The following is a 115343-nucleotide window of genomic DNA, read 5'->3' as shown; positions in this document are numbered from 1 at the left end:
CGCTGAACCGGTCCAGCGTCGCCCGAATGACACTTTCTTCAAAACGATCCATCTGCTCCGACAGTGATGGCGGGTTGGGTTCCGCGACGGGATCGTGGCGCAGTCCCAGCACGACTTGCTTGGCATAGTTGCGCAACTCGCGAACATTCCCTGTCCATTCGTCTGAATTCAGCCTCGCTTCCATCGCCGCATCGATAGCCGGTCGCGACCGGCCAAACCGAGCTGCTGCTTCATCAAGAAAATAGGAGAAAAGCAAACCGATGTCCTTCCGCCGCTCACGCAGCGGAGGAACACGGAGCCTGACCGTTTCAAGGCGGTAGAACAAGTCGGAACGAAAGCGACCCGAGGCCACAGCTTCTTCGAGATTTCCTTTTGCAGCCGCGATGATCCTCAGATTCACGGCCCGTGGTTCCCCGGAAAGTGAGGGCAGTTCACGCTCCTCGACAACACGTAGCAGCTTACCCTGAACAGCTGGCGACATGCTGTCTATCTCATCGAGAAACAGGGTGCCACGATCCGCATCCGCTATCCTTCCACGCTGGATGCGACTGCCGAACAGGACTTCGTCCGCTATGGGATCCGGCAAAGCCGCGCAATCGATGGCAACGAAACCGCGTGCGTGGCGCGCGCTCCAGCGGGTGCAGAAGGCGGGCCACCAACTCCTTGCCTGTACCGGTTTCGCCTTCGATCAACACATCGACATCGACGCTGGCAAGCTGGCGGATCGTATCGCGCAACCGCATCATCACCGGCGTTTCGCCAAGCAAGGGATAATCCTGTTCGGCATCTGCCGCCGCCCGGCGAAGGCGACGATTTTCCAGTACCAGACGGCGCATTTCCAGTGCGCGCCGCACGCTCGATATCAGATGATCGGCGGCGAACGGTTTGGCAATGAAATCGAAAGCTCCCTTTTTGAGAGATGCCACAGCCATTCCAATGTCGCCGTGCCCGGTCATTAAAATGACCGGCAGTTCCGGGTCGCGCGCCAACAATGCTTCCATCACCGCATGCCCATCAACGCGCGGCATGCGAATATCGGTCACAACGATGCCTGGATAATCAGGCGTCAGACTGCTCAAAGCCGACTGCCCGTCACCATGCGCCTCAATATCGAGACCTGCGATCTCGAATGAATCGGCCAAGGCCGTACGAAATGCCGCATCGTCATCGACCAGCATGACCCGCAATGGCTCACTTTCCGTCACGGTGCCCCTCCTTTCCTGCACGTCTCAAAGTGGCAGCAAAAGCCGCGCCGCCAAGCCGCGATGGAATGACGTGCAATGTTCCTTCCATTTCAGTCATGAGGTCTCTTGCAATACCCAGGCCCAGGCCCAGCCCATCCGCTTTTCCGGTTACAAAGGGGCTGAAGATCTCATCGGCCAGCTTCGGTTCAATCCCCTCGCCGTTATCGTCCACGACAAGGGAAATTTGATCCCCTTCCTCCCGGATGCTGAATGCAACATGAGGATTATGGCTGGTCGCCACCGCATCCAATGCATTCTGCAGCAGGTTCACCAGCACCTGCTCGGATCGTATGCGGCAGGCGAGTATCACCATGTCGGATCGCTCAGGTATATCCAGTCGGACATTGGCGTTGCGGAACCTGTCTCCCATAAGCAGCATTGTGCCATCCACCAGTTCATTCAACGGAAGTGGGCGAACGATACCGCTCCGCCGGCGGGCAAACCGACGCATCTCCTGTGTGATGGAACCTATACGAGCCGTGAGCTCCACCGACGTACTAAGGTTACTGGCAACCTTGTCGAGCTTCCCATGTGCAAGATGATGCTGCGCGTTTTCCGCAAGTGTTCGAATGGTCGCGACTGGCTGATTGATCTCATGCACCAGTCCTGCGGTGATTGATCCGAGGGAAGCAAGGCGGTTTGCCTGGGCAAGCTCCTCCCGGGCATCGCGAAAGCGCTTGTCAGCCAGTTCCCGTTCCGCCATTTCGGCACTTAATGCCGCGGTACGTTCCTCAACCGCACTCTCAAGCTCTGTACGATAAGCCGCAGCACGCGCAGCGCGGCTTACCCGCCAATAAATCGCACCGGCTATTATGACGAAAACGAGCATCGCCGCCACGGTCACCAGACGGGCAAGATCATTTGCGGCCCGCAACGCTGGTCCCGTTGGTTCTATATGGACCAGTTTCAGCGCCGTTCCCGCAATCGGCTCATCGACAGCGATTGAATATCCGCCGGAAGGCTCGATCATCATTTCTTCCGGCGCAAAGCGATAATTGCTCGGTTTCATATCCGCCGCATTGAACTGCCCGCTTTCGATGATCTGCGCGCGTTCTGTGGTTGTTATCGGCTGAAACGAACGAAGGTCTTCGAATTTATCCGTAGAGGCGAGTATGATGCCCCGGGGATCGACAACGAAGGTTTGCCCAGGATCGTTGGACCAGGTTTGAACCAGCCTGTGAAACTCGAATTTTATCACGACCACACCGACCGGGTCAGCCTGATCGCCAATGCGCTGCGCGAGGAACAGACCAAAGCGCCCGCTCAGGTCACCTATGGCATAATATTCAGCCGAGCCCGCGGCCATCGCGCCCTTGAAATAAGGGCGGAAATCGTAGTTCCGCCCTACGAAGCTCTCTGGTGTATTGGCGTTGGAGGACGCGATAACAGTACCATCACGCGCTATGACATAGATGATTGGTGAGCCAATCTGGTGTGCAACAAGTTCGAGTTTCTGATTGAGACGGGCTGTGGCATCCCGCGAGCCACCGGCGAGCACATCGCGCAGATCGCTATATTCCTTTAAAACGACAGGCAGCAGCCGGAACTTCGCAAGTTCGCTGTCAATCAGTCGGGTCTGCTGGCGCGCAATAAGTGTTGCATCCTCGCGAAGACGATCAAGCGCCCCGCGTTCCGCCCACAGCCCGGCGGAAAACCACAGGCCGAGTGACAGCAGGAAAGCGAGGGTAACCAAAGCGAGTTTTGCGATCTTTGATGGCAGCTTCATTTGTGCCGATTTATGCAAACTTGAGCAAGGAGTCACGCAGAATCTTGCACACAATTTCCTGCGAACTATGCCGAGAATTGATAAACTTCATTTTGTTTCAAAGGCTTAAAAATTTTAACTCCTCTGTCTGGCGATGTTTTCTGCGCTGCAGCATGTTAGCGCCACTTCGAAATAGGGAGTTTCGAAGGGAGGAGTTAGCCGTGAACCACTTCAACATAGCACCAGCACCGCAATTGATATCCGGCGTCGCTCTTACCGGCCGGATCACTGATATTGCCTGCTCGAAGCTGAAGCGGAGTGCGGACTGAGATTCTTCACCAACGCTACACAAGTCTTCTCCCACAATCCCAAAAGGAAGTGCAGAGACAAGTTGAAGCGATGGAAAAACACCCCGAAACCGTTTCGTCGATCCGGTTAGCAAACAAGGGGTGAAATTCAAAAATCGAGAGATTTGAAGGAGCAACCATGGTCTCAATTACAAACGAACGGAGTGAAGTGCAAAGCACCAACAGCCGCCTGAAATCCATCATCGGCGGCTCGACCGGCAACCTCGTCGAATGGTTCGACTGGTATGTCTATGCAGCATTTGCGCTCTATTTTGCACCGCACTTCTTCCCGTCCGATAACCAGACCGCCCAGCTCATGAGCGCGGCCGCAGTCTTTGCGGTCGGTTTCGTCATGCGTCCTATCGGCGCTTGGATCATGGGTATTTATGCCGATCGCAAGGGCCGCAAGGCAGGTCTGGCGCTGTCCGTGACGCTCATGTGTGCCGGCTCGCTGATTATCGCGCTGACGCCGGACTACCAGACCATCGGGCTTGCAGCTCCCGCCCTCCTCGTGCTCGCCCGTTTGATGCAGGGCCTCTCGGTCGGCGGCGAATACGGCGCAAGCGCCACCTATCTGTCGGAAATGGCAGGCAAGGATCGCCGTGGCTTCTTCTCTTCCTTCCAGTATGTCACGCTCATTTCGGGGCAGCTTCTCGCAATCCTGCTTCTGATCGTGCTTCAGTCGACGATGGAAACCCCTGCGCTCGAATCCTGGGGCTGGCGTATTCCGTTCTTCATCGGCGCACTGCTTGCCGTTGTCGTGTTCTGGCTGCGTCGCGGCCTGGCGGAAACCGAGAGCTTCAAGAATGCAAAGACCAAGGACGCACCGAAATCCGGTTTCTGGACGCTTATCAAGCACCATCCGAAGGAAACCGCCCTCGTCATGCTTCTGACCGCTGGCGGCACGCTCGCCTTCTACGCATACTCGATCTACATGCAGAAGTTTCTGGTGAACACGTCCGGGTTCAGCCGTGAAGTGGCAAGCCAGATCAACGCCGTCACATTGTTCGTCTTCATGTGCCTGCAGCCCATCGCTGGCGCTTTGTCGGACAAGATCGGCCGCAAGCCGCTGATGATCGCGTTCGGCGCAGCCGGTGTTCTTTTCACCTATCCGATCTTCACGACCCTGGAACAGACCCGCGATCCGATCACCGCCGGCCTGTTGGTCATGGGTGCGCTCATCATCGTCACCGGCTACACTTCCATCAACGCTGTGGTGAAGGCGGAGCTTTTCCCGGCGCATATTCGCGCGCTCGGCGTCGCCCTGCCCTATGCGCTGGCCAACACCCTCTTCGGTGGCACCGCCGAATACGTCGCGTTGAGCTTCAAGAATGGCGGTTGGGAACGTGGTTTTTACTGGTATGTCACCATCATGATCGGCATTTCCCTGATTGTGTACCTGCGCATGCGCGATACCAGCAAGGACAGCATGATCAAGGAAGACTGACACAGCCTCCCAAGCGAAGAGATGCCGGGCCCAGTGCCCGGCATTTTTTTATTTCTCCTGCTGTACCGTCCGAAACCGTCCCGGGCTCTGCCCCATCCATTTATGAAATGCGCGATAAAAGGCGCTCGGTTCACTGTAGCCAAGTTCGGCGGCTACCGCCGCTACACTGAGGCTGTTTTCCTGCAGAAGCCGTTCGGCAGTCACGAAGCGCAACTCGTCCTTGATCGTGCCGAAACTCTGCCCCTCTCCCCGTAGCCTGCGCCGCAAGGTCGGTACGGACATGCCAAGTCCGCTTGCCAACTCTTCCAGGGACGGCCAGTCTGCCATTGGCAAGGCGTTCAGTTGCGACCGCACCCTTGCAGAGAGATCGTTATCATGACGATAGCGGATCAGAATATTGGCAGGAGCTTCGCGCAGAAAACTTTCCAGCGCCACATCGCTCCGAATGATCGGCAGCGACAGATAGGATGATGAGAAAACCAGTCGCGTGACCGGCTGGTCAAAGAGAACCGGCGCTCCGAAAAATTTATGATAATCCTGACGGTGGACAGGCGCAGGGCAGGCAAAGTCGAGCGTCCGCAGGGGAATACGCCGTCCGATCAGCCAGCAGGCCACTCCCATCAGGATCAGCCAATAGGCCCGATAGGCAAAGGCCGGTCTCGGAGGTCCGGCATCGGTCAGAACAACATGGGCCATGCCGTCGCGGATCCGCAATTCACCCTGCGGATCATCCAATACCACATTGAGAAACTGCAAGGCCCGCCGCAAGGCACGTTCCAGCGTGCCTGCATGCAAAACCGCGTGACAAAGGAGGTTGAAACTGCCGGGGCGCATCGGCCTTGCAGCCAGCCCGAAGAATTCATCATTGATCGTTTCGGCAATCAGCCACCACAAGCGACCGTATTCGACATTGGTGACGGGCTCAGTCACTCTTTCCGACAAGCCGATTTGGGCCATCAGGGGAGCTACATCTATCCCCCGAACGCGCACGCTTTCGAGCGCATCCTCGACAAAGCCCGGCGCGATATTGTGGCGCTCCATGCTCTTCCCATATTGCAAAATCGATCACACATTAATGCATCTAATGTCATTGTTTGCAATGCATGACGCGTTAACCTTCAGGAATGGTTGGCCACGAGGAGGTGGCGGTCAGGGAGGTTATACTGGATGACTGAAACGTCCGTTTCAGCGCGGCTGGCGCGTTATGAGGATGCCGTTGCGCAATTTCGCATCGAAGATGCTATCGCAAAGCTTCACGGCAATCCGGAAACCGGCATCAATGCCTGTGTTGAATGCTGCGACCGGCATATCGGTGATAATCGCGTCGCCTTGCGTGCCATTGCGGTAAATGGCGAACTTTCTGAACTCACCTTCGAGAACCTGCGCGATATGGCCGCTCGTGCGGGCAATGTACTGAAAGATGCAGGTGTCGGCGCTGGCGATGTCGTTGCAGGTCTGTTGCCGCGCACGCCAGAACTCATCGCAACCATTCTCGGCGCGTGGCGTATCGGCGCTGTCTATCAGCCGCTTTTCACCGCCTTCGGTCCCAAAGCGATTGAACATCGTCTGAAAACCAGCGGCGCAAAACTGGTCGTCACAAACACAGCCAATCGCGCCAAGCTTGCAGAAGTCGAAAAATGCCCCAAGGTCGCTACCGTTCTCGCATCCGGTGAAAGCCTGCCCGCCGGTGACATCGATTTTCGCCGTGCGACTGCGTCCGCTTCGGTTGACTGCCATCCGGTACTTCGCACAGGCAGCGACCTGTTCATGATGATGTCGACCTCCGGTACGGCCGGCCTGCCGAAAGGCGTGCCAGTCCCGCTTTATGCGCTGCTGGCATTCGGCGCCTATATGCGCGACGCCATCGGTCTGCGTTCCGACGATATTTTCTGGAATATTGCCGATCCGGGCTGGGCATATGGACTTTATTATGCCGTGACAGGACCATTGCAGCTAGGCATCGCAACCACGCTGTACGAAGGCGGCTTCACCGCTGAAAGCACCTACGATATCATTGAGCGTCTCGGTGTTACGAGCCTTGCCGGTTCACCGACCGCCTTCCGGCTGTTGATGGCGGAAGGACCGGAAGCAGCCAAACGCGTCAAGGGTCGCTTGCGCGTAGTATCGAGCGCCGGAGAGCCACTCAACCCGGAGGTTATTCGCTGGTTCGACGCATATCTCGGCGCACCGATCTATGATCATTACGGCCAGACGGAACTGGGCATGGTGGTCAATAATCATCACGGCCTTGGACACGCGGTCCGGCACGGGTCGGCTGGTTACGCCATGCCCGGCTATCGTGTGGCCGTTCTGGATGAACAAAGCAACGAACTCGGTCCTAACCAGCCTGGTATTCTTGCCGTCGATATAGCAAAATCGCCGCTTCTCTGGTTTTCCGGCTATTACAAGCAGGAAACGCCAGCCATTGCGGGCGGTTACTATCGCACTGGCGACACCGTGGAATTCGAGCCGGATGGTTCGATCAGTTTCATCGGCCGGGCTGACGACGTTATAACATCATCCGGTTACCGCATCGGACCGTTCGATGTGGAAAGCGCCCTTCTTGAACATGCAGCGGTCAATGAAGCCGCGGTCGTGGGCGTGCCGGACCCGCAACGCACGGAAATTGTGAAGGCATTCGTTATCCTTGCGCCGGGTTTCGAAGGTACGCAGGCACTGAAAGATGAACTGGCATTGCACGTGAAGACGCGGCTCTCCGCCCACGCCTATCCACGTGAAATCGACTTTCTAAGCGAACTTCCCAAGACACCGAGTGGAAAAATACAGCGTTTCCTCCTGCGCAAGGCGGAAATCGACAAACAGCAACAGACGAAGGCCTGAGGACAAGAATATGCAGATTAAGGATCGGGTATTCCTTATTACCGGTGCAAGCTCCGGCCTCGGCGCTGCGGTTGCGAAAATGGCCGTCGATGCTGGTAGCAAGGTTATGCTTCTGGATGTGAATGCAGAAGCAGGCGAATCGCAGGCGAAGGCGCTTGGCGCGGCAGCAAAGTTCCACCGCACGGATGTCACCAGCGACGAGGATGGCAAAGCAGCTATAGCAGCCGCACTGGAAGCGTTCGGACGCGTTGATGTGCTCGTCAATTGTGCCGGTGTCGCGCCCGGCGAAAAGGTCCTCGGACGCGACGGGGCGCATCGACTGGAAAGCTTCACGCGCGCAATTTCGATCAATCTGATCGGCACGTTCAATATGCTGCGCCTTGCCGCGGAAGCCATGGCAAAGAACGACCCCGGTGAAGGCGGGGAGCGCGGCGTCATCATCAACACCGCATCGGTTGCAGCCTTTGACGGCCAGATCGGTCAGGCTGCCTATTCCGCTTCCAAGGGCGGCGTTGCTGCGATGACCTTGCCGGTCGCCCGCGAACTTGCGCGTCACGGCATTCGGGTCATGACCATCGCACCGGGAATTTTCGCCACGCCGATGATGGCCGGCATGCCGCAGGAAGTGCAGGATGCGCTTGGTGCATCCGTGCCCTTCCCGCCTCGGCTGGGGCGTCCGGAAGAATATGCGGCTCTTGCCCGCCATATCGTGGAAAACCAGATGCTCAACGGTGAAGTCATCCGCCTGGATGGTGCACTTCGCATGGCAGCAAAATAAAGCCATTCCAGGAAAAGTGGAAACCGGTTTTCCGTCCGGAATTGCGTACGGAAAAAACCAACGAGGAACGATCATGTCCAACAGCGATCCCATTGTCATTGTCGGTGCTTCCCGTACTCCCATGGGTGGCTTTCAGGGCGATTTTGCCAGCGCTCAGGCTACAGACCTCGGTGCCGCGGCCATTCGTGGCGCACTTGCAGGAGCGGGGCTTGCGCCAGAAGCGGTCGAAGACGTCTATATGGGCTGCGTTCTGCCCGCCGGTCAGGGACAGGCTCCGGCGCGTCAGGCTTCGATCAAAGCCGGAATACCCGTTTCCACTGGCGCGACGACCATCAACAAGATGTGCGGCTCCGGCATGAAGGCGACCATGCTCGCCCATGATCTTCTCCTCGCGGGTTCCGCCAATGTGATCGTCTCAGGCGGCATGGAAAGCATGACCAATGCCCCCTATCTGCTGCCCAAGGCACGTGGCGGGTATCGTATGGGACACGGCCAGATTCTCGACCACATGTTCCTTGACGGGCTTGAAGACGCATATGACAAAGGCCGTCTCATGGGCACCTTTGCCGAAGATTGCGCGGAAGCCTATCAATTCACCCGTGAAGCTCAGGATGAATTCGCCATTGCCTCACTGACGCGTGCGCAGAATGCTATCAAGGATGGGCTTTTCGCCGCCGAAATCACGCCCGTCACCGTGAAGGCTGGGCGCAGCGAAGTTGAAGTTTCGATTGACGAGCAGCCCGGCAAGGCGAAACTGGACAAGATACCGACCCTTCGCCCGGCATTTCGCGACGGTGGCACTGTGACGGCCGCCAATTCCTCCTCGATCTCGGATGGGGCAGCTGCACTCATTCTCATGCGCGCATCGGAGGCGGAAAAGCGCGGGCTCACCCCGCGCGCCGTTCTGGTCGGCCATGCCACCCATGCCGACAAGCCGAACCTTTATCCAACTGCCCCCATCGGCGCGATAAGCAAGCTTTCGGAAAAGATCGGCTGGAACCTGAGTGATGTCGATCTTTTTGAGATCAACGAGGCCTTTGCAGTTGTCGCCATGGCTGCCATGCGCGATCTCGATCTTCCGCACGACAAGGTCAATATTCATGGTGGCGCCTGCGCCCTTGGCCATCCAATCGGCGCGTCGGGTGCCCGCATTCTTGTGACCCTGCTTTCAGCCCTCGAAACCCATGGCCTGAAGCGCGGCGTGGCTGGCATCTGTTTGGGCGGTGGCGAGGCCACCGCCGTAGGCATTGAGAGGATTGTCTGATGCTCTTGAACGATACGCAGGAGCAGATTCGCGAAGCTGCCCGGCAGTTCGCACAGGAACGGCTTGCGCCGGGTGCTGCCGCACGCGACAGGGAGCACGCCTTTCCGCGCGCAGAACTCAGCGAAATGGGAGAGCTTGGCTTTCTCGGAATGCTGGTGTCGGAAGAATGGGGCGGCTCCGATCTCGGTACGGTTGCCTATGCGCTGGCGCTGGAAGAGATCGCGGCCGGCGATGGGGCATGTTCGACCATCGTTTCGGTCCATTCATCGGTCGGCTGCGTTCCCATCCTCCGTTTCGGCACCGAAGAGCAGAAACAGCGGTTTTTGCCCAAAATGGCGTCTGGCGAATGGATTGGCGGGTTCGCATTGACCGAACCCCAAGCCGGTTCCGATGCCTCCGCGCTCAAAACCCGTGCACGCCGCGATGGTGATCATTATGTGATCGATGGTTCCAAACAGTTCATCACGTCGGGCAAGAATGGCAGCGTAGTGATCGTGTTTGCCGTTACCGATCCATCGGCTGGCAAGAAAGGCATCTCGGCTTTCATCGTGCCGACCGATACACCGGGTTATGAGGTCGTTTCAGTCGAACACAAGCTCGGCCAGCATTCGTCTGATACATGTGCGCTCGCTTTCACAAACATGCGCATTCCGGTGGAAAACCGGCTGGGTGAAGAGGGCCAGGGCTACAAGATTGCGCTTGCCAATCTGGAAGGCGGGCGCATCGGTATCGCCGCACAGTCAGTCGGGTTGGCCCGCGCCGCATTTGAAGCCGCGCGTGCTTATGCCAGGGAACGCGTTACATTCGGCAAGCCGATCATCGAGCATCAAGCGGTCGCGTTCCGGCTCGCGGATATGGCGACAAAAATTGAGGCGGCCCGGCAGATGGTGCTGCATGCAGCCGCATTGCGTGAAGCAGGCAAACCCTGTTTGACGGAAGCTTCGATGGCCAAACTTGTCGCTTCGGAAATGGCCGAACAGGTCTGCTCCGCCGCAATCCAGATTCACGGCGGTTACGGGTATCTGGCTGATTATCCGGTTGAGCGCATTTATCGTGATGTTCGCGTATGCCAGATTTACGAAGGCACGAGCGACGTACAACGTCTCGTTATTGCACGGGGATTGTGATCGTCTCCCTGCAATAATGTTTGCAAGTCACGATGAAAATCGACCAAAGAGCGCATGCGGATAAGCGTGTAATCCGCGGCACATTGTGAGGCCCGATGACTGTTCGCCCGATTGTAAGCTATCCGGATAAACGGCTGCGTGCCGTAGCCGATCCTGTCACCCTGTTCGACAGCGCTTTGCAGGAACTGGGAACCGATCTCCTCGACACGATGCGAGCAGCCCCGGGCATCGGGATCACCGCGCCGCATATCGGTATTGCAATGCGTTTGGTGGTTCTGGAACTGCCTGAAGCAGGCCCGAAATTCTATGTGAACCCGCAAATCCTCTGGGCTTCAGAAGAAAAGATCCATCATCAGGAAGGTAGCGTTTCCATGCCGGGCGTTGTCGATGAGGTCGAACGCCACGCCCGCATCAAAATCCGCTATCAGGACCTCGACGGGAACGAGCAAACCGAGGAATCGGAAGGCCTGCTCGCCGTTTGCCATCAGCATGAAATAGACCAGCTTGACGGTATTTTCTGGATACAGCGCCTCTCGCGATTGCGCCGCGACCGCCTCGTCAAACGTTATGAGAAATCGCAGCGCCAGCGATAGTTAGCGCTGCGAAATAGATCAATAGAGCAAACGCGCACGAATGGTGCCTGGAATTTCGCGAATGGCCTGCAAGACCGTTTCGCTGGCGTCGCCGACGCCGTCAGCTTCCATAACAAGATAACCCACTTCGCCATCGGTCTGCAGAAACTGACTGGCGATATTGATGTTATGTGTCGAGAAAACATTCACGAGGCTGTTGAGAATGCCGGGGCGGTTTTCATGCACGTGCATGAAACGCGTACCCGTCGGGCGCGGCGGCAACTGCACCTGCGGGAAGTTGACGGCACCCAAGGTAGAGCCGACATCGGAATATTCGACCAGTTTTCGGGTGACTTCCAAACCGATACGTTCCTGCGCTTCTTCCGTCGATCCACCGATATGCGGCGTGAGAATGACGTTTTCCAGTCCCTGAATGGGCGAAACGAATTTGTCGTTGTTGGAGGCTGGTTCAACCGGGAACACGTCGATGGCAGCACCTGCGAGGTGGCCTTCCTGCAGGACCTTCGCCAGAGCCTCCAGATCGACAACCGTACCGCGAGCATTATTGATGAGGAAAGCGCCCTTTTTCATCTTCCGCAGTTTTGCTTCGGTAATCAGCTTCGAAGTCGATTTGTTCGACGGTACGTGCAGGCTGACGACGTCCGAAATCTTCAACAACTCATCAAGGCTCGCAGCCGGTTTGACATTGCCATATTGCAGTTTGTCGGAAGTGTCGAAATAGCGGACCGTCATGCCGAGGCTCTCAGCCAGATTGCCGACCTGCGAACCGATATTGCCATAGCCTACAATACCCAGCGTCTTGCCGCGCACTTCGCGGCTGCCGGTTGCCGTCTTATCCCAACCGCCTGCATGCGCAGAGACCGAACGCGGGAAGATCCGACGCATCAGCATGATGATTTCGCCAATCACCAGTTCCGCCACCGAACGGGTGTTCGAAAATGGTGCATTGAAGACCGGAATGCCGCGCTTGCGGGCTGCTTTCAGTTCAACCTGGTTGGTCCCGACGGAGAAGCAGCCGACTGCTATCAAGCGGTTAGCCGCAGCAAAAATCTCTTCGGTCAACTGCGTGCGGGAACGAATACCGACAATATGCGCTGACGAAATCGCTTCGATCAGATCGGCCTTATCCAGCGCCTTCGGCAAATGCGTGACATTGGTGTAACCGGAGGCTTTGAAGTAATCGACGGCCGTCTGGTTAATGCCTTCCAGCAGAAGAACATTGATGCGGTCGCGAGCGAGGGAGAGACGTTCAGTCATTTTGGGGATTTCCAAGCTGTAACAGCGAATAGTCGGTTTACGACATGAATGAACGCAAAGCCGTCGTCAACAGGATGAACTGAAAGATTTTACCCCGATTGCAGATTCACGAAGAAAGTGAACGGAGCATCGCCTTTCCGGAACGCCAAAGAGGCCTATCTGATAGGACATGACAAGCGGGACAGGGACGGCATTTCCCTGTCCCTGATGGCGTCGGACTTCATCTTAACAACCGGAGGAATGCTCTCTATGAGTGAAATGATCACTCTCGACACCCATGAAGCCATTCGCGACTGGGTGGCTGCTCGCAACGGAAATCCGGCATTTGTCAGCACCTCCATAGGTCCCGATGCTGCGCCGGTCTTGCGAATTGTTTTCGAACCAGAGTTTGTCGCCGATGTCGAACGCCCGCTGGACGCGGGCGGTCTTGAAATCGTCGAATGGGAAGATTGGTTTCGCCTGTTCGACCGGCAAAAACTCGTGATGCTTGTGGCACACTCGAAGCCGGGAAAACTCGACTTTTACTACCAGATTCTTCCGGGCTGACCGCTTTCCAGACCTTTACCGAGTACATAAGGCGGACCAGTTTGAAACTGGCCCGCTGGACTGAACATTCAGCCCTTCAGTTTCCGACCAATGACTTTTGCAACCAGCGCCAGCGAAATGGCTCCCGCGTCCGGATGACCGATACTCTTGTCGGCAAGCGGCCTTGCGCGGCCGAGTTTCGGGGCCAGAGGCGCCGTCGCTTCGGCTGCTGCCTTTGCTATATCGGCAGCTTTATTCCATGCATCCGCCAGCCGAACACCTGCTGCAAACTCATTTTCGAGCGTCTCCACAAAAGGCACGAAAGCATCCACCAATGTCTTGTCGCCGGGTTTGGCCCGGCCAAGCGTGGTGACGGCATCGAGCGCGCGCCTGCCGCCGCGAACGACTGCTCCATCATCAATGCTGCCATTGTCGGACAGTTCTGTGCTCCATGAGCGCAGCAGAAGCCCCCATAGCGCTCCGGATGTTCCTCCGGCTCGATCTGCCCAAGCGTCACCGGCTACAGCCAATACGCTTGCGGACCCGGCTCCAGCTTTCACGGCTTGATCCGCAGCCTCCCTTGCAGCCGCGGAGCCGCGTCGCATACCCTGCCCGTGATCGCCATCGCCGGCAAAGGCATCAATGCGGCCCAGCTCTTCTTCGGCTTCAACCAGTGCGTCACCGACGGTGTGCAGAATAGCTTGAATGCAGGCACCCCCTGCTCGTCCTGCCTCATCCGCCTGGGCAAAAACCGGGGCTGCATCCTCATTGGCGATGATATCGTCAGCGGGTTCGACTGCAATGGCTGCGCCGCGACGAAGAACCGGGGTATCGCAAGCTGCCGTCCAATAGCGCTCGAGTTCTTCATCGAGCCACAGGAGTGTCAGTGAGCACCCTTGCATATCGAGACTGGTAACAAATTCACCCGCTTCCGGTGCCACAATATCAAGACCGAATTTTTGCAGAAGCGACGCGATCGCCGTCCACAAGACAAACAGCTCTTCATATTTTGTCGCACCGAGGCCGTTCAGGATAACGCCAACCCTTTGCGTTCCTTCCGGACGCTCCGCCAGAAGCTTCTCCACCAACAGGCTTGCCAGACCGGAGGCAGGCAGGATCGCCTCTTCCTTGATTCCTGGTTCGCCATGAATGCCGAGACCAAGCGCCATCTGGCCTTCCGGTACGGTGAAGAGCGGATGTGGAGCGCCAGGCAATGTGCAGCCTTTGAAGGCAACGCCAAAGGAGACAGTGTTCGCGTTGGCCTGACGCGACAGCCGTTCGACCTCATCCAGGGACAGACCGGCTTCGGCAGCCGCGCCAGCAATCTTGAACACGACCAGATCGCCAGCAATGCCGCGCCGCTTTTCGTGCATATTCGCCGGAGCGCTGGCCACATCGTCCGTTACCGGCAGGATGCGTACGTCGATCCCTTCGGCACGCAGGCGCTCGGCGGCAACGCCGAAATTGAGGACATCGCCTGCATAATTACCAAAGCCCAGAAGAATACCACCGCCCTTATGCGCCTGGCGGCAGACGCGGGCTACTGCCGCTGTCGAAGGTGAGGCGAATACGTCGCCAGCAACAGCTGCATCGGCTAGACCCGGTCCCACATATCCGGCAAACGCCGGGTAATGGCCGGAGCCGCCCCCCACAACCACAGCGACCTTGCCTTGAGGTACCTTTGTCGAGCGAACAACGCCGCCCCGCACGTGGCGAACATAGCGGTTATAGATACTGGCAAACCCGGCAAGAGCGGTCGAGGCAAACTCCTCCGGCGCGTCGAAAATCGTCGTCATTGAAACAGTCCTTGGTCTGGGTCATTAGCCGCGTGGCAGGATGCGGCGCAGATAGTCACGATTTGTAGCCGAAACGGAAAGCCCGTCGCCACCATAATGTTCACATAAAAACGGGCTGGCAAATCCGTGATCCAGCGCCATTCCGATCGCGGCGCGATAATTGATGATGCCGCTTTCAAGCGGAGCCGGATGCGTGACGATTACACCCGATGCGGGATCTTCAGTGCGGGTGTAGTTCTTGACGTGCCAGAACTTTGCGTAAGGCGCCACCTTTTCCATCATCTGCTGCCAATGCTCGACCGGACGGTGCAGACGAATGAGATTGCCCAGATCGGCATTGATCCCGACATTGTCGAGACCGACTTCCTCGACAAAACGAACTGAACTGTCCGCAGTGCCAAGATAAGTATCCTCATACATTTCAAGCGAAAGCTCTATATCGAGCTCCTCCGCATGGCGTCCGAGTTCGCGAATTCGCTCCACGGCCTTTTTCCAGACAGCCGGATCGTCCGGGTTCTTCGCCCCGTCAACCGTCCAGAACCACAATGCCTGTTTCTGTGCATTCGTCAGCGGTTCAAACAATCCGAAGGAAACGCTGCCCGCGCCGATCTCTTTCGCCGTGTCGATAACTCGATGCCCATAGGCCAGATATTCATCGCCGCGCTGGGCGTCGATCACACTGCGCCGTGAAGTCGAAATTGCAGGAATGGTGAAGCCTAGCGATTTGGCAACGGTCATGAATTCAGCGAGGCGTGCAGGCGACAAATCAGCGAGCCGCAGCCAGCTGTCTGTCGGGTCAAGTTCCGTAAAACCTGCGTCCGCAACATCGGACAAGGTGCAAGCCCAATCTTCCGCCGACTGATCCTGCACCGAACTGCCATCCGGCAGCATATTGGGATACTGGATCATCGCCGCTGCAATTGGCCAGGTTTCGCGTGTCCATTTGGAAGTTGTCTGTTTCAACTTGCATTCCTGTTTTTTTGCATCATCCATCGGGATCAGGCCACATTGCCATTGCCGGAGGGAACCTGGGGCTTGCGGTTCCGCAGCCTGCCGATTGCCCAGAATAGGGCTGGGGAGACCAGCAGGAAGACGCCGAGCGTCATCAACGAGGCAACCAGGCCATTCGACCAGAATATCGAGAGCTGACCGCCGGACATCATCATCGACTGGCGGAATGCATCTTCTGCCTTGTCGCCGAGAACCATGGCGAGAACCAAAGGCGCCAGCGGATAATCGAGCTTCTTGAAGATGTAGCCCAGCACACCGAATGCGATCACCAGCCAGACATCGGTTATCGAGTTGGCAACCTGATAAGCGCCGGAGAAAATGACCGCGACAATGATCGGACCAATGATCGAGAACGGCACGCGCAGAATAGATGCGTAGAGCGGCACGGTCGCAATCACCAGAATGACGGCGACAATGTTGCCGAGATACATGGAGGCAATCAGACCCCAGACGAAATCCGGACGATCCGTGAACAATGTCGGACCCGGAGTGAGCCCCCAGATCATCAGCCCACCCATCATCACGGCAGCGGTTGCCGACCCCGGCACGCCCAGTGCCAGCATGGGGAGAAGGGCGGATGTGCCAGCAGAATGGTCGGCGGTTTCCGGCGCGACGATCCCGCGAGGATCGCCTTTGCCGAACTTCGATTTGTCCCGTGCAGAACGGCGAGCCACCCCGTAGCTCATGAAGGATGCAGCGGTTGGTCCTGCGGGGGTTATACCCATCCAGATGCCGATCAGCGTGGAACGAGCGAGCGTAAACCAATAGCGCGGCATTTCGAGAAGAGTGCGCCCGATCTCGCCAAGACGCACCCGCGCCTTGATACCGTCGAAACGAAGCCCCTCCTCCGTCGTCAGCAACAATTCACCAATCCCGAACAGGCCCATCACCGCGATTAAGAAGGAGATACCCTTGATAAGTTCCGGTATGTCGAATGTCAGACGCAGATTGCCGGAGATCGTGTCCATACCTACGGAAGCAAAGGCGAAGCCAATCATCATGGAAACGAGCGTCTTGAACGGCGATTGCGCGCCCATGGATATGAAACTGGCGAAAGCCAGAAAATAAACAGCGAAATATTCCGGGGATGAAAACCGCAGGGCGAAATTGGCGACCCAACTTGAGAGCAGTGTAATCATCACCACGCCAGCCAGTGCGCCGATCCCAGCCGAGACGAATGCCAGCGTCAGCGCGCGGCTCGCATGTCCGGCCTTCGCCATCGGATAGCCGTCGAAAGTGGTGGCTACGGACGAAGGTTCCCCCGGAATGTTGAACAGAATGGACGTTGTCGACCCACCGAACAATGCCCCCCAATACATGCACGAGAGCAGAATAATCGCGGAGATCGGGTCCATCGTGAATGTCAGCGGCAAAAGCAGGGAAACGCCATTGGGCGCGCCCAATCCCGGCAGGACACCGACCAGAATTCCAAGCGTCACCCCCAGCATCATCAGCAGAACATGATTGAAACTGAGTATGTGGGCGAAGCCATCCATCAGGAGACTGAAGTTTTCCATGTCTTTCCTCCAAAGACATCGGACTTTCCGGTATCAATAAATCCCGAAGAAAGCCTCGACCGGACCTTTAAGGAGTGGAACCTTGAATCCGATTTCAAAAATGACGAAAAAGAAGAGGGAAACGGCAATACCGGCTGGCAATGAAGCCCACCACCTGTAGCGCCCCTGAAACATCATCGCTCCAGCGATGTAGAGGGCGGTGCCGATATAAAGGCCGAGAACCGTCGATATGGCAGCGAAGGCAACCAGCGGCACAGCGAAACCGAGAACCGGTTTCAGCCGGGAGAGCTCAACGAAGACTTCTCCGCTACCGCGATGTTTTACAAATGCCACAACGAGGTTAACCGCGCTTCCGAACAGGATAAGCAGGCCGATATAGAACGGAAAGTAACCCGCATCCGGCCCCATTTCCGTCCAGCCTGTGCCAGCCTGCTGCGCCCCGTAACAAACTGCGGCCCCCAGCGCGCCCGTGAGGAGAGCCACGCCCGCCTCAACGGAGAAGCGGGAAAATCCGCCGTCGCCATTTTCACTCATGTGATGAGCTCCTTCGATGGAAGATGCAGGCGCCAGCGGCACCTGCACAAATGCCCAAAACGTCAGTTGGCCAGCCAGCCTTCGCGCTTGAGCACCGCCGTTACCGCCGTTTCATCATTCTTGATAAAGGAGGAAAGGTCGTTTCCGCTCATATAGGCGGCAGATTGCGAACTATCCGCAAGGTACTTCGCCCATTCAGGTGTTTCGGAAACCTTTTTGAGTACCCCTGCATAGTAGTCGACGACTTCCTGATCGACACCGGCTGGCAGCCACACTGTGCGCGGCATCGAGTAATTTTCGATTGCGATCCCCGCTTCCATGCAGGTCGGAATGTCGCTCCATCCCATATCGCCAGCCATCTTTCCCTCCCCCTTGAGCTTTTCGCTCTTGAAGACACAAAGGGGCTTTACCATTCCGGCCTGCCATTGACCGAGATTTTCGCTCGGATTGTTGACATTGGCGGCGATGTGCTCCCCTGCGAGCTGGACGGCCGCTTCACCACCGCTTTTGAACGGAATGTAGCCGAGTTTCGAACCGGTGGCATCGTTGATCATGGATGTAAGAATCTGGTCAACGTCTTTGGACTGGCTTCCACCAACCTTCATACCCGCATCATCCTTCGCCTTGGCGATAAACTCTGCGGCGGTCTTGAAATCGGATTTTCCGCTGACCCAAAGGATGAACTCGTCTGCGGCAAGGGCTGAAACGGGTATCAAATCGTCCGATTTGTAAGGAACCTTGGCGCGCACCGGCAAAAGATAGGCGTTGTTGGTGCCGAAAGCGAGCTTATACGGATCACCCTTGTAACCAGCAGTATAGACAAAGCCTTCGGCTCCGCCCGCACTCCCCTTGTTCGTGACGACGATTGGCGCGCTCATCAGCTCATACTTGCCGATGATCGACTGAATTGTGCGCGCGAAAATATCAGTTCCCCCGCCCGGTCCGGCGGTTACGACAAATTCCACAGGACGCGTCGGCTCGAATGCGTGCACAGACGAGGCAACTACCGCCGCCCCTGCGGCGAGGCATGCAATGCGCAAAGACTTCTTCATGGTCTATCCTCCCAGTTAAACGGCATGGGCCCTCCCCCCATGCCGATAGCATCAAAATGTCAGCAATCAGGCAGCGCTCGGAAGCGCTTTGGCTCTTTTCGCCATCCGTGCGGCAAGCAGGATCGCTTCGCGCGTAGCTCCCACATCCGCAATCCCCTTCCCGGCAATATCATAGGCTGTGCCGTGGGCAGGCGTGCAAAGCGGAAATGGCAATCCGCCCATCATCGTCACGCCCTTGTCGAAGCCCATAAGCTTCATCGCAATCTGCCCCTGGTCGTGATACATTGTCAGTACCGCCTGGAAGCCATCCTTGAGGGCACGCAGGAACACCGTGTCCGCCGGAAAGGGCCCATCCACATCGAACCCCTTGGCCTCGGCAGCCTTTACCGCCGGCTCAATGATGTCGATTTCTTCCATCCCAAAGCTGCCTCCGTCACCGGCATGCGGATTGAGCCCGGCTACTGCAATCTTCGGGTTGTCATATCCCGCCTTTTTCAGGCAGGCCCAAGCCAGTTCGAGCTCAGCCAGAATTCCTTCGACAGTCAGGGTCGAGGCTACGTCCTTGAGCGGAATATGCGACGTTACGCGCGCATTCCAAACCTTCTCCAGAACGTTGAATTCCCGCACCTTGCCCGTGAAGTTCAGCACATCGGCAACAAAGCGGATTTCGTCGTCGTAGCCTGGATATGCAAACCGCATGGCCTGCTTGTTGAAAGGCGTGAAGCAAACGGCCTGCGCGTGACCTGCCTCGGCAAACTTCAATGCGGTGCGAAAGTTGTGGGTCGCGAAAGTTCCTCCAACCAATGTGGCCTCGCCACGCACGACATCCTTCGGATCGAGATTCTCCAGGTCGACGAAGACATGCTTGCCCACCGGCATGCCAGGCGCATTTTCGATATTGGCATCCTGCAGATCAAGTTCGACACCCGCGACGCGCGCGCCTTCATTTAGAATACGACGATCCCCGAAAACGATGAGATGCGCTTCTTTGTTGACATCCGGCAGGGCCAGAAGACGTGCCGTCAGCTCGGGACTGATACCGGCTGGATCCCCCATTGCAAGCGCAATCACGCTCGGTTCAGCGCCAGTGGCAGTCATTAGCATCCTCCTCGTCTGCATTCTGTATGCAGCATGCATATGTCAGTCTTAGTGGAGGCGCAAGCATTTTGTATTCTGTATGCAGCATTTTTTATTGACGGTTGAGAGCGGGCCAGCCATCTTCGCGTCAGACGGTGAGATGGGATTCGAGCTCACTCTTTGAGAAAAAAGGTCGATGGACGAAATTCAGAAAACCGAGCAGTCCGATAACGGCTCACAGGCGTTCCGCCGCACTGCTTTGCACGATATGCTCGTCAACCATCTGCGCGATATGATCATCGAAGGGCAGCTGGAACCGGGCACCCGCCTGCATGAAGGTCAGCTTGGCGAACAGCTGGGGGTATCGCGGACGCCACTGCGTGAGGCGATCAAGTATCTGGCCAGCGAAGGTCTAGTGGAACTAGTTCCAAGCCGCGGCGCCGTTGTGAAACGGTTCAGTGCGACCGATGTAAAGGACATGCTTACAGTCCTGCGCGCCTTGGAAGAGCTTGCTGGAAAACTTGCCTGCGAACTGGCAACCGACCGGGAAATCGGAGAGGTTCGAGCACTGCATGATGAAATGATCGAGCGTTACAAACACTCTGACCGCCTGCAATATTACAAGCTCAACCAGCAGATACATCTGGCCATTGTCCGTCTTGCCAGAAATCCAACGCTCGCGGATATTCACCAGATGCTGCAGACGCGGTTGAAGCGCATCCGCTTTGTGGGGCATGAGGGCGCGGAGAAATGGGCCGCAGCCGTCTCCGAGCATGAAGAAATGATCACGGCTCTCGAAGCCCGCAATGCGGAACGGCTCTCCGAGGTTCTGGGGCGCCATTTGACGAAAGCGTGGGAGCGCGTCCGCGATACGATGTAGAATGAACAGGCGGCCCGCTATCATCCAGATCACTGTTTGATCGAAAACATCAGATGAAGTCTACCTCAATCCAATCAGTTCGCGTTATAGATGAGGTTGGAAACTTTTGCTTATCTGATGCATCGGTGCAGACTATGGAACTGAAATGGCTTGAAGATTTCGTCAGTCTTGCAGAGCACAGGAGCTATTCCCGCGCGGCAGGTGACCGCAATATTACACAGTCCGCCCTCAGCAAACGCATCAAGCAACTGGAGGACTGGATTGGTCTACCCCTAATCGATCGTTCTTCGAATCCTATTGGCTTGACGAAGGCGGGAGAATGTTTTCTTCCGCGAGCACACGATGCTCTTGAAATGCTGCTTACCGCCCGTAAGACCGTCAGCGATGGTTACAGCGCATCGTGGGAAATCATCTCTTTTGCTACACTCAATACGCTGTCACTCACGTTCTTTCCGCACTGGATGGCGCAGATTGAAGCCGCCGGCGTGTCATTCCGCGCTCGTTTTGCCGATCCGCATTCATCATTCGTCGGAAATATTTCCACGCTTGTCAGCGGACATTGCGACTTCTTTCTGACTTATGCGCATCCGGCAGTTCCGCAGATGGATGATCTCAGTGGTTATCCGTTTCTGGCGCTTGGCACCGAAAGGGTCATCCCCGTCTCCGCTCCTGCCCCGAATGGACAAGCCCTTCATAGCCTTAAGGAAAAGTCGTTGCCGATCGACTTTCTCAGCTATCGTGGCAACTCGTTCTTTTCTCTCGCATTGCCCTGGCTGTTTGAGAAACATGGGTTCGAATTGAACACGGTTTATGAAAACGGAATGTCTGTTGCGCTCAAGGCAATGGCGGTTTCCGGACATGGTGTTGCATGGATACCGGAAAGCCTTGTCGATGATGAACTCAAGCGTGGCGTGCTGGTCCGCGCCGGTGAAACCGACACCGATCTGTTGATTGATATCCGCGTTTACCGAACACCCCAATTCAGGAACAAGCAGGCCGAACTCCTCTGGCGCCGTGCCTCGCAACTGGTTGCCCAGAAAAATGGCCACGACGCCGGAAGTCCTGCGTCCGGTTAAAACATCAGAGCCAGGGGAAAAGCGCTGCAATAGTTTTCAGGTTCTCTTTGTCGTCCAGATCGCCCAGATCCCTATAGATCCGATCGGCGGCAGGAATTGTCGCGCAACAATCGAGGAATTTTCGCGCACGGTCATCGACGCTGAACGGTTGCTGCAGGGTACCAACGGCGAAGCTGCGAGCCCCTTGCAATACACAACCGTTTTTCAGTGTAACAGTTACGACGTGCGGCAGTTTTTCCGCGGATGCCCGTTCTTCTTCTCCTGAATAGCTGCGCATGGTAATAGCATTGATCAGTGGATCATGTCGGAAAGTATCCACGGCCTCTGGGGTGAAATCTGCGAGAGTCAGGTATCCCTGCCGCAGAGCGCGTGCGACGCAATATTGCATGGAGAAGCGTGCCTGCATCTGGTCGACCGGCTGCGTGTAGGCAAGGTTGCGATAGTTCGCGATCCCAACCAATGTATTCACAGCCCAGATATCCTCGGCATCAAATTCGTGCTCTCCCTTAAGATCAAGCAATGCATCAACGGTCATATGGGTGGACCCACAGCAAGGATGCCGTTTCGGCATGACACCGACCGTTTCAATGACATGCGGCTTATCGGAGAGGATGGCTTCGATATTCCAGCCGAGACGTGGATCCCCTGCAAATAGCTCACGAATGCCCTGCTCACCTTCCAAAATATCGTGCCGTGCCTGCATTCCGGCTTTTGCGAGCAACGCGGCCTCAACCGCATTACGCGCGGCCATACCCGCATGAAACGGCTTGATCAGCGTACCAAACTGGCCCTTGGTACCGGATGCAAAACTGGCAGCGATGGTTATCGCCTGTGCCGTCGCCGTAACATCGAGACCAAGCATATGGGCAGTCGCGACAGCCGTCCCGATGCTCCCCACAGTGGATGTCCCATGCCAGCCAGCTGTGTAATGTGCCTGTCCCAAGCCCTCGCCCACCAGCGCCTGTGCCTGCAGCCCGGCCAGATAGGCGTCAATCAAGCGACGCCCCGTTGTTTTATCCAAATCGGCCAGCGCCACGATGGCGGGGACGATCACTGCCGAAGCATGGCTCATGCCGGGCAGGAAATTATCATCAAAATCCAGTGCATGCGCTGCCGTACCGTTGACCAGTGCAGCAAACATCGGGCTGCCTGTCCCTCCCGTAACCGACAAGGCAGTTCCACCGGCGCTGAACTCTGCAAAGGCTTTAGCAACGCTTTTGGTGCTGTCGTCGCCGCGACCGGCCACCATGCAGGCCAACGTATCCAATATGGCGTCGCATGCCAGTTTTCGTGCATCGATGCTTATAATCGGCTTTGCACAAGCTAAAGCTATCGCGAGCGCGACCGTCATCTCCTCCCGCTGCATGACGTTACCCCTGAAAAGCATCAAGAATGAGTTTCAGGAGACGCCCGAACTTGTGCCGGTTCAGCTGCCGGCCAGCAACATCGGTATCCACTCGATGCACAATCACCATGTCGAGCGCGGGCAATACGATACAGAAGTGACCGCCCGCACCGAAGCCTGCATAGCTGCCTTTCGGTGTAACCACACCGGGGAAGAAGACGCCGTCACGCTCCAGCCACCACATATAGCCATAGGCCCCGCGGGCACCGGCATGAGAATAAGGCATCACACACTCCTGCGCCCAGCCTTCAGGTAGAACGAATGCACCATTCCAGCGACCATTGCGCAGATAAAGCTGGCCGAAGCGAGCTAGATCACGTGTGGACAGACGGAACGGGTAAGCGGCATGCTGGCTTTCCGTAAATCGATCATGCCAACCATCCGGTTTTTCGCCGTCCAACCTGAAATCCTCAAGCCCGAGCGGTTTAGCGATACGTTCATCGAAAGCCTGATGCACGGTCTTGCCCGTAAGCTGTTCGAAAATAGTTCCAAGCGCATTGAAATCCCAGTTGTTATAACACCAGAAGGTTCCTGGCGCATGGGAGTGGCGCTTTTCCTTGATCATCCGCATCCAGGGCGTCTCGTAGCCCGCAGGATGATAGATGCCCGAACGCGCGGTCAGGAGATCATAAACCGTTGCCTGCTTCTCGACTTCGCTCAAGCCTTCATTGTCGTCAATGCCCAGCTGCTCCAGCGTTAGGCTAAGATCGATGGTTCCATCGGCCACATCCTGCCCCATCAGTGCGGCAAGGATACTCTTGCGAATGGAGTGGCAGAGATATTTGTGTGTGATGTCGCCATAGGTGTAGACGATCTTGTTACCTTGAACGACCATCAACGCGTCGGTTTCCTGTTGATCCGCGCAAGAACCAACAGCACGAAGTCCAGCCACCGACCAACCCGCTGCAGCAGGATTCTGCAAGCGTTCCCATTCCGGTCCAGGATTGGCTACCGAATGATAGTTCATATTCGTACTTCCCTAGCTTAATTATGTGCGACAGCTTCCACGCTAGCCTGCAGAAATTCCTGCGTGTATTTGGCCTTGGCGCGTGAGTGACGAAGATCGTCCGCCGTCAGTTCTTCCAGAATGATACCCTTATGCATGACCCCGACGCGCTGGCAGATATGCGCCACCACAGCGAGATCGTGCGAAACCATCAGGTAGGTGAGATTGCGTTCCCGGCGCAGCACTTTGAGCAGATTGAGAATTTCCGCCTGCACCGAAACATCGAGCGCAGATGTCGGTTCATCGAGAAGCAGTACATCCGGCTCGATGATAAGCGCACGCGCTATCGCGACGCGCTGGCGTTGACCGCCAGACAGTTCATGCGGATAGCGATAGAGAAAGCTTGGACCGAGACCGACCGCTTGCAATACGTCACGAATGCGCTCGTCCCTGTGATCCATGCCGTGAATAGCAAGCGATTCCGCCAGCACCTTGTGTACCTGCTTGCGCGGGTGCAGTGAGGCATAGGGGTCTTGGAAGACCATCTGAACACGACGGAAAAACGCTTTATCGCGCTCGCAGCCCATTCTTTGTCCGTCAAAGAAAAAGTCTCCTTGATAGTGCGGAATGAGACCTGCGAGAGCGCGCAGGATTGTGGACTTGCCACAACCAGATTCGCCGATCAGCCCATAGGCTTCGCCGCGCTCGATATGAAATTGCGCCTTCCTGACAACTGTGGCGCGCTTGCGTCCTTTGCCAAAACTGATGGAAAGGTTCGAAACATTCACGAATGGAGAGTTGGCTGCATGTGTCATGAAACTCCTCCAACCAACGTCGGCTCGGTTAGCCAGCTCTTCTCCCGTTCCGGCACCTTCAGCATATCGACCGGCTGGTCCAGCCGAGGAAGGCTCGCCAGCAGCGCCTGTGTATAGGGGTGACGCGCCTTGTGCAGTTCCTTGGCTGGCAGATCTTCCATGATGCGCCCCGCATACATGACCAATACCCGGTCACAGAAATCCGCCACCAGATTGAGATCATGGCTGATAAACATCAGCCCGGTACCTGAACGGCTTACCAGTTCATCGAGAACTGTCAAAACCTGGCGCCGCACCGTCACGTCGAGCGCTGAAGTCGGCTCGTCCGCAATGATCATGTCCGGTTCGGGGATCAACATCATCGCGATCATCACACGCTGCCCCATACCGCCGGAGATCTCGTGCGGGAACAGACGCATGACACGTTCAGGATCGCGAATGTGCACGGCCTCCAGCATAGCAATCGTCTTTTGTCGCGCCTCTGTCGATTTCGCTCGATGGTGTAACCGATAGGCTTCCATAATCTGATCACCGATACGGATCAGCGGATTGAGTGAATATTTTGGGTCCTGGAGGATCATTGAAATGCGGTTGCCACGCACGCTGCGCATCTGGCGTTCGCTAGCCGACAGCAGGTCGATCTCGCCAAAACGGAGGCTCTTGGCGCGAATTTGGGCCATCTTTGGCGTCAGTTTGAGAATCGAGCGCCCGGTCATCGATTTGCCGGAGCCGGATTCGCCCACAATGCCAACCTTTTCGCGACCAATGGAAAAACTGATACCACGAACGACATCGATGTTGCGGTCAGCACCCGGAAAAGACACCCAAAGATCGTCAACTTCAAGCAACGGTTCTGTCATGGATCTTATCCGTTTCTGGGGTCTAGCACATCGCGCAAACCATCACCGAAAAGGTTGAAGGCGAGGCTGGCGAGCAGGATTGCGGTGCCGGGAACGGCGGCAAGCCACCACGAGGTCATCATGAATTCCCGCCCACTGGAGAGCATCGCGCCCCATTCAGGGCTTGGCGGCTGCGCACCAAGGCCGAGAAAGCCAAGACCAGCGGCTGTGAGAATGATCGAAGACATGTTGAGTGTGATGCGGATCACCACCGAGGGAATGCACATTGGCACGACGTGCTTAGCGATCACCCGCATGGTAGAAGCCCCCTGCAGACGTATCGCGGCGACGTAATCGGACGAGCGAATGGTCAGTGTTTCGGCACGGGCAAGGCGCGCTATCGGTGGCCAGGCGGCGAGCGAGATGGCGATAACCGCATTTTCAATGCCTGGCCCAAGTGCCGCAGCGAAGGCTAGCGCCAGTACCAGACTGGGAAAGGCAAGGAAGATGTCGACTATGCGCATCAGTGCCGTATCGACCCAGCCGCCCATATAGCCGGCGGTGGTGCCGACGACGAGACCTATGGGTGCCGCAATGATGGCAGTCAGCGTCACGATGTAAAGCGTGATGCGCGAACCATAGACGAGCCGGCTGAAAATATCGCGACCCAGTTCGTCCGTGCCAAAGAAGTGCTCCCAGGACGGTGGTTGAAGGCGATTCGCGAGATTGTTGGCTCCGATATCGTGCGTGGCGATCAAAGGTGCAAAAATGGCGATCAACACCAAAAGCACGATTACTGCTAGGCCGAAGACGGCGGATGTGTTGGCCAACAGCTTGAACCAGGAACGGCGCAACTGCTGAATATTGGCCTGAAAGGCAGAAGTAGGTACGGAGGCGGTCAGCCAGGCCCGCAGGGAACCGGAAGTTGGCGATGTGCTGTTGTGCGTGTCCATCGGCAATTTCCTATCGTGTGCGGGGATCGAAAACGCGATACAGGAGATCGCTGATCAGGTTGATACCGACGAACAGAATGCCGACAATAAGAGTACAGCCGACAACCGCGTTCATGTCGCCTGCCAGAAGCGCATTGGTGAGGTAACGCCCGAAGCCTGGCCATGCGAACACGGTCTCGGTCAGCACCGCCCCTTCCAGCAGGAAGGCATAAGACAGCGCCACGACTGTAACGACCTGAACCGCGACATTCGAAATGCGTGGCCCCAGACCGTGCGCGCCCAGGACAATCCCTTGACGCGCGCAGTGATGATATATTCCTGATTGAGCTGCTCGATCATGAAGCCGCGCGTCATGCGGCTGATGTAAGCCATTGAGCCAAACGCGAGTATCAGGGCTGGCATGATGATATGGCTTACGGCGTTCCAAAATGCATCCCACTGCCCCTGCATTGCACTATCCACAAGCAGGAAACCGGTCGTCGGCTCGACGGAGTATTCGTAGATGAAATCTATCCGTCCCGGACCACCGATCCAACCTAGCGTGGCGTAGAAGATCAGCAGCGCCATCAAGCCGAGCCAGAAGTTTGGCGTTGAATAGCCGAGCAGACTGACCATGCGAACGGCATGGTCAAGCGGCGAATTGCGATACATGGCTGAGAAGACACCAAGCGGAATGCCAAGCGCGGTACCAATGACGATTGCCACAGTCGCCAGTTCGATGGTGGCGGGGAAGACGCGCGCAATATCTTCCAGTACCGGGCGGCCGGAAGTCAACGCATTGCCGAAATCGAACATCAGCGCATTCTTGAGGTATAGGCCGTATTGCACGATCAATGGCTGATCAAGACCCAGCTTACGATACATCGTGTCATAGGCTTCCTGAGAAACATTGTCCCCCAGCATGGCGATGACCGGATCGAGTGGCAAAAGGCGGCTGATGAAAAAGGTCAGCGTGATCAGTCCCAGAAGCGTAATCACCACTGAAACAATCAGGCGCGCTGTGGCGGCGAGGTACTGAAGCACCGGACCGGCTTCCCTGTCGCGGTCGGCCTCCTCGACGTCTTCCATGATTTCGTGCATCGTCATCTGAAAACTCCCGAAAGAGAGAAACGGGACACCAGGCCGGGATCACATTGCGAACCACAAGCGGCCATACGGACATCCATCAAATCGAAGTAGACGCCCGGCGACTGCCAGGAAGTCGCCGGTAACGCCATTCGCCTTACTTTGCGGCCAGATCGTAATAGACGCGGAAGCCGTTCCAGCTCCAATTCTTCATGGCCTTGTTGACGCCCGCAACATTGTAGATTTGGAAGATGAAGGCGTGGGGGCCCTTCTCCATCATCTCTCTCTGCAGATCGATATACATCTGCTTGCGCTTGGCCTCGTCCTTCTCGAACAAGGCTGCGTCGACCTTTTTGTTGACGGCCTCGTTGAAATAGCTCGCACGCCAACTCGGATACATGGTCTGCTTGGCTTCAGCCCGGTTGTCGGGATTGAAAATCTGGCGCGAAGCATTGCCATGCGCATCCGGCACGGTGGTCTGCCAGCCCATCAGCGAGGTTTGGAACTCGCGGCCCCGGATACGGCTGAACAATTGCGCATTGGCCATGCGCTCAATCTTGATTTTTACACCCACCTTGGCGGCTGCGTCCTGAATGCTCTGAGCAATCGGAGCTGCATAAGGCGCGGTACTGATAAACATCGTCGTTTCGAAGCCCTTCTCGTAACCGGCTTCCTTCAGCAGTTCGCGGGCCTTTTCAACGTCAAGTTTGAAGGGCTGACCTTCCTTCTCATCCAGCGCGCCGAAGGCACCGAGCTGCACGAAGCTCGCACGCGGCACGCCAACATTGTTGATTACCGTCTTGCCGAGACCTTCGTAGTCAATGAGATAGCGCATCGCGAGGCGCACCTTCTCGTTGGCAAAGATCGGATCGGCATTGTTGAAGTTCCAGTAGAATAGCGAGGGCTTCAACGAGCGTGAGGCGGTCACCTTGTCCTGGGTTTCGAGATCGCGCAGGTCCTCTGGCGTCAGATCACGAGCAATGTCGATGTCACCTTTTTCAAGCAGCAGCCGTTGAGTTCCCGCTTCCGAAACATGGCGGATCAATACCTGCTTGAGCTTCGGTGCTTCTCCCCAGTAATTATCGGTCGCCTGAAGTATTACCACTTCCGCGGGGTTCCATCGCATCAGCTTGTAGGGGCCAACGCATTCCGACCGAGTGGCCAGGTATTTGTTGCCCATGTCATTATCGACCTGGTTTTCCATCAACACTTTCTGATTAAGAAGGCTGGCTACCCGGTTGGCTGCAATCGCTGCCAGGATGAGGTTGACCGGATAGGGCTTGTCGAGCTTGAAAACCACCGTATTGTCGTCCGGTGCCGAGATGGTCTGGTCCACATTCTCCTTGGTGAAACCGTATTCCGTCAGCGTCGCGGCATTACCGAAACCGAGCTTGACCGCGCGCTGGAGCGACCATGCCATATCGCCTGCCGTCGCCCTGTCGCCATTGTCGAACTTCAGATCATCGCGCATGTGGAACGTGATCTGCAGGCCGTCCTGTGAGACATCCCAGCTCTTGGCGAGTTGTGGCACGATCTTGGTTTCGTCAGCCGGATCAAAATCCACCATCGGGTCACAGATATTCTGGATGATCTCGTTGGTAGCGGCCTCGCCGATCTGCGCGGGATCAAAAGTGCTGATAGCGTCGATGTTCCATGCCATGACAAGCGCATTCGGCGGTGAGGCGGCTTCAGCCGTGAACAGCGCAGCGCCCATACCGGTGGCAAGCGCAAGTGCTGTCGTGCAACGCAGGATGGATGTCTTCTGTCTTTGCATTGTTGTCCCCTTTTTATGGTTGGGCATTTTCAAATGTGCTGCGCGCGGACGCGCAGCACCAAGTGCAATCATTCAGCCGTTTAATCTGCCGGACGCGGCTGAAGTGGTGGATTGACTTCAGGTGGGATCGGGCAAGTGTAGGGTGTCTTTGCCGTGCGGGCCTTGTGATCAGCTTTGGCGTCGCTCAGGATTTTCTCGTTCTGAAGAACATCTAGCGCCGTGCCCGCCATCACCTTGGCGGCATAGACCATGCCCTTATGCGCGGCCGGCATTTTGCCTTGAGCGGTGATCTGCCACGAATGACCGGGCGAACCGATCGCATGCGTTGCCACGCGCGCCTGAACGGTTGGCACGACCCAGCTCACATCACCCAGATCAGTGGAACCGATCATCGGCACACCTTTCTGCTCGCGCGGCAAGACGTAGTCGCAAAGCGGTTCATTTTCCGCCAGCGGTTGGCCAACGCGTAGATAATCAGTTTCTATGTCTTCCTTCGACAAGGTTGCCTGAATCTTGGCGGCAAACGCACGGTCCGCATCATCGAACGGCACACCACCCAGGCGCTCCATGTTCGAATGCATCGCGATTTCGAGCGGCGTGTTGCCCAGGAGGTTCGAGACAGCGCTCATGATGGAAATGTCGACGGTCGTCTCCGTCATCATCGCAGCGCCTTGGGCAACCTTCTTCACCCGTTCATTGAGGGCGAACATGCCCGGCAGGTCGGTAGCACGAATGGCATAGCGCACCTTGGCCTTGGCCTGCACGACATTTGGCGCGATACCGCCCGCATTGAGATAGGCATAGTGAAGACGGCAATCAGAAGGGATGTGTTCTCGCAGATAATTGCAGCCGACACTCATCAACTCCACCGCATCCAGAGCCGAACGCCCCAGATGCGGTGCCGCGGCGGCATGGGAGGCTCGTCCGGTGAATTCGAAATCCATGCGCGTATTGGCGAGCGACTGTGCGTCATCCACCTGTGTGAACGAAGCCGGATGCCAGCAGATGGCAATGTCGACATCGTCGAAAGCGCCGGCGCGCGCCATGAACGACTTGGCCGCGCCGCCTTCTTCTGCTGGGCAACCGTAATAGCGTACACGGCCTTTCTTGCCGGTCTGTTCCAACCAGTCCTTGACCGCCGTCGCGGCCAAAATGGCAGCGGACCCCAGAAGATTGTGGCCGCAGCCGTGGCCATGTCCCGTGCCAGGGATCGGGCGGGGTTCCGCAATACCGGCTTCCTGGCTGAGGCCAGGAAGAGCATCGTATTCCCCCAAGATTGCGATGACTGGCCCGCCCTCGCCGGCCTCGCCCATCACGGCGGTGGGAATGCCAGCCACGTTCTCGGTGATACGGAACCCCTGTTCCTTCAGCATTTCAGTATGCTCGGCACAGGACCTATATTCGGTATAAGCGATCTCCGGCATGCCCCAGACTCGATCACTCAAGGCTTCAAAATCAGCCTTCTTCGCGTCCACAAGATCCCAGATCTCTTCACCATTCTTCACGGCGTATTCTCCCCACATTACTTCTAAAGATTCTCGTCGATGAAACGGGCAAGCGCGCCAAAAACACGACGGCGATTTTCAATGCGTGCAAAGCCATGGCCTTCATGCGGAACGCGCAGATATTCGACAGGTTTGCCGAGACCGCGGAGGCACGAATAGACCATTTCGCTCTCGCATGGCGTGACGCGCGGGTCCTCCAGGCCGTGCGCGATCATCAATGGCGCGGCGATGTTGCCGATCCGATTGATGGGTGAGAACCGCTCCAGTTGATCCCGCATGGTTTCGGCATCGCCATATTCGATTGCACGCAATTCCTTGCGCCAAGGTCCCGTGGTCTGCAGCAGGGTGAGGAAATTCGCGATCCCGTAATATTCGACGCCCAGCTTCCACAAATCTGGATATTCCGTCATGGCTGATAGGACCATGAACCCGCCATAGGAACGGCCGAACACACCGATACGGCTCTCGTCCACATCATCGCGTGCCCCGATCTCCATGCGCACCGCCCAGAGATCGGCTACGCTGTCCATACGCAGCTCACGGTCATCGAGGTGCTGATAGGCGCGGCCATAGCCAGTGCTGCCGCGAATATTGGGCGCGATGACCATGATGCCCCGCGCCAGCATATACTGGATGTCAGCCCGGAAGTCCGGCTTCCACTGGGCTTCGGGGCCACCATGTACGATGATCATCACCGGATAACCATCAGGGCCGGCTGCACGTTCCGGCTTGTAGACGAAATAAGGGATTTCCAGACCATCGAAACTTGCGACGCTCGTTACCGTGGGTTCCACAAAGGCTGGCAGTTTCACCTTAGCCTTCGGCACGTCCGTCAGGCGCGTGAAAACACCGCTTTCAACATCGCAGCGCCAGATATCGCCCGACATCGTGGCGCCTTCCACTGGCATGATCAGCGACGTGCCGTCAGGCGCCCACGCCATCGAAGCGACGACCGCTGCAACCGGCATCTCTAGCTGTTTCCGTACGACTCCGTCACGGCCGATCAGAACCACATCGTTCCAGCCCTGACGGTTCACGACGAGTGCTATCGCGTTCTGGTCAGGTGAGATTGCGAGCGCTTCGACATCTCGCCCTTCGAAAGCGGCAAGTTCTGTCAGCGTTGCCACACCGTGCGGCTTGACCATAACCGAGAGATACTCACGTTCCTGATCGGCAATCAAGAGAATGCCGGAACCGTCCTTGAAGAATTTCGGAGCCTGATAGCGCGCCCGGCCCTCATGTGGCAGGATGTTCTCATAAGCGCCTGTTTCGAGATCGAGACGGCAAAAATCCTGATCCGTCATGGCACGCTGGCAATCATTGACCAGAAGCGACTTGCCATCGGGCGCAAAGGCGGCGGGCGTGCGCCAGCCGGCACCTTTGTAGACACATTTGGTCTCGCCCGTGGCAACGGTCATCACATAAATGTCCATATGCGAACGGTCGCGATAATTGGCGCCATAGGCGATCTGCGTTCCATCCGGCGACCAGCAGCCCCAGGCGTGCACCACCGTCGTATCAGTGGTGAGGAGACGCGGTTCTCCTTCGGCGTTTTCGATCAGCCACAGCTGGTGACGCTCATCACCACCCCAGTCGGTGGTTATGAGCAGATCACGGCTCTTCGGATTGAATGCAAGATTGCCGACCGGTTCTGGTAGGTTGGTAATCTGGCGTGGCCTGCCGCCCGCGAGCGGGCGCGCCCAGACCTGCGCCGTGCCGCTTTCATCGCTAAGATAAACCAGAAGCTCACCATCCGGCGAGACGGCTGGCTTTACTGCCTTGCAGATATCGATGTAGTGCGTCATCGAAAGCGATGTCTCGGCGGTTCTTGTATCGAACATCGAACTGTCCTCAATTCCAGGCATTGCAGTGTGGGCTTAGGTCAATTGTCTCGCCAGCCGGGCTGATGCGGCTGTCAGTGCATCTGCCATCGGGCCGATTGTCGACTGATGATTGGCAAGCGTGACGATGGTGAAATTCGCTTCCGGCCAGGCTTCCTTGAGTTTCCACGCCGTCATCATCGGAGTGACAGTATCGTAGCGCGCCTGCACAATTTCAGCGGGAAGGTGTCGGATACGATCGATGTTATCGAGGAGATAATTGTCTGGAAGAAAAGCCCGGTTGACGCAATAATGGGTAAAAATGCGTGATACAGACAAAGCCGCTTCCGGCTTCAAAAGTTTGGAAACATGGTCCGTGTTCGGTTCGAAAGTTTGTGTACGTGCCGAAAATCCTCGCAGGCTCTTGGCGGCTTCCTGTTCTTGTAGCGGGTTTCCAGAGGTTAGCCGCTTATAATAAGCGGTAAGTAGATCGCTGCGTTCGCTTGCCGGCACGAATTCGGCAAATTTCTGCCAGTGGTCTGGAAAAATAGCCCGACAGCCATAGAACCACCAATCGACATCTTCCTGCCCGCCGAGAAATATGCCGTGCAGCCGAAAGCCGAGGCAACGCTGCGGGTATGCCAGGCCATAGGCAAGCGCAAGACAGGATCCCCAGGACCCCCCCGCCACGAGCCAGCGCTCGATATCGAGCTTTTCACGCAGGGTTTCCATATCCATGATCAGATGCTGTGTGGTGTTTTCAGCAATTTCAGCGGCAGGGGTGGAACGACCCGCACCACGCTGATCAAAGGTGATGACGCGATAGGTATCAAGATCAAAACTGGCTACCTGCCTGGCTGACACGCCTGCACCAGGACCGCCGTGCAGAAAGACCGCTGGGATGCCTTTCGGATTACCATATTCCAAAACGGAAAGCTCATGCAGATCGCTGACCGGCAAGCGGAACTGCTGCGTCGGTTGCGCAGCACTTACCGCATCACTGGCGCCGCTTTGAGGCGCCATATCATTGAATAGCTGCGCCTTTTCGTCAGAAGGGTAATTCCTCCCCTCCGGAACGCACTTGGCTTCCGTCATTTATTTCCCCATTTTTTTGCGCTCGTTTGAAAGGCGCGCCAGTCTTAGTTGCCCGAAGCTAATCTCTCTCTTTTTCAAAAGCTTAAAGAAAAGCTGAGGAGCATCCTCCCTTGACTGTCAATTTTGTTGTTTGAAATTTATAGGCAGCAAATTTAGGCTTTGGCCAATGCAATTTTAGACTTGCCATTCCAATTTGGAATAGGTTGCCATGCGCGGTCATATCGTTGATAGGCTTATCCCGCCGGGGCTCGAATAATACTGATCCGTTAGTGTGTTGAAGCTGACGTTGCCAGCATCTTCAGAAAGAGATTTAAGGCGTATGGAATAGTCCCTTACGATATAAACAACCGTTTCAAGACAACAGAACTTGCAAAACCCCAGCAAGCTCTGCAATCTCAGCGAGCTATTCAATCCAGGCCATAAATGCCGGTATGAATCTCACCATCTGTACCGCACCATGCGCGATACATGCCCGGACTGTTGAACGGCAGACTGACATTGCCTTTACGGTCTACCGCAACCAGACCACCAGAACCGCCGATTTCACCAAGTTCACGGACAACGGTGCCGGCTGCTTCGTCGAGTGATTGCCCTGCCCAGCGCATCCGTGCATCAATTTCATGGCCCACCGCCCAGCGGATGAAATATTCTCCGTGACCCGTGGCGGAAAGCGCAACCGTCTGATCGTCCGCCCAGGTTCCCGCGCCGATGACCGGGCTGTCGCCAACGCGTCCCGGCGTCTTCGCAGTCATACCACCCGTGGAGGTAGCAGCAGCCAGATGTCCGAAGCTATCCAGTGCGACAGCGCCTACCGTGCCATGCTTGCGGGCTGGATCGCCATCGTCGGCTGCGCCGCTGCGACGACGTTCCATTTCGTCATGCAATGCCTTGCGGCGTTGTTCTGTCGAAAACCATTCGGGAGCCATCATTTCCAGGCCCGCCGCTTCGCAAAAACGCTTTGCTCCTTCACCCGCCAAAAATACGTGTTCGGTCTTTTCCATGACCGCACGTGCCGCAAGAACAGGATTGCGCGGGCCGCAAATTCCAGAAATTGCTCCACAAGCGCGCGTAGCGCCATCCATGATGGCTGCATCCATCTCGTGCGTTTCGTCTGCGGTGAAAACAGCTCCTCGCCCGGCGTTAAAAAGCGGATTTTCTTCCAGAGCCATTACAGATGCCGTCACAGCATCGAGAGCTTTGCCGCCCTTACGTAAGACGTCCAGTCCAGCCCGCAGGCATTCACGCAATCCGGCATGATAGGCCGCTTCCTTCTCTGGCGTCATATTGGCCTTGAGAATGGTTCCAGCGCCGCCATGCAACGCAATTACGGGGACGAATTTGGACATTTTATCTCACTGTTAAAGAGGGTGTCTAAGTCGGAGACAGGTTGCAGAGCCTAACGATCTATCGAAAAGTATCCGCCCGTTTCGACTGGTTCGTTTCGCTTTGGGTGTTTTCAAGTTCCTTCGGAAGAGGCAAGCTCGAGCAGCGCAGATGCATCTCACGAACGAACAATTTTCTGCGCTTCTCGTCGTTCTCTTTTATGGCTGCCGCAATGCCGAGCCCGTAGGGACCGATAAGCAGGCCTGGAGCCAAATCGGAAGCCTTCGTTTCTCTCGCCTCATAGTTCACAGCCTCAGCACGAATTTCTTCGCACTGCGGCGACTGCCATTTGGGGTCCTGAGATGAGAGGGTGGCTGCATAATTCTGCGGCGATGTCGTGCACCCCGCCGCTGCCAGTGAAAGCAGGCAAACGACCCCTATCCCTGAATGTTTGATTACCATTTCGATCCATTTCCGTGCGCGATGAGTTTCAACGACGATGCGAACGCTCTAATCCGAAACATGGCCATTTCCTGCGAGTATTGCATCCGCAGCCAACCCGCCTGCCATGCGATAATCGTCCGACCACTCTTCATCATCAAACACGCAGAGCGCAATCGTCGCGCATCGCTGCCTTTCCCGGAGGATGGCAAGCGCGATTGCGTCAACAGGTGCTATTCTTTCGTTGGCCTCTGAGACTTCGAGCCACAAATTTCTGGCCGCATCTACAATGTCACGGGGAAATTCCATGCCCTCTGCCTTTTAACGTGGTCCAATGCGGAGCAATTTCGGCTCTTCGAATCACAAGCTCGTACTTGCCGTTCCTATATCGTTTCATAGTTCAACGTGTCAGACACTTCTCAACAACGCCGCATTGAATGAACAAAAAGCACCATTCGGCGGATACAGCTCCATCCAAGTGCCGGCTGCAATATCCCGGCTACTTACCGGTACCGTCAGAAAGCCTGTTAGCCCTATAGGTCAGACTTCCCGGTTCAGCAGCATCCACATCGATCCGGATATTTCTGATTTCGATGGCATGTTGGTCAGCCGGGAAATCCAACATTTGCCCCGTATCCGGGGTTTGCAGATCATTGGCAGTGTAACCGCGGATTTCGAAACGCATCCTGCCATCGACAACGCCCCGATAAACGATATCAAAAATAGTGCCGGACTCATTGGGATCGTATTCGCCAGGATTCGGTATCTCCAACCCTTTTGCATAATCGCGCGGAGGGATGATGGGATCGTCGCTTAGAACAAACTGCGTCTGACCAAAGGTGTTGGTTGCCGGTGCGGGATGGTGCGATGTCTCTTCAGTGCCCGTTGAGACCTCTGCACCTGCGGCTTGTTGCGCATGCAATTCGGGCGGGAAATTCAGAAAACAGACAGCGACCAAGTATATTGTAAGCCATCGGCTTATCTTTGAACGTTTAACCATCGGCTCTTCTTTTTCCTGAATCGCAAATTACCCCGCTGTTTTGACCGAAACGCAACATGCAGGCAATCCCGCATGTCAACTGCTGTTCGCGCTGAGGGCATGGTCGTAACCGTCACGATTTTATGACTGCAATCCTAAGCACCTTAGGTTAGGGTCAGCCCGGGAAGATCACCGTCCGAAACCTCAATAGAGAGGCATGGCATGACCGTTGAAGCCAGATCTGTTCGCATCATTCGGACAGTTGTTGAAACGCTGCGGCCACAGTTCAATGTGGAGTTATGGGACGGTACGCGCATAGGCGCATTCGACGGTCCGTCACTGGTGATCAACGATCCGACGATCGTTCGGCAGCTCCTTCTCAAACCGAATTACGATTCACTGATCGAGATATGGACCTCAGGTCGGGTCGATATCAGCAATGGTACAATCTTCGATCTCGCCAAAGCCAAAACCGACGGGAGCGTGAAGAACAGGCTGAAGGAGTTGCCAAAATGGCAACTCCTCAAGGATCTCCCGGCTCTTCTTTTTGCTAGTAAACCCAATAGACGCGATGTTCTTGACGGCAAGGAGCCTTTCGTCAGCGGATCGAACAAGGAGGCAATCACGCATCACTACGACGTCTCCAACGAGTTTTACCGTTTATTCCTCGATGAGCGAATGGTTTACACCTGCGGCTACTTCACGGACTGGGCTAATGATATCGACCAGGCACAGAAGGACAAGCTGGAGCTCATCTGCCGAAAACTGCGATTGAAACCGGGGGACCGGCTTCTTGATATCGGGTGCGGTTGGGGCGCTCTCCTGATTTATGCTGTGCAGAATTTTGGTGTCATCGGCACCGGCGTTTCGTTATCGGAAGCCCAAACGGCGCTGGCGCGAGAAAGGATCAAGCTGGCAGGACTTGAAGACAGGATTACCATCCACGTCAAATCCTATGCAGAGCTTGACGGTCAGTTCGACAAGATTTCATCTGTGGGAATGTTCGAACATGTTGGTATCGCCAATTACGACAGCTATTTCAGCGCCGTCCATCGACTTCTGCGCCCCGGCGGGCTTTACATGCATCACGCAATCACCCGGCGCATGAAAAAGGACAAGAAATCCTTCAAACGTAAAAGCGCAGAGCATAAGGCTCTGGTGAAGTATATTTTCCCTGGTGGGGAACTCGACCATCTTGGCATGACAGTAGAAAACCTCGAAGGGCACGGGTTTGAAGTCCACGACGTCGAAAATCTCCGCGAACATTATGGCATGACGTGTCGGTTATGGTGCGAACGCCTCTATAACAATTTCGATAAGGCCGTCGCTGAAATAGGTTATCCGAAAGCGCGCCTATGGCTGCTCTATCTTGCGGGATGTTCGCTGGCATTTGAGCGAGGAACCGTCCAGATCAACCAGACTCTGGCCTCGAAGCGCAAACGCGGTATTTCCGCTGTGCCTCAGACCAGAGCGGATATTTATGCGGGGTTCGAAAAATCTGACAGCTGAGAGGCTGCGAATACCCCTCCCTATCCTTCGCGAAGGCTCTATTCCTTTTTGTAAAGTGTACGCGACCGTTCAAGATGTCGAAGCATGGCAGCTTCAGCGCGGTCTGCATCCTTGACGGACAGACAATCCAATATCTCCTCGTGTTCCACGAGCGTATATTTCTCTTTGCCGGTCCAGATAAGCATATGAGTGTGATACTCCTTCAGCCAGGCAAGCATGGCTTCGCTCACGGCCACTAGAATGGGATTGCCGGAAATCCTGGCTATCCGGACATGAAACTCCATATCGGCTGCGATAAAGGCGTCTGCGTCACCGAGCGATTCCCGCTGCCGTTCGATGATCTGTCGCAGTTCAGCGATATCAGTCTCGGTAATTTTCTGCGCGGTCTCGCGGACGATGCCGCGCTCGAAGAAAATGCGCGCGCTCTTCAAATCTTCCAGCGTGTCCATTGACTGCGCAAGCATGATCTTTGCGGTTGGATCCACCTGCTGGAAAATCGATCTTGCAGTCAGCTTCAACACCTTGGCACGCTCGCCGTGTGAAATGCTCACCAGTCCCATTTTGGCGAGCGACTGCATTGCCTCGCGAATTGCAGGGCGACCGACACCGAAACGTTCCATCAGCACGCGTTCCGACGGCATCTCGTCTCCCGGCTCCAGCTCGCCGGAAGTAATCATATTTTCGAGCCGATCAAAAACTTCGTCGGACAATTTGCGACGAACAATAGGTTCGAATGGCTGGTTCATTACATCTCACCCCTCAGGCGCTTTTCCTTCTTATGCATCTTCGACTGTCCGGAGAAAAGCTGTTTGCCCACAGCAGCCCGAGCGCCGCACAATTTTTCACTTGCGCATAATGGAATACTCATTATACCAGTCGACCTGTAAAAGCCAGCGAAGTATCGCGGGCAACGAACCAATCGCCTGTTCCGGTAGTAGCCATGTACATCCACCTGACCTATCGCATTGAGACCACCGGCAGCATCGAACAGATGGCCGCGAAGATTGCGAGCGATCAGTCGACCGGCACGTTTGTCGCCGTTCCGGGTGAAACGGAAGAACTCAAGGCGCGCGTCGCGGCGCGTGTGCTGGAAATCCGTCCGCTGGAAGACGCAACGTGCCCCACATGGCCAGAGCTTGAACCCGGACATGGCCCAATCAAGCGCGCGGATGTCGATATCGCATTTCCGCTTGATGCTATCGGCACCGATCTTGCAGCACTCATGACGATAGCCGTTGGCGGCGTTTATTCGATCAAGGGCATGACCGGCATCCGCGTCGTGGACATGAAGTTGCCGGAAGCTTTCCACACAGCACATCCCGGCCCTCAATTCGGTATCACCGGAAGCCGTCGCCTTACCGGCGTTGCGGAACGTCCGATCATCGGCACCATCGTCAAGCCGGCACTTGGCCTGCGTCCGCACGAAACCGCAGAACTGGTCGGCGAGTTAATCCAGTCTGGTGTCGATTTCATCAAGGACGACGAGAAGCTGATGAGCCCGGCCTATTCGCCGCTCAAAGAGCGCATCGCCGCGATCATGCCGCGTATTCTCGATCACGAGCAGAAAACCGGCAAGAAGGTCATGTATGCCTTCGGCATCTCTCATGCCGATCCTGACGAAATGATGCGCAACCATGACATGGTGCTGAAAGCAGGCGGCAATTGCGCGGTAGTCAACATAAATTCCGTCGGCTTTGGCGGCATGAGCTTTCTACGCAAGCGTTCGGGTCTCGTACTTCATGCCCATCGCAACGGCTGGGACGTCCTGACCCGCAATCCAGGTGCAGGTATGGATTTCCGCGTTTATCAGCAGTTCTGGCGTCTGCTCGGCGTCGATCAGTTCCAGATCAACGGCATCCGCGTGAAATATTGGGAGCCGGACGAAAGCTTCGTCAATTCGTTCAAGGCCGTCAGCACACCGCTGTTTGAGCCATCCGATTGTCCGCTTCCTGTGGCGGGGTCCGGCCAGTGGGGCGGACAGGCGCCGGAAACTTACGAGCGCACGGGCCGCACCACGGACCTGCTTTATCTGTGCGGCGGCGGCATTGTCAGCCATCCGGGCGGCCCGGCAGCTGGTGTTCGTGCCGTGCAACAGGCCTGGGAAGCGGCTGTCGCGGGCATCCCGCTCGAAACATATGCAGCAGATCACCCAGAACTTGCAGCCTCGCTCGCAAAATTCGGAAAAGGCGGCGAGTAATGTCAGAGGTTTCCAACAGACTGCTGCTCTCCTATTACGGCGACGATCTCACCGGCTCGACCGATGTCATGGAGGCACTCGCTTCTCACGGCGTCGATACCGTTCTGTTCATGAATGTTCCGGATGAAGAGCTGCTTGCCCGTTTTTCTCATTGCAAGGCTATCGGCCTCGCGGGTACCAGCCGCCTGACCCGCAATCCAGGTGCAGGTATGGATTTCCGCGTTTATCAGCAGTTCTGGCGTCTGCTCGGCGTCGATCAGTTCCAGATCAACGGCATCCGCGTGAAATATTGGGAGCCGGACGAAAGCTTCGTCAATTCGTTCAAGGCCGTCAGCACACCGCTGTTTGAGCCATCCGATTGTCCGCTTCCTGTGGCGGGGTCCGGCCAGTGGGGCGGACAGGCGCCGGAAACTTACGAGCGCACGGGCCGCACCACGGACCTGCTTTATCTGTGCGGCGGCGGCATTGTCAGCCATCCGGGCGGCCCGGCAGCTGGTGTTCGTGCCGTGCAACAGGCCTGGGAAGCGGCTGTCGCGGGCATCCCGCTCGAAACATATGCAGCAGATCACCCAGAACTTGCAGCCTCGCTCGCAAAATTCGGAAAAGGCGGCGAGTAATGTCAGAGGTTTCCAACAGACTGCTGCTCTCCTATTACGGCGACGATCTCACCGGCTCGACCGATGTCATGGAGGCACTCGCTTCTCACGGCGTCGATACCGTTCTGTTCATGAATGTTCCGGATGAAGAGCTGCTTGCCCGTTTTTCTCATTGCAAGGCTATCGGCCTCGCGGGTACCAGCCGCAGCGAAACGCCGGAATGGATGGAGAAACACCTCACCCCGGCATTCAACTGGTTGAAAGGCCTCAATGCGGCTATTGCGCATTACAAGGTCTGCTCGACCTTCGATTCCGCACCGCATGTCGGCAATATCGGCAGGGCCGTGGAAATCGCCAAAGCGATCTTCGATCAGGCCTATGTGCCCTTGATTGTCGGCGCACCACAACTGAAGCGTTACACGGCTTTCGGCAATCTGTTCGCCGCCTATCAGGGCGAGGTCTATCGCATCGACCGCCACCCGGTCATGAGCCGCCATCCGGTCACGCCGATGCATGAGGCGGATCTGCGGTTGCATTTGGCTCAACAGACAACGCTTAAAACCGCACTCGCAGACCTTGCAACCCTTGGCTCGCAGGACGTCGATGATCGCGTCAGCGCTATCGCCAACAATGTTGACGGCATGTTGCTGTTCGACGTCGATAGTCATGAAAGTCAGCTGCAAGCAGGCGAACAGCTCTGGCGCTTGCGTGCCCGCGAAGGCTGGTTCGTCGCTGGCTCGTCGGGCGTTGAATACGCGCTTCTGGCCGCATGGACCAAAGCGGGACTGATTGGATCAAAAAGAGAGTTTCCGCTCCCCGGCAAGGCAGACCGCATTGCGGTCGTTTCAGGAAGCGTATCGCCCACGACGGAACGCCAGATCCGTCATGCGACAGCATCAGGCTTTACCGGCATTGATCTCAATCCCCTCGAACTTGTCGGCGAAAACAGCAATCAGGTAATCGAAACGGCTATTGCTGAAGGCGAGAAGGCGCTCAAACAGGGCAACAGCGTAATCCTTAACACCGCACTTGGTCCTTCTGCTGATCGCGGCACTGAGATCGACAGGATCGTAGGCAGCCGTCACAAACTGGCGCGTAGCCTCGGATTCATACTCCGCAGCCTTGTCGAGCGCGAAAGGCTTACCCGCGCAGTCATTGCAGGCGGGGACACTTCCAGCCACGCATTGCGCGAATTGCATGTTGACGCGCTCACCACGCTTTTGCCGCTTCCACAAACTCCGGGCTCGCCGCTTTGCACTGCACATAGCACTCACGCTGCAACCAATGGCCTGCAGATTGCTCTCAAGGGCGGTCAGGTCGGCTCTGACAATTACTTCAGCCAGATTCGCGACGGAACACGCGTCTAATCTGGAATACTCATTGACTGGTTATACCAGTTGCGATACCAAAACATGGGAAGGAAATTTCAATCATGACAGCTATCGCTTTGTTCGGAGCGGGCGGCAAGATGGGTTACCGTCTGGCCAAGAACCTCAAAGGTTCGCGCTTCGACGTACGCCACATCGAAGTCAGCGACGCAGGCAAGGCCCGCCTCAAGAACGATCTTGGCATCGACACCGTCGACGCCGATGCTGGACTCGAAGGCGCTGAAGTGGTCATCCTGGCCGTGCCGGATACCATCATTGGAAAGGTTGCCGCAGGCATCGTCGACAAGCTCAAGCCCGGCACGATGGTTATTGCGCTCGACGCGGCTGCGCCATTTGCCGGTCATCTGCCCGAGCGTGCAGACCTCACCTATTTCGTGACCCATCCGTGCCATCCGCCGATCTTCAACGACGAAACGGACATGCAGGCCAAGAAGGACCACTTCGGCGGTCTGTTTGCAAAGCAGCACATCGTTTCGGCTCTCATGCAGGGGCCGGAAGAAGCCTATGCGCTCGGTGAAGAAATCGCCAAGGTCATCTGGGCGCCTGTCATGCGCTCGCACCGCGTTACCGTTGAGCAGCTTGCAATCCTCGAGCCGGGCCTTTCGGAAACCGTTTGCGCATCGCTTCTTGTCGTCATGAAACAGGCCATGGATGAAAGCATTCGTCGCGGCGTTCCAGAAGAAGCAGCTCGGGATTTCCTTCTCGGCCATATGAATGTTCTCGGCGCCGTCATCTTTGGCGAAGTCCAGGGCGTATTCTCCGATGCCTGCAACAAGGCAATAGAATTCGGCATTCCGGCGCTGATGCGCGACGACTGGAAGAACGTTTTCGAACCGGAAGAAATCGCAGAAAGCATCCGTCGCATTACGTGACGTCACTTGGGGGGGCGGCGCACGCTCTCCCCTTTTTCCGCCCTTTTGGGAAATGGGGCTTATTGGGAGGTCTACATGAAATTCACACGCAGAAAAATTGCGCGCGGTTTTGCGATTGCGGCCGTTTCGGCAACATTGGCAGGCGGCGTTGTCATGCCGGCATGGGCTGCTGACCTGATCGCGATCATCACGCCATCGCATGACAATCCGTTTTATAAAGCTGAAGCAGTAGGCGCTGAAGCCAAGGCCAAGGAACTTGGCTACGAAACACTGATCCTTCAGCATGACGACGATCCGACAAAGCAATCGCAGCTGGTCGATACGGCCATCGGTCGTGGCGCAAAAGCCATCATTCTCGACAATGCCGGTTCGGAAGCATCGATTGCCGCCGTGCAGAAGGCCAAGGATGCCAAGGTCCCTTCATTCCTGATCGACCGTGAAATCAACGCTTCGGGGGTTGCGGTTTCGCAGATCGTATCCAACAACTATCAGGGCGCGCAGCTGGGTGCGGAAGAATTCGTCAAACTGATGGGCGAAGCCGGTAATTATGTCGAACTGTTGGGCCGTGAATCCGACCTGAACGCGGGCACCCGCTCCAAGGGCTATCACGACGTCATCGATGAATATCCTGATATGAAGATGGTTGCACAGCAGTCAGCCAACTGGAGCCAGACCGAGGCTTTCACCAAGATGCAGAGCATTCTGCAGGCAAATCCGGATATCAAGGGTGTGATTTCGGGCAACGATACCATGGCCATGGGCGCATGGGCAGCACTTGAAGCTGCAGGCCGCAAGGACGTTATCGTGGTCGGCTTCGACGGTTCGAACGATGTTCGCGATTCCATCAAGGCGGGCGGCATCAAGGCAACCGTTCTCCAGCCGGCCTATGCCCAGGCACAGATGGCCGTCGTCCAGGCTGACGAATATATCAAGACCGGCAAGGGACCAGCTGAGGAAAAGCAGCTGATGGACTGCGTGCTCATCAATCCTGACAATGCCGACAAGCTCGAAACCTTCGCCTTGAAGGACTAACCCTTAAGCTTGCGAGGCCGGGGGCGTACACCGCTCCCGGCACATTCCTGATATCGAGGATAGATTCATGTCAGTGCTGAAGTCAGCTTCCATTATTCTGCTGGCCTGCGGTGTCGCGCTTTCGGGCTGCAAAATCATCAAGACCCCGACAGCGGAAGAAGCCGCAGAAGCACGCGGCGATAATTTCAATCCGGATCGTTCGGTTTCCGACATCTGGGACGCAAAGGTTAAGCCGTTCTTTGCCGAAAAAACTGCGACGCTCGATGAAGTGATGCAGGCAGCAGATGCAGACGCGGACGCCGCCGGAGCGAAATACGGTCATCGCGAAAAGCAAGGCAATGCCCCCTGGACTTTCGTCGTCAGGCTTGAAGGCACCGTGGTCGCCGCAGAAACGAAATCCCGCGCCGCCTATGTCGACGTCGACAGCAATGGCGATGGCAAGCCAGATGCACGCGTGCAGATTGGGCCAACCGTTCGCGGCACTGCAATCCGCGACAGCCTCTCATTCGTGAACTTCAACGAATTCCGCAACCAGATCGACTGGGCGCAGTTCGGCAAGGCTTTCAATACCCGCATCAATGACGACGTATTGTCCAAACTGCCGCGCGAAAATCTGGTCGGCATGAAGGTGAAAGCGCAAGGCGCTTTCCCCTTGCCGTCAAAGGGTCAGCTTCCGGTTCTCACCCCCGTTTCCATCTCTTTGGAGAAATGAGTCATGAAGACGGAATCGAACCGGAAGCACGATATCGTCCTCAAGCTTGAAGATGTTTCCAAGGTCTATTCAGGCATTGTCGCGGTCAAGCGCGCCAATCTTGAATTGCGCCGCGGCTCGGTCAACGTGCTTGTCGGTGAAAACGGTGCTGGCAAGTCAACGCTGATGAAAATCATCGCGGGTGTTGAGCGCCCGACCATGGGGAAGATCATTCTCGATGGCGAGGAAGTAGCATTCGACAGCCCCGCCGACGCGCAGAAGCGCGGCATTGCGATGATCTTTCAGGAGTTGAACCTGTTTTCAAACATGACTGTGGCAGAGAATATCTTTGCCACACGCGAGATTACACGCGGTTTGCGGGGCATTGATCACAGGGCGCAGGTCGCAAAAGCCAGCGAGTATCTCGACCGGCTTGATGCAGGCATCAGCGCAAATACGCTTGTGGCCGATCTGCCCATCGGACAACAGCAGCTCGTCGAAATCGCCAAGGCCATTTCGCTCGATGCACGCATCGTCATCATGGACGAGCCGACTTCGGCACTTTCCGCAGCCGAAGTGGATATTCTGTTCAAGGTGATTGCTGAATTGAAAAGCCAAGGGGTGGCAATCGTCTATATTTCGCATCGTCTCGAAGAACTGATGCGGATCGGCGATTACATCACCGTTCTGCGCGACGGAAAAATCACCGGCCAGGAAGAAATCAAAAATATCGATACGCAATGGATCGTTCGTTCGATGATCGGTTCGGATGCCAAGGATTTTGCCAAGCCCGTGACCCACAAGATCGGTGCGGAACGGTTTCGCGCCGAAAACATCACGCTGCCCCGCCCAACAGGCGGGCTGGCAGTCGATGATGTCTCGCTAACCGTCCGCGCAGGTGAAGTTCTTGGAATCTACGGCCTTATGGGGGCTGGACGTTCCGAGTTTTTCGAATGTGTGATGGGGCAGCACGGGCATTCTACGGGCCAAATCTATATCGATGGCGAGGAAGTGAAGGAGCGAGACACGACCCGTCGTATCCGGCGCGGCCTTGCACTCATCCCGGAAGATCGCCAGCGCGAAGGCCTGGTCCAGATCCTGTCGATTGCCAGTAATCTGACACTGGCAAGCCTCGACCGCCTGGCCCGCTTTTTCCACATCACGCCAAAGCGTGAAAAACAGGCCATTCAACAGGCGATCCAAGACCTTTCCATCAAGGCGCCGAACCCGGAATTTGAGGTCACTTCAATGTCGGGCGGCAACCAGCAGAAGGTCGTCATCGGCAAGGCGCTGATGACCAATCCAAAAGTTCTCCTGATGGACGAGCCATCGCGCGGCATCGATGTGGGTGCGAAAGCCGACGTTTTCCGCACCATGCGCAGGCTTGCCGCCGAAGGTCTTTCCATTCTCTTTTCAACCTCTGATCTGGAAGAAGTCATGGCGCTCTCCGATCGCATCGCGGTGCTCAGCAATGGGAAGCTGATTGCCATTTTCGACCGCGATAAAGCAACGGAAGCCGATATTGTTGCCGCTTCGGCCAAGGGCCACGGACATACGCATGACAACGACCACAGCAAACAAACAAGGGAACGCGCGTCATGACAGCCAACACGACGACGGCCGCCACTGACTCAACCTTTAACAGCGGCTCGGCCCTGCTGACGCTTATGAAACTGAGAACCTTCATCGCGCTTTTCGCGGTATTCATCTTCTTCTCGTTCGCAGCACCGAACTTTCTGTCGACCGCCAACCTGATCCTGATGTCAAAGCACGTTGCTCTTAACGCGTTTCTTGCAATGGGCATGACTTTCGTCATCATCACCGGCGGCATCGACCTTTCAGTCGGCTCAATTGTCGGGCTTTGCGGCATGGTTGCCGGCGGTCTTCTGATCTACGGTATCGATCTTGGCATCGGCTATACAATCTATTTCAACATCATCGAAATCTCGCTGATCACACTGGCGGTCGGCATCGCAGTTGGCTTCATAAACGGGCTATTGATAACCAAACTGAATGTTGCACCCTTCATCGCGACACTCGGCACGCTTTATGTGGCGCGCGGTCTGGCACTTCTGTCTTCCGATGGTCAGACCTTCCCGAACCTTGTGGGCCGTGAAGATCTGGGCACAACCGGCTTCGCCTTCCTCGGATCAGGCAGCATTCTCGGTCTTCCGGTCTCGATCTGGATTCTGATCGTCGTCGCATTGGCCGCAGCCTATATCGCGCGCTATACGCCTCTTGGTCGTCAGATTTTCGCAGTCGGTGGCAATGAACGCGCTGCGCGCATGTCCGGCATCCGTGTCGACCGCGTAAAGATGTTCGTCTATATGTTTTCAGGCTTCTGCGCCGCGATCGCGGGGCTTATCATCTCGTCCGAACTCATGTCGTCGCATCCGGCAACAGGTAATTCGTTTGAGCTTAACGCCATTGCGGCGGCAGTTCTCGGCGGCACCTCCATGTCGGGCGGGCGCGGCACCATTGGCGGCACCATCATCGGCGCATTCGTCATCGGCATTCTCTCCGACGGTCTCGTCATGATGGGCGTATCGTCCTTCTGGCAGATGGTCATCAAGGGCCTTGTCATCATCATCGCCGTGGTGGTCGATCAGGCACAGCGCCGCCTCCAGCAGCGCGTTACACTCATGCAAATGGCAAAAGCGGGTTAAAAATGGCAGAATTGAATGGCGCTCTGATCGGCTGCGGTTTCTTCGCAATCAATCAGATGCATGCATGGAAAGACGTTTCGGGTGCCAAGATCGAGGCAATCTGCGACCGCGACCCGGAGCGGTTGAAGATTGTCGGCGACCAGTTTGGCATCGAGCGCCGCTACACGGATGCTAAGGCGCTATTTGCGGACGGCGGCATCGATTTTGTCGATATCGCCACCACCGTTGCAAGCCACCGCGCGCTGGTGGAACTTGCTGCCGCCCATAAGGTGCCGGCAATCTGCCAGAAACCTTTTGCGAAGACGCTCGACGATGCAAAGGCGATGGTGAAGGTCTGCGATGAGGTAGGCATTCCTCTCATGGTGCATGAAAACTTCCGCTGGCAGACGCCTATCCAGGCCGTGCGCACAGCGCTCGACAGCGGCGTCATCGGCGCGTCGTTCTGGGGTCGCTTTTCATTCCGCTCCGGCTTTGATGTTTTCTCCGGCCAGCCTTATCTTGCAGAAGGCGAGCGCTTCATCATCGAAGACCTTGGCATTCATACGCTGGATATTGCACGTTTTATTCTGGGTGACGTGACAAGCCTTGTCGCACGCACCAAGCGTGTCAACCCGAAGATCAAGGGCGAAGATGTGGCAACCATTCTCATGGACCATGAAAATGGAGCTACTTCCGTTGTCGATGTGAGCTATGCCACGAAGCACGAAACCGACCCTTTCCCGGAAACGCTGATCGAACTGGACGGCACGGAAGGCTCGATCCGTCTTTATCAGGGCTATCGCCTTGAAGTGATTACGTCCGGGGGTACGACAGTTTCCGACGTTTCGCCAAAACTGCTCTCCTGGGCCTCGCGTCCGTGGCACAATATTCAGGAAAGCGTTTTTGCCATTCAGCAGCATTGGGTGGATAAACTCGCTTCCGGTGCAGAAACCTCGACATCGGGCGCAGACAATCTCAAGACCTTTGCGCTTGTCGAGGCTGCCTATGACAGTGCAGCAAGCGGCAATCGCATCGACATCAAGGCATTGCTGAAATGAGCAAAGTCGATCCATTCCTGCTCTATGGCACGCGCGAAGCAGAAGCCACGGCAACGCATCTGAAAGCAGGGCTTCTTGCCGTCGATCTCAGCGACGGCAATCTTCGCACCATCACCTATGACGGCGTCGAGGTTCTGCGCGCCATCTCCTACCTGGTAAGGGATCGCGATTGGGGAACCTATAATCCGGAAATCCATGATCTGAATGTTGAGCAAAACGACAGCGGTTTCATCGTCACCTATCAGGCACGTTGCGAAAGCCCGGATGCAACGCGACTCACCATTGATGTCCGCATTCAGGCCGAGCGTGACGGCGCACTCACTTTCGACGCCGTGGCCAATACCGCGACCGGCTTTGAAACCAACCGTTGCGGCTTCTGCATTCTGCATCCGGTCATCGGCGTGGCCGGTTCGCCCGTGACTGTAGAGCATGTCGATGGCGTGTTCAACAAAACCCGCCTCCCCGACCTGATCGAGCCGTGGCAGCCCTTCAAGGACATGCGTGCAATCACCCACGAGGCTATCCCCGGCCTCATGGTCGAATGTCGCATGGAAGGCGATACGTTCGAGATGGAAGACCAGCGCAACTGGTCAGATGCATCCTACAAGACCTATGTACGTCCGCTGGCTCTGCCATGGCCCTACCGGATCGAAGCTTTGAAGCCCCAGCATCAGCGCATTGTGCTCAACATTGCTGACACGCGCCCAGCAACATCCAAAGTGGCCCAACATGCTGAACCGGTGAAAATCACTTTCGGAGACACGGGCGGCGTCATGCCCAATATCGGCATCATCATCACGCCGGAAGAAGCCAAGGCCAGTTCAGCTGCAACAGAGTTGCTTCGGGAACTTGCCCCGCAGGACCTTCTGTTTCATTACGATCCGTTGGCGGGACATGAAGGTTCAGTCTTTGCAGATTTCGCAGCATTAGGCGGGAGCCACAAGGGACGCGTCGCGCTTGAAATTGCGTTGCCGTGCAAAACCAACCTTATCGACGAGACGACTGCAATCGCGTCCGATATGAAAGCAGCGGGCTTCACCCCGGATGCAATCATCGTTTCGCCTGCCATAGACCGGCAATCGACGCCACCCGGCAGCGAATGGCCACCCTGCCCGCCGCTTGAGGAGGTTTATGCCGCAGCAAGAGCGGCCTTCCCGAATGTGCGTCTCGGCGGCGGAATGCTAAGCTATTTCACCGAGCTCAATCGCAAGCGTGTTCCGGGTGAGCTTGTTGATTTTGTCAGCCACTGTACCAATCCGATTGTCCACGCTGCCGACGACCTCAGCGTCATGCAGACGCTGGAGGCGCTGCCGTTCATTACCCGTTCTGTACGCGCGATCTATGGCGACAAACCCTATCGCATCGGGCCGTCCACCATTCCCATGCGCCAGAATCCCTATGGCAGCCGCACAATGGAAAACCCGCATGGCAGACGCATAGCCATGGCCAACCGCGACCCGCGTCATAATGGAAAATTCGGTGAAAGCTTCGCGATGGCCTACGCCATATCGGTGCTGAATGCAGGCCTCGACAGCCTGACGCTTTCGGCTGTCACAGGCTCGTTCGGGCTTATTGCCGGGGAAAACGAGCCAAGGCCCGCAGGGGAGAAACGCCCGCTCTTCAATACGATAAGAACCTTGTCCGCGCTGGCAGGAAAGAGATGGCAGCAGCTTGTTTCGTCCCGGCCCGGCCACGTTCTGGCTTTTGCGACAGAACAAGAATTCTGGCTGGTGAACATCACTTCACAACATGAGGCCGTCAGCATAGCTCAGTCTGGCGAGGTTACTCTTGAGCCCTATGCGGTCGAAAGTTTGAGACGCTCCTGTCTTTAGCGTGCGGCTGTTTTTATCCCCGACGGCATGAGCTGGAACCGACAAATCCGGATCAATCCGCTAGCCCGACGCTGCAGGCATGTACTGATGGCCGATCCCGATATACGTATCGGGATCGTGGTCTTCGCTACGATTTAACGCCCGCTCTCCACAAGCGGTGCCTTTCTTTAATTTGCAGCGTGCTCGGGCACTTTGTTTTGCAGGATAGCCAGATCGGTGACAATCGCGGCGGCTTCGTTCTGCAGAACATCCGTCGCGTTCTTGCGGCTCTTCTCGATTGCAAGGTCGGCACTCAGGCTTCGCTCGTTCGACTGCAGGCCGTCGTCAATCTGCGCATCAATGCCATCATTGGATTTTCCGCGCGCCTTGGCTCGATTTTCCTGCGCGGTCATCTCATTGCGACGCACCGTTTCATTGAGCGAGATGACCTTTTTCTCGCGCTGCGCCTTAAGCGTCGCTACATCTTCCACAAAGTCCTGGAACTCGCGGGATTTCTGCACGCGCTCGTCGTGCAGATTTTGCAGCTTTGGCAGCAACGCTTTTATGTCATCAGAGGCTTTGTATTTCGCCGCTGAAACCTGAGACCACGGCAAAGCATTGTCGAAGCTCGATTCACCGACAAGCTTCAGATCGAAGAGGCCCGGCAGGCTGATATCGGGCGTCACGCCGCGCAACTGCGTCGTTCCACCGTCGACACGGAAGAACTGGGCGACCGTAAATTTAAGCTCGCCATATTCAGGTTTGGGATTGTTGGCCACTTCATCGAGGTCGACCACGGTCTGCACGGTTCCCTTACCGAAACTTGGCTCGCCTATGACCACGCCCCGGCCGTAATCCTGAATTGCCGCCGCGAAAATTTCCGAGGCGGAAGCAGAGCCGCGATTGATGAGCACGCCCAACGGCCCCTTCCAGGCTGGCGTCGGAAGATTATCGCTTTCAACCTTGACTTCGCCGTTTGCATTGCGTTGCTGGACCACTGGCCCCTTGCCGACGAACAGACCTGTCAGATCAATCGCCTCGCTCAGCGAACCGCCGCCATTGTTGCGCAGATCGACCAGAACGCCGTCAACCTTATCCTGCTTCAACTCGGCGATCAGCTTGGCGACATCGCGGCTGGCGCTTTTGTAGTTCTTGTCGCCCTTCCGCCGCGCTTGAATATCTTCGTAGAATGCCGGGAGCGTAATCACCCCGATCTTGCGGGTAACGTCTCCGTCCTTTACGGGAAGGATCGTCTTCTTGGCGGCCTGTTTGTCGAGACTGATCTTGTCACGAACCAGCGTGATGACATGATGCTTGCCATCGGCGCCGGCATCTGCCGGCAGGATATCGAGGCGCACGACCGACCCCTTGTCGCCGCGGATCATCTGCACAACTTCGTCGAGACGCATTCCGATTACTTCTTTGATCGGACCGTCTTTGCCCTGACCGACGCCGATTATACGGTCGCCCACGGCAAGCTTGCCCGACGACTGCGCCGGGCCGCCCGCAACAAGCTCGCGGATCGTCGTATAGTCGTCTCTTTCCTGAAGCACCGCACCGATGCCAACCAGCGACAACTTCATGGAAATATCAAATTCGGCCGAAGCCTTGACGCCGAAATAATCGGTGTGCGGATCAACCGATGTTGTATAGGCAGCCATGAATGACTGAAAGGCATCGTCGCTCTTGTATTTATACGTGCGCTCGATGGAGTTCTCGTAACGCTTGTCGAGCGTCTTGCGAATAGTTGCATCATCCTTGCCGACGAGCTTCAGACGCAGCCAGTCGTTCTTGACGCGCTTGCGCCATAGATCGTCGCTTTCCGCGTTCGAACGCGGCCAGGGTTCCTTGTCGCGCACGATGGAGAATTCTTCCTGCTTGCTGAAATCGAAATTCTGCTTGAGCAGGCCACGCGCAAACGTCATGCGCTCGATGATGCGCATCTGATAGACGTTGAAAATGGAAAAGGGGATGGTCAGGTCCTGGCGGTCGATGGCGTCATCGATTTCCTTGCTGCCGGTCAGGAACTTGTCGACATCCGCCTGCAGAAAGATGAGCCTGTCCGGGTCCAGTGAATCGATGAACCGGTTCATGATCCGGACCGACAAGGCGTCATCCAGCGGGATGGGCCGATAATGGAAACGCGTGAGAAATTCTGCCGTGAGATGAGCGGCTTGAACCTGCTCCGGCGATGGCTTCAGAATGGCCGGCGAACCGACTTCGAGAGCCTGCGCGGGCAAAATACCTGCCAGGAAGAGACAAACCAGGCCAATCTTGATGCGTTTCAAGTTATGTTCCATTCTTGACGCTGAGCGTTTAATTCCAACTCTTGTTGGCTAATTATGGTTTTTTGGCAACCGTCTATCCCAATTAGCGCATTTCCGGTTCTCATTCATAGGAAAAGCGCGTCCCAGCGGGTAGCGGATTTCAAATGACCCCGATCCCGAACAGGTGGGCAGGCAAACAAAAACCGCCAGCTATTTATTCTGGATCTTTGTGACTGGCTTATCCGCCAAAGCCCGCTTCACTGCCGCGCGTGCAGATGCCAGATCGGGCATCACCCAGTTGGGCTCACCGCCCAGAAACTTGTCGAGAAATGCGATCGCGTAACCAGGCATTTCGACAATGTTTTCCTTGTAGGACCACCAGGTGCGCAATTCATCAGCACATTGGTCTATATTCGGAACGGTGCCGAACTCCTGTTCCTGCACTGCAGCAATCGCGCAGATACAGTAGTTGGTGTAGAGGAATCCCTCGGGCCAAAACCTGACGATCTCATACAGCCGCCCCGCATCGCCGTCAGCCTGAATTGGCGGTGAAATAACTTTCGCCGGAGACAGCCGGATCAGTTCGCGCAACACCAGCCCGGCTGCAAAGGTGATGAAATCCTTGCGGTCCACCTTGGCGAAACGCTTGTTCTGGTCCACCAGCTCCACCCAGTTCAGAAACGCCTCGGTGAGTTTCTTTTCATCAATGTCGTATTCAACACCGTAGAGCTCATGCAGCAGGCTTGCATGCTTGCGGAACGTCGCCCTGAACCAGCGCAACTGGCGCAGTCGATGACGCAAATCAGGCATCGATGCCATTTGTTCCCTGAGCAGCAAATCCATGACGCGAGCGGCCTCCTGTTTCCAAGCGACATTATGCGAAGTCGATTGAAATGTCAGTCTTCATTCGTCTTTCCTTTGCGATAAAATTATACATATTGACATTCACGAAGACAAATGTTCTCTATTTCATGAAAGGCGAACGTGGAAAATAGCCGTTTGCCCTTCGTGGGAGGAGAATAAAATGGCTATCTGGCAATGGGCTTTGCTGGCCCTCGCATTGCTGTGGGGCTTCCAGTCGCTGGGCGTCTGGTTCCAGATGCGCCACTATTCCGATGTGATGAAGGGCATCACTTCGAAATATTCCGACGGTTTTGTTGGCGCGGGTCACATACGAGGGCGTTTCGGCAAGGGTGTCATCGTGTTGATCGTCGTGGATCGCGACCTCGTGGTGCGTCGCTTCCTCCAGATGAGCGGACGAACCGTCTTTGCAAAGTTCATCCGCCGTGAAGGTTTTGAGGGAATGCGCCTTGGCGAATTGCCGGACAATCCCGCGTTTGGAGAAGGAACGTCTGAAGTGGTGGCTGCCGCCAGACAGGCGATAGAACAGATCGGTCGCATAAGAGACCAGTCCGATGGGATCGAACTCGAAGGTCTGAAGGCAGTGGGAGCATAGGAGTTGCTTGCCTGAAACAAGCAATCGAGGAGGAGCAATGTCGATAGTGACGATGTTGGCGCAACATGCCGACGCAACGATTCAATCCATACATATGGCTGGCAGCATGATTTCCGATGCGGCGCTGCATGGCAAACAGGCCGCAGAGCACGCGGGAAATGATCTTCTGCAGCTTGCGCAAGCAACGGCCCCCGCGCCGGGTGATGCGGGCGGCAGCGGAATTACCGTCGATCAGTTCAAGGAACGACTTCAGAACGTCCAGCAGGAAGAGCAGCTCGGCTGGCTTGCCTCGATCGGCAAGCACTTCATCGGCGTATTCCAGAAAGGCGGCGAGGTTTTCTCGGGGTTTGTTACAGGCATTATCCCGACGCTCGTCGTGCTGATGACCGCTTTTTATGCCGTAACGGAACTGGTCGGCGAAAAGCGCGTCCATGGTATCGCGCGTAGCGCCGGGCGCATTGCGCTGACCCGCTACACGGTACTGCCGGTTCTGTCGGTGTTCTTTCTGACCAACCCGATGGCTTACACGTTCGGCTCATTCCTGGACGAGAAATACAAGCCCGCTTTCTATGATGCGGCCGTGTCCTACGTCCATCCGCCGCTCGGTCTCTTCCCGCACATCAATCCCGGCGAATATTTTGTCTGGGGCGGCGTGCTGGTAGCCCTTCTCGAGCTCGAGAAGAAGGGCGCGGTTCCAACCGGCTATCATATCAATGTCGCCATCTGGTACGCCATCGTGGGTCTCGTGGTGATCCTTCTCAAAGGCATGCTTACAGAACGCATCACCGCCATCATGGCGCGGCGTCAGGGCATTGAGCTTTAAGCCGGAACCGGGGGAGAAAAACATGGTCAAGACCTATAAGGCAGTCAAGATTTCACGCGGCTCGAATGGCTGGGGCGGCCCGCTTGTCATTCAGCCGACCGACCAGCGCAACAAGGTGGTTTCGGTCACCGGCGGCGGCATCCATCCGCTTGCGCGCCAGATCGCCGAGCTGACCGGCGCGGAGGCGGTTGATGGTTTTCGCTCACCACCAATCGAAAGCGAAATGGCAGTAGTGGTTGTCGATTGCGGCGGCACAGCCCGCTGCGGCGTTTATCCGCGCAAGCGCATCCCGACCGTAAACATCACTCCGGTCGGGCAGGCAGGTCCGCTGGCACAATTCATCACTGAAGATATCTACGTTTCTGGCGTAAAACCGGAAAACATCGTTCCCGCTGACGGTTCAGCCGCCGCAGCTCCGGCTGCTGCTGCCGTTGAAGAAGAAAAGCCTGCGCCAGTGGAACAGCCGAGCGAAGGCGGCCTTGTCGGGCTTATCAGCAGCATCGGCCGCGTCATGGGGCGCGTCGTTGGTATCTTCTTCCAGGCCGGACGCCGCACGATCGATCAGGTTATCCGCAACGTACTGCCGTTCATGGCATTTGTGACAATGCTGATCGGCCTGATCCTCTATACCGGGATTGGCGATATTCTCGCCCAGCCGCTCGGACCATTGGCCAATAACATTGTTGGTTTGCTTGTGCTTTCCGCAATTTGCGGGCTGCCGTTCCTGTCGCCAATTCTGGGGCCGGGTGCGGTTATCGCGCAGGTCGTCGGCGTGGCGATCATCGGCCCGCAGATCGCAAACGGCACAATTGCCCCGGCAATGGCCCTGCCCGCCTTGTTTGCCTATAACACGCAGGTCGGTTGCGACTTCGTGCCGGTCGGCCTGGCGCTCGGAGAAGCCAAGCCGAAGACCATCGAAATCGGCGTGCCAGCGGTTCTGATCAGCCGTCAGATCATGGGCCCGCTTTCGGTTTTGATCGCATGGCTGGTCAGCCTCGCGGTGCTTTGAGCTTTCAGCCCGCCGCAGCAAAGGCGGCGGCGGGCAACCTCCCAAACACGTGCAGTAACGATGTTTTCCGATCGATTTCGCCGAGCATCGAATACCATAGAAAGAAAGGACCGCCTCTATGTCGATACACCTGAAAACGCGGATCACCGCAATCGGCCCGGAAGTTGCGGACCTCGCTGAAGGCGGCGTTCTGATCCTGTTTGCTGACGGTTCTCCCCCGGAACTGGCCGAAGTATCTGTCCTCCACGTGGTGGAGGAAGGCCCCGAGGCTTCGGCTCCTGCCGTCGGAACGAAGATCGCAATCGGTGCACTCAAGGCCGAAATCACCGCCGTTGGCGAAAGCGCCTGGCAGAAGGTGCGCGAAATCGGGCATGTCGTCATTTCATTCACCGGTGCAGATTCGACAGATCGCCCCGGCGAAATCTGCGCCAGTGAAATAGCAGGCGAAGAGCTTGTCGCTGCTCTCAAGGAGGGGCAGATTATCACCATTGGCGGCTGAAACTGCCCATCCCTGGATTTGGAATTGCGTGTTAAAACAGACGATTGGAACCCATTTTCAACAATCATTGCGTTGAAATGTTTCAGACGTCGATTTGAGGCTTACATAGATGGAACGCTCGACTATCGTCCGGGTGCGTGAGGGGCTGCATGCGCGCCCTGCGACCCGCTTCGTTAAACTGGCCAAGGGTTTTGAGAGTGATATTGAAATCGCCAAGGCCGGAAAAAGCGTAAGCGCCAAAAGCTCTGTCAAGCTGATGCTGCTTGGCGTGAAGGAGCTTGACGAAGTCACCGTTCGTGCCGATGGAGCAGACGCGATTGAAGCCATTGAAGCGCTGATCGGCTATCTGGAAAACCCGCAGGCGGGCCTGGAAGAGGTCGCCGCGCCAGCTGCACCCGATGCTCCGGCTGCACCTCAAGCCGCAACCATGCCGCAAGTGGCGATCACGCCCAAACTCCCCGCAGGCCAGATCAAGGGAGTTGGCGCAAGCGAAGGCATTTCATTGGGTGCGGCTTTTCCATTTTTCCCCGAAGAAATCAAACCTTCGGGCCGTAAACTCGCATCCGATGAAATAGAGACCGAGATCGCTCGCTTCAGGTCGGCTATCACCACCGTACAGCAACGCATGGATGCCTCCCTTTCCGGCGGCAATCTTGCAGATGCAGACAGAGGCATTATTGCAGCACTGAAGGATATTGCCGCGGATGACAGCCTGATCGATGAAGCGATCGGGCTTATTCGAGGCGGTCTCGACGCAATCTCGGCGATGCTCGCCGCGGCTGCAACCCTGGCCGGGCAATTTGCAGCACTGGATGATCCGTATCTCAACGCGCGCGCGGACGATGTGCACGCCGTCAGCCGCCAGATATGCCTTGCGCTTCTCGGCAAGGAAGACGTCAATCTGGAAGGCCTGCCGGAAGGATCGGTGCTCATCGCAGAAGACATCGGCGCCTGGGATCTCGCAAGAGCGCCGCTCAAGAAGATCAAAGGCGTCGTCTGCGGGCATGGCGGTGCGACCTCGCATGTGGCCATCATTGCGCGTACGCATGGCATTCCAGCAGTTCTTGGTCTGGGAAGCGCTGTGCAGCAACTACGAAATGCGAAAATCGTGGCAGTGGACGGAAGTTCGGGCATCGTTCATGCTGATCCGGACACAGCCGCCCGCAACGAAATCGAAGCGCGCATTTCCAGGGCCTTGCAGGAAAAGCAGGCACTTGATGCTTACCGCTCCGTCACGCCGCGCAGGGCCGACGGTACGATCATCGAAGTTGCAGCCAACATGGGTGCGCTGGAAGAGATCGAAGTCGCGCTTGAATCCGGTGCAATGGGGGTCGGGCTTTTCCGCACCGAACTTCTCTTCATGAAGCATATTCACCTGCCTTCAGAAGATATGCAGACCGAAACCTATTCCGCGCTGCTGAAAGCCTTTGCGCCGAACCCCGTCATCGTTCGCACACTGGATATCGGCGGCGACAAACCGATTGCCGGTATCGAATTTCCCGAAGAAGAAAACCCTTTCCTTGGCTGGCGCGGCATTCGCATGTGTCTGGACCGGGTGGACGTGTTCAAGCCGCAATTGCGAGCGCTTTTGCGTGCAGCGGTCAGCGGCAATCTCAAAGTCATGTTGCCCATGGTTTCGGATGTCGAAGAAATCCGCGCAACCAAACGCCTTATCGCCGAATGTATCGGCGAGCTTGAAAGCGAAGGCAAAGCCTTTGCCGGATTCGACCTTGGCGTGATGATCGAGACGCCCGCCGCTGTTTTCGCTGCGCGGGAACTTGCAAAAGAGGCGGCTTTTTTCTCCATCGGCACCAATGACCTGACGCAATATGTGATGGCTGCGGACCGGCTCAACCCGACCGTGGCGAAACTCAACGATGTTAGCCATCCGGCGGTGATGGCGGCAATCGAGATGACTGCTAAAGCCGGTACGGAAGCAGGTATCATGGTCTGCATGTGCGGGGAGGCGGCAGGAAGACCGGAACTCATCGGCGAGTTCCTGCGAATGGGACTGACCGAACTCAGCATGAGCCCGGCATCAATTCCCCGCGCGAAGAAGCTTATCCTGGATATGTTTCAGCCGTCTGCCCCGAGTCAGGGAAGATGAGCAATTAGCGTCTGGAACAATGTTTCGAGCTGCGCCTGATCGCGCTCTTCTGCTGCCTGCATGAGACGATCATGGCGCACATCCAGCGCCAGAATTGCGCTCTCCAAAGGATCGACGCCTGCCAGATCCGCCGCTTTTGCAGTCGCCAGACCACAGGCAAGCCCCACCGCTGCAAAACAGGTCGTTTCAAATTTGCGCAAGGCTTGGGGGTCGCGATGCCCTTCCATGGAGATGAACCGCACGGGTCTTTCGCCAAGCAGTTCCAGAAAAAGGGCTGTCACGGCCCTGGAGGTGGCAGCAATTTTCGTTTCGCCTGCTTCTGCGGAAAATACGCTTTTCAGCAAAGAGCCATGTTTCCGCATCATCCTTGCATGAACCGTTACGAATGCCGCTTCCTGGATAAGCACGTTCTGCAACTGATGGCGGCGCAACACTTCCTTGGTGAGATAATAAATATCCTTGCGGAAAGCGCGTGCCCCTTCCGTGCCGGCACCGAAATAGACCGACAAGCTTTTGACATGCGGCGCACTGTTATGGACCTTCGGGTCAGCCGAAATCAGCGAAATGGAAATCGTTTCGGCTGTCGTCAGAGCCTTGTCCACCATGCTTGCCGCATGTTCCAGCAACAGTTCAGGAGACGGGATGTTGCTGCGCCTTTCGGCCTCCGGCAAACCTTCGTGGCAATTGCGACGAATCATGTATCGAACGCCACGCAGGCGGTCCTTCAGATTGACTGCAATTTCTTCCGAAAGAGTGCGCAACATTGTCGATTTCCTTATGACAGCACCATCGCAACAGGATGGACCAGACACATGAATTATGGTTTGCCTTCACACGGAAAAGCAATAGTTTCGGTGTAAGAACAGCGCTTATATAATGCAGTATTACGCCATTAATTTGAGGGATAGTTTTGAAAAAGGCCGGCAGGAAGACACAGAAAAATCCGGAAACAGCGGACCTCATCATCGGATCGGAAGGTGTGGCTGCCGAAAACCGTACAAGCCGGCTGCGAACACGCGCTGCGTGGATGTATTATGTCGAACAAATGACCCAGAACGACATCGCGGAAGCGCTCGGCGTCGGGCGTGTCACAATCGTTCGCCTTCTTGCCGATGCCCGCGCTCGCAATGAAGTTAAGATTACCATCGAAGGCAAGCTGGCAAGTCTGACATCCCTCGAAGTCGAACTTGAGAAAACCTTCGGACTGGACCGCGCCATCGTCGCCCCCCTCTCTTCACCCGACATCGATCCTATCCCGCCAATCAGTGCCGCCACGGGCGCCTATCTTTCCGAAAAGGTGCAGCACGGCATGACGATCGGGGTGGGCTGGGGACGTACCCTTTCCAGCACCCTGCAACATATCGGGGCGCGCCCGCTCAACGATCTGAAAGTCATTTCCCTGCTCGGCGGCATCGTACAGCCGCGCCGTTCAAATCCGCCGGAATTCGCTTGGCAGTTTGCGCAGATTTTTCAGGGCGAAGGCTACCTGATCCCCGCCCCGGCTCTGGTCGACAGCAAGGAAACCCGCATTGCCCTCATCGAGCGCTGCGGGCTGAACACCGTGCTCGACATGGCCGAAGAACTCGACATGGTCCTGCTCAGCGTCGGCGATATTCAGACCGCCAGCAGCACGTCCTATCGTGTGGGCCTGATCGATGAGGCGCAGAAACTGTCCCTCATCGAAAACGGCGCCGTTGGCGACGTGCTGTTCCATTTCTATGACAAGGACGGCAAGATCGTCGATGATCCGGTCCATGATCGTGTCATGTCGGCGAAGATCGAAAGTCTACAAAAGACGCCGCAGCGTATCCTCACGTCAGGCGGAAAAGAGAAGATTGCAGCCCTGCTTGGCGCGATAAAGCTTCTGAAGCCGACCGTTCTCATCACCGATGAAGAAAGTGCGGCGCAGATGCTCCGTGAAATGGCGCAACCGGAATGAAAGACAGCACATCGCTGCAACGCGATGTGCCGTTCTTGATTACATTGCTTCGGCAGCGGCTGCGCACTCCTTCAGGATTTGCAGCACGGCAGTCCGCTCCTCGATCTGTGGCATATGTCCGCAACCGGCGAAGATGTGGACGCCAACTTTGCCCGGCAGACCATGCGCGTGAACCACGGGGATAACCCGGTCTTCCGCTCCGAAGATAAGCCGCACCGGCATCGCAAGAGCTGCAATGCTTGAGCGAATCTCAAAGGTTTGGGTGCCATCTGCGAAGAACCGGGCGCCAATCGCTTCCTGCGTATTGCGCAGTTCTGTATCGGCAGCCTGCGTAACTGTTGCATTAATGAACGGCTTGGTCAGACGGGTCTCGTCGGCGACGAGCAGTTTCAGCCAGGGAACGATGCTGGCTTCGCTTTTCGCGCCGACAAGCCCCTTGATGAAGGCGCCGTTGATCTGGGGTCCCAAGCCGCCCGATGAAATCAGCAGCAAAGAGCGCACATCGATGAGCCCCCGCGCCGCGACGACACTCGCCACAGCGCCACCAAGCGAATGCCCGACCAAAAGGCACGAGCTAACACCCAGGGATCCGAGCGTCGCTTCAACCCCGGCAGCAATATCATCGATATTTTCGGGGACGATGCGGGGCGAATTGCCATGTCCGGGAAGATCAAGCGCCAGGATCGGACGGCCCAGCGATGCGCCGGCAAACAATCCGCGCCAGGAATTGAGATCGGCTGCAAAGCCATGGAGCAGAACCACCGGCAGACGCCCTGCTTCCCCCTCACGCAACCAGATTGCATTGAGCTGGCCGAGTGGGGTCGGTTCGGCATTTTTGCTTGCAAACGATTTGGCCGGTATCGCAAGGTTCGCAACGCCGATATCGCCTTCGACGTCCTTCTTCTGCACGCGGCCCTTCGGACCCGATCCCTGAACGGTAGCCAAGTCGATGCCTGCATCACGCGCAAGCCGCCGGGCGAGCGGTGTCGCCCGGACCTTGTCCGCTGAATCCCGTTCGTCGTCTTGGGAGGACTTGGGATCATGCTGTTTCGGCGTTGCTGTTTCGATTGCCCTATCGACGGGCGCAGCAGCAATCGGCTCTTGGGCAACCGCTGCGGGCTTGCCGCTGCGCTCTTCGCCTTCTTCATAAATCCAGGCGACAGCCTGGCCGACAGGCACAACGGCCCCTTCCGCCGCGCTGATGTCCGCGATGACGCCCGAAGCAGGCGCCTCGACTTCCATCGCAGCCTTGTCGGTCTCGATTTCAAAGAGAAGCTGGCCTTTCGTGACCATATCGCCATCCTTGGCGTACCATCGCGAAATCTGGCCCGTTTCCATATCCATATCGACCTTGGGGAGAATGACTTCCACGGCCATGGTCAGCGCACTCCCTTAACCAGATCGCGAGCGCTTCTCAAAATGTCGGGCACCTGTGGAACGGTCGCGCGCTCGAGGTCGGGATTATAAGGAATTGGAGTTTCGGCACCGCCAAGGCGCACGATTGGTGCATCGAGATAGTCGAAAGCATCGCTTTCCGCGACGATTGCGGAGATTTCAGCACCGATGCCAAGCGTCTTCACCGCTTCATAAACGCAGAGCAGCCTGGACGTCTTCTTGACGCTTTTGATGATGGTTTCGCGATCGATCGGACGTACCGTGCGCAGGTCGATCACTTCAACGTCGATCCCTTCCCGCGCAAGTTCGCCAGCCGCATCGAGCGCCTTGTGCACCATGATGGCGGTTGCAACAATAGTCAGGTCGCGACCTTCGCGCACCACTTCCGCCTTGCCGATAGGAACCGTGTAGAAGCCTTCGGGAACAGGGCCTTTCATCTTGTAAAGCAGCTTGTGCTCAAAGATCATCACAGGGTCTGGATCTTCGACGGCCGCCAGCAACATGCCTTTGGCGTCATGCGGGGTGGAAGGCTGGAGGACCTTCAGGCCCGGAACATGCCCCAGCCATGCCTCGAGGCTCTGGCTATGCTGCGCCGCAGCGCCCGTTCCAGAGCCTGCCGGAAAGCGCATGACCAGCGGCACGGACACAGCACCGCCAAGCATGTAGCGGATTTTTGCCGCCTGATTGACGATCTGCTCCATACCGAGGGCAGCAAAATCGGAAAACTGGAACTCAAAGATCGGACGCATGCCGGTCAATGCTGCACCAACCGCTACGCCAGCGCCCCCCAGTTCCGAAATCGGCGTATCCATAACGCGGTCTTCACCGAAGCGATGGACAAGATCACCGGTCACCTGAAATGCGCCGCCATACACGCCAATGTCTTCGCCCATCAGAAACACGCGATCATCGCGCTCCATGGCAATCGCCATGGCTTCCTGAATGGCTTGCGAATAGCTCAACTCACGGATTGTCGTGTCCATGTTCAAATATCGTCCGTGTAAACGTCGCGGGTCAGATTGGTAAGATCGGGCGCAGGGCTGTTCTTGGCGAATTCAATCGCCTCGGCGATTTCCTTCTCGACCTCGGCGCGGATTGCCTCGATCTCGGCGTCGTTGATGAAACCATAGGCTTTCAGATCAGCCTCGAAATGCGCGATTGGATCGCGATCATTCTGCCAATGCTCGATTTCTTCCTTGGTACGATACCGGTTGCGGTCGCTCTTGGAATGACCTCTGATACGGTAAGTCTTGTTTTCGATCAGCGTTGGCCCATCCCCGCGCCGTGCGCGCTCGGTGGCCTCGCTGACGGCTTCCGCCACTTCGGACAGATTATTGCCATCCACGATCACGCCCGGCATGTTGTAGGCCGATGCGCGGTCGGCGACATTCGCAACCGCCGTCGATCGCCGGGTGGAGGTGGACATGCCGTAACCGTTGTTTTCACAGACGAAAACGACCGGGAGCTTCCACACCGAAGCCATATTGAGAGCTTCGTGGAAGGCACCTTCATTGTTCGCGCCATCACCGAAGAACGACACGACAACTTTGCCGTTTTTCTGTTTCTTGGCGGAAAGCGCAGCACCTACCGCAATCGGAATACCGCCGCCCACAATACCGTTTGCGCCAAGATTGCCCTTGGAAACATCGGCGATGTGCATGGAGCCGCCACGGCCCTTGCAATAGCCGGTTTCCTTGCCGAAAAACTCGGCAAACATGCGCTTCACGTCCGCGCCCTTGGCGATGCAGTGGCCGTGACCGCGATGCGTGGATGTGATCATGTCGTCGTCATTCAGCGGCAGGCACGAACCCATGGCACTGGCTTCCTGCCCGATGGAAAGATGCATCGTTCCGTGAATGAGGCCGCGCGTGTAGCTTTCCTCCGCCCCCTCTTCAAAGCGCCTGATGAGATACATCTTGTGCAGCGCTTCTTTCAGTTGATCCGGCGAATAGGTGCGGAAGGCATAGGGCAAGTTGTGACGGTCGCCCGTATCCTGCGGTTCGACTTTTTTGGCTTGAACCATGATGTTTGTCCTTACGCTCCGTAAACGAGCTTGTCCTGACGCGCGCGCAGCTCGGCAATCCTGGAACCGGGAGCCACAGCCGCGTTATCGTAGGTGATGAGCTCGCCCTTTTTGATCGGCCTGGTCACGCTGCCACCTTGCAGAAGCCCGCAGGGGATCGCATGCGCGCTACGCGCTTCGCCTGAGGTCATGATCCACGCGCGGTAGCAATATTCGCCAATCGCATCGAGCTTTTCGCCTGGCTGCATGTCCTTCTTTGCAACCGCAGCCACTTCCGCGACCGGCTTTGAAAGCGGCACCATGTCCGGCTTGCCGTAGAGCACCACCCGGGCACAGGTGAGCGGCACTTCGAGGGAAGTCAGGTGATATGGACGATGGAATGTGAAATATGGACCCTTGCCCATCTTCAAATCTTCCATACGCTCGGAAATACGCGGATGCGACATGTCGGCCACGACAAACACGCCCGGAGCTACGCCCTTGCCGATCGAATAATCGACCACGCCGACCTTCGACAGCACGCCGCCGTCCTTTTCAGGAATCAGTGTCTTGTTGAGCTGATCCAGCGTTGCAGCAGGGCCATGCATGCCAGCCTTATCCGGGACAAGACCCGTGGCATTGGCAATGGCGGCCATTTCGACCATGGTTTTCGAACCATCCACGAATTCCACCAACATGCGCACATTCATGTTTCGGCGCGTGGCTTCTTCAATATATTGGTCGGGAACAGCATCGATGTTGAGGGGATTGTTCTTGCCCTTTCCTGCAGCCACAATCGGATGGCCCATCGCCGTCACAAACTCGATCAGTTCCATGCATGACGACGGCTCATCGCCGGCACCCAGTGAATAGGTGACGCCGAGACGTTCGGCTTCCGCTTTCAGGTAAGCGCCGATCGTGACGTCAGCTTCGACATTCATCATGACGAGATGCTTGCCGTGCTCCATGGCGCGCAGGCCGATTTCGGCGCCGACAGCCGGAACTCCGGTCGCATCGATCACAACATCAATAAGGTCGTTTTCAAGGATCAGATCGGCATTGTCGGTTACGGCGACCTTGTGCGCCTCCATGGCGGCAGTCAGATCGGAAGCGGTCGAAACCTCGCGGCCATGGCCTTCTTCCTGGAAAGCAATATCGACCGCTTTCAGGGCATTGGGAATACGCAGTTCGGAGATGGCGCCGATTTCGATGCCGGGCATATGCGCGACACGCGTGACGATATCCGTGCCCATCTCGCCCGAGCCGATCAGGCCGATGCGAATGGGCCGCCCACTATCCGCACGCGCCTGCATGTCACGCGCCAAACCTGTCAACGCCACATTGGTTGCCATCGTTTCCTCCTGAACCTCCCTGCAAAAATTCTCGCAGTCTCCTCTGATACCCTATGGATTAATGAACATTTGTTTTTAAGTCAATACCAGTGTTCATTAAGGGGCCGCAAGCCGGAGCATCCAGATGCCATATTGTTATTCAACTTTGGTTTGATATAGAATACAAATGTTCTGCCGTTTCGCCCGGTTCACTTTTTGAAACGTCGATACGTGCGAGCTAATAATGGCGTTCTGTTAGCTCGGCGCACTTTGGGAAAGTGCCCCGGGGGGAGGAGAAATAAATGGACGCATTTCTGAGCGGGTTGAAATCGGCAATCGATACATTGGGGGCAACGGTTCTGCTGCCGATTGTCATCTTCATCATTGCCGTCGTACTTGGCGCAAAAGTGGGCAAGGCCTTCCGTGCAGCCGTGACCATCGGCGTGGCTTTCATCGGTATCAATCTGGTTCTGGGCCTGATGTTCACCTCTATCGGTGAAGTGGCGCAGGCAATCGTCACCAATACCGGCATCAAGCGCGATATCGTCGATGTCGGGTGGCCTTCGGCTGCTGCAATCGCCTTCGGCTCGTCAGTGGGCTTATGGGTCATTCCGGTCGGCATTCTCGTCAACATCGCGCTTCTGCTGCTACGCTGGACACGCACGCTGAATGTGGACGTGTGGAATTTCTGGCACTTTGCCTTTGTCGGCTCACTGGTCGTCGCTGCAACCGACAACCTTGCCCTATGGCATCATCATTGCAGCGCTCGTTGCCGCTCTATCGCTGTTGTTTGCAGACTGGTCAGCGCGCGCCGTTCAGCAATTCTATGGCGTGCCGGGCGTTTCCGTGCCGCATCTGGCTTCCGCGCAGATTCTGCCGATTGCGATCATCCTCAACTGGATCATGGACCGCATTCCCGGCATCAACAAAATCAATATCAGCACCGAAACCATCGAACGCCGCTTCGGCGTGTTCGGTGAACCGGTCGTGCTCGGCCTCATCATCGGTCTGGTGCTCGGCCTCATAGCATTTTACAATGCGGGCGATTTCGGAACTATCCTGGCAAAGGTTCTCGGCACCGGCATGACGCTTGCCGCAGTGATGCTGCTTCTGCCGCGCATGGTCAAAAAATCCTGATGGAAGGACTGTTGCCGGTATCGGACGCGGCGCAGGAATTCGTGCGCAAGCGCACCGGCGACCGCGAACTTCTCGTCGGCCTCGACTCGGCTATCCTCATCGGGCATCCGGCGGCGATTTCGTCCTCGCTCATTCTCGTGCCGATTGCGATCATCCTGTCGGTCATCCTGCCGGGCAACCGCGTGATCCTGTTTGCCGACCTCGCCGTCATTCCGTTCATCGTCGCCATGACTGCACCGCTCCTGAAAGGAAACGTGTTTCGCATGGTCGTCGTCGGAACGATTACGCTGGCCATCGGCTTCTATGTCGCCAATGCTCTCGCACCGTTGTTCACCAGCGCTGCCGTTTCATCGGGCTTCAAGCTGCCTGAAAACGCCCTGCAGATTACGTCTGTGGTCGACGGTTTCCTGTGGGTGCCATATGTCATCATCTCGGCCATCCAGTGGCTCGGTGCCATTGGTATCGCTGTGATCGCCGTGGTCATTGCAGCACTTTTCATGCTCTATCGGCGCAACACGCTGGCATGGGAACGCGCCGCAGGTGCGGAGGACGAACCGGCGGACGAAATTGCTGCCTGATGGCAGCGGTGATCGGCGCAGAAATCAAAGTCGCACGTCGAGATCGACGTGCGATCTTGTCTAAAACGGAGAATGCAATGGCAGCTGGCCTGATAGATTTTCTCGACCCGCAAGCGATTGAGCTTCAGAGCGAAGCGAAAACCAATGAAGAGATCATCCGCATCCTGGCGGGTAAACTGGAGAAGCTCGGTTATGTGAAGCCGAGCTATGCCGATGCCGTTGTTAGTCGTGAACTGTCGATGCCCACGGGACTGCCGCTTGAGCGCGACGAGAATGTTGCCGTGCCTCACACGGACCCCGAGCATGTCCTCAAGGCCGGAATTGCCCTGGCGACGCTGAAATCGCCGATTGAATTTGCCAATATGGAAGACCCAGAAGAAGCTGTTCCTGTGGGATATGTCTTTCTGCTTGCCATCAACGACAAGGACAAACAGATTGAAACCCTGCAACAGATCATGGCGACCATACAGGATGCTGATGCACTCGACAGGTTGAAAGCGGCGCGCACGCTGGAAGACGTTCAAACCGCGCTGCAATGAAGCGTCTCCCGAGAGCTGTTTCACAGTTTTAGGAAAAGATGCGTGGTTCAAAACAAACGGGGAGCGCGGTCGCACTCAATCAGGCCGCCTCCGCTCTTAATGAATGAACTTGGAGGAACCCATGGCCAGAATAAAAACAATTCTCTTCGCTTGCGGCACGGGTGTAGCGACATCCACGGCGGTGAACGCGACCGTTACCGAAGAAATGAAAAAGCGCGGGCTCACCTTCAATGCCCAGCAGGCAAAAGCGACCGAAGTTGCTTCGCTGGCCGACAATGTGGATTTCATTGTTTCCACCACGCCTATCTCAGCCTCGGTGAACAAGCCTGTCATCAAAGGATTGCCCTTCCTGACCGGCATCGGCAAGGATCAGGTTCTCGATCAGATCGAGGCTGAACTGCGCAAGTAACATCCTGACGATCCGCGGGCGTCGTCTGGAAAGGAGCGGTCATGCCGCTCCTTTCCAGTTTTGGCGCTCAGAAAGCCTGCTCGGGCATCCGCGGCAAACTCGTCAGAAGCTTTCTGGTGTAGCTATGCTGCGGGTCGGAAAGAATATCCCGCGTATTGCCCTGCTCCACGATCCGGCCCTTTTCCAAAACGATCAGCCGTTCACATAGCAGGGCGACCAGCGCAATATCGTGCGACACCACCACGAAAGTGGTCCGTTCTGAAAGTGAGCGCATGAGTTCGATAATGCGGGCGCGCGTCGTGAGGTCGAGAGCGCTCACCACCTCGTCGGCGATGATGAGGTCGGGCTGCGAGACGATCGCCCGGGCAATGGCGATGCGCTGGCGCTGGCCGCCGGAAAACTCGTGCGGATAGCGGCGAGCCGCATCCGCAGGCAGATCGACGGAAGCAAGCGCCTGCGCAACTGCCTGCGCAATATCGGTCTGGATTTTCAGGGATCGCAGCGGTTCCGCGATAATGTCGAATACGCGCTGACGCGGATCGAGCGATGAATAGGGATCCTGAAACACCGCCTGGACGGAACGGCGGAAGTCGCGCATGAAACTGCGATTGCGGATATCCAGAGGATTGCCGCGAAACGAAACATCCCCAGAAGAGGCGCGCTGCAATCCGAGCAGCAATTTCAACATGGTCGTCTTGCCCGACCCGGACTCACCGACAATGCCGAGATTGCTTCCGGTCTCAAGCTTCAGATCGACATCGTGCAGGACCGTCTTGCCGCCTGTATAAGCGAAGGAAACGCGCGAAAGATCCATCAACGTCATCGCGCAACCTCCAGCGCAGCATCGAACGCCCGCGCAGCAGACACGAGCCCCTGCGTATAGGGTTGCTGCGGGTTGGTGAAGAGTTCCGCGACCGGGCCTTCTTCTATCAGCTGTCCCTGCCGCAGAACCAGCGCACGTTCGGTAACGGTGGCGACCACCGGCAGATCGTGGCTGATGAACAGAAGCCCCATCCCCTCGTCCCGCACCAGCTGTTCCAGCAGTTTCAAAATCTCGGCCTGCGTGGTCACATCAAGCGCTGTCGTCGGCTCGTCTGCAATCAGAAGCTTGGGGCGGCAGGCAAGAGCCATGGCGATGGCTGCGCGCTGGCGCTGGCCGCCCGATATTTCATGCGGCCAGGAGCGGGCAATACGTTCCGGGTCTGGCAGCGATACGCGTTCCAGAAGTGCATGGACCTTTGCGTTCAATTCACTCTTTCCCAGCCTGCGGCCATCTCTTGCGGCGCGCCGGTGGACGACCAGACCGACCTGCTTGCCGATCCGCATCAGGGGATCGAGCGCCGTCATCGGCTCCTGAAACACCGTCGCGACGCTCTGGCCGCGTAACGGAACCAGATCACGGTCGCGCGCGCCGATGACCTGACGGTCATCGAGCATGACCGATCCGCTTGCACGCATCCCGTCCGGCAAAAGCCCCATGATTGCAAGTGCCGTCAGCGACTTGCCTGAACCGGATTCGCCGATCAGGCCGACCCGTTCACCCTGGCCGACAGACAGCGAAACGCCCGCGACCAGCGGCTTGCCGCCGGTTTCAATATGAAGATTCTCTACTTGCAGCAAAGCACTCAACGTCGCCTCCTCCGCGTCGGGTCCGCCACATCGCGCAGCCCGTCTGCGAACAGATTGAGCCCGATCACCAGCGACACGAGCGCCAGACCCGGCGCTATAGCGCCAAAGGGCGCCGTATAAACCGACGCCTGCGCTTCCTGAAGCAATCGCCCCCAGGAGGAGTTGGGCGGCGGAGCGCCGAGACCAAGATAGGAAAGCGATGCTTCGGCGATGACCGCCAGCCCGAACTGGAGCGCGAAATTCACGATCAATGTCGGCCAGATATTCGGCAGCACGTGGATGCGGACCAATCCGAACCAGGATGTGCCGGAAATACGCGAGGCGGTGATGTAATCCATCGCCAGAACGCGCTTGGCAAGGATGCGGGTCAGACGCGCCACGATGGCCGAACCGGCAATGCCGATGGCCACTATCGCTGTCGTGAGGCTGGCGCCATCGCTGGAAGCAACGATCAGCATTGCCAGCAGCAGCGTGGGGAAGGCTATCAGGATATCGAGCGTTGCAGCCAGAACGTCATCGAGCGTCTGTGTCGCAAAGGCTGCGAGGACACCAAGCGTCACGCCAATTACGGCGCTGATCGCGATGGCTCCGCAGCCGACGACAAGCGCAATGCGTGAACCGATCATGATTTGGGTCATCAGATCACGTCCCAGACGATCCGTACCGGCCCAATGCAGCCATGAAGGCGCTTCCAGTCGCCCGCCCACCATTTCGCCAACGCCGTATGGGGTCCACACCAGCGTAAGGAGAGCGACAACCAGATGCACTCCGAGCAGCAATCCTCCCGCGACCAGCGGCCACGGCAACCGGTAGGCTGGCTTGGGATGGGAAAGCTCCATTTGCACAGGTTCCGTCATGCTCCGCCTCCCGCTGATCGCTGGCGCAGACGCGGGTCGATCAGCCGTTGCAGCAGGTCCGCGGCAAAGCCCACCAGCAGCACCAGAAGCGTAGAGACGAACAGCACACCCTGAACGTTGGGATAGTCGCGCTGCTCTATGCCCAGCAGAAGCATCGAGCCGAGGCCGGGAAGCGAAAATACGCGCTCGACCACAACCGCACCCAGCAATGTCGATGCAAGTTCGATCCCCAGAATGGAGATCACCGGCACCGCGCCGTTGCGAATACCGTGACGGATGAGCGCCTGTGAGAACGTCGCGCCAAGCGCCCGCGCGGTGCGAAGATAATCGCTGCCAAGCACATCCTGCGTGGCGGAACGAACATAACGGATCAACGATGCCGACATGACGATGGCAATGGTCGCAACCGGCAAGACAAGCGCCTGAAAAGCAGCAGGCGCCGACTGCCATCCGCGCGATGGAAAGCCGCCGGAGGGAAACAACCGCAGCTTGACGGCAAAAATCCAGACGAGGAGAATCCCGATCCAGAAAACCGGCACGGCGATACCCAACTGGGAAACGACAGATATAAGCGATCCATACCAGCGGTTCTGGCGCACGACCGACAGGATACCGAGCGGTACCGCGACGATGATGGCAACGAGAAAGGCCATCAGCGTCAAAGGCACGGTCACGATCAGACGCTTGCCGATTTCGCTCAGAACGGGTGCTCCACTCACGAAGGAATTACCGAGATCGAAGCGCAAAAGACTGCCGATGAAGCGCAGGAATTGTTCATAGAGAGGCAGGTCCGACCCGACCTGTTTGCGCGCGGCCTCGATCTGCGCTGCATCCGCGCCTACGGAAACGAGCGCATTGGCAGGATCACCCGGCAACAGGCGCAACAGCAGAAACAGTACGATCGATGCGATGAGAACCGACAGGACCAGTATGGCCGAGCGGCGTATGACATAGGCGAAAATAGGGATTACCTCTCCGATGTGAGGGGCAGCGCTCAGCCCCTCATGCAAATGCGACAACGCCGCCGGAAAATAATTCAGGCGGCGCGGTCTGTCGAGTTCGTGTTCTCGATATCGACAGGCGGTTACTATTCCGCCTTCACGATGTCATAGGCGAAGAACTGCGAATTCAAGCCGTTGAGGGGGTAACCGCTGACCGATTTCTTTGAAACGACGATCTGCGGATAAAGGTAGAACCAGTTGCTTGCCGCGTCCTCGGCAATGATCTTGTTGGCCTCAGTCAGTTTTGCAGTCTGTTCGTCCGTGGTCGCGCTCGCCTCCGCTTCCTTGATGAGATCGACAACCTTCGGATTGTTATAACCCCAGTAGAAATCGGGATTGCCGTAGAAGACGATGTCGCGGTGGTTCACATGCTCCTGCAAGGTGGCCTGGAAATCATGGGCCTTGTAGACCTTCGTGTACCATTCATTGGCGGTAATGACGTTGATCTTGACCGTTACGCCGACCTTGGCCAGTTCGCTCTGGATAAACTGCGCGGCAATCGGGTGCGGGTCATAATTTGGCGTGTCGATGGTGAAGGTGAAGCCGTCTGGATAACCGGCCTCCTTCAAAAGCTCCCGGGCGCTTTCGGGATCATAGGCGTCGACCTTTGTAAGATCGACATACCACGGATCGGTCGGCGGCACGAAGGAGCCGATCAGCGTGCCATAATCGCCCCATACGGCCTTCAGCAGCTTTTGATCGTCGATGGCGCGAGCAAGTGCCTTGCGTACTTTCACATTGTCGAATGGCGCAACGCGGTCGTTAAAGGCTAGAAGCAGCTTGGTAGTAGATTGCCCTTCACTGACGGTGAAATCCGGATTGTCCTTGAACTGTGCCAGCGAATCCGGACTTTGGACCGACGTGATGATATCGACGGACCCGGTCAGCAATGCATTGTTCAGCGCGCTCGCATCGGTGAAATACTGGAACACCACCTCACCGTTTTTCGGCTTGGCTCCCCAATATTTATCGAAGCGCTTCATGGCCAGCGATGAACCGCGACGCCAGTCTTCCAGCTCGTAAGGTCCGGTTCCATCTTCCTTCGACTGCAAGTCCTTCGCTTCATCGTTCACCACCCATACATAGCTCAAATTGTATGGCAGGGAGATCGAGCGCGACGACAGCTTGACGACAACCGTCTCATCGTCAGGGGTCTCGATAGCCGAAATGGATTTCAGGCTGCTTTTGCGCGAGCTTTTCGATTCCGGCGCGGCAACGCGCTCGATGGAAAACTTCACATCCTTGGAAGTCAGCGGCGCGCCCGAGTGGAACGTCACGCCCGGTTGCAGCTTGAACGTATAGGTAAGCCCGTCATCGCTGACCTTGTAATCCTTCGACAGGACCGGCTCGACCTTTCCGTCATCGGCCAGCCGGAAGAGGGCTTCATAGACATTGCCGTTGAACGCTTCGTTGATGCCCTGCCCTGCGCCTGCCGTATTATCGAGGTTCTGCGGCTCATAGAGCGAACCTATATTGATTGTCGCGTCGGGGTCGCTTTCCTGTGCCAGCGCCTGGCCGAACGAACCCGCACCAAGGGCCACGGCCAATGCCGCACTCAGCCCCCAGTAGGCCAATCCCGATTTGCGATTGCGAATGTTGAAGCCGCCCATATTATTCTCCTGCGTGGAAAGCGCCCTTCCGGGCTCTCCGTCAGAGCATTTCCCGTTTTATCGGGAATGCTCTATCCATTTGTTTTTACGCTGTCTTATTTCGAAACCGGTACCGCTTTCGAGAAACATGCCTTGACGACGGTTATACCGCGACGGAGAGAGCATCGGTAAGCGGCGACACGATGAGATAGTGAGAATTATTAGAAATTTATTCTATAAAGAGTCAATCGATTGGATAAACCATCCGGACGCCAGCTCGGACCATCCGATATAAGCCACACCGACAAAGCACCAACCTCGAGAGATCAGCCATGAGCTATATGGACCGGCACCGCGCACAGGAACTGCTTACTGCGGAAGGCCTGGAGGCTTTGGTGCTTTTTCAGCCTGAAAACTTTCGCTATGCAACAGGGATTGCGGCGGGCGTGGCGACAATGTGGGGGCGCGCCGGCTCTGCCATAGCGCTTGTTCCGGCAGATGCCTCGACACGTTCAAGCACCATTATCAGCGACCAGGCTCTGGCGGCAGCTGGTACCACGACTGATGCCATCGACCTTCGCTCGCACAGAATCTGGATCGATGCCGTTACGGTTCATGGCGCGCGCACGATCGAGGACATTAACGCAGCCTATCGCGAGAGCGGCAATATCGGCCCGCGCCCGGAAACCTTCGACCAGAAGGCAGCCTTTCAGCTACTTGCCGACGTGATTGCCGAACGGGGCCTCGGGCGGGCGAGCATCGGGATCGACCTCGAATTCGTACCGGCTGCCGATTTTGAACGCCTGAAAGCAGTCCTGCCCTCGGTGCAATGGCGCGACGCCTCTCGCATCGTCAAGCAACTGCGCCTGATAAAGAGCGCCCGCGAGATCGAGTTTCTGCGCAATGCCGCCCGTTATGCGGAAGGCGGCTTGCAGAGAATGGCGGCGACAGCGCGGTCCGGCGTCACGGCGGCAGAGCTTTCCGACGCCTGGCTGGCCGGAGCGACAAGCGCCGCCGAAGCAAACGGAGAGCGCCTGTCAGGTCACTGGGCTTATATCTCGACCGGACCTGACCTTCAGAACCCGGCGGCGCAATTGGCGGAGGGCGGCCTCATCAAGGCCGATGTCGGCACACTGGTGAACGGCTATTCTTCAGATGGCGCGCGCACCTATGTCTACGGTGAGCCTGCGCCGCTCGCCAAGCAGATTTACGACGCGCTTTTTGAAACGTTCCATGCCGGTATCGCCTTGCTGAAGCCCGGCAATACATTCGGACAGGTCCACGAAACAATGCTCTCCACCATGCGGCGTCATGGTTTCAGCGAATATTATCGCGGCCATTTCGGGCATTCCGTCGGCTCCGCGCTCGGAATAGAGGAATGGCCCTTTATTTCGCATGCCAACACCATGGTCTTTGAACCCAATATGGTGCTGGCTGTGGAAGCGCCGTTCTACGCAAACGGCGTGGGGGCGCTGATGATCGAGGAACAATTCCTCATCACCGCAGACGGAGCGGAAACGATGAATACCCTTCCGCGCGAGCTTGTCTCGATAGGCTGACGTCAGCGGGTCTGCGACCGGCTTTGGTCGCTCATTAGTCGCGAAGCGAGGCCATGGTCGCCCCTCTTCATGAGCGCAACAATTATCTTCATTTGACTTTCCTTTTGTTTTCGATTTTCATTGTTTGGCTTTCACACTCGCAAAGGCTGAACGTGTGATCAGGTGGAGGAACATGTCAGTTGCTAATGCGCATGCCCTCTTCTTAGACAAAAGCTGCAAGCTATATGCTTATCCAAGTAATCCGCCTCGAGTTTGCTCGAGCATAGGCCGCGGCCCCATGGTTGCGCCTGCTGACTGGCGCGCATCGAGCACCTGGCCCGGGGTTGTGGTAAGGTGGGCGGAGCCTTTGGCGAAACACATCTTCGGCAGCGTTCGGAATGGCACTGGAATATGCATGTTTTCCGAAGAAGCACGGAAACGGCCTGCAGGACACAAGTTGCTCATAAGGGATAAGGCACAGCCCCTTGAAGTCCATATTGAGAGGATATGCCAATAAGCGCAATAATTCCGACGGTTGGAGGAGGCCTCGGGACATATGCTGGAACTGCGAAATATCTCGAAGACGGTCGGAGGAGCCACGCACATCCATCCGACAAATCTGGTCCTGCCACGCGGGAGCCTGAATGTGCTGCTCGGACCAACCTTGTCCGGCAAGACCTCCCTCATGCGCCTCATGGCTGGACTGGACAAGCCAAGCGAAGGCTCAATTCTGTTCGACGGACAGGATGTTACCGGCATGCCCGTCCAGAAGCGCAATGTGGCGATGGTCTATCAGCAATTTATCAATTACCCGGCCTTGACCGTTTATGAAAACATCGCTTCGCCGATGCGTATCGCAGGAAAGTCCCAGTCGGAAATCGACAGTGAGGTTCGCAAGGCCGCAGAGCTTCTGAAGCTGACGCCCTATCTTGACCGAACACCGCTTAACCTCTCCGGCGGCCAGCAACAGCGCACTGCGATTGCGCGTGCCATCGTGAAAAAGGCCGATCTCGTCCTGCTCGATGAACCGCTGGCCAATCTCGACTACAAATTGCGGGAGGAACTACGCGAGGAACTGCCGCGCATCTTTGCCGAATCCGGCGCTATCTTCGTCTACGCAACCACCGAGCCTTCCGAGGCGCTGCTGCTCGGCGGCAATACGGCTGCGCTTTCGGAAGGCCACATCACACAGTTTGGCAGAACAATCGACGTCTATCGCCGCCCGCTCGACCTCATCACAGCACGCACATTTGCCGATCCGCCTTTGAACACGGCTCGCATGGTCAAGTCAGGCGATCGTTTCCTGCGGGCGGATCGCCCGGCCATCGCCGTGCCGGGCCAACTGGCCCATATAAGTGACGGTCCGCTGACCATCGCGTTCCAGCCGCATCATCTGCTCGTCCGTCCAGCGGAAAATGCTACAGTTCCCATTCGGGCCCGCACGCTGGTGTCCGAAATCGCCGGATCGGAAAGCTTCATCCATCTCGATTACGAAGGCGACCGTTGGGTCATGCTGGCGCACGGTATCCAGATCATCGAACCGGACCGCGAAATCGAAGTCTACCTCGACACGCGGCATCTGATGGCATTCGATGAGACCGGTCGCGCCGTCGGCCACGCGGCCGGCTTGGCGGCATAGGAGGACGGCGATGGCACGTATCACTCTCGATCATATCCGCCACGCCTATAATGCCAAGGCGCAGGCCGCAGGCGAATACGCCCTGAACATGGTCAATCATGAGTGGGAGGACGGCAGTGCCTATGCGCTGCTCGGCCCGTCCGGTTGCGGCAAGACGACCCTGCTCAACATCATCTCCGGTCTTCTGAAGCCGACCGAGGGGCGCATTCTCTTCGATGGACAGGACGTGACCGGCCTGGCGACCGAGGACCGTAACATCGCGCAGGTCTTCCAATTTCCCGTCGTGTACGACACGATGACTGTTTTCGACAATCTCGCCTTTCCCCTGCGCAACCGTCGCATGCCGGAAGCGGAAGTGGAGCGCCGCGTGAAGGACATTCTCGAAATGACCGATCTCGGCGGCATTGCCGGGCGACGGGCACGCGGACTGACCGCGGATCAGAAGCAGAAGATCTCACTGGGTCGAGGTCTGGTACGCGCAAACGTCAACGCGATCCTGTTCGATGAACCGCTGACGGTTATCGATCCACATATGAAATGGGTCCTGCGTTCGCAGCTGAAGCGGCTGCACCGTCAATCGGGTTTCACCATGGTTTATGTAACGCATGACCAGACCGAGGCGCTGACATTCGCCGACAGGGTAGTGGTGATGCACAATGGAGAAATCGTGCAGATCGGCACGCCCGCTGAACTGTTCGAACGCCCCAAGCACACATTCGTCGGCTATTTCATCGGCTCTCCAGGCATGAACCTCATGCCCGCCCGGATTGACGGCCAAACTGCCAGGGTCGGCGCGCAAACCATCTCACTTTCTGGCATTCCTCAGATTGGCCATTCGACACAAATCGAGCTGGGCATCCGACCGGAGTTTGTAAAGCTCGGTCGTGAAGGCATGCCAATCCGTGTCGACAAGATCGAGGATATCGGGCGTTACCGCATCGTGCGCGCGGGCTTCGAGGGGCAGAAACTGGCAGTGGTGGTCGGCGAGGATGAGGACATACCCGCAGACCCGCGTGTGACCTTCGATCCGAAGGCTATCGGCATATTCGCGGATTCCTGGCGTGTGGGGATGGAGGGCTGACCATGGAGAAAAGCTGGAATAACAAAGCCTGGTTCATGGTCCTGCCGGTGCTGGTGCTGGTCGCCTTTTCCGCAGTCATTCCGCTGATGACGGTAGTGAACTATTCGGTGCAGGATACATTTGGCAATAATCAGTTCTTCTGGGCCGGAACAGACTGGTTCGAACAGATTCTTCACTCCAGCCGCTTCTGGGATGCGCTCGGGCGTAATCTCATTTTTTCGTTCATCGTTCTGGCTATCCAGATACCTCTCGGCATCCTGATTGCGCTCAACATGCCCAAAAAGGGTTTCTGGGTTCCGGTGTGCCTCGTCACCATGGCACTGCCCCTGCTGATACCATGGAACGTGGTCGGCACGATCTGGCAGGTTTTCGGGCGCAGTGACATCGGCCTGCTCGGCTATTACGCCAACTGGCTGGGGCTGGATTACAATTACGTCAACGATCCGTTCGATGCCTGGGTGACGATCATCCTCATGGACGTATGGCACTGGACCAGCCTCGTGGTGCTGTTGTGCTATGCAAGCCTCGTATCCATTCCCGATGCCTACTATCAGGCCGCAAGGATTGACGGAGCCTCGCGGTTCTCGGTGTTTCGTTACATCCAGCTGCCCAAGATGAAGCGCGTTCTCCTGATTGCTGTACTGCTCCGTTTCATGGACAGCTTCATGATCTATACCGAACCGTTCGTGGTGACGGGCGGCGGACCAGGCAATTCGACGACATTTCTGTCGATCGATCTGGTCAAGATGGCGCTGGGGCAGTTCGATCTTGGACCGGCGGCGGCCATGTCGTTGATCTACTTCCTTATCATCCTGCTGCTGTCATGGGTGTTCTACACCGTCATGACCAGCCACGATCAGGAGGCATGAGATGAACGCCGTACATGGAGCCTCTATGGGCCGCGTGAATGCGATTGCACCGGATGCCAGCGCCGTCAGACAGCACGTAAGCAGACGCGAGACGTCGCGGTTCGGCTGGCTTATACCGACAATCTACATCATATTGCTTCTGATCCCGATCTATTGGCTCATCAATATGAGCTTCAAGACCAATCAGGAAATCCTGACGTCGCTGACGCTGTTTCCGCATGAGCCGACGCTGCAAAACTATCGCGCCATCTTCACCGACTCCGCCTGGTACTCGGGTTATATCAACTCGATCATCTATGTTGTCATGAACATGGTGATTTCAGTCTCGGTGGCATTACCGGCGGCCTATGCCTTCTCGCGTTACCATTTCCTGGGAGACAAACATCTTTTCTTCTGGCTCCTGACCAACCGCATGGCGCCTCCGGCAGTGTTCGCCCTGCCGTTCTTCCAGCTCTATTCGGCATTCGGGCTCATCGATACGCATATTGCGGTCGCACTGGCGCATTGCCTGTTCAACGTGCCGCTGGCCGTTTGGATTCTCGAGGGCTTCATGTCCGGCGTACCGAAAGAAATCGACGAGACAGCCTATATCGACGGCTATTCGTTTCCAAAGTTCTTCGTGAAGATCTTCATGCCGCTGATCGCATCAGGCATCGGCGTGGCAGCCTTCTTCTGTTTCATGTTCTCATGGGTCGAGCTGCTGATTGCACGAACCCTCACGACCACGGACGCGAAACCCATCGCGGCCACAATGACACGCACTGTTTCGGCTGCCGGAATGGACTGGGGATTGCTCGCTGCCGCTGGCGTTCTGACGCTGATACCCGGCGCACTCGTGATCTGGTTTGTCCGCAATTACATCGCCAAGGGCTTCGCCCTGGGGAGGGTCTGACATGTTTCATCTGCCCGACTTCTCATGGATGGCCTGGACCTGGCAGACCGCCGCTTTTTTCTGCGGTATCGCCGCCCTGCTCGTTGGAATGGGTGTCTGGGAATATGCTTCCCCCGGAGGCGCACCACGCAACGGCATCCTGGGGTTCGAGACCACACGCGGCGACCGTCTGTTCATTTCGTTACTCGGCAGCGCATTCATCAATCTGGCATGGCTTGGACTGGTTGGTCCGAACCTGTGGTGGGCTGTCGCCCTCTCGGTGGTCTACGCCATTGGCGTATTTCGCTTTGTTTAAGGTGTCCGAAGCGGAATACGTCCGCTTCATGCAGTAGTGGGCCCGGGGGACATACCGCGCCCGAAAGTCGATATGCACTCGCAAGCTTTGGGAGGATCAACATGCGACGGCATCTAATGACGACTACGGCACTCATCGTGCTGGCAATGACAGGCGCAGCTTCAGCAGGAATGGATGAGGCAAAGCAGTTTCTCGACAAGGAAATCGGTGACCTTTCATCCCTTTCGCGCGCCGACCAGGAAAAGGAAATGCAATGGTTCATCGATGCAGCCAAGCCCTTCCAGGGCATGGACATCAAGGTCGTTTCCGAATCCCTGACCACCCACGACTATGAATCCAAGGTGCTGGCCCCCGCTTTTACCGCCATTACCGGTATCAAGGTCACGCACGACATTATCCAGGAAGGGGATGTCGTCGAGAAAATCCAGACGCAGATGCAGACCGGTCAGAATCTCTATGACGGCTGGGTCAACGACTCCGACCTCATCGGCACGCACTGGCGGTACCAGCAGGTCCGCAACCTGACCGACTTCATGGCCAATGAGGGCAAGGACGTTACCAATCCGGGCCTTGATCTGGACGATTTCATCGGCAGCAAGTTCACCACCGCTCCCGACAAGAAGCTCTATCAGCTTCCCGACCAGCAATTCGCGAACCTCTACTGGTTCCGTTACGACTGGTTCAACGATGAAAAGAACAAGGCCGACTTCAAGGCGAAGTATGGTTATGACCTTGGCGTTCCCGTTAACTGGTCGGCATATGAGGATATTGCCGCGTTCTTCACCGGTCGCGAAATCGATGGCAAGAAGGTCTATGGCCATATGGACTATGGCAAGAAGGACCCGTCACTCGGCTGGCGCTTTACCGATGCGTGGCTTTCCATGGCCGGCAACGGTGACCGGGGCTTGCCGAACGGCCTGCCGGTCGATGAATGGGGCATCAAGGTCGATGACCAGTCGCGTCCGGTCGGTTCGTGCGTCGCACGCGGCGGCGACACCAACGGACCAGCTTCAGTCTATGCGATCCAAAAATATCTGGACTGGATCAAGGCCTATGCTCCAGCGGAAGCGCAAGGCATGACCTTCTCCGAATCCGGTCCCGTTCCTTCGCAGGGCAACATCGCCCAGCAGATTTTCTGGTACACGGCATTCACTGCGGACATGGCCAAACCAGGTCTCCCCGTCGTGAATGAGGACGGAACGCCGAAGTGGCGCGTTGCCCCCTCGCCGCACGGTGTTTACTGGAAAGACGGCATGAAGCTTGGCTATCAGGACGTTGGCTCCTGGACGCTGATGAAGTCCACGCCAGATGACCGCGCCAAGGCCGCGTGGCTCTATGCGCAGTTTGTCACGTCGAAGACAGTCGATGTGAAGAAGAGCCATGTGGGACTGACCTTCATCCGCGATTCCACGATCCATCATCAAAGCTTCACGGATCGCGGACCGAAACTTGGTGGTCTGGTCGAGTTCTATCGTTCTCCGGCCCGCGTGCAATGGTCGCCGACCGGCACTAACGTACCCGACTATCCGAAGCTGGCTCAGCTGTGGTGGCAGGCGATCGGCGATGCGTCTTCCGGCGCAAAGACGGCACAGGAAGCGATGGATTCCCTTTGCGCCGAACAGGAAAAAGTCCTCTCTCGTCTGGAGCGCGCCGGGGTTCAGGGTGACATCGGACCGAAGCTCGCCGAGGAACATGACATCGAGTTCTGGAACAAGGATGCCGTTTCCAAGGGCAATCTCGCTCCGCAGCTGAAGATCGAAAACGAGAAGGAAAAGCCAATCACCGTCAATTACGATGAACTGGTCAAGAGCTGGCAAAAGTAAGGCTGGTAAAAAACTTCATCGGTCGGCCTGTTACGCCGACCGGCGACCCACGTCGGATTGTTTCGCGGTAATGGGGTCTCAAGATTAGGCCCTTATTTCACAAACCACTTAATTGCAGTCCTTTACGATATATAATTTTAAATATACTTACATTGACAAGAAAAACTGCATAATATCCTATTCTGATGCAGCGTTTTACCCACGCGACTTACCATAGAGGGAGGACAGAATGGATATCAGGCCGTCTATCTTTGCCTGGACTTTGACTTGCTCGCTGGCAGTATCCGGCGTCGCATTCTCGCAGGAATCCCGCACAAAAGTTATTCTGGACGCGGACATGGTCGAACTCTTCGACGATGGCACCGCCATGCTTCTGCTTGAGCGGGCTCCCAACATCGACCTGCTCGGCGTGACGGTCGTGTCCGGAAACACGCCCATGCCGGCCGGCGTGGCCGCGGGTGTCCGACAGTTGGAGGCGCTTGGCTCCGACGTGCCTATCTATGAAGGCAGCCGATACGGCATTCGCAACTGGCGAGGGAACAAAGCCACGCCGGAAGTGCTCGCGGCAGAATTGCAGATCAGCCCCATCACCGGTTGGGGCGGCTATCTGCGACCGGATGCGGGCAACGAGATCGATGCCGACCCCACGGCAAAATGGTCCGACGTTTACAAACACAAATATGGCGAAGCGCCATCCTACAAGCGGGTTTATGGCCTGGATAATCCCGACCCGGATGGCAACAGGGACGCCGTCGATTTTCTGGTCGATACAGTCAATAAATATCCCGGCCAGGTCAAACTGGTAGCCATCGGCCCACTCACCAATATCGCACGCGCCATTCTCAAGGACCCAAGCTTTCCGTCGAAGGTCGCCGAAATCGTCTATATGGGCGGTGCTTTCTATGTACCCGGAAATTCGTCAGCATCGGCGGAGTTCAACTGGTGGGCCGACCCTGAAGCCGCCAAGATCAGCGTCCGGTCGAAATGGGGCGATCCAAATTCCGAAACTTTCAAGGCGTATGGAAATCAGGTGATTTCGGGTCTGGAGGCCAATGAACATACGGGCGGAATGCCGGAAGACCTCTATCGAAAAATGGTCGACGGCAGCGTTCCGGGCATTCAGAAACTCTGGCTTGCCCGGGAGGAGCGGATCAAGGCGGAAGGCGGAACCACTTTCGGGCCCGACAATGTATGGGACCTGTTTGCAGCCGCTTATGTCATCGACCCCTCGATTGTGCTCGCATGGAACAATGCGCCTCGTCCCAAGGATGGAACATCTGCGCCTGCTACCGGCGTTTATGTGGACGTGAACACTGAGATGGGCCTGGACTATGGCCGAAGCCTTGCGTTCACCAACAACGATATTGGAGGCAATGGTGAGGCAAGACGGGGACCGGTAGGCACTCAGAAGGCCGCCATTCAGAACTACATCGACGAAGACAAGTTCTGGAAAAAGATCGTTGTCCCCCTGACAACCGCCACAAAGAAATAGGCGTAATCCAAAACCCGGCGCGGTGCGAAACGCAAAACGCCGGGTTGAAGCCTTTCATGGTGCGGTCAGCGAATACGCCGCAACAACCTTTCGCGATAGGTATCGACAATAACCGCGAGGATGATCACCGTACCGATAATGATCGGTTTGTAATTGTCACCGATGCCGAGCAATTGCAGGCCGGTAGCCAAAACCTGCAGGATGCAGGCACCGGCCAGCGTCCCCACGATTGATCCCTTGCCGCCGAACAGGCTCGTCCCACCGATGATGACGGCTGCTATCGCGTTGAGTTCATAACCGACGCCAGCAATCGGGCTTCCAATGTTCAGCCGCAGCAGATAGACAATCGCAGCAATACCGGCGGTGACGCCGGAAATGACAAACGCAGCGATCTTGTATGCATCGGGATTATGTCCCGAAAGGCGCACCGCCTCGTCATTGGCGCCGACCGCATAGATCATGCGACCGAAAACCGTAAAGCGGAGAACGAACCAGCCGACAGCGATCACTGCCACCGCGATCAGGAAGATCGAAGGCAGGAAGCCACCGACTATCAGATTCCCGAAATCGACAAACCCTTGCGGAAGCCCGGTAATGGTGGAGTTGTTCGACACCACACGTGCCGCACCGGCGGCGATATTGAGCATGCCCAGCGTGACAATAAACGACGGGATTTTCCAGTAGGTCGACACCTTGCCGTTGATGAACCCGCAAAGCCCACCGACGGCAATGCATGCCAGAACGGCGAGCGGGATCGACAAGGCGGGCTCCAGACCGGAGGTCATGATAAGTGCGCCCACGACCGTGCATAAGGCAAGCACCGAGCCAACGGAAAGGTCTATGCCGCCGGTCAGAATAACGAAGGTCATGCCTGCCGCAAGAACCGTGTTGATGGCGATCTGAACGAAAATCTTGAGCGCGTTGCCCGGCGTTGCGAAATAGGGCGCGGTGAAGGAAAATACCAGCGTTATCAGGATCAACGCCAGAAACACACCCGCATCACGCAGCAGGAAGCGCTTCAGTTTCTGGCGATCGACAGCGTCGGATTGTTGGACAGATGGAGAAGTGGGTTCCGTCATGCGTGAACATGCTCCTGATAAGCGAGCGAGAGAATACGTTCCTGGTCGAATTGCGACCGGTCAAGTTCCCCCACCAGTTTGCCGTTGGAGAAGACGATGATGCGGTGACACATGCCGATAAGCTCGGGCAGGTCCGAGGAAATCATGATGATTGCCTTCTGGTTGGCGGCAAGCATCCACAGGAGTTGATAAATCTCGCGCCTGGCGCCGACATCAACCCCGCGTGTCGGTTCATCGAGTATCAGCGTGGACGACCCACGAAACAGCCATTTTGCCAGAACCACCTTTTGCTGATTGCCGCCGGAGAGATTACGCACCGGCGTGTCGATGGATGCCGTCTTGACGCGCAACCGCTCGACCAGCTCAGCCACGGCACCTTTCTCGACGCTACGGTCCAGCAGACCGCCATTCGAGATTTTTTTGAGGTCGGTGATCGTGGCGTTGATATAGACGGGCATATCCAGCAGAAGCCCCTGGGTCTTGCGATCTTCGGTCAGGAAGCCAAGGCCGTTGCGCACCGCATCGCGCGGATCACGGATGTCTACCGGCCTACCATCGATATCGATTTCCCCTGCCGATCTTGGATCGGCGCCGAAGATTGCGCGCATCACCTCGGTGCGGCCTGATCCGACCAAACCGGCGACGCCGAGAATTTCTCCATGGCGCACCGAAAACGAAACCGGCGGGGCGCCGTTGTTGCGCCTGACATTCCTCACCGACAAGGCGACGGTACCAGGCTTGATATCAGCATTGAAGCCGTATTCATCCGCGATGTCGCGGCCGATCATCATGCGCACCAGATGCGGCACGCTCAACCCCTGCAGGTCGCGTGTCTCCACCAGCCGCCCGTTGCGCAACACCGTTACGCGGTCACCGATCTCGAAGACCTCGTGCAGACGGTGTGAGATGTAGATGATGGTGACGCCTTTCGCCTTCAGGCGCTTGATGATCGCAAACAGCCGCTCAATTTCCGGTGGCGTCAACGTCGCCGTCGGCTCGTCCAGAACCAGTAGTTTGCTGTCATAACCAAGCGCCTTGGCGATTTCGACCAACTGCATTTGCGCAACGCCCAGCTCCGAGACCGGCATCCGCGGATCGACCGCCAGACCTACCTCGGCGAGAAGCTCTTCGGCGCGCCGGTTCAGCCTTGCCCGATCCATGATCCCAAAGCGCCTCGGAAGGCTTTCCAGCATCAGGTTTTCGGCGATGGAAAGATGCGACAGCAAGTTGAGTTCCTGATGAACGATGCGAATACCCTGAACCTGCGCGTCGTGCGGGGTCTTTGGGTTGTAGGGCTGGCCGTTCAGAAAAATCTCGCCGGAATCGGGCTGATATATGCCGGCGAGAAGCTTGATGAGGGTGGACTTTCCGGCGCCGTTTTCGCCCAGGATGATATGTGTCTCGCCGCGCTGCAGTTCCAGCGTGATACCGTTCAACGCAACCACACCCGGAAAGGTCTTGCCGACATTTTCCAATCTTAAAATGGCGTCGGCTGACTGCATGTCTTTTCCTGCCTGCCGGGTGAAGCGGAGCGGCGCTTGGAGCGCCGCTCTATGATTGGCATGTTTCAGAGATCCTTGGCGGTGATGAGTTTGATATCCGTCTTGACCCAGCCGGAAAATTTCTCGCCCGCCAGCTCCTTGAGACCGTAATCAATGCCCATGGCTGCCATCTGCGCCCCGAACTGATCGACAGTGGCAAGCATCTTGCCATCCTTGATCAACGGCTGGACGGCGGGAATATTGTCGAAGCCCACCACCTTGATCTGCCCCGATTTTCCAGCGGCATCCAGCGCCTTCACCACGCCGAGCGCCATGGAGTCGTTGGCTGCCATCACGCCTTGAATGTCCTGATATTGCGTCAGGAAATTGGTCATCAGCGTGTTGGCTTCTTCCGTTTCCCAATGCGCCGTCTTGGAATCGAGCAGCGTCAGGCCGCCCTCGGCCACGGCATCGTCAAACCCCTTCTTGCGTTCCTTGGCGTTGTCGGCCTCGGGATTGCCTTCGAGGATAACCACCTTGCCGCCCTTGCCCAGTTCCTTGGCAAGCGCCAAGCCTGCGAGCTTTGCACCCTCGCGGTTATCGGGACCGAAAAAGGCAAGATCGACACCGGCCTGCTTTTTCGCCTCCTCATCCAGCGCCACGTCGATGTTGATGACCTTGATGCCGGCTTCCAGAGCCTTTTTGACCGGCGTTACCATCGCCTTGGAATCCGCCGGAGCCAGCACGATCACATTGAACTGCTGCGTGACGAAATTCTCGACTGCATCGACCTGTGCGGCGAAATCCCGTTCATCCTTCATTCCGACAGCGGCGAAAGAGAACTTGTCGGTGTTTTTGGCGGCATAGTCCTCGGCACCTGCCTGCATCTGCTTGAAGAACTCATTGGCGAGCGACTTCATGACCAGACCCACTTTGGGCTTGTCCGCGGCAAAAGACGGCAAGGACGGTAGAAGCAGAGCACCGGTGCCCAGTGCGCTCGATGTTATAAACTGGCGCCGTGAAATTGAAACCCGACCCAGTCCTGTAATAATTGAACTTTTAGTCATGAATTCCTCCCCTCACTTCAGTAAAAATCTGCCGTGTTACTGCAGCGTAGTGCTGTGTATGCAGTACTGTCAAGACGGCAAGATAGAGGGAAGCGTTCACGGTTCTGGCCCCATGACAGACCTGACACAGCAAAACCGATTGCACTTCTCATCACGATATCTTCGCAGTGTTAGAAGGAGTTGACCGCCACCACGGGAACTGGTGACGCACTTATCGGTTGATGTCGACGGCGGGCGTGAAACGAGCAAGGATAACTGCCATGTACAAGTTCCCGGCAATCGCAGCTTTGGTACTATCGGCTTTCATTCCAACTGTTCCCGCACATGCGCAGAGTATTGAAATCGGCCCAAACGGTATCCAGGTCAATCCGGATGGAGATCGACGTTACGGTCGCGAGGAAATCAGCGAACGCAGGGCCCGCCCGGATCGCGCGCAGCGAAGGGATGGATGAAGTTGAAAGCATCTCAAGGCGCAGAAACGTTTATGTTGTCCGAGGACTGGACCGTCGCGACGACGAGATGCGTGTTGTCATAGATCGTCGCACCGGCGAAGTCCTTGAGGTGCGCTAGCCGTGCGAAAAGACGGTTGGCGAGAGCGATCAAAAAGCGGCTCCCATGAGCCGCTCTTGCCTGAATAGTCCAGGGATCGCACGGGTTCCGCCCACAGCGCCTCCTGTCGGGGCCGCCCGCCGGCAACGACGGCGTAGACTCGGTCACTCAGCGTGAATGAACCTTTTCGTTAGGTTTTTGTTAACCATGCTGGAGGACATGGCCATGCAGTTGATTTTTTGGATTGAGATCGTAGCGATCCTGGCCGTCAGCGCTGTCGTTTTCGGTATTACCTGGATCGAAACCCATAAGAAGTGAACCAGCTGACCGGGATCGCTTCGAGAGTGTGCCCCTTGGACGCAGCTCCGTTCGTGCGCGCCAAATTTAACACGGTTGAGTTAGCGCCCAAACTGCGTCAAGGTATGAGGCATGTTCGATTGGCCACTCATATTTGTCAGCCTGCTAGCGATTGGTGTGGCGGTATTTCTAATCTACTGCTTGTGGGTGATTGTTTTTGCAAAGCCGGACGGGGAACCCGTCGAGCCCACGACCCTCGACACGGTCGATATGCTCCCTTTCATGAATCACGACGCTGATTGATACCCCTTCGAGCCATACGGCCTGAAATCTGTTCGGTTACAGCTGGACCGTGAGTTTTTTCCTTGTTCCCCCGAGGTTTTGGCATTAAATGCCTCGTTTCCCGGACGCTTGCGGTGCTAAAAATTCTCCAGCAAGAAATGGAATTGGTCTTAAAAACTGCGCCCGAAACATACCACGACAAGAATGTAATTTCGTACGGTTTACACCACGATTCTATCATAAACGGACGCCACGATCAGCTCTATATCTTGCCATCGGAGATGCAGACCATGATCCACTCGACACCCAATACAGTCGCACCGGAAGCCGGTTTTCATGCTTTTGGCAATTCTGGCATGCTTCGGGAATTGCAAGCGAAAGTCGAAGACGCCAAGCGCAAGGCGAATAGCAGCCTGCGCCGCGCTCGGTCCGCGCCCGGACCGCACGTGACGACGAACTCCATTTTCCTGTCACTCTATGAAGAACATCTCCGGGATCGGGAGTCGTTGTTTTCCTCGTTGCGGCAGCTGGACGATATGCGGAATGCGAGTACGCAGCATCGGGTCGCCGAATAAACCGTCAACCTCTGTTGCGTGGATGAAATCCATTGGGGCCGAAGCGCGTTTAATCCTGATAGGCGAGACTATCGCTGAAATTGCCGCTGAAATTGCGCCCGGCTTCGCGGGCGATATTGGCCACAAGCGTGATCAGGCGTGTCGCCGCGCTTTCGAGATAGATAGCGCTATAGCTGGTCGCGGGGAAAGCGGCGTTGGTATTCAACACCTGAAGCTCGCCCGTCCGAAGCTCTTTCTGGATCACCACGGGGGGAATGACGGAAATACCGACGCCCGCCGAAATCATGTTGATCGTCGTGGTGAGCGAGTTGGAATAGTGGACAGTTGCGTCTTTCAACCGCTCCTCGGTGAAGTAATTGATGATCTGCTGATAATTATAGGAGCCGCTCTCATAGGAAATGAGATTGCGGCCCAGTAGATCATCGCGCGACAGAACATCTTCCGCACCGCCCGGAAACTGGTTGCTGCGCGATATCCAGAACATGCCGAACGTGCATATGTCGACAATACGCAGATTGGGCGTCGGTTCGGGCTTGATCGCGAAAACGATATCGAGCTCCCGTTGCTCCAGCTTCTGCACGACCCCCTTCGAAGATGAGGTTGTGATCGAGATGCGTATCTTCGGATAACGCTGGCGCACAATATCGAGAATACCCGGCAATATGGTCATGGCAAGGCTTGGAACGATGCCGATCTTCAGCGTTCCTTCGAGCCCGTTTTGCGGGCTCAGGCTTTCCACCAGATCATGGTAACGCCGCACGACATCGCGCGCGCCCTCGACAAAAGCTTCGCCCTCCGCCGTCAGGTTGACGTCGCGCGCGTCGCGGTCGAAAAGCCGGAAACCGAGTTCCTGTTCCATGGCGCCGATACGATTGGATATTGCCGCCGGCGTCATGTTGAGGCGAGCCGCCGTCGCCCGGAAATTACGCAGTTCCGACAACCAGATCACCGTTTCCAGAAAACGGATATTCATGGACCGGCATGTCCCTTCCCATTTCAGTTACCCGCGCGCGTTTCTTGAAGTCCCTTATTGCGCTCCGGGCAGCCAGATTCGTCCTTTCCTTCTAAGACACTTGCGGGATGAAAATAAGCAAATAGTCATATTCAATCCCACAAACGACAGGGCCGGCCAAAACCGGCCCTGTCAGATCAGCCTTCCGCGTGAGCGAGGATTTTCCTGGTTGCGCCTGAAACGTCACCCAGCTTGAGACCGGTCTTTACGGAAGCTTCGCGTGCCTTGCCCTTGTCCTGTATGTCCAGCGCACGCGAGGCGACCGCGTTCACTTCGTCACGCGGCAGGACGAGAACACCGCTCTCATCGGCCAGAATGGCATCACCCGGATTGACGACGACACCGCCGCAGGAGACCGGAATGTTGATGCCGCCACCCAGATCATAGAGCCGGGTGGTGATGGGCGAGATGCCCCTGGCCCACATCGGAAAATCGGAATCCTCGATTTCCGTCAGGTCCGTGCAGGGGCCATCCACAATGCCGGCGACGGCCCCCGCCGCCTTCGCCGCGATGGTCACACCGCCGCCCCAACACGCATAGCGGTCGTCCCCCATCCGGTCCACCACCAGAATATCGCCGGGGCGAAGCATTCCGGTTACGTGGTGAAGCAAGGTGGAATCCGGACCCGGTATGGCGATGGTGACGGCGGTGCCCACCACGCGGCGCTTCGGGAGGAGCGGCTGGATGGAACGGTGCATGAAGCCGAAGAAACGCCAGTGTCCGACGGTGGCTGTTTCGACGCCCGACAGGAGCTTGAGATCGCTTTCAGCTATCTGCTCCGGCATGGGGTTGATCGTATACATAAGGCGCCTCCTATGCGCAGGCCTGCAACTGCTTGCCGATGCGGCGATGGCTGACCATCGGGATGAGTGAACGCACACGTTCGATCTGGGCACGCTCGATGCGGGCCGTCACGAAGCCGACACCATCGGAGGCGCGCGCCACCACATGACCCCACGGATCGCAGACCAGCGAGTGACCATAGGTATGACGCCGTTCGCCGTTGGAAACGGTGCTGCCGGTCTGGCCGCAGGCCGCGAAATAGGTCTGGGTTTCGATGGCACGGGCCCGCGCCAGCACCTCCCAGTGATCCTTGCCGGTCTGCAACGTGAATGCGGCGGGAAGAACGATCACATCGGCACCGGCCTTTTCCAGCTCCAGATAAAGTTCGGCAAAGCGGATGTCGTAGCAGATCGCGCAGCCGATCTTGAACCCGTCGAGGTCATAGACGACGACATTCTCGCCCGGCTTGACGGTGGCGGATTCCTTATAGGCCGTCCCGTCCGGCCCGACGATGTCGAACATATGGATCTTGCGATAATGCGCGATCTCCTGGCCTTCGCGATTGAATACGAAAGTGGAATTGTAGATGCGCTTTTCGTTCGGAACCTTTTCCCATCAGGGTACCGGCATGGACAAAGACTTTGTGCTCACGGGCAAAGTCCTGCGCCATTTTGTAGGCAGGACCACCGGGAACGCTCTCGGCTGCCGCAAGTTTTTCTTCCGAAGTACCGCCGTAATATTCGAAATATTCGGGCAGCACGATTAGGTCCGGAGAATCCGTGCGCACGGCATCTTCCATCAATCCCCGCGTAATGCGCAGGTTTTCGGCCTTGTCGGCCTGCGGGCTCGTTTGGATCAGGGTGATCTTCATTTTTTCCTCCAGCGAATGGGTTAGTAATCAGTTCAGTCAGGCAACCAGGGCTTCGCTTTTCAGCATGTTTACGGTCGAGACCATGCCCTGGCGAAGCGTCATGTTCTGGGTGGCGACGACCAGCATCGCGGCGCCCTCGTCCTGCGCGAAGCGCCGTTCGGCTTCGGTCCAGGCGGGCATGATCCACGGCTTCCCGGCAGCGCGTGCAGCAGCCGCGCAGCGGCGCAGGTCGGCCTTGTCGTCATCATTGAAAGCGTAGGCTCCCCGCCCCCGCGCAAGCGCCAGATCCGAAGGGCCGGGAAACAAGCCGTCAACCGTATCGAGCGCAATGATCTTCTCGACATCGGCAAGACTTTCCGCCGTCTCGATCATGGCGAAGCATTTGGTGCGCTTGTTCTCTTTCTCGAAGGCATCGGTGGCCGGGCGGGCATAACCGAAAATGCGGCCGCCAGTATAAGAGCGCGTGCCGACCAGCGGATATTTTGCCGCTTTCGTAACCTGCTGTGCATGTTCCACGCCCAGAATATGCGGAACGATGACGCCATCCGATCCGAAGTCCAGCGCCTGCTGAATGGCTTCTGGCGTCGGCGCCAGCACCTTGGTCAGGGTGGAAAGACCCTGCGCCTTGGTAAAGGCCAGAAATTGGTCCAGTGTCGACAGGTCGAAGGTTCCGTGCTCGAGTTCGAGGACGAAGGACGAGAAGCCGCAGGTCCGGGCAATTTCGAGATAGCTGAAATGCGGTTGCGACATCCAGAGGGCGATATTTTCCATGCTTGAAGTCACTTTCAGTTGGGAGGTTATTTGCCGATTGTGCGTGACAATCCGAGTGTGCGTTCGATGACGAAGATGATGAGCAGCGTCGCCGCGATCAGCACGACCGAGATGGAAGCGGTCATCGGATCGGTGCGGCTTTCGACATAATTGAAGATTTCGACCGGCAGCGTCGTCATGCGTGGCCCGGTGATGAAGAGCGAGATCACCACCTCATCGAAGGACAGGAGGAAGGACAAAGCCGCACTTGCCACCAGACCCGGCATCATCAATGGCAGTGTGATGCGACGGAACACCGTGAACGGGGACGCACCCAGCATCGTGGCGGCCTCTTCGACCGATGGAGGCAAGGTGGAGAACGCGGTTATCATGATGCGGATGACGTAAGGGGTCGTCACGATCAGATGGGCGATCACAAGACCTGTAAATGTGCCGAGAAGTTCCAGCCGCACGAAGACCAACAGAATGGCGAGGCCCAGCACGATGGATGGCAGAAGCAGCGGCGCGGTAAAGAGGTTCAGCACCGCTTCGCGTCCACGGAACTGATAACGGCGGATCGCATAGGCTGCCGGGATACCCGCCAGAAGCGACAGGACGGTAACGACCGATGCAATGCCAAGGCTGATCCAGAACGCCTGGATGAGCGTTTCATGGTGCAGCATTTCCGCATACCACCGCACGCCCCAGCTCTGCGGCGGAAACGTCAGATAGTTATCGTTGCTGAACGATAACGGCACCACCACCAGAATGGGGGCCAGCAGGAACAGGTAAAGCAGGCCGACCAGAAGGCGGAATGGCAATGAAGTTGAACCGATCATCTCATTTCTCCTTGCCGGTCAGTCGATGCGACGTGCGATACGGGAATAGACCATCAGAGCGAGGCCGAAGATGATCAGGACAATGACGGAGGTTGCGGCGGCCCGCGGCCATTCAAGCTGGATCACGGCCTGATCGTAGATTTCCGTCGCCAGCAGGAACACGCGCCCCCCGCCAAGCAGTTTGGGCGTGATGAAGGAACTGATTGCCAGCACGAAGCAAAGCAGGCAGCCAAGCGCGATACCCGGCAAGGTGAGCGGCAGGATGATGCGGCGAAACCGGGTGAAGGCATTGGCGCCGAGGGATGCCGCAGCCTCCTCAAGCGAAGCGTTCAGGCGCCCGAAACCGGCAATCAGCGACAGCGCCATGTAGGGGATCAGGATTTCCACCATGCCGATGAACACACCAAGCGTATTGTTGACGAGCCTGATGGGGGAGGAAATGACGCCGAGGTTCATCAAGGCTCCGTTGACGAGCCCCTGATCCCCTAGAAGCACCATCCAGCCATAGGTGCGCACCACGCTGCTGACGAGCAGCGGCGAGACCGTCACCACGAAAAGAAAGTTGCGCCATACGGGTGAAACACGGTGCAGGAAAAGCGCAATCGGATAGGCGCAGACGAGCGTTGCCAGCGTGATGAATGCGCTCAGCCAGAGCGAGTTGAACACAAGCCCCCAGTTGAAGCTGTCGGTGAAGAAGTTGATGTAGTTTTCGAACGTATAGCGGTCTGTCAGGACACCGCCGCTCTCGCTTTGCAGGAAAGATATCTGCGCCAGATGCGCAACCGGCGCGATAAAGGCGATGAGATTGATCAAGGCCATCGGCAGAAGAAGCGCAACGGCGACGAGACCGTAACGCCTGCGTCTCGACGGCTTTGCCGGGATGATGCCGGTTGATGTGATCGCTGTCATGACGTCAGCTCCCGAAAACCAGCATATCTTCTGGTTTCCATTCGCACAGCAGCCGGTCACCGGTATGGAATGCATGTCCCGCGCTGGCGGTCGGCACTTCAACTTTCAGGCAGGCGCCCTCGATCTCGATGTCGTATTGAACGATGTCGCCGATATAGGTCGTACGCTCAACCACGCCGTGCGCGCTGTTGGTTACGACGCTAACAAGATTGCGATCGCGGTTGGGCGTGAGATTGATGCGATGCGGACGAATGGCGATCTGCCCGGACCCGCGTGACTTTCCATGCGTGTTGCAGCGATAGGCGGCGCTGCCGAGACGGCAGACATTTTCGTCGAGGATCTCGCAATTGTGGACATTGGCGCGACCGACGAATTTGGCGACGAACAGCGAGGATGGCTTTTCATAGATTTCTTCCGGCGAACCAAGTTGCGCCAGCCTGCCGCTATCCATAACGCCCACGACATCGCACATTGTCAGCGCTTCTACCTGATCATGCGTGACGAAGACCGTGGTGATATCGAGGCGTTTCTGAATCTCGCGGATTTCGATCCGCATGTCGTCGCGCAGCTTCGCATCCAGATTGGACAGGGGCTCATCGAGCAGAAGAATACGCGGACGAATGACCAGCGCGCGCGCAAGCGCCACGCGCTGCTGCTGGCCGCCGGACATTTCCTTGGGCTTGCGCGAGCCATAGCCGGGAAGCCGCACCATTTCGAGTGCTTCTTCCACCCGCTTCTTCGCCTCAGCCTTGGCAACCTTGCGCATATCGAGGCCGAAAGCGACATTCTCGGCCACCGTCATATGCGGGAACAGGGCATAGTTCTGGAAAACCAGACCGATATCGCGCTGATGGGGCGGCCTATGCGAAATATCGTTGCCATCGATCAGGATGTTGCCGTCCGAAATCGATGCGAGACCCGCAATCATGCGTAATGTCGTGGTCTTGCCGCAACCGGACGGGCCGAGGAGACCGAGCAGTTTTCCGCGGGGAAGATCGAGATGAAGATCGTCCACTGCCCGGTAATTGTTACCGTAAAGCTTGGTGAGGGCTTTCAACTGTAGAAATGAGCTTTCTGCTGCCATATCGAAACCTGCAAGGGTTCGGTGCCGCCCCGAAAAAACGGGGCGGAAGCGTAAATTTCAGGGTGAGGTAGGTTTAACGACCAGCCGGAATGATCTGGCGCCGCCAGGGATTGAGCAACTTGTCGCGCATATCGCCGATAGTCATCCAGTCGACCGGAATGAGCTTCTCGCGTTGAGCCGTATCCATGTACGGGATGCGCTTTTTCGTTGCGTCGTTCACAGCCGCTTTCGTGTTCGATGGCGCATAGAACATGATCTCGGCGAAACGGGCCTGCGCCTCGGGGCTTATCGCGTAATCGATGAAGGTCCTGGTTGCATCCATGTTCTTGCCGTTGGCAATGGCGCTGATCACATTCACCTGCGCAGCCGTGCCTTCCTTCGGCCCGACCGACTGAAGCTTTCCGCCAGTCTGATCATAATAGAACTGCGCACGCGCATTATAACCGATGGAGAGGGTCGCCGTTCCGTTTGCAACCAGCGTATAGGCATCGGGCTTCGGTTCCCACGTCTGTACGGCAGGCGCCAGTTCCACCAGCTTGTCTACGCCGGGCTTTACGGTCTTCGTATAATCGCCTTCACCGGCAAGCCGGTTTGCAATGATCGTAAGCAGGATGGCCTGAATATCACCACCGCCCTGCGCCGGGATGATGACCTTGCCGCTTTGCTGCTTGTCCCAGAGCGCTTCCCAGCTATCCGGCGCACCTTGCCCAAATGCATCATGATTATAAAGCAGCGAAAGCGTGTCATATGTGATTGGAATTGCAGCGCCGGCGAGTTCCTTGCCGAGCTTAGCCACATCCGCATAATTTTTGAGCGTCGCTGGGTCGAGCTTTTCAACCAGCCCTTCCTCATCGGCTATCTTGGCGACCGAGAGATCGTAGATTACCGCATCCGTCTGCGGCGAGGACTTCTGGGCACGCATGTTGCCAAGCGATGTCGCTGCATTCTGCACCCCGTAATAAGTGACCTTGATGTCGGGATGTTCCTTCTGGAACGGTTCGATGACGGCCTTGACGTAATTGTCCTGAAATGCGCCGCGATAACCCATTACGGTAATTTCCGCAGCATTGGCTGCGAAAACAGTCAGAGCCGAAACACTCAACGCTAAACTCGCCAGAAAAGCCGATTTTCTGTTGATCAGACGTGCCATCAGTCACTCCCCTTTTGTTTGAGAACAAGGTGGAGAATGGTGGCGGGAGCGTCCAACGACTTATTCTGTCCGCCTGTTCGATTTTGCTTTATGCCTTTGAAACTCGGAGCTTTTGCTCCTGCATTTCAGGCGAAGATACTGGTCTGATGAAACCTGCATCCAGCACGTGATGAAATTCTGATCCATTGCCTGTTTTTTGAGCAGATTCCCGCTGAGCGGTAGCCATTCGCCCGTTGCCTTATGCCTTTGTCGCCTCGAAACCACCGGCATCGCAAGACTGGCACGGTCCTTGCTTCTCTAAAATCGAACACCGAGCCGCGCGACACCGCATGACTTGTGGTGATCGATCAACCGAGGATGACAGAGAGACTAGCCGATGACCAAGTACAAGCTCGAATACATTTGGCTCGATGGATGCACCCCTGCTGCCGGACTGCGCGGCAAGACGCAGATCAAGGAATTCGATGCTTTCCCGACGCTCGACCAACTGCCGCTCTGGGGTTTCGATGGTTCTTCCACGATGCAGGCTGAAGGCCGCAGCTCGGATTGCGTGTTGAAGCCGGTCGCGATCTATCCCGATCCTGCCCGCAAGAACGGCGCTCTCGTGATGTGCGAAGTCATGATGCCGGATGGCATCACGCCGCATCCGTCCAACAGCCGTGCAACCGTCCTTGAAGACGATGATGCATGGTTCGGCTTCGAGCAGGAATATTTCTTCTACAAGGACGGTCGTCCGCTCGGCTTCCCGGAACAGGGTTTCCCCGCCCCGCAAGGACCGTATTACACCGGCGTCGGCTACAAGAATGTCGGTTCCATCGCCCGCAAGATCGTCGAGGAGCATCTCGATCTCTGCCTGGATGCGGGCATCAATCACGAAGGCATCAATGCGGAAGTGGCCAAGGGCCAGTGGGAATTCCAGATTTTCGGCAAGGGTTCTAAAAACGCCGCAGACCAGATGTGGATCGCCCGTTACCTCCTGCTTCGTCTTTGCGAGCAGTACGAAATCGACATCGAGTTCCACTGCAAGCCGCTCGGCGATACCGACTGGAACGGCTCGGGCATGCACTGCAACTTCTCGACCAGATACATGCGTGAAGTGGGCGGCAAGGATTATTTCGAAGCCCTCATGGCGCAGTTCGAGAAGAATTTGCAGGACCATATCGACGTTTACGGCCCGGACAACCACATGCGCCTGACCGGCAAGCACGAAACCGCTCCGTGGAACAAGTTCTCCTATGGCGTTGCCGACCGCGGCGCCTCGATCCGCGTTCCACACTCCTTCGTGAGGGATGGATATCGCGGTTATCTCGAAGATCGCCGCCCGAATTCACAGGGCTGCCCATACCAGATCGCTTCGCAGGTCCTGAAGACGATTTCTGAAGTCCCGACCTCGGAAGACGAAGCACTCGCTGCCTGATTTCCAGACGAACGGCCCGGTGGAGGAATTCAGCGGGCCGGTGGTTGGGTTTCTCGGAAAACCGCAAACAACAAAAAAGGCCGGGGCGAAAACGCACCGACCTTCCTGATCATCGCTTTACTACCAGTGCCAGTACATCCGTGGTCAAAAGCATCAAGCGATGAAGGCTATTGCGAGCGACAGACGCGTTCCAGCGCTCTTAAGCAATGCCTATGACAGCCATATAGGCGCACATCTTGTTCAAAACAAGGTCGTGCATCAAATTAGTTCCGGCTTCCCCTTCCCGCGCAAGACCGAAGCATATCGTTCCCAGGATGCCCGAACGACCTGTCTGCGTCCGTCCACATCATCCTCCATGATTATCGATCGCCATCGCACTGCGGAACGTCCGGGCCGTTATCCCCGCTGATCTGAATGAACGGGTGACAGGATTGGGAAACCGAACGAGCGCCGATGGCAGAAGCCTGGGGAGACTGGATTCCTTGCAAACGGCCCAGACTCGAATCATTGACTTTTGAAAATGGCCGCATTTAAACACCTGTCACATTCCTGTAATGGATCAATCCCCCCGCGACCGCGTAACCCGGTGCGCTGCGTAAGAAATCAAGAGTAAATCATGGCAAACGAAGATCTCGAAGCTCGGCATCTGGAGACTCTTGATCGCGACCTTGGCCGCTTCGTCAAGCTGGAAACGGCGGCGAGCTACGTCTCCCGTCCGCTCGTGGCGCCCGGCATCGCTCTTGTATTCATCATGCTTGCCGGGCTTGGAGCGGCGATGCTGCTGGGTCATTCCAGCCAGATGTTCATCGTTGTCGCCGCAGCCGTCTTCGGCGCTTACATGGCGTTGAATATCGGCGCCAATGACGTTGCCAACAATATGGGACCCGCTGTCGGGGCCAATGCGCTGAGCATGGGCGGTGCGATTGCGATTGCTGCCATTTTTGAAAGTGCGGGTGCGCTCATTGCCGGGGCCGATGTCGTCTCGACGGTGGCGACCGGCATCATTGCGCCCGATACGCTCGCAACCCCGGTCATGTTCATCTGGGCGATGATGGCGGCGTTGCTCGCCTCGGCGCTCTGGGTCAATCTTGCCACCTGGATCGGCGCTCCCGTTTCAACCACCCATGCGGTTGTCGGAGGCGTCGTCGGGGCGGGTATCGTTGCGGCTGGCTTTGGAGCGGTGAACTGGTCGCAGATGGCCGCAATCGCGGCAAGCTGGGTTATCTCGCCGGTGCTGGGTGCGATCATAGCCGCCGGTTTTCTCTGGCTGATCAAAGCCCGTATCGTCTACCGCGCGGATAAGATTGCCGCTGCCCGCGTTTGGGTGCCCATTCTTGTCGGTCTGATGGCTGGCACCTTTGCAACCTATCTGATCATGAAGGGGCTGAAGCAGCTGGTCGATGTATCGATCGAGGTCGCTCTCGCCATCGGGCTGGCTTTCGGGCTTGCAAGCTGGCTAACCTTGATCCCGGTCATTCGCCGCCAGTCGCAGGGGCTCGAAAACCGCAACAAATCGCTGAAAGTCCTGTTCAGCATTCCGCTGGTTGTTTCGGCGGCGTTGCTTAGCTTCGCCCATGGTGCAAATGACGTGGCCAATGCGGTCGGTCCGCTTGCGGCGATTGTTCAGACATCGCAGACGGGCACGTTGATTGACGGTGTCGAGATTCCGCTCTGGGTCATGCTGATCGGCGCTTGTGGCATTTCGTTCGGCCTGTGCCTGTTCGGTCCGAAGCTCATCCGGATGGTTGGCAATCAGATCACCAAGCTGAACCCGATGCGGGCCTATTGCGTGTCGCTTTCCGCCGCGATCACCGTCATTCTCGCCAGTTGGCTGGGATTGCCGGTCAGTTCAACCCACATCGCCATTGGTGCGATCTTCGGCGTCGGATTCTTTCGCGAATGGGATACGGAACGCCGGCTGAAAAAGGCGCGCCAGGCCCTGCCGCTTGAATCCATCCCGGTTGAAGAGCGTCGCCGCCGCAAGCTGGTTCGCCGTTCTCACGCGCTGACGATTGCCGCAGCCTGGGTGGTAACGGTTCCCGCTGCCGCAATTCTGTCGGCCATTCTGTTTGCCTTGCTGAACCAGTTGCCCGTGGGGAATTCCTGATTCAGCGAGCTAAAGCGTGTCGCATTTATCATATTCACAAAACACGCTTTAAGCTTTCGTGCATGTCTTTATCCCAAAACCGGTTCCCACTTTTGGGAGACATGCTTTAGGCTCCGCCGAGAATTGTAAAAGCCCCGAGCTGCAAGCCCGGGGGGTTGTCCCCGCTACTGCTCACGCCATGGGAGCCCCGGATAGAAGCTGGATTGAGCGTCAAGAAAATGCTCCAATCCCGTGGACTGATTGACACCATCATAGGGTCATCAAGGCAGGCGGCATAAATGGAATTCAAGGAGACTGGCATGAGCGTGCAATTTGCCCCGCAGCTGACGGTGTGCGGGATTGAGGAACTGGCCGGGCAGCGAGCGCGAAAGGTCACCCATGTTCTGTCGCTGGTCGATCCAGACCTTCCCGAACTGGATGCGTTTCAGACTTTCGAGCAGCATCATCGCGTGACGTTGCGCTTTCACGACATCATCAATGCCGCCGACAATCACACAATGCCAACGCCGGATCATATGAGCTCGATCCTCCAGTTCGGCTCGGACTTCCTCGCTGCACAGAACGGGGAAGCGCCGCGCCACCTGCTGGTCCATTGCCATATGGGCGTGTCGCGTTCGACGGCGGCCATGGTTTCGCTCATGGCGCAGGGCAATCCCGACGAAAACGCTGAAAACCTTTTTGCGCGCCTTGTCGCCATTCGCCCGCAGGCCTGGCCGAATTCACAGATGATCGGCTTTGCCGACGAGCAGCTTGGGCGTAAAGGCGAACTGACCGACGCATTGCGCAGGCATTACGGCCGCCAGATCGAACGCAACCCGCAATTTACGGAATGGATGACAAGGCTGGGCCGTCAGGCCGAGCTTCAGATGGCGATACCGGCTTCACCGTCGACGGCATCATCGATGTGACCACATCAGCCTGCGAAAGAAAAAGGCGCCTTTCGGCGCCTTTTTCCTAACTTATCAATCGACCAGCCCATATCAATATACAGGCGCCGATGAAGCCCGCGATCAGATAGCCCAGCCAGCCGCCGAACGAAACACCGAGCAATCCGAAGATAAAACTCGCTACGGCTGCGCCGATGATACCGAGAATGATATTCATGAATATCCCGGTATTGCTGTTCATGAAATTGGAGGCAATCCAGCCGGCCAGACCGCCGATGATGATTGCCGCAATCCAGCCTATTCCTGCGCTTCCCATCGAGAACCCTCCTGATTACAGTCCGGCGGGCACCTTGCCGCCGTTATCCTTCAGTTTCTGAATGACCTGCTTGTGCAGCCAGACATTCATGGTCGCGGAATCACCCGTGTCACCGGTATAGCCCAGTTCCTTGGCAAGTTCCTTGCGGTGCTCCAGGCTGCTGTCGAGGCCAAGAGCCTTCATCAGATCGACGATCGAAGTCTTCCAGTTGAGCTTCTGGCCGCTTTTGGCAACGGCGGCATCAAGAATAGCGCCTACGTCGACGCTGCCCGCAGCAGCGGGTGCCGACTGTGCCGGAGCGGCAGCGCTCGGCGATGCGGTTGGCGTCGGCGCTGGCGAAGCAGCGGTTTCCGTGGAAGGCGTTGCAGCCTGCGCCTCTCCCCAAATGGCGTTCTTAATCTTGTCGAAAATCCCCATCACGAACTCCAATCGTTGAAAAATCGATATGCCCCCAAACTCCCGACTTAGGACGATCGGAAACCTGGACACAGCAAATCATCCGGTGATTCCCGGACAAACGCTCGAAGTAAATGAAGATGAAGCGGTTTTGTTCCCTATAAAGTTGTAACAGAAAGTTTCAGCGTGTCTTGATCGCGCATCTGTGCAGCTAGGCGCGTGCCGATCGGACGTGCCGGAATCAGCCTGATGTTCTGCGCCGGACATATCGCCAGCCCGAAACAATCCCCTATCTTGTTACGCATCAGCCCCGAACAAGGGAGTGGCCGCGCGTGCACAAGCAGCTTGTTACGTTCAATGCCGGTTCGTCGACCGTCAAGATCGGCACCTTCGCCTTTGACGGACAGCAACTCCGAAAACGGGCGCGGGGCGAGATTGATCTGAACGAATCTCCCGTGACCTTTCGATTGCGCGGTGAAAGCGGGAACCTCGACATTGCCCTGGCATCTGCGGATGCCGGGAATATCGTCAGCATTCTGGAAGAACTGTTCGCACGATTGTCCGATCATATCAGCCCCGGCAACATTCTCGGCGTCGGTCACCGCGTCGTCTTTGGCGGGGATCAATTCGCCGGGCCGGTCTTGTTAGACGACAAACATATCGAAGCCATCGAGAGCCTTTCCATTTACGCGCCGCTCCACCAGCCCAAAAGCACAGCTCTGATAAAGGCCGTCCGGAAACTCCTCCCCCATCTTCCGCAGGCGGCCTCCTTCGATACCGCCTTCCACCAGACCATACCGGACAAGATCAGGCGTTTTGCGGTTCCCATCGCCCTCCACGAACGCGGAATAAAGCGATATGGCTTTCACGGCTTGTCCTACAAATCCATCATCGCGAACTTTTCCCGACGAGTGCCGGAGCTTGCTGGCGGGAGGATCGTCGCCGCACATCTGGGAAGCGGGGCAAGCCTGTGCGCCATGGACGGCGGCAAAAGCGTCGACACCAGCATGAGCTTTTCCACGCTTGACGGCATTCCGATGGCGACCCGTTGCGGAACCATCGATCCCGGCGTTCTCCTTCATTTGTTGCAGCAGGAAAACATGCAGGCGGATGCGCTTGCCGACCTGCTTTATCATCGCTCCGGCCTTCTCGGATTGTCCGGGATAAGCAGCGATACACGCGACCTGCTCGCAAGCGATGATGCCCGTGCCCGGGAAGCCATCGACATTTTCACCGCGCGCATTGCCGGTGAAATATGCAGGCTCGCCGCGACGCTCGGCGGACTGGATGCCTTGATCTTCACCGCCGGTATCGGGGAGCACCAGCCCGCAATCCGAGAGGCGGTCTGCGAGCGTCTTTCCTGGCTTGGTTTTGAAATCGACGCTGCCGCCAACAAAAACAATGCTTTCCGGATCACGCGCCCAACCTCGCCGGCAGCGGCCTTCGTGTTTGCTACCGACGAGGAACAGATTATCGCCGCCGAAACGCTGGACGCTCTTCGGAACCCCGCAGTTACAGCGCCCGCCGCATCTGCGTAACCATCCGCGAAGGAGACAGAGAATGACCAAAGCACCGGCCCAAGGCCCCCTGGCACCTCAGCAGCTCGCGCTGATCGATCGCTACTGGAAAGCGGCGAACTATCTTTCGGTGGGGCAGATCTACCTGATGGACAATCCCCTGCTGCGCAAACCGCTGGAACCTGAGCATATCAAGCCACGACTGCTCGGCCACTGGGGGACGACGCCCGGCCTGAATTTCATTTACGCGCACCTCAATCGCATCATTCGGGAAAGAAATGCCAACATAATCTACATATGCGGGCCGGGGCACGGTGGACCGGGCATGGTAGCGAACACCTATCTGGAAGGTTCCTATTCTGAAATCTATCCGGGCGTGAGCGAGGATGAGGCAGGAATGCGCAAACTGTTCCGGCAGTTTTCCTTTCCCGGCGGCATACCAAGCCATGTCGCGCCGGAAACCCCGGGCTCGATCCATGAGGGCGGCGAGCTGGGATATGCGCTTGTGCACGCCTATGGCGCCGCTTTCGACAATCCTGATCTGGTGGTCGCCTGTGTGGTCGGCGATGGAGAGGCGGAAACGGGAACCCTTGCCGCCTCGTGGCATTCCAACAAGTTTCTCAATCCCGCACGCGACGGCGCCGTGCTGCCGATCCTTCATCTGAACGGCTATAAAATCGCAAATCCCACCATCCTCGCCCGCCTTTCCGATGACGACCTCACCAGTCTCTTCAGGGGCTATGGCTATGAGCCGTTCTTCGTCGAGGGCAGCGAACCCGAGGCCATGCACCAACAGATGGCAGCAACCCTCGATGCGATCTTCGCCCGGGTCGAGACGATAAAGCGAAGTGCCGATGTGAAATCACCGGAGCGCCCCCGCTGGCCCATGATCATTCTGCGAAGCCCGAAAGGTTGGACCGGCCCGAAGGAGGTCGACGGGCTGATCGTAGAGAATTACTGGCGATCGCATCAGGTTCCCGTCGCTAATTGCCGCGAAAATGATGCGCATCGCAAAATTCTTGAAAACTGGATGAAAAGCTATGACCCGGAGGACCTGTTTGACGAAAAAGGTGCGCTGAAGCCCGAACTGCGCGCGCTCGCGCCGCAGGGCGAACGGCGCATGGGGGCCGGCCCGCATGCAAATGGCGGCTTGCTTCGCAAGGAACTGCACACGCCCGACTTCCGGCAATATGCCGTCGAGGTCACCGAACCGGGAGCGCTGGAAGGGCAATCCACCAAAATACTCGGTGAATATCTGCGCGACGTGCTGAAGCTGAACGAGCGGGAGAAGAATTTCCGTGTCTTCGGTCCCGATGAGACCGCTTCAAACCGTCTCGGCGCGGTCTTCGATGCCAGCGACCGCGTGTGGATGGCTGAAACCTTAGACATAGACGACCATCTGTCGGCCGATGGCCGCATCATGGAAGTATTGAGCGAGAATCTGTGTCAGGGCTGGCTGGAGGGCTATCTGCTGACCGGAAGGCACGGGTTTTTCTCCTGCTACGAAGCCTTCATCCATATTGTCGATTCCATGTTCAACCAGCATGCAAAATGGTTGCAGGTCGCGCGCGAACTGAAATGGCGAAAACCGATTTCATCGCTCAACTATCTTCTGACCTCTCATGTCTGGCGTCAGGATCATAACGGCTTTTCCCATCAGGACCCGGGCTTTGTCGATCTGGTGGCCAATAAGAGCGCCGATATCATCCGCGTCTATTTTCCCCCGGACGCCAACACGCTGCTGTGGGTTGCCGATCACTGCCTTAAAACCTGGGATCGCATCAACGTCATCGTGGCGGGAAAACAGCCTGAACCGCAATGGCTGTCGATAGACGAGGCCGTGCGCCATTGCGAAGCCGGTCTCGGCATATGGGACTGGGCCGGAACCGAGGACGGTCTGGAACCCGACATCGTGATGGCCTGCGCGGGTGATGTGCCAACGATGGAAGTTCTCGCCGCTGTTTCTCTCCTGCGCCAGTCCCTGCCGCATCTGCGCATCCGCGTCGTCAATGTCGTGGACCTGATGGTTCTGCAATCACCGCAACACCATCCGCACGGCATTGCCGACGACGAGTTCGACCGCATCTTCACGACCAACCGGCCCGTCATCTTTGCTTACCACGGTTATCCCTATCTCATTCACCGGCTGGTCTATAAACGCACCAACCATTCCAATTTCCACGTGCACGGCTTTATCGAACAGGGAACCACGACCACGCCTTTCGACATGACGGTGCTGAACGAACTGGACCGGTTTCATCTGGCCATGGCGGCTGTCAGGCGGCTGCCAATCGGCAATGACGTGGCGGGTCCTTTGATCGCCACGTTCGAGGAAAAGCTGGTTCTTCACAAACGTTACGTGCGGGAACATGGCGAAGACATGCCGGAAATCCGGGATTGGAAATGGGACGCACGGCTGTAAGCAACCGCGCGAAGAAGCGCGGCGCCCGCAGGCACCGCGCTTCAGGTTCAGCCAGTGTCGCAGGCGCCGTGAGGGCGCGATGCTGACGTGCGGGTTTTCTCACCAGCGCTTCAACCCCAGCAGTTTCTCGCCAAGCAGGGTCAGCGCGACTGTCTCGGCGTTGTGTTTTTCCCATTCGCGCGGATCACCGGGAAAAGCGTCGCGCCTTGGATGATCGCGCTCCCGCCAGAGCCGGATGCGTTCCAGTCGTTCGGTCTCGTTTTCCCATTCGGCAGGGTGCATGGAGATATATTGCGCCATGCGCACCCGGTTGTCGGAATGGTTCGGCCTGACGCCATGCGCCAGCAGCGAATTGAAGATCATCAGGTCGCCTGGCTCCATGTCGATATTGACCACTTCGAGCCCGGTCATGTCGGGATGCATGGGGTCGCGGTCGTCCGGCTGTGTTTTCACCCATTCCTCGAAATGCTCGAACAGATAGGGCACGCACTGGAAACCGCCCACATCGCCATCCTGCTTCTGCAGGCTAAGCACACCCTGCACGCCGATTGGCAGAGGCCGGATCGAAGTGTCCACGTCCCAATGAATGAAGCCGTGCGGGTTGCCCTTGATCTTCTTTGGCGGATTGAGGTTGGCCCGGTCGATGGTGACCCAGAGGTCCTCCCTGTCCCATATATCGACAAAGACGTCATAGACACGCTGCTCCATACGATTGTCCCAAAGATACTGGTGATTGTAGATTTCCAGCATCCCGGTATTGTTGAGCTCCTTCATCTTGTGCTCGCGCCGCTGCGGCGCATACCAGGTTGAAGGGTCTTTCGGGTCCTTTTCGTCGAATTCCCAGAGCAGATCGACAAGACGCGCAACATTGGCCGCCGGGACGGCCTGACGGACGATGACATATCCCCTTGTCGTCCAATGTTCCCAATCGGCCTTTGACAGGACGCGCAGCGGCAGGTTCTTCCTGATGTCCTTCAACTGGATCGTCGCGGCTGCGGTCGGATGGCTGTCGCGCTTGGTCATTGTGGTGTCCTGCATATCGTTCTCCCATCATATGCTTGCCCGGAACCGGGGATGCAGGAAAGCTAATGGTTTCCCGCGCGCCATGTTGCGCCCAAATGGACAAAACTGATACTATTCCAGCGTCGAACCTGTACCCCAAGGCAACATGAAGCCACTTCTTGAACATTTGCCCGCATCGCCGGACGCTTCCTGGAGCATGCTCAATCGGCGTCTCGACGATGCGATCCCCTTCGAATGGCATCATCATCCCGAGTTTGAATTGACGCTGACGCTCAATTCCCGCGGCCAGCGCTTCATCGGAAACCACGTCGCCGAATACGACCATGGCGATCTCGTCCTCATTGGCCCCGATCTGCCGCACACATGGGCCTCGCGCGAAAAACTCGACGAGACAAAACCGCACGTGGCGCTTGTCTTCTGGTTTCGAAGGGAATGGATAGATGGCCTGACGGGGGGATCGGTGGAGCTGGCTCCCATCCGTCGCCTGATATCCGACGCCGGCACGGCTCTGGCGTTTGATCCGGCGCTCGGTCGTCGCCTGTCGGCGGATTTCGAGGCGCTGTTCCTGCATCCGCCGGCGCAGCGGCTGATCGGCCTGCTGACGATACTGGCAAAGCTCGCGGAGGAGCGCACGAGACAGCCACTTTCGTCCGTCATTCCCCAGCAGCATGTGGGCGACCGCTCAAGGATCGACCGGGTACTCGTGCATATCCATAAGCACTATCACGCGCCCCTGCGCATGGAGGAGCTTGCCGAAATCGCGTTCCTCAGCATTTCGGGCCTGCATCGCCTGTTCCAGCGGCACACTCAGATGAGCGTCTCCGAATATGTGATCGCCTTGCGGATCGGCGAATCCTGCTCGCGGCTTTCGGGTACGAACCAGCCCATCCAGCACATAGCCGCCGAAGTCGGCTACGCTTCCCTCGCCAATTTCAACCGGCAGTTCAGACGGTTGCGCGGCATGTCCCCGCGCGAATACCGAATGTCCTTCCGCCGGTAGGTTCGACGTTAGGCAAAGGCTCACTCACCTGCCATTGGGCTCAGGACTGCTCTGGAAAACGCATAATCAGAGGTCCTTGATCAGAAAGACCTCGGATTGGGGCTGAAACTTTCCAAAGGAAATGGCTCCGGCCTCGCGAAAGCCATTGCTCCGGTGAAATTGCTGAGGTTCCTTCTCGTCGGCAACACTCGATGTCATCAATTGCGTGGCCTGTTGTTCCCGCATCGCGGTTTCCCAGCGCTGGAACAGCAATCCGCCAATGCCGCGCCGCCGGTATTGGGGAATGACCCAGATCATATCCATGTAGGGGATAACACCCCAAAACCAGCTGTAGCGAAGAAATCCGGCAGGCTCCGCATCGGTAAGAGTAATGATATACTCGCCAGCGGAAAGACAGCGCTTCACCCAGTGCGCAGGCACGTGCGGGTCATGGCTGATCAGCCAGTCCGTATATCGGATATCAGCGGTAATAACATTCGCGTTCATTCTCTGCCTGTCATTTTGTCCGCTCCATTGGCCCCGTCGTTCGGGACCGGACCGCTTCGCCATGAGTTGTCCGTGGCAAGAAAATCGACGAACGCCCGCAGTTTCGGCGAGAGATGGCGGCTCGACGGCCACATGACCTGCAAGGGCGTGGGAATATCGAGATAATCCTCGAGAACGCTGACCAGTGTCCCGTTCGCCAATTGGGGGCGTACGCTCAGATCCGGGATGGAAACAAGGCCGATGCCTTGCTCCGCCAGGGATATTTGCGGCTCCAGTGAATTCAGCACCATGCGGGCGGTCAGGTCGGCTTCGAAGATTTCATCTTGCCTTCTGAAACGCCAGCGGTCGAGCTTGCCGGTCGTGGGGAAGCGGTAAACCAGGCACGAATGGCGCGCCAGATCCTCCGGCTTTTCCGGCACACCATTCCTGCGCAGATAATCCGGAGAGGCAACGACCGCCCGGCGATAGGAGCCGAGCTTGCGGGCCATCAAACGGGAATCGCCCTGATGGCCTGTACGGATCACGGCATCGAACCCCTCCTCGATCACGTCCACAAGCCGATCGGTAAAGTCGAGTTCCAGTTCTATTTGCGGGTGGTGGCGCGCGAAAACCGCAATGGCCGGCAGGAACAATGCGCCCAGCGACGGCAGGCTGACGCGGAGCCTGCCGCTCAGTTCCTGACAGGTCTGCGACAATTCACTTTCGGCCATCTCGAATTCACACAGGATGCGGTGGCATCGGTCGAGAAACTTCACGCCTTCCGGCGTCAGCGAAATGCTGCGGGTGGAACGATGGAACAGCCTTGTGCCGAACCGTTCCTCCAGCCGCACCACTGCCTTGCTTACAGCAGACGGCGAAATGCTCAACCGACGCCCCGCCTCCGTGAAACCTCCGGTTTCGGCTGCCTGCACGAAAGCGCGCAATGCGCCAAGACTGTCCATCCTCTGAGCCTCCATGCCCGACATAAATGTCAAAAGTATTTGGAATTATAGCCTACTTTTCTTGATTGGCGAGATTGAGCAATTTCCCCAACCCGATTTACCAATAGGATTTTGCTCCATGACATCCACCTCCACCCCTCGACAAAGCACGGAAAGGCTGCCCGTCGGGGCGCTGCTGGCCCTCGCCATGGCGGGCGTCATCACGCTCATGACCGAAGTCATGCCCGCTGGCCTTCTTCAACAGATCAGCCCCAGCCTCGGCATTACCGACAGTCTGGCGGGGCAGATGATATCCGTTTACGCCGCAGGCTCGTTTCTCACCGCCATTCCGCTCATCACTTTCACGCAAAAACTGCGCCGTCGCCCGCTTCTGCTCATGGCGATCGTCGGCTTCGCGGTGGTGAATGCCGTAACCGCCCTTTCCAACAGCTTCGCGCTGATGCTCATCGCCCGGTTCTGCGCCGGAATATCCGCCGGCCTGGTGTGGGCGTGGCTTGTTGGCTATGCAGCCCGGCTTGCGCCATCGCATCTTGCCGGACGTGCGATTGCCATTGTCGGCATCAGCGCGCCGCTGGCATTTTCCTTCGGCGTTCCGGCAGGCACATTTATCGGTGCGCTGGCCGGATGGCGGCTCGCTTTCGGATTGATGAGCCTTCTCGCGCTTGCCCTCGCCATCATGATCCACTTCATCGTGCCGGACCTTCCCGGACAGAAGCAGGAACAGCGGTTTTCCGTGCCGGATACACTGCGCATACCGGGCGTGCTGAAGATACTCGGCATGACGCTGGCATTCGTGATCGCACATAATATCCTTTACACCTATGTGTCGCCGTTCCTGAGCCTTTCCGGCCTGTCGGCCCGCGCCGACATGGTGCTCTTCATCTTCGGCATTGCGGGAATTGCCGGTCTCTGGGTCGTCGGCACGTACATCGACCGCAAGCTGTGGCCAATGATGCAAGGCAGCATCATCGTTGTTGCCGTCTGCGCCATCGCCTTCGGGGTCTGGAACACCTCGCCGCTGATCGTTCTTGCCACCGCCGGCCTGTGGGGACTGATTTTTGGCGGCGTTCCAACGCTGCTTCAGACAGCGCTCGCCAAAGCTGCCGGCAGCGCGGCGGACGTGGCGCAAGCAATGCTCGTCACCTTCTGGAATCTCGCCATTGCCGCAGGGGGACTGATCGGCGGCCTTGTTCTCGGCGGTTTGGGCGCAGGCTATCTTCCCTGGGCGATGGTCGCATTTCTCGCGGTCACATGGCTGATTTCGCTTCAGTCACATGCCGTTGAGCTCTCTGCTGAAACGCAACCATAAGCCGGGGAACGAGGGACATGGGCTCGGCAAATGCTGGACATGGAATGCCGGGCGTGGCTGGCTTCCAGCAGTCTCGTCCGCTCATGTCACCTCTTGCGCGCCACGATATAGGGGCGATTATCGTTGCCCCTCGCGGCGTGGCGTTCAACGGCAAGGATATCGAAGCCCGCCGCAGATATTTGCTGGCTCAGTTCCGTCGCCGGGAAGACGCCCGCATAGGGCGCCTTGCCGATCAGGCGCATCGCGGGCAATGCCAGCCGGATGAGCGGGTTCATGTCGCCCACGCAAGGCGTCTTGGAAATGAACAAGCCTCCCGGCTCAAGCAAAGTGTGGATCGAGCGCAGCGTGTCCGACAGGTCACGAACCAGATGGAGATAGTTGAAACCAAGAACCACGTTGAACCGTGCCGCCTCTGAGGCAAGCGCCTGCGCAGTCGCCGTTCGGAAGGAGAGAGCCGGGACCGGGGCAGCGGCAAGCTTTTCGTTGGCAATCGCGATCATTCCGGCAGAAAAATCTGTCGCTAGATAATGCTGAACAGCACCGGCAAGCTTAAGCGCTGTCGTTCCTGTTCCGCAGCCCAGTTCCACCACCTTGTCGCTTGCACCAAGCAAAGCCCGGGTCCGGTCCAGCGTGCGCTCATAGCCGATCTGATCCGCGATCTTGCCCATGGCATATTTCCGCGATGTCCGATCCCAGAAACGCGCATCGCTTGCTGTGTTCATGAAGGGCCGCCTCCCAACCACCGTTGCACGCATGAATAGTGCAGAAATGTGATTGCGTGAAGAGGCGGCTCTCCGCGCCCGGGCTGATGAATGCTTCAATCAGCAAAGGCTTTTCTGTCTGGTGCGACGCTGAACCAGATAGGTAGCAACGGTAGCAGCGAACAGCAGCAATGCCGTTGCCACCACGACAGCGACATAGGCATTCTCGAACGCCTGCGAAGCGAGCGTGGTCAACGCACGGGCGTCAGCGGCGGCCATCGATTGCGCTGCAAGCAGCGCCTCATCAAGGCTGTCGCGGACAACAGGAGGAATGCCTGAACCGGCTGGCAGAACGAGGCTCGCCGTATAGAACGCTGACAGGATACTGCCGAAGATCGTTACGCCCAGAGCATTGCCAAGCTCGAACGAGACTTCCTCCACCGAAGCGGCCATCCCCGCTTTTTCGGCAGGCGCGCTTCCCATGATCGAGGATGATGCGCCGGTCATCGCACAGCCGACGCCAAAGCCAAGGACGGCAAGCCCCGCCAGATAGAAGTGCGCCGAGATCCGGTAGGTGAGGATGTAGATCATCACCCCGAGCGCCGTAACGCCGAGCGATATCCAGAGCACCTTGCCCGCACCGAAGCGCGGCAACATTGCGCCCGCAAGCGGCCCCGCAACGAAAGCTGCCAGCGGGATAGGCAGAATGGTCAGGCCCGCCTGGAGCGGTGTCATGCCTTCGATCAGCTGCATGCGCTGGCTGAAAACCAGTTCCATGCCGGTCATCGAGCCCGACGCGACCAGAGCTGCAAACACGCCCAACGAGAACAGTCTCGTCCTGAACAGCGAGAAATCGATCAGTGGTTCAGCGCTTGCAAACTGTCTGCGGACGAAGATCGTCGTGGCAGCAAGGCCGATGACGAGCGCTGCCGCAAAAATGGACATGGAAGCATCGCGCTTTGCAAGTTCCTTGACGGCATAGGTGAGCGCGATCAGCCCCACCATGATCTGGATCGACCCGACCAGGTCCCATTTGCGCTGTGAGCCGAGCGGACGGTTTTCAAGGTGGAAGGCCGAAAGCCCGAGCGCAACCAGAACGACCGGCACATTGATCAGAAAGACCGAACCCCACCAGAAATATTCCAGCAGAATGCCGCCCGCGACCGGACCGATGGCAGCGCCACCCGAAGCGATTGCCGCCCATATGCCGATGGCAAGCGAGCGTTCTTTCTCATCGGTGAACGTGAGGCGGATGATCGAAAGTGTGGCAGGCATCATCATGGCCGCACCGCAGGCAAGGAATGCGCGCGCCGCAATCAGAATTTCCGGATTTGGCGAATAGGCTGCACAGAGCGAGGCAAGGCCAAACACCGCCAGCCCGTTCATGAACATGCGCTTGTGGCCGAGCTTGTCACCGAGCGTGCCGAGGCCCGGCAGCAGACCTGCTACCACCAGAGGGTAGATGTTCATGATCCAGAGCTTTTCCGAAGCGCTGGCCGCCAGATCATGGGTAAGACGCGGCAGGGCTGTGTAAAGCACCGTCATATCCACGACGATCAGGAACAACGCGCTGGAAACAATTGCGAGAACGAGCCAGCGATTTTGCGGCAACATCGGTTCATACCTTTTCAATACGGTCGTATTCAAACTTGTCAGAGGTGCCGACGTAATATAAATCCGTCCGTATGGAAAGTAAGAAATTGCAAAAAACGGGTCGCCCGCGCTCGATCGACCGCGATCATGTGCTCGACATGGCCGAGAAGCTGGTTGAGGAAGGCGGCATCCTTGCGCTGACCATGGACGCGGTGGCGCAGGCCGCCGGTGTAACCAAGGGCGGCGTGCAATATTGCTTCGGCAACAAAGACGGGCTGATGAAAGCCATGATCGAACGGCTGGGCGACCGGTTCGACGATCAGGTGGCGGCACGCAAGCGGCATAAGAATGACGCGATCTCACACATAGCGGCCCATATAGCGGTGACGCGCGAAAGCGACGCAGACGACGATTCGCGGTTTGCAGCCATGATGGCGAGCCTGATACCCAACTCCCATTATCTCGAGGAAACCCGCGCCTGGTATCGCAGGCAATGGGACGGGCTAGATGTTTCGACGCCGGAAGGACGGCGGGCGCGCTTGGCATTCATTGCCAATGAGGGCGCATTCTGGCTGAGAAGCTTCAACCTGTTCGAGCTGACACAGAAAGAATGGCAGTCGATCTTCGATGATATCGAAGAGCTTCTTGGCGAGCATTCAAAAGGGCGCGAATAGGTTTCAACGGCGGATCGAAGTTGGCGCTCGCTCCATCATCGCTACCGGCAGGGACAAGAAATCTGTGCCATTAGAGCGGTTCCTATTCTAACAGAATCGCCGGAACCGCTCTAACTATTTGTTTTGTCGCATTATCCAACGCATCGGAGCGGGATAAGAAATCAGTCCAGTGAACTGATTTCCCCGCGTAAACGTTTCACACTTTTGCTGGAAATGCTCTAGGGCGCGTTTCGAGAACCGTTTCACAGTTTTCGGGATGCGCTCCGGCCTCAAGAAATCTTCTTTCGGTATTCTGTAGGGCCTAGTCCCGTATGGCGTTTGAAATATTTACTTAAGTAAGACGCATCTGCAAATTCAAGATCATGTGCAATTTGCTGCATTGACCTTTTTGGCTGCATCAACTGTTTCTTGATTTCCAGTATTACCTGTCGATCGATCAACGTTTTCGGGGCATCATTAAAAAATCTCTTGGTGAGTTGCGAGAGATAATAAGGTGTCACATTCAGGAGACCCGCATAAAAGGACACTTCACGCTGATGTCTGCAATGCAGGAATATCAGCTCCCAGAATTTCCAGCAGAGCGCTTCCTGCCTGCTGTAATCATTTTTCTCGGAAATATCGAAACCGGCGGCCTTATGCGAAAGCCACAAGAACAGATTCTGAAACTGATTGACCAGAATGGTTCTCTGATATTGCAGCGGCTCTTCGTAAATGAAAGCGGTCATCTTCTCCCAGACCGAGAGAAAACGAATGGTACGCTCATCGGCCTTAAAAAACGGATGCCGGCTTAGAAACAGAAACAACTCGTTTGGCAATCCATAAGCAATATCCGAGGCTATGGAGCGCTCTATCAGATAATAAGAGCAGGAAAAATCAGATGATCTATTGCTCACAGAAGCGATGGAATCGTCATAAAGAACCAGAAAATCGTCTTTCTGCATCTGGTAGCTTCGGAAATTCACCTCGAATTCGGCCGAGCCATTCTGGCAAATGAGCAGCACAACATAGCTCAATGACAATAGCTGGTTATCGTCTTCCTCGAGCCGACCTTTCCCGATCCCGAACTCGACGCCTTCGGCGGGGCGCAAGGAGCAACCTGTTTTCATTTTGTCCATCATTGCAGCGCAATCGCTTCAGATAAAGACCGTTTGTTTTCATTATTACCTACTTCACCCGGTTCCTTCCATTGTCAACTTTTCCCTGCCTTCGTTAAAAGCCGGGGACAGCAACCCTCGATAGAAATGAGAAGAACCATGCTTGAAACCGAACGTCTGATCATGCGGCCATGGCAAGATAGCGATGCAGCCAGCCTGTATAAATATGCCAGCGATGATCGGGTGGGACCGATTGCCGGCTGGCCAGTTCACCAGAGTGAGGAAGAAAGTCTGGAAATTATCCGGACCGTGTTTTCGCATCCGGAAGTCTATGCCGTCACCCTGAAAGAGGACAATGTCGCCATCGGCATGGTGGGATTACTGATCGGCAAGGACAGTAATTTTGATATCGCCGCCAATGAAGCAGAGGTTGCCTACTGGATCGGTGTCCCCTTCTGGGGAAAGGGCCTTATTCCGGAAGCTGTGAAGGAACTGATGCGCCATGCCTTCGAAGACCTGAAAATGGCGGCTCTGTGGTGTGGTTATTTCGCCGAAAACGAGCAATCCTTCAAAGCCCAGGCGAAATGTGGCTTTAAACATCACCACACGGAAGAGAAGCAGTTCAACCAGTTCATGAATGACCATCGCGTCGAACATATAAGCCATATCGGCTTGGATGAGTGGCTGGACTTACAGAAGTGATTTTCGGTGCAAACAAGGTTTGTGTGGGGCTTTGCGGCCCCTGCTCCTTTTCTGGGTTGCGGCGGATGCGAGCGATTATCCGGCTATTTTGCCCCTTTAAACGCCAAAACCCGCCGCTTGTGCGACGAGTTTTATTTTTGGTTGCGGGGGCAGGATTTGAACCTGCGGCCTTCAGGTTATGAGCCTGACGAGCTACCGGGCTGCTCCACCCCGCGTTATGGGTGCGATATTATGACCGGTTTTGGTATTTTTTGGCGCTTTGGGCGTGATTTGGTCTGTTTTGCATGGGTTTGAGAAGATGGATTGATTTGTGTGCTTAGCAGACCTGGCAGCGACCTACTCTCCCGCATCTTAAGATGAAGTACCATTGGCGCTGGAGCGTTTCACGGCCGAGTTCGGAATGGGATCGGGTGCAGCCGCTCCGCCATAACCACCAGGTCGGCGAAGAACACAAATGAGAAGCTGGTTCAGGGCAGTAAGGCAGTAGGGGAATAGGGCAGTATGTTTGGTCTGCGCCTATCCTTTGCCTTTGTGCTTTGTCTTTCTGTGCAGGCGATGGTTAAGGGCTTTAGGCAACATATTGCCTTATTGCCCTACTGCCATATTGCCTTCATCGAACTTCGTTCGATGGATATTGTAAATGGGAGTGATCAAGTCGATCGAGCTATTAGTACCGGTAAGCTGCATGCGTTGCCGCACTTCCACACCCGGCCTATCAACGTGGTGGTCTTCCACGGCTCTGATAGGGAATACTCGTTTTCAGGTGGGTTTCCCGCTTAGATGCCTTCAGCGGTTATCCCGTCCGTATATAGCTACCCTGCTATGCCGTTGGCACGACAACAGGTCCACCAGAGATACGTCCATCCCGGTCCTCTCGTACTAGGGACAGATCCTGTCAATATTCCTACACCCACGGCAGATAGGGACCGAACTGTCTCACGACGTTCTGAACCCAACTCACGTACCGCTTTAAATGGCGAACAGCCATACCCTTGGGACCTGCT

At 56.8% G+C, this 115343-nt stretch carries 101 protein-coding genes, 1 tRNA gene, 2 rRNA genes and 4 pseudogenes (1 of these 108 running past the window's edge); 48 read left to right on the top strand and 60 right to left on the bottom strand.

Going from position 1 to position 115343, the window contains the following annotated elements; translation table 11 throughout:
- Both OINT_RS21975 and OINT_RS21970 read right to left on the bottom strand, forming a co-directional pair.
- Window positions 1–1205, bottom strand: a pseudogene (locus OINT_RS21975) (sigma-54-dependent transcriptional regulator); it reaches 107 nt to the left of the window's first position.
- Window positions 1192–2970, bottom strand: coding sequence for a sensor histidine kinase (locus tag OINT_RS21970; RefSeq protein ID WP_006472091.1), 1779 nt, complete (start codon window positions 2968–2970; stop codon window positions 1192–1194). The pseudogene OINT_RS21975 and the gene OINT_RS21970 overlap by 14 nt, the downstream one beginning before the upstream one ends.
- A gap of 465 nt (window positions 2971–3435) precedes the next feature.
- Between OINT_RS21970 and OINT_RS21965 the strand changes: the two genes are divergently transcribed.
- Entirely contained in the window at window positions 3436–4743 is a 1308-nt protein-coding gene (locus OINT_RS21965) for an MFS transporter (RefSeq protein WP_006470142.1), read from the top strand.
- A gap of 48 nt (window positions 4744–4791) precedes the next feature.
- Here OINT_RS21965 and OINT_RS21960 read toward each other — a convergent pair whose 3' ends face one another.
- Window positions 4792–5784, bottom strand: a complete 993-nt coding sequence (locus OINT_RS21960; RefSeq protein WP_006472092.1) for an AraC family transcriptional regulator — start codon at window positions 5782–5784, stop codon at window positions 4792–4794.
- 126 nt (window positions 5785–5910) lie between these two features.
- Here OINT_RS21960 and OINT_RS21955 point away from each other — a divergent pair, with 126 nt between their 5' ends.
- The 5 genes from OINT_RS21955 to OINT_RS21935 all read left to right on the top strand — a co-directional run bounded on the left by OINT_RS21955 (window position 5911) and on the right by OINT_RS21935 (window position 11346).
- On the top strand, window positions 5911–7584 hold the full coding sequence (locus tag OINT_RS21955) for an acyl-CoA synthetase (protein WP_006472093.1): 1674 nt from the start codon (window positions 5911–5913) through the stop codon (window positions 7582–7584).
- A 10-nt stretch (window positions 7585–7594) separates the two neighbouring features.
- Complete coding sequence (locus OINT_RS21950; RefSeq protein WP_006472094.1) at window positions 7595–8362, top strand: 3-hydroxyacyl-CoA dehydrogenase; 768 nt, start codon at window positions 7595–7597, stop codon at window positions 8360–8362.
- A 73-nt stretch (window positions 8363–8435) separates the two neighbouring features.
- Window positions 8436–9626 carry an acetyl-CoA C-acyltransferase gene (locus OINT_RS21945; RefSeq protein WP_006472095.1) on the top strand — a complete coding sequence of 397 codons (1191 nt, stop codon included), beginning with the start codon at window positions 8436–8438 and terminating at the stop codon, window positions 9624–9626.
- Window positions 9626–10753 (top strand): acyl-CoA dehydrogenase family protein, encoded by a 1128-nt coding sequence (locus tag OINT_RS21940; RefSeq protein WP_006470137.1) that lies wholly within the window; start codon window positions 9626–9628, stop codon window positions 10751–10753. Before OINT_RS21945 ends, OINT_RS21940 begins: the two co-directional genes overlap by 1 nt.
- Before the next feature lie 95 nt (window positions 10754–10848).
- Window positions 10849–11346: a peptide deformylase gene (locus OINT_RS21935; protein WP_006470136.1), complete on the top strand. Its 498-nt coding sequence runs from the start codon at window positions 10849–10851 to the stop codon at window positions 11344–11346.
- A gap of 18 nt (window positions 11347–11364) precedes the next feature.
- On the opposite strand, the gene serA is transcribed toward OINT_RS21935, so the two are convergent.
- A complete protein-coding gene (serA, locus tag OINT_RS21930; RefSeq protein WP_006472096.1) occupies window positions 11365–12603 on the bottom strand; it encodes a phosphoglycerate dehydrogenase in 1239 nt (412 codons plus the stop codon).
- 249 nt (window positions 12604–12852) lie between these two features.
- Here serA and OINT_RS21925 point away from each other — a divergent pair, with 249 nt between their 5' ends.
- Window positions 12853–13149 (top strand): hypothetical protein, encoded by a 297-nt coding sequence (locus tag OINT_RS21925; protein ID WP_006472097.1) that lies wholly within the window; start codon window positions 12853–12855, stop codon window positions 13147–13149.
- Window positions 13150–13217: 68 nt separating this feature from the next.
- Here OINT_RS21925 and OINT_RS21920 read toward each other — a convergent pair whose 3' ends face one another.
- The 6 genes from OINT_RS21920 to OINT_RS21895 form a co-directional block, all read right to left on the bottom strand.
- The gene (locus OINT_RS21920) at window positions 13218–14924 is read right to left on the bottom strand and encodes a dihydroxyacetone kinase family protein (RefSeq protein WP_006470133.1); all 1707 of its coding nucleotides are present in this window, start codon (window positions 14922–14924) and stop codon (window positions 13218–13220) included.
- 24 nt (window positions 14925–14948) lie between these two features.
- Window positions 14949–15917, bottom strand: a complete 969-nt coding sequence (locus tag OINT_RS21915) for a sugar phosphate isomerase/epimerase family protein (RefSeq protein ID WP_006470132.1) — start codon at window positions 15915–15917, stop codon at window positions 14949–14951.
- 5 nt (window positions 15918–15922) lie between these two features.
- Window positions 15923–17452: a tripartite tricarboxylate transporter permease gene (locus OINT_RS21910; protein WP_006470131.1), complete on the bottom strand. Its 1530-nt coding sequence runs from the start codon at window positions 17450–17452 to the stop codon at window positions 15923–15925.
- A 33-nt stretch (window positions 17453–17485) separates the two neighbouring features.
- A complete protein-coding gene (locus tag OINT_RS21905; RefSeq protein ID WP_006472098.1) occupies window positions 17486–17986 on the bottom strand; it encodes a tripartite tricarboxylate transporter TctB family protein in 501 nt (166 codons plus the stop codon).
- A gap of 62 nt (window positions 17987–18048) precedes the next feature.
- Window positions 18049–19038 carry a tripartite tricarboxylate transporter substrate binding protein gene (locus OINT_RS21900; RefSeq protein WP_006470129.1) on the bottom strand — a complete coding sequence of 330 codons (990 nt, stop codon included), beginning with the start codon at window positions 19036–19038 and terminating at the stop codon, window positions 18049–18051.
- 66 nt (window positions 19039–19104) lie between these two features.
- Window positions 19105–20136 (bottom strand): 4-hydroxythreonine-4-phosphate dehydrogenase PdxA, encoded by a 1032-nt coding sequence (locus tag OINT_RS21895; RefSeq protein WP_006472100.1) that lies wholly within the window; start codon window positions 20134–20136, stop codon window positions 19105–19107.
- Between the two features lie 175 nt (window positions 20137–20311).
- Here OINT_RS21895 and OINT_RS21890 point away from each other — a divergent pair, with 175 nt between their 5' ends.
- On the top strand, window positions 20312–20995 hold the full coding sequence (locus tag OINT_RS21890) for a GntR family transcriptional regulator (protein ID WP_006470127.1): 684 nt from the start codon (window positions 20312–20314) through the stop codon (window positions 20993–20995).
- Between the two features lie 53 nt (window positions 20996–21048).
- Window positions 21049–22071: a LysR family transcriptional regulator gene (locus OINT_RS21885; protein ID WP_006470126.1), complete on the top strand. Its 1023-nt coding sequence runs from the start codon at window positions 21049–21051 to the stop codon at window positions 22069–22071.
- A 4-nt stretch (window positions 22072–22075) separates the two neighbouring features.
- Here OINT_RS21885 and OINT_RS21880 read toward each other — a convergent pair whose 3' ends face one another.
- The 14 genes and pseudogenes from OINT_RS21880 to OINT_RS21815 all read right to left on the bottom strand — a co-directional run bounded on the left by OINT_RS21880 (window position 22076) and on the right by OINT_RS21815 (window position 37052).
- Window positions 22076–23437 (bottom strand): MmgE/PrpD family protein, encoded by a 1362-nt coding sequence (locus tag OINT_RS21880; RefSeq protein WP_085979589.1) that lies wholly within the window; start codon window positions 23435–23437, stop codon window positions 22076–22078.
- A gap of 4 nt (window positions 23438–23441) precedes the next feature.
- Window positions 23442–24443: a serine hydrolase domain-containing protein gene (locus OINT_RS21875; RefSeq protein WP_006470124.1), complete on the bottom strand. Its 1002-nt coding sequence runs from the start codon at window positions 24441–24443 to the stop codon at window positions 23442–23444.
- 17 nt (window positions 24444–24460) lie between these two features.
- Window positions 24461–25237 (bottom strand): ABC transporter ATP-binding protein, encoded by a 777-nt coding sequence (locus OINT_RS21870; RefSeq protein ID WP_006470123.1) that lies wholly within the window; start codon window positions 25235–25237, stop codon window positions 24461–24463.
- Entirely contained in the window at window positions 25234–26097 is an 864-nt protein-coding gene (locus OINT_RS21865) for an ABC transporter ATP-binding protein (protein WP_006470122.1), read from the bottom strand. The genes OINT_RS21870 and OINT_RS21865 overlap by 4 nt, the downstream gene beginning before the upstream one ends.
- A 5-nt stretch (window positions 26098–26102) precedes the next feature.
- Window positions 26103–27029, bottom strand: a complete 927-nt coding sequence (nikC, locus tag OINT_RS21860; protein WP_085979588.1) for a nickel transporter permease — start codon at window positions 27027–27029, stop codon at window positions 26103–26105.
- Between the two features lie 10 nt (window positions 27030–27039).
- Window positions 27040–28115, bottom strand: a pseudogene (locus OINT_RS21855) (ABC transporter permease).
- 136 nt (window positions 28116–28251) lie between these two features.
- The gene (locus OINT_RS21850; protein WP_039853591.1) at window positions 28252–29868 is read right to left on the bottom strand and encodes an ABC transporter substrate-binding protein; all 1617 of its coding nucleotides are present in this window, start codon (window positions 29866–29868) and stop codon (window positions 28252–28254) included.
- A gap of 80 nt (window positions 29869–29948) precedes the next feature.
- Complete coding sequence (locus OINT_RS21845; protein ID WP_006472104.1) at window positions 29949–31373, bottom strand: M20 family metallopeptidase; 1425 nt, start codon at window positions 31371–31373, stop codon at window positions 29949–29951.
- 23 nt (window positions 31374–31396) lie between these two features.
- Window positions 31397–33214, bottom strand: coding sequence for a S9 family peptidase (locus OINT_RS21840; RefSeq protein WP_006472105.1), 1818 nt, complete (start codon window positions 33212–33214; stop codon window positions 31397–31399).
- Window positions 33215–33250: 36 nt separating this feature from the next.
- A complete protein-coding gene (gene pip, locus OINT_RS21835) occupies window positions 33251–34288 on the bottom strand; it encodes a prolyl aminopeptidase (protein ID WP_006470116.1) in 1038 nt (345 codons plus the stop codon).
- Between the two features lie 407 nt (window positions 34289–34695).
- Window positions 34696–35634, bottom strand: coding sequence for an isoaspartyl peptidase/L-asparaginase family protein (locus OINT_RS21830; protein ID WP_006470115.1), 939 nt, complete (start codon window positions 35632–35634; stop codon window positions 34696–34698).
- Between the two features lie 58 nt (window positions 35635–35692).
- A complete protein-coding gene (locus tag OINT_RS21825; protein ID WP_006470114.1) occupies window positions 35693–36073 on the bottom strand; it encodes a hypothetical protein in 381 nt (126 codons plus the stop codon).
- 48 nt (window positions 36074–36121) lie between these two features.
- Window positions 36122–36361: a hypothetical protein gene (locus OINT_RS21820; protein ID WP_006470113.1), complete on the bottom strand. Its 240-nt coding sequence runs from the start codon at window positions 36359–36361 to the stop codon at window positions 36122–36124.
- A gap of 190 nt (window positions 36362–36551) precedes the next feature.
- Entirely contained in the window at window positions 36552–37052 is a 501-nt protein-coding gene (locus tag OINT_RS21815; protein WP_006470112.1) for a hypothetical protein, read from the bottom strand.
- A gap of 201 nt (window positions 37053–37253) precedes the next feature.
- Here OINT_RS21815 and OINT_RS21810 point away from each other — a divergent pair, with 201 nt between their 5' ends.
- On the top strand, window positions 37254–38540 hold the full coding sequence (locus OINT_RS21810; RefSeq protein ID WP_006470111.1) for an SAM-dependent methyltransferase: 1287 nt from the start codon (window positions 37254–37256) through the stop codon (window positions 38538–38540).
- Between the two features lie 38 nt (window positions 38541–38578).
- Here the strand turns inward: OINT_RS21810 and OINT_RS21805 are convergent, their stop codons facing one another.
- Entirely contained in the window at window positions 38579–39286 is a 708-nt protein-coding gene (locus OINT_RS21805; RefSeq protein ID WP_006470110.1) for a transcriptional regulator NanR, read from the bottom strand.
- Window positions 39287–39480: 194 nt separating this feature from the next.
- Here OINT_RS21805 and oiaX point away from each other — a divergent pair, with 194 nt between their 5' ends.
- From oiaX to apnL, 10 genes are all read left to right on the top strand, one after another.
- Window positions 39481–40737, top strand: a complete 1257-nt coding sequence (oiaX, locus tag OINT_RS21800) for a 3-oxo-isoapionate-4-phosphate decarboxylase OiaX (protein WP_039853580.1) — start codon at window positions 39481–39483, stop codon at window positions 40735–40737.
- Window positions 40737–41354, top strand: a complete 618-nt coding sequence (locus tag OINT_RS21795; RefSeq protein WP_115168609.1) for a RuBisCO large subunit C-terminal-like domain-containing protein — start codon at window positions 40737–40739, stop codon at window positions 41352–41354. Before oiaX ends, OINT_RS21795 begins: the two co-directional genes overlap by 1 nt.
- Window positions 41354–42700, top strand: a complete 1347-nt coding sequence (locus OINT_RS21790) for a four-carbon acid sugar kinase family protein (RefSeq protein ID WP_006470108.1) — start codon at window positions 41354–41356, stop codon at window positions 42698–42700. The genes OINT_RS21795 and OINT_RS21790 overlap by 1 nt, the downstream gene beginning before the upstream one ends.
- 65 nt (window positions 42701–42765) lie before the next feature.
- Window positions 42766–43593, top strand: coding sequence for a phosphogluconate dehydrogenase C-terminal domain-containing protein (locus OINT_RS21785; RefSeq protein ID WP_006470107.1), 828 nt, complete (start codon window positions 42766–42768; stop codon window positions 43591–43593).
- Between the two features lie 75 nt (window positions 43594–43668).
- Window positions 43669–44625: a D-ribose ABC transporter substrate-binding protein gene (locus tag OINT_RS21780; protein WP_006471861.1), complete on the top strand. Its 957-nt coding sequence runs from the start codon at window positions 43669–43671 to the stop codon at window positions 44623–44625.
- A 67-nt stretch (window positions 44626–44692) separates the two neighbouring features.
- Window positions 44693–45337 (top strand): DUF2291 family protein, encoded by a 645-nt coding sequence (locus tag OINT_RS21775; RefSeq protein WP_006470105.1) that lies wholly within the window; start codon window positions 44693–44695, stop codon window positions 45335–45337.
- Between the two features lie 3 nt (window positions 45338–45340).
- Window positions 45341–46918, top strand: a complete 1578-nt coding sequence (locus OINT_RS21770) for a sugar ABC transporter ATP-binding protein (protein ID WP_006470104.1) — start codon at window positions 45341–45343, stop codon at window positions 46916–46918.
- Window positions 46915–47982, top strand: coding sequence for an ABC transporter permease (locus OINT_RS21765; RefSeq protein ID WP_006470103.1), 1068 nt, complete (start codon window positions 46915–46917; stop codon window positions 47980–47982). The genes OINT_RS21770 and OINT_RS21765 overlap by 4 nt, the downstream gene beginning before the upstream one ends.
- A gap of 2 nt (window positions 47983–47984) precedes the next feature.
- A complete protein-coding gene (locus OINT_RS21760; RefSeq protein ID WP_006470102.1) occupies window positions 47985–49019 on the top strand; it encodes a Gfo/Idh/MocA family protein in 1035 nt (344 codons plus the stop codon).
- On the top strand, window positions 49016–50851 hold the full coding sequence (gene apnL, locus OINT_RS21755) for a D-apionate lactonase (protein WP_006470101.1): 1836 nt from the start codon (window positions 49016–49018) through the stop codon (window positions 50849–50851). Before OINT_RS21760 ends, apnL begins: the two co-directional genes overlap by 4 nt.
- Window positions 50852–51018: 167 nt before the next feature.
- Here apnL and OINT_RS21750 read toward each other — a convergent pair whose 3' ends face one another.
- Both OINT_RS21750 and OINT_RS21745 read right to left on the bottom strand, forming a co-directional pair.
- Entirely contained in the window at window positions 51019–53130 is a 2112-nt protein-coding gene (locus tag OINT_RS21750) for a carboxy terminal-processing peptidase (protein WP_006470100.1), read from the bottom strand.
- A 177-nt stretch (window positions 53131–53307) separates the two neighbouring features.
- A complete protein-coding gene (locus OINT_RS21745; RefSeq protein ID WP_006470099.1) occupies window positions 53308–53940 on the bottom strand; it encodes a hypothetical protein in 633 nt (210 codons plus the stop codon).
- A 181-nt stretch (window positions 53941–54121) separates the two neighbouring features.
- Here OINT_RS21745 and OINT_RS21740 point away from each other — a divergent pair, with 181 nt between their 5' ends.
- The 5 genes from OINT_RS21740 (at window position 54122) to ptsP (ending at window position 58991) form a co-directional block, all read left to right on the top strand.
- Window positions 54122–54553, top strand: coding sequence for a transcriptional regulator GutM (locus tag OINT_RS21740; protein ID WP_006470098.1), 432 nt, complete (start codon window positions 54122–54124; stop codon window positions 54551–54553).
- Window positions 54554–54590: 37 nt separating this feature from the next.
- Window positions 54591–55376, top strand: a complete 786-nt coding sequence (gene srlA / locus OINT_RS21735; protein ID WP_025091134.1) for a PTS glucitol/sorbitol transporter subunit IIC — start codon at window positions 54591–54593, stop codon at window positions 55374–55376.
- Between the two features lie 22 nt (window positions 55377–55398).
- On the top strand, window positions 55399–56385 hold the full coding sequence (gene srlE / locus OINT_RS21730) for a PTS glucitol/sorbitol transporter subunit IIB (protein ID WP_006471858.1): 987 nt from the start codon (window positions 55399–55401) through the stop codon (window positions 56383–56385).
- A 118-nt stretch (window positions 56386–56503) separates the two neighbouring features.
- Window positions 56504–56884 carry a PTS glucitol/sorbitol transporter subunit IIA gene (locus OINT_RS21725; protein WP_006470095.1) on the top strand — a complete coding sequence of 127 codons (381 nt, stop codon included), beginning with the start codon at window positions 56504–56506 and terminating at the stop codon, window positions 56882–56884.
- Window positions 56885–56993: 109 nt separating this feature from the next.
- Window positions 56994–58991, top strand: coding sequence for a phosphoenolpyruvate--protein phosphotransferase (gene ptsP, locus OINT_RS21720; protein WP_006470094.1), 1998 nt, complete (start codon window positions 56994–56996; stop codon window positions 58989–58991).
- On the opposite strand, the gene OINT_RS21715 is transcribed toward ptsP, so the two are convergent.
- Window positions 58979–59755: a hypothetical protein gene (locus tag OINT_RS21715; RefSeq protein WP_006471857.1), complete on the bottom strand. Its 777-nt coding sequence runs from the start codon at window positions 59753–59755 to the stop codon at window positions 58979–58981. The two genes, ptsP and OINT_RS21715, sit on opposite strands and share 13 nt — an antisense overlap.
- 146 nt (window positions 59756–59901) lie before the next feature.
- Between OINT_RS21715 and OINT_RS21710 the strand changes: the two genes are divergently transcribed.
- Window positions 59902–60930 (top strand): sugar-binding transcriptional regulator, encoded by a 1029-nt coding sequence (locus OINT_RS21710; RefSeq protein ID WP_006470092.1) that lies wholly within the window; start codon window positions 59902–59904, stop codon window positions 60928–60930.
- 39 nt (window positions 60931–60969) lie between these two features.
- On the opposite strand, the gene OINT_RS21705 is transcribed toward OINT_RS21710, so the two are convergent.
- Genes OINT_RS21705 through OINT_RS21690 form a run of 4 tightly spaced genes read right to left on the bottom strand, consistent with a single transcriptional unit; the run spans window position 60970 to window position 65679 of the window.
- Window positions 60970–62307: an acetoin dehydrogenase dihydrolipoyllysine-residue acetyltransferase subunit gene (locus OINT_RS21705; protein ID WP_006470091.1), complete on the bottom strand. Its 1338-nt coding sequence runs from the start codon at window positions 62305–62307 to the stop codon at window positions 60970–60972.
- 2 nt (window positions 62308–62309) lie between these two features.
- Complete coding sequence (locus OINT_RS21700) at window positions 62310–63308, bottom strand: alpha-ketoacid dehydrogenase subunit beta (protein WP_025091127.1); 999 nt, start codon at window positions 63306–63308, stop codon at window positions 62310–62312.
- A gap of 2 nt (window positions 63309–63310) precedes the next feature.
- Complete coding sequence (locus OINT_RS21695; protein ID WP_006470089.1) at window positions 63311–64348, bottom strand: thiamine pyrophosphate-dependent dehydrogenase E1 component subunit alpha; 1038 nt, start codon at window positions 64346–64348, stop codon at window positions 63311–63313.
- A gap of 11 nt (window positions 64349–64359) precedes the next feature.
- A complete protein-coding gene (locus OINT_RS21690) occupies window positions 64360–65679 on the bottom strand; it encodes an NAD(P)H-dependent oxidoreductase (protein ID WP_006470088.1) in 1320 nt (439 codons plus the stop codon).
- A gap of 281 nt (window positions 65680–65960) precedes the next feature.
- Here OINT_RS21690 and OINT_RS21685 point away from each other — a divergent pair.
- The 3 genes and pseudogenes from OINT_RS21685 (at window position 65961) to OINT_RS21675 (ending at window position 68321) form a co-directional block, all read left to right on the top strand.
- Window positions 65961–67373 (top strand): annotated as a pseudogene (locus OINT_RS21685) (PTS galactitol transporter subunit IIC).
- 77 nt (window positions 67374–67450) lie between these two features.
- Window positions 67451–67912 (top strand): PTS sugar transporter subunit IIA, encoded by a 462-nt coding sequence (locus OINT_RS21680; protein WP_036565264.1) that lies wholly within the window; start codon window positions 67451–67453, stop codon window positions 67910–67912.
- Between the two features lie 121 nt (window positions 67913–68033).
- Entirely contained in the window at window positions 68034–68321 is a 288-nt protein-coding gene (locus OINT_RS21675; RefSeq protein WP_006471854.1) for a PTS sugar transporter subunit IIB, read from the top strand.
- Window positions 68322–68388: 67 nt separating this feature from the next.
- Here the strand turns inward: OINT_RS21675 and OINT_RS21670 are convergent, their stop codons facing one another.
- The 5 genes from OINT_RS21670 to OINT_RS21650 form a co-directional block, all read right to left on the bottom strand.
- Entirely contained in the window at window positions 68389–69144 is a 756-nt protein-coding gene (locus OINT_RS21670; RefSeq protein WP_006470085.1) for an ABC transporter ATP-binding protein, read from the bottom strand.
- Window positions 69141–69950, bottom strand: a complete 810-nt coding sequence (locus OINT_RS21665) for an ATP-binding cassette domain-containing protein (protein ID WP_006470084.1) — start codon at window positions 69948–69950, stop codon at window positions 69141–69143. The genes OINT_RS21670 and OINT_RS21665 overlap by 4 nt, the downstream gene beginning before the upstream one ends.
- Window positions 69947–70807 carry an ABC transporter permease gene (locus tag OINT_RS21660; protein ID WP_006470083.1) on the bottom strand — a complete coding sequence of 287 codons (861 nt, stop codon included), beginning with the start codon at window positions 70805–70807 and terminating at the stop codon, window positions 69947–69949. The genes OINT_RS21665 and OINT_RS21660 overlap by 4 nt, the downstream gene beginning before the upstream one ends.
- Complete coding sequence (locus OINT_RS21655) at window positions 70804–71769, bottom strand: ABC transporter permease (protein WP_085979591.1); 966 nt, start codon at window positions 71767–71769, stop codon at window positions 70804–70806. The genes OINT_RS21660 and OINT_RS21655 overlap by 4 nt, the downstream gene beginning before the upstream one ends.
- A 125-nt stretch (window positions 71770–71894) precedes the next feature.
- Complete coding sequence (locus OINT_RS21650) at window positions 71895–73418, bottom strand: ABC transporter substrate-binding protein (RefSeq protein ID WP_006470081.1); 1524 nt, start codon at window positions 73416–73418, stop codon at window positions 71895–71897.
- A 311-nt stretch (window positions 73419–73729) separates the two neighbouring features.
- Here OINT_RS21650 and OINT_RS21645 point away from each other — a divergent pair, with 311 nt between their 5' ends.
- The 8 genes from OINT_RS21645 (at window position 73730) to OINT_RS21610 (ending at window position 83026) form a co-directional block, all read left to right on the top strand.
- A complete protein-coding gene (locus tag OINT_RS21645; RefSeq protein ID WP_006470080.1) occupies window positions 73730–74956 on the top strand; it encodes a M24 family metallopeptidase in 1227 nt (408 codons plus the stop codon).
- A gap of 535 nt (window positions 74957–75491) precedes the next feature.
- Window positions 75492–76574 (top strand): ABC transporter ATP-binding protein, encoded by a 1083-nt coding sequence (locus OINT_RS21640; RefSeq protein ID WP_006471852.1) that lies wholly within the window; start codon window positions 75492–75494, stop codon window positions 76572–76574.
- A gap of 10 nt (window positions 76575–76584) precedes the next feature.
- Window positions 76585–77655 (top strand): ABC transporter ATP-binding protein, encoded by a 1071-nt coding sequence (locus tag OINT_RS21635; RefSeq protein WP_006471851.1) that lies wholly within the window; start codon window positions 76585–76587, stop codon window positions 77653–77655.
- A 2-nt stretch (window positions 77656–77657) separates the two neighbouring features.
- Window positions 77658–78524, top strand: a complete 867-nt coding sequence (locus OINT_RS21630; protein ID WP_006470077.1) for a carbohydrate ABC transporter permease — start codon at window positions 77658–77660, stop codon at window positions 78522–78524.
- 25 nt (window positions 78525–78549) lie between these two features.
- Window positions 78550–79416, top strand: coding sequence for a carbohydrate ABC transporter permease (locus tag OINT_RS21625; RefSeq protein ID WP_006471850.1), 867 nt, complete (start codon window positions 78550–78552; stop codon window positions 79414–79416).
- A gap of 1 nt (window position 79417) precedes the next feature.
- Window positions 79418–79711: a DUF2160 domain-containing protein gene (locus tag OINT_RS21620; protein ID WP_006470075.1), complete on the top strand. Its 294-nt coding sequence runs from the start codon at window positions 79418–79420 to the stop codon at window positions 79709–79711.
- Between the two features lie 101 nt (window positions 79712–79812).
- On the top strand, window positions 79813–81534 hold the full coding sequence (locus OINT_RS21615; protein WP_006470074.1) for an ABC transporter substrate-binding protein: 1722 nt from the start codon (window positions 79813–79815) through the stop codon (window positions 81532–81534).
- Window positions 81535–81763: 229 nt separating this feature from the next.
- On the top strand, window positions 81764–83026 hold the full coding sequence (locus tag OINT_RS21610) for a nucleoside hydrolase (protein ID WP_006470073.1): 1263 nt from the start codon (window positions 81764–81766) through the stop codon (window positions 83024–83026).
- Window positions 83027–83091: 65 nt separating this feature from the next.
- Here OINT_RS21610 and OINT_RS21605 read toward each other — a convergent pair whose 3' ends face one another.
- From OINT_RS21605 to OINT_RS21595, 3 genes are all read right to left on the bottom strand, one after another.
- The gene (locus OINT_RS21605) at window positions 83092–84105 is read right to left on the bottom strand and encodes an ABC transporter permease (RefSeq protein WP_006470072.1); all 1014 of its coding nucleotides are present in this window, start codon (window positions 84103–84105) and stop codon (window positions 83092–83094) included.
- Window positions 84102–85607 (bottom strand): sugar ABC transporter ATP-binding protein, encoded by a 1506-nt coding sequence (locus OINT_RS21600; RefSeq protein ID WP_006470071.1) that lies wholly within the window; start codon window positions 85605–85607, stop codon window positions 84102–84104. Before OINT_RS21600 ends, OINT_RS21605 begins: the two co-directional genes overlap by 4 nt.
- A 65-nt stretch (window positions 85608–85672) precedes the next feature.
- Window positions 85673–86653, bottom strand: a complete 981-nt coding sequence (locus OINT_RS21595; RefSeq protein ID WP_006470070.1) for a sugar ABC transporter substrate-binding protein — start codon at window positions 86651–86653, stop codon at window positions 85673–85675.
- 260 nt (window positions 86654–86913) lie between these two features.
- On the opposite strand from OINT_RS21595, the gene OINT_RS24415 reads away from it, so the two are divergent.
- Window positions 86914–87105: a hypothetical protein gene (locus OINT_RS24415; protein ID WP_328284853.1), complete on the top strand. Its 192-nt coding sequence runs from the start codon at window positions 86914–86916 to the stop codon at window positions 87103–87105.
- A 13-nt stretch (window positions 87106–87118) separates the two neighbouring features.
- On the opposite strand, the gene OINT_RS24410 is transcribed toward OINT_RS24415, so the two are convergent.
- Window positions 87119–87256: a hypothetical protein gene (locus OINT_RS24410; RefSeq protein WP_328284852.1), complete on the bottom strand. Its 138-nt coding sequence runs from the start codon at window positions 87254–87256 to the stop codon at window positions 87119–87121.
- A gap of 659 nt (window positions 87257–87915) precedes the next feature.
- Here OINT_RS24410 and OINT_RS21585 point away from each other — a divergent pair.
- The gene (locus OINT_RS21585) at window positions 87916–88356 is read left to right on the top strand and encodes a hypothetical protein (protein ID WP_235691723.1); all 441 of its coding nucleotides are present in this window, start codon (window positions 87916–87918) and stop codon (window positions 88354–88356) included.
- 49 nt (window positions 88357–88405) lie between these two features.
- Here the strand turns inward: OINT_RS21585 and OINT_RS21580 are convergent, their stop codons facing one another.
- From OINT_RS21580 to OINT_RS21545, 8 genes and pseudogenes are all read right to left on the bottom strand, one after another.
- The gene (locus tag OINT_RS21580; protein WP_006470065.1) at window positions 88406–89329 is read right to left on the bottom strand and encodes a LysR family transcriptional regulator; all 924 of its coding nucleotides are present in this window, start codon (window positions 89327–89329) and stop codon (window positions 88406–88408) included.
- 176 nt (window positions 89330–89505) lie between these two features.
- Window positions 89506–90171, bottom strand: a complete 666-nt coding sequence (locus OINT_RS21575) for an RraA family protein (RefSeq protein ID WP_006470064.1) — start codon at window positions 90169–90171, stop codon at window positions 89506–89508.
- Between the two features lie 10 nt (window positions 90172–90181).
- A pseudogene (locus OINT_RS21570) lies at window positions 90182–91022 on the bottom strand (carbon-nitrogen hydrolase family protein).
- Window positions 91023–91058: 36 nt separating this feature from the next.
- Complete coding sequence (locus tag OINT_RS21565; RefSeq protein WP_006471845.1) at window positions 91059–91793, bottom strand: HpcH/HpaI aldolase family protein; 735 nt, start codon at window positions 91791–91793, stop codon at window positions 91059–91061.
- Window positions 91794–91819: 26 nt separating this feature from the next.
- Window positions 91820–92611: an ABC transporter permease gene (locus OINT_RS21560; protein WP_006470062.1), complete on the bottom strand. Its 792-nt coding sequence runs from the start codon at window positions 92609–92611 to the stop codon at window positions 91820–91822.
- 18 nt (window positions 92612–92629) lie between these two features.
- The gene (locus tag OINT_RS21555) at window positions 92630–93520 is read right to left on the bottom strand and encodes an ABC transporter permease (protein WP_006471844.1); all 891 of its coding nucleotides are present in this window, start codon (window positions 93518–93520) and stop codon (window positions 92630–92632) included.
- Between the two features lie 4 nt (window positions 93521–93524).
- Complete coding sequence (locus tag OINT_RS21550; RefSeq protein WP_006470060.1) at window positions 93525–94604, bottom strand: ABC transporter ATP-binding protein; 1080 nt, start codon at window positions 94602–94604, stop codon at window positions 93525–93527.
- Between the two features lie 73 nt (window positions 94605–94677).
- Window positions 94678–95754 carry an extracellular solute-binding protein gene (locus tag OINT_RS21545; protein WP_006470059.1) on the bottom strand — a complete coding sequence of 359 codons (1077 nt, stop codon included), beginning with the start codon at window positions 95752–95754 and terminating at the stop codon, window positions 94678–94680.
- A 376-nt stretch (window positions 95755–96130) separates the two neighbouring features.
- Here OINT_RS21545 and OINT_RS21540 point away from each other — a divergent pair, with 376 nt between their 5' ends.
- The 3 genes from OINT_RS21540 (at window position 96131) to OINT_RS21525 (ending at window position 100186) form a co-directional block, all read left to right on the top strand.
- A complete protein-coding gene (locus OINT_RS21540; protein ID WP_006470057.1) occupies window positions 96131–97171 on the top strand; it encodes a glutamine synthetase beta-grasp domain-containing protein in 1041 nt (346 codons plus the stop codon).
- A 616-nt stretch (window positions 97172–97787) separates the two neighbouring features.
- Window positions 97788–99278: an inorganic phosphate transporter gene (locus OINT_RS21530; protein WP_006470055.1), complete on the top strand. Its 1491-nt coding sequence runs from the start codon at window positions 97788–97790 to the stop codon at window positions 99276–99278.
- A gap of 299 nt (window positions 99279–99577) precedes the next feature.
- Window positions 99578–100186 carry a tyrosine phosphatase family protein gene (locus tag OINT_RS21525; protein WP_031346241.1) on the top strand — a complete coding sequence of 203 codons (609 nt, stop codon included), beginning with the start codon at window positions 99578–99580 and terminating at the stop codon, window positions 100184–100186.
- 46 nt (window positions 100187–100232) lie between these two features.
- Here the strand turns inward: OINT_RS21525 and OINT_RS21520 are convergent, their stop codons facing one another.
- Together OINT_RS21520 and OINT_RS21515 are read right to left on the bottom strand one after the other, a co-directional pair.
- Window positions 100233–100481, bottom strand: coding sequence for a GlsB/YeaQ/YmgE family stress response membrane protein (locus OINT_RS21520; protein ID WP_006470053.1), 249 nt, complete (start codon window positions 100479–100481; stop codon window positions 100233–100235).
- A 15-nt stretch (window positions 100482–100496) separates the two neighbouring features.
- Window positions 100497–100898 carry a DUF3597 domain-containing protein gene (locus tag OINT_RS21515; protein ID WP_006471843.1) on the bottom strand — a complete coding sequence of 134 codons (402 nt, stop codon included), beginning with the start codon at window positions 100896–100898 and terminating at the stop codon, window positions 100497–100499.
- Between the two features lie 311 nt (window positions 100899–101209).
- Between OINT_RS21515 and OINT_RS21510 the strand changes: the two genes are divergently transcribed.
- A complete protein-coding gene (locus tag OINT_RS21510; protein WP_006470050.1) occupies window positions 101210–102415 on the top strand; it encodes an acetate/propionate family kinase in 1206 nt (401 codons plus the stop codon).
- Window positions 102416–102437: 22 nt separating this feature from the next.
- Window positions 102438–104816: a phosphoketolase family protein gene (locus OINT_RS21505; RefSeq protein ID WP_006471842.1), complete on the top strand. Its 2379-nt coding sequence runs from the start codon at window positions 102438–102440 to the stop codon at window positions 104814–104816.
- 99 nt (window positions 104817–104915) lie between these two features.
- Here OINT_RS21505 and OINT_RS21500 read toward each other — a convergent pair whose 3' ends face one another.
- Complete coding sequence (locus OINT_RS21500) at window positions 104916–105854, bottom strand: phytanoyl-CoA dioxygenase family protein (protein WP_006470048.1); 939 nt, start codon at window positions 105852–105854, stop codon at window positions 104916–104918.
- A gap of 130 nt (window positions 105855–105984) precedes the next feature.
- On the opposite strand from OINT_RS21500, the gene OINT_RS21495 reads away from it, so the two are divergent.
- Window positions 105985–106839 (top strand): helix-turn-helix domain-containing protein, encoded by an 855-nt coding sequence (locus tag OINT_RS21495; protein WP_006471841.1) that lies wholly within the window; start codon window positions 105985–105987, stop codon window positions 106837–106839.
- 66 nt (window positions 106840–106905) lie between these two features.
- On the opposite strand, the gene OINT_RS21490 is transcribed toward OINT_RS21495, so the two are convergent.
- Window positions 106906–107325, bottom strand: coding sequence for a GNAT family N-acetyltransferase (locus OINT_RS21490; RefSeq protein ID WP_006470047.1), 420 nt, complete (start codon window positions 107323–107325; stop codon window positions 106906–106908).
- A complete protein-coding gene (locus OINT_RS21485; protein WP_006471840.1) occupies window positions 107322–108266 on the bottom strand; it encodes a LysR family transcriptional regulator in 945 nt (314 codons plus the stop codon). Before OINT_RS21485 ends, OINT_RS21490 begins: the two co-directional genes overlap by 4 nt.
- A 118-nt stretch (window positions 108267–108384) precedes the next feature.
- Between OINT_RS21485 and OINT_RS21480 the strand changes: the two genes are divergently transcribed.
- The gene (locus OINT_RS21480) at window positions 108385–109575 is read left to right on the top strand and encodes an MFS transporter (RefSeq protein ID WP_100652508.1); all 1191 of its coding nucleotides are present in this window, start codon (window positions 108385–108387) and stop codon (window positions 109573–109575) included.
- An 86-nt stretch (window positions 109576–109661) separates the two neighbouring features.
- Here OINT_RS21480 and OINT_RS21475 read toward each other — a convergent pair whose 3' ends face one another.
- Window positions 109662–110297 (bottom strand): class I SAM-dependent methyltransferase, encoded by a 636-nt coding sequence (locus OINT_RS21475; RefSeq protein WP_006471837.1) that lies wholly within the window; start codon window positions 110295–110297, stop codon window positions 109662–109664.
- A 99-nt stretch (window positions 110298–110396) separates the two neighbouring features.
- Entirely contained in the window at window positions 110397–111890 is a 1494-nt protein-coding gene (locus OINT_RS21470) for an MFS transporter (RefSeq protein ID WP_021585687.1), read from the bottom strand.
- A gap of 86 nt (window positions 111891–111976) precedes the next feature.
- On the opposite strand from OINT_RS21470, the gene OINT_RS21465 reads away from it, so the two are divergent.
- Entirely contained in the window at window positions 111977–112543 is a 567-nt protein-coding gene (locus OINT_RS21465; RefSeq protein ID WP_006471834.1) for a TetR/AcrR family transcriptional regulator, read from the top strand.
- A gap of 269 nt (window positions 112544–112812) precedes the next feature.
- Here OINT_RS21465 and OINT_RS21460 read toward each other — a convergent pair whose 3' ends face one another.
- Window positions 112813–113661, bottom strand: coding sequence for a helix-turn-helix domain-containing protein (locus tag OINT_RS21460; protein ID WP_006470042.1), 849 nt, complete (start codon window positions 113659–113661; stop codon window positions 112813–112815).
- Window positions 113662–113796: 135 nt separating this feature from the next.
- Between OINT_RS21460 and OINT_RS21455 the strand changes: the two genes are divergently transcribed.
- On the top strand, window positions 113797–114339 hold the full coding sequence (locus OINT_RS21455; protein ID WP_006471833.1) for a GNAT family N-acetyltransferase: 543 nt from the start codon (window positions 113797–113799) through the stop codon (window positions 114337–114339).
- 138 nt (window positions 114340–114477) lie between these two features.
- Here OINT_RS21455 and OINT_RS21450 read toward each other — a convergent pair.
- The 3 genes from OINT_RS21450 to OINT_RS21440 all read right to left on the bottom strand — a co-directional run.
- Window positions 114478–114554, bottom strand: a tRNA-Met gene (locus OINT_RS21450).
- A 108-nt stretch (window positions 114555–114662) separates the two neighbouring features.
- Window positions 114663–114777, bottom strand: a 5S ribosomal RNA gene (gene rrf, locus OINT_RS21445).
- A 208-nt stretch (window positions 114778–114985) separates the two neighbouring features.
- A 23S ribosomal RNA gene (locus OINT_RS21440) occupies window positions 114986–115343 on the bottom strand; the annotation flags it as partial.

Origin of the sequence: Brucella intermedia LMG 3301 (assembly GCF_000182645.1) — a bacterium.
GTDB lineage: Bacteria > Pseudomonadota > Alphaproteobacteria > Rhizobiales > Rhizobiaceae > Brucella > Brucella intermedia.
This window is presented reverse-complemented; position numbering and strand designations above follow the sequence as displayed.

What these genes read in the sequence shown, in the direction of transcription:
- OINT_RS21970 (WP_006472091.1), bottom strand. Translation starts at nt 2,970, where the DNA reads ATGAAGCTGCCATCAAAGATCGCAAAACTCGCTTTGGTTACCCTCGCT.
- OINT_RS21965 (WP_006470142.1), top strand. Translation starts at nt 3,436, where the DNA reads ATGGTCTCAATTACAAACGAACGGAGTGAAGTGCAAAGCACCAACAGC.
- OINT_RS21960 (WP_006472092.1), bottom strand. Translation starts at nt 5,784, where the DNA reads ATGGAGCGCCACAATATCGCGCCGGGCTTTGTCGAGGATGCGCTCGAA.
- OINT_RS21955 (WP_006472093.1), top strand. Translation starts at nt 5,911, where the DNA reads ATGACTGAAACGTCCGTTTCAGCGCGGCTGGCGCGTTATGAGGATGCC.
- OINT_RS21950 (WP_006472094.1), top strand. Translation starts at nt 7,595, where the DNA reads ATGCAGATTAAGGATCGGGTATTCCTTATTACCGGTGCAAGCTCCGGC.
- OINT_RS21945 (WP_006472095.1), top strand. Translation starts at nt 8,436, where the DNA reads ATGTCCAACAGCGATCCCATTGTCATTGTCGGTGCTTCCCGTACTCCC.
- OINT_RS21940 (WP_006470137.1), top strand. Translation starts at nt 9,626, where the DNA reads ATGCTCTTGAACGATACGCAGGAGCAGATTCGCGAAGCTGCCCGGCAG.
- OINT_RS21935 (WP_006470136.1), top strand. Translation starts at nt 10,849, where the DNA reads ATGACTGTTCGCCCGATTGTAAGCTATCCGGATAAACGGCTGCGTGCC.
- serA (WP_006472096.1), bottom strand. Translation starts at nt 12,603, where the DNA reads ATGACTGAACGTCTCTCCCTCGCTCGCGACCGCATCAATGTTCTTCTG.
- OINT_RS21925 (WP_006472097.1), top strand. Translation starts at nt 12,853, where the DNA reads ATGAGTGAAATGATCACTCTCGACACCCATGAAGCCATTCGCGACTGG.
- OINT_RS21920 (WP_006470133.1), bottom strand. Translation starts at nt 14,924, where the DNA reads ATGACGACGATTTTCGACGCGCCGGAGGAGTTTGCCTCGACCGCTCTT.
- OINT_RS21915 (WP_006470132.1), bottom strand. Translation starts at nt 15,917, where the DNA reads ATGGATGATGCAAAAAAACAGGAATGCAAGTTGAAACAGACAACTTCC.
- OINT_RS21910 (WP_006470131.1), bottom strand. Translation starts at nt 17,452, where the DNA reads ATGGAAAACTTCAGTCTCCTGATGGATGGCTTCGCCCACATACTCAGT.
- OINT_RS21905 (WP_006472098.1), bottom strand. Translation starts at nt 17,986, where the DNA reads ATGAGTGAAAATGGCGACGGCGGATTTTCCCGCTTCTCCGTTGAGGCG.
- OINT_RS21900 (WP_006470129.1), bottom strand. Translation starts at nt 19,038, where the DNA reads ATGAAGAAGTCTTTGCGCATTGCATGCCTCGCCGCAGGGGCGGCGGTA.
- OINT_RS21895 (WP_006472100.1), bottom strand. Translation starts at nt 20,136, where the DNA reads ATGACTGCCACTGGCGCTGAACCGAGCGTGATTGCGCTTGCAATGGGG.
- OINT_RS21890 (WP_006470127.1), top strand. Translation starts at nt 20,312, where the DNA reads ATGGACGAAATTCAGAAAACCGAGCAGTCCGATAACGGCTCACAGGCG.
- OINT_RS21885 (WP_006470126.1), top strand. Translation starts at nt 21,049, where the DNA reads ATGAAGTCTACCTCAATCCAATCAGTTCGCGTTATAGATGAGGTTGGA.
- OINT_RS21880 (WP_085979589.1), bottom strand. Translation starts at nt 23,437, where the DNA reads ATGCAGCGGGAGGAGATGACGGTCGCGCTCGCGATAGCTTTAGCTTGT.
- OINT_RS21875 (WP_006470124.1), bottom strand. Translation starts at nt 24,443, where the DNA reads ATGAACTATCATTCGGTAGCCAATCCTGGACCGGAATGGGAACGCTTG.
- OINT_RS21870 (WP_006470123.1), bottom strand. Translation starts at nt 25,237, where the DNA reads ATGACACATGCAGCCAACTCTCCATTCGTGAATGTTTCGAACCTTTCC.
- OINT_RS21865 (WP_006470122.1), bottom strand. Translation starts at nt 26,097, where the DNA reads ATGACAGAACCGTTGCTTGAAGTTGACGATCTTTGGGTGTCTTTTCCG.
- nikC (WP_085979588.1), bottom strand. Translation starts at nt 27,029, where the DNA reads ATGGACACGCACAACAGCACATCGCCAACTTCCGGTTCCCTGCGGGCC.
- OINT_RS21850 (WP_039853591.1), bottom strand. Translation starts at nt 29,868, where the DNA reads ATGCAAAGACAGAAGACATCCATCCTGCGTTGCACGACAGCACTTGCG.
- OINT_RS21840 (WP_006472105.1), bottom strand. Translation starts at nt 33,214, where the DNA reads ATGTTCGATACAAGAACCGCCGAGACATCGCTTTCGATGACGCACTAC.
- pip (WP_006470116.1), bottom strand. Translation starts at nt 34,288, where the DNA reads ATGACGGAAGCCAAGTGCGTTCCGGAGGGGAGGAATTACCCTTCTGAC.
- OINT_RS21830 (WP_006470115.1), bottom strand. Translation starts at nt 35,634, where the DNA reads ATGTCCAAATTCGTCCCCGTAATTGCGTTGCATGGCGGCGCTGGAACC.
- OINT_RS21825 (WP_006470114.1), bottom strand. Translation starts at nt 36,073, where the DNA reads ATGGTAATCAAACATTCAGGGATAGGGGTCGTTTGCCTGCTTTCACTG.
- OINT_RS21820 (WP_006470113.1), bottom strand. Translation starts at nt 36,361, where the DNA reads ATGGAATTTCCCCGTGACATTGTAGATGCGGCCAGAAATTTGTGGCTC.
- OINT_RS21815 (WP_006470112.1), bottom strand. Translation starts at nt 37,052, where the DNA reads ATGGTTAAACGTTCAAAGATAAGCCGATGGCTTACAATATACTTGGTC.
- OINT_RS21810 (WP_006470111.1), top strand. Translation starts at nt 37,254, where the DNA reads ATGACCGTTGAAGCCAGATCTGTTCGCATCATTCGGACAGTTGTTGAA.
- OINT_RS21805 (WP_006470110.1), bottom strand. Translation starts at nt 39,286, where the DNA reads ATGAACCAGCCATTCGAACCTATTGTTCGTCGCAAATTGTCCGACGAA.
- oiaX (WP_039853580.1), top strand. Translation starts at nt 39,481, where the DNA reads ATGTACATCCACCTGACCTATCGCATTGAGACCACCGGCAGCATCGAA.
- OINT_RS21795 (WP_115168609.1), top strand. Translation starts at nt 40,737, where the DNA reads ATGTCAGAGGTTTCCAACAGACTGCTGCTCTCCTATTACGGCGACGAT.
- OINT_RS21790 (WP_006470108.1), top strand. Translation starts at nt 41,354, where the DNA reads ATGTCAGAGGTTTCCAACAGACTGCTGCTCTCCTATTACGGCGACGAT.
- OINT_RS21785 (WP_006470107.1), top strand. Translation starts at nt 42,766, where the DNA reads ATGACAGCTATCGCTTTGTTCGGAGCGGGCGGCAAGATGGGTTACCGT.
- OINT_RS21780 (WP_006471861.1), top strand. Translation starts at nt 43,669, where the DNA reads ATGAAATTCACACGCAGAAAAATTGCGCGCGGTTTTGCGATTGCGGCC.
- OINT_RS21775 (WP_006470105.1), top strand. Translation starts at nt 44,693, where the DNA reads ATGTCAGTGCTGAAGTCAGCTTCCATTATTCTGCTGGCCTGCGGTGTC.
- OINT_RS21770 (WP_006470104.1), top strand. Translation starts at nt 45,341, where the DNA reads ATGAAGACGGAATCGAACCGGAAGCACGATATCGTCCTCAAGCTTGAA.
- OINT_RS21765 (WP_006470103.1), top strand. Translation starts at nt 46,915, where the DNA reads ATGACAGCCAACACGACGACGGCCGCCACTGACTCAACCTTTAACAGC.
- OINT_RS21760 (WP_006470102.1), top strand. Translation starts at nt 47,985, where the DNA reads ATGGCAGAATTGAATGGCGCTCTGATCGGCTGCGGTTTCTTCGCAATC.
- apnL (WP_006470101.1), top strand. Translation starts at nt 49,016, where the DNA reads ATGAGCAAAGTCGATCCATTCCTGCTCTATGGCACGCGCGAAGCAGAA.
- OINT_RS21750 (WP_006470100.1), bottom strand. Translation starts at nt 53,130, where the DNA reads ATGGAACATAACTTGAAACGCATCAAGATTGGCCTGGTTTGTCTCTTC.
- OINT_RS21745 (WP_006470099.1), bottom strand. Translation starts at nt 53,940, where the DNA reads ATGGATTTGCTGCTCAGGGAACAAATGGCATCGATGCCTGATTTGCGT.
- OINT_RS21740 (WP_006470098.1), top strand. Translation starts at nt 54,122, where the DNA reads ATGGCTATCTGGCAATGGGCTTTGCTGGCCCTCGCATTGCTGTGGGGC.
- srlA (WP_025091134.1), top strand. Translation starts at nt 54,591, where the DNA reads ATGTCGATAGTGACGATGTTGGCGCAACATGCCGACGCAACGATTCAA.
- srlE (WP_006471858.1), top strand. Translation starts at nt 55,399, where the DNA reads ATGGTCAAGACCTATAAGGCAGTCAAGATTTCACGCGGCTCGAATGGC.
- OINT_RS21725 (WP_006470095.1), top strand. Translation starts at nt 56,504, where the DNA reads ATGTCGATACACCTGAAAACGCGGATCACCGCAATCGGCCCGGAAGTT.
- ptsP (WP_006470094.1), top strand. Translation starts at nt 56,994, where the DNA reads ATGGAACGCTCGACTATCGTCCGGGTGCGTGAGGGGCTGCATGCGCGC.
- OINT_RS21715 (WP_006471857.1), bottom strand. Translation starts at nt 59,755, where the DNA reads ATGTTGCGCACTCTTTCGGAAGAAATTGCAGTCAATCTGAAGGACCGC.
- OINT_RS21705 (WP_006470091.1), bottom strand. Translation starts at nt 62,307, where the DNA reads ATGGCCGTGGAAGTCATTCTCCCCAAGGTCGATATGGATATGGAAACG.
- OINT_RS21700 (WP_025091127.1), bottom strand. Translation starts at nt 63,308, where the DNA reads ATGGACACGACAATCCGTGAGTTGAGCTATTCGCAAGCCATTCAGGAA.
- OINT_RS21695 (WP_006470089.1), bottom strand. Translation starts at nt 64,348, where the DNA reads ATGGTTCAAGCCAAAAAAGTCGAACCGCAGGATACGGGCGACCGTCAC.
- OINT_RS21690 (WP_006470088.1), bottom strand. Translation starts at nt 65,679, where the DNA reads ATGGCAACCAATGTGGCGTTGACAGGTTTGGCGCGTGACATGCAGGCG.
- OINT_RS21680 (WP_036565264.1), top strand. Translation starts at nt 67,451, where the DNA reads ATGGCAGCTGGCCTGATAGATTTTCTCGACCCGCAAGCGATTGAGCTT.
- OINT_RS21675 (WP_006471854.1), top strand. Translation starts at nt 68,034, where the DNA reads ATGGCCAGAATAAAAACAATTCTCTTCGCTTGCGGCACGGGTGTAGCG.
- OINT_RS21670 (WP_006470085.1), bottom strand. Translation starts at nt 69,144, where the DNA reads ATGACGTTGATGGATCTTTCGCGCGTTTCCTTCGCTTATACAGGCGGC.
- OINT_RS21660 (WP_006470083.1), bottom strand. Translation starts at nt 70,807, where the DNA reads ATGACGGAACCTGTGCAAATGGAGCTTTCCCATCCCAAGCCAGCCTAC.
- OINT_RS21650 (WP_006470081.1), bottom strand. Translation starts at nt 73,418, where the DNA reads ATGGGCGGCTTCAACATTCGCAATCGCAAATCGGGATTGGCCTACTGG.
- OINT_RS21645 (WP_006470080.1), top strand. Translation starts at nt 73,730, where the DNA reads ATGAGCTATATGGACCGGCACCGCGCACAGGAACTGCTTACTGCGGAA.
- OINT_RS21640 (WP_006471852.1), top strand. Translation starts at nt 75,492, where the DNA reads ATGCTGGAACTGCGAAATATCTCGAAGACGGTCGGAGGAGCCACGCAC.
- OINT_RS21635 (WP_006471851.1), top strand. Translation starts at nt 76,585, where the DNA reads ATGGCACGTATCACTCTCGATCATATCCGCCACGCCTATAATGCCAAG.
- OINT_RS21630 (WP_006470077.1), top strand. Translation starts at nt 77,658, where the DNA reads ATGGAGAAAAGCTGGAATAACAAAGCCTGGTTCATGGTCCTGCCGGTG.
- OINT_RS21625 (WP_006471850.1), top strand. Translation starts at nt 78,550, where the DNA reads ATGGGCCGCGTGAATGCGATTGCACCGGATGCCAGCGCCGTCAGACAG.
- OINT_RS21620 (WP_006470075.1), top strand. Translation starts at nt 79,418, where the DNA reads ATGTTTCATCTGCCCGACTTCTCATGGATGGCCTGGACCTGGCAGACC.
- OINT_RS21615 (WP_006470074.1), top strand. Translation starts at nt 79,813, where the DNA reads ATGCGACGGCATCTAATGACGACTACGGCACTCATCGTGCTGGCAATG.
- OINT_RS21610 (WP_006470073.1), top strand. Translation starts at nt 81,764, where the DNA reads ATGGATATCAGGCCGTCTATCTTTGCCTGGACTTTGACTTGCTCGCTG.
- OINT_RS21605 (WP_006470072.1), bottom strand. Translation starts at nt 84,105, where the DNA reads ATGACGGAACCCACTTCTCCATCTGTCCAACAATCCGACGCTGTCGAT.
- OINT_RS21600 (WP_006470071.1), bottom strand. Translation starts at nt 85,607, where the DNA reads ATGCAGTCAGCCGACGCCATTTTAAGATTGGAAAATGTCGGCAAGACC.
- OINT_RS21595 (WP_006470070.1), bottom strand. Translation starts at nt 86,653, where the DNA reads ATGACTAAAAGTTCAATTATTACAGGACTGGGTCGGGTTTCAATTTCA.
- OINT_RS24415 (WP_328284853.1), top strand. Translation starts at nt 86,914, where the DNA reads ATGTACAAGTTCCCGGCAATCGCAGCTTTGGTACTATCGGCTTTCATT.
- OINT_RS21580 (WP_006470065.1), bottom strand. Translation starts at nt 89,329, where the DNA reads ATGAATATCCGTTTTCTGGAAACGGTGATCTGGTTGTCGGAACTGCGT.
- OINT_RS21575 (WP_006470064.1), bottom strand. Translation starts at nt 90,171, where the DNA reads ATGTATACGATCAACCCCATGCCGGAGCAGATAGCTGAAAGCGATCTC.
- OINT_RS21565 (WP_006471845.1), bottom strand. Translation starts at nt 91,793, where the DNA reads ATGGAAAATATCGCCCTCTGGATGTCGCAACCGCATTTCAGCTATCTC.
- OINT_RS21560 (WP_006470062.1), bottom strand. Translation starts at nt 92,611, where the DNA reads ATGATCGGTTCAACTTCATTGCCATTCCGCCTTCTGGTCGGCCTGCTT.
- OINT_RS21555 (WP_006471844.1), bottom strand. Translation starts at nt 93,520, where the DNA reads ATGACAGCGATCACATCAACCGGCATCATCCCGGCAAAGCCGTCGAGA.
- OINT_RS21550 (WP_006470060.1), bottom strand. Translation starts at nt 94,604, where the DNA reads ATGGCAGCAGAAAGCTCATTTCTACAGTTGAAAGCCCTCACCAAGCTT.
- OINT_RS21545 (WP_006470059.1), bottom strand. Translation starts at nt 95,754, where the DNA reads ATGGCACGTCTGATCAACAGAAAATCGGCTTTTCTGGCGAGTTTAGCG.
- OINT_RS21540 (WP_006470057.1), top strand. Translation starts at nt 96,131, where the DNA reads ATGACCAAGTACAAGCTCGAATACATTTGGCTCGATGGATGCACCCCT.
- OINT_RS21530 (WP_006470055.1), top strand. Translation starts at nt 97,788, where the DNA reads ATGGCAAACGAAGATCTCGAAGCTCGGCATCTGGAGACTCTTGATCGC.
- OINT_RS21525 (WP_031346241.1), top strand. Translation starts at nt 99,578, where the DNA reads ATGAGCGTGCAATTTGCCCCGCAGCTGACGGTGTGCGGGATTGAGGAA.
- OINT_RS21520 (WP_006470053.1), bottom strand. Translation starts at nt 100,481, where the DNA reads ATGGGAAGCGCAGGAATAGGCTGGATTGCGGCAATCATCATCGGCGGT.
- OINT_RS21515 (WP_006471843.1), bottom strand. Translation starts at nt 100,898, where the DNA reads ATGGGGATTTTCGACAAGATTAAGAACGCCATTTGGGGAGAGGCGCAG.
- OINT_RS21505 (WP_006471842.1), top strand. Translation starts at nt 102,438, where the DNA reads ATGACCAAAGCACCGGCCCAAGGCCCCCTGGCACCTCAGCAGCTCGCG.
- OINT_RS21500 (WP_006470048.1), bottom strand. Translation starts at nt 105,854, where the DNA reads ATGCAGGACACCACAATGACCAAGCGCGACAGCCATCCGACCGCAGCC.
- OINT_RS21495 (WP_006471841.1), top strand. Translation starts at nt 105,985, where the DNA reads ATGAAGCCACTTCTTGAACATTTGCCCGCATCGCCGGACGCTTCCTGG.
- OINT_RS21490 (WP_006470047.1), bottom strand. Translation starts at nt 107,325, where the DNA reads ATGAACGCGAATGTTATTACCGCTGATATCCGATATACGGACTGGCTG.
- OINT_RS21485 (WP_006471840.1), bottom strand. Translation starts at nt 108,266, where the DNA reads ATGGACAGTCTTGGCGCATTGCGCGCTTTCGTGCAGGCAGCCGAAACC.
- OINT_RS21480 (WP_100652508.1), top strand. Translation starts at nt 108,385, where the DNA reads ATGACATCCACCTCCACCCCTCGACAAAGCACGGAAAGGCTGCCCGTC.
- OINT_RS21475 (WP_006471837.1), bottom strand. Translation starts at nt 110,297, where the DNA reads ATGAACACAGCAAGCGATGCGCGTTTCTGGGATCGGACATCGCGGAAA.
- OINT_RS21470 (WP_021585687.1), bottom strand. Translation starts at nt 111,890, where the DNA reads ATGTTGCCGCAAAATCGCTGGCTCGTTCTCGCAATTGTTTCCAGCGCG.
- OINT_RS21460 (WP_006470042.1), bottom strand. Translation starts at nt 113,661, where the DNA reads ATGATGGACAAAATGAAAACAGGTTGCTCCTTGCGCCCCGCCGAAGGC.
- OINT_RS21455 (WP_006471833.1), top strand. Translation starts at nt 113,797, where the DNA reads ATGCTTGAAACCGAACGTCTGATCATGCGGCCATGGCAAGATAGCGAT.